The organism is Kosakonia oryzendophytica (genome assembly GCF_027886705.1).
GTDB classification, from domain to species: domain Bacteria; phylum Pseudomonadota; class Gammaproteobacteria; order Enterobacterales; family Enterobacteriaceae; genus Kosakonia; species Kosakonia oryzendophytica.
The window spans coordinates 3,617,367-3,730,337 of sequence record NZ_CP115659.1 but is presented as its reverse complement, the minus strand read 5'-3'; the positions used below and the strand labels follow the sequence as shown (position 1 = coordinate 3,730,337).

At 55.3% G+C, this 112,971-nt stretch carries 110 protein-coding genes and 6 pseudogenes (2 of these 116 running past the window's edge); 54 read left to right on the top strand and 62 right to left on the bottom strand.

Features of this window, described 5'->3' with window-relative positions; genetic code table 11:
• From O9K67_RS18155 to O9K67_RS18135, 5 genes are all read left to right on the top strand, one after another.
• A protein-coding gene (locus tag O9K67_RS18155) for a TetR/AcrR family transcriptional regulator (RefSeq protein ID WP_061496815.1) crosses the window boundary here: on the top strand, positions 1–294 show its 3' portion. The gene continues 294 nt to the left of window position 1, outside the view; only the last 294 of its 588 coding nucleotides appear in the window; its start codon lies beyond the left edge, outside the window; its stop codon occupies positions 292–294.
• A gap of 330 nt (positions 295–624) precedes the next feature.
• The gene (locus tag O9K67_RS18150) at positions 625–2,289 is read left to right on the top strand and encodes a ShlB/FhaC/HecB family hemolysin secretion/activation protein (RefSeq protein ID WP_061492434.1); all 1,665 of its coding nucleotides are present in this window, start codon (positions 625–627) and stop codon (positions 2,287–2,289) included.
• Between the two features lie 12 nt (positions 2,290–2,301).
• Positions 2,302–12,192, top strand: coding sequence for a hemagglutinin repeat-containing protein (locus O9K67_RS18145; RefSeq protein WP_271044613.1), 9,891 nt, complete (start codon positions 2,302–2,304; stop codon positions 12,190–12,192).
• Positions 12,193–12,207: 15 nt separating this feature from the next.
• The gene (locus O9K67_RS18140; protein WP_061496811.1) at positions 12,208–13,425 is read left to right on the top strand and encodes a VENN motif pre-toxin domain-containing protein; all 1,218 of its coding nucleotides are present in this window, start codon (positions 12,208–12,210) and stop codon (positions 13,423–13,425) included.
• Entirely contained in the window at positions 13,406–13,669 is a 264-nt protein-coding gene (locus tag O9K67_RS18135) for a hypothetical protein (RefSeq protein WP_061496809.1), read from the top strand. The genes O9K67_RS18140 and O9K67_RS18135 overlap by 20 nt, the downstream gene beginning before the upstream one ends.
• 296 nt (positions 13,670–13,965) lie before the next feature.
• Here O9K67_RS18135 and O9K67_RS18130 read toward each other — a convergent pair whose 3' ends face one another.
• Entirely contained in the window at positions 13,966–15,054 is a 1,089-nt protein-coding gene (locus tag O9K67_RS18130) for an oxidoreductase (protein ID WP_061496807.1), read from the bottom strand.
• A gap of 162 nt (positions 15,055–15,216) precedes the next feature.
• On the opposite strand from O9K67_RS18130, the gene O9K67_RS18125 reads away from it, so the two are divergent.
• The 4 genes from O9K67_RS18125 to O9K67_RS18110 all read left to right on the top strand — a co-directional run bounded on the left by O9K67_RS18125 (position 15,217) and on the right by O9K67_RS18110 (position 20,126).
• The gene (locus O9K67_RS18125) at positions 15,217–16,719 is read left to right on the top strand and encodes a sugar ABC transporter ATP-binding protein (protein ID WP_061496805.1); all 1,503 of its coding nucleotides are present in this window, start codon (positions 15,217–15,219) and stop codon (positions 16,717–16,719) included.
• Positions 16,716–17,711: an ABC transporter permease gene (locus tag O9K67_RS18120; protein ID WP_061496804.1), complete on the top strand. Its 996-nt coding sequence runs from the start codon at positions 16,716–16,718 to the stop codon at positions 17,709–17,711. The genes O9K67_RS18125 and O9K67_RS18120 overlap by 4 nt, the downstream gene beginning before the upstream one ends.
• A gap of 20 nt (positions 17,712–17,731) precedes the next feature.
• Positions 17,732–18,796: a sugar ABC transporter substrate-binding protein gene (locus tag O9K67_RS18115; RefSeq protein WP_061496802.1), complete on the top strand. Its 1,065-nt coding sequence runs from the start codon at positions 17,732–17,734 to the stop codon at positions 18,794–18,796.
• Positions 18,797–18,881: 85 nt separating this feature from the next.
• Positions 18,882–20,126, top strand: a complete 1,245-nt coding sequence (locus tag O9K67_RS18110) for an LVIVD repeat-containing protein (RefSeq protein ID WP_061496800.1) — start codon at positions 18,882–18,884, stop codon at positions 20,124–20,126.
• A 368-nt stretch (positions 20,127–20,494) separates the two neighbouring features.
• Here the strand turns inward: O9K67_RS18110 and mtnK are convergent, their stop codons facing one another.
• The gene (gene mtnK, locus O9K67_RS18105; RefSeq protein WP_061496798.1) at positions 20,495–21,694 is read right to left on the bottom strand and encodes an S-methyl-5-thioribose kinase; all 1,200 of its coding nucleotides are present in this window, start codon (positions 21,692–21,694) and stop codon (positions 20,495–20,497) included.
• A gap of 102 nt (positions 21,695–21,796) precedes the next feature.
• On the opposite strand from mtnK, the pseudogene mtnA reads away from it, so the two are divergent.
• Positions 21,797–22,820, top strand: a pseudogene (gene mtnA, locus O9K67_RS18100) (S-methyl-5-thioribose-1-phosphate isomerase).
• 248 nt (positions 22,821–23,068) lie between these two features.
• Here mtnA and O9K67_RS18095 read toward each other — a convergent pair.
• The 13 genes from O9K67_RS18095 to O9K67_RS18035 form a co-directional block, all read right to left on the bottom strand.
• Positions 23,069–23,491, bottom strand: coding sequence for a hypothetical protein (locus tag O9K67_RS18095; protein ID WP_061496794.1), 423 nt, complete (start codon positions 23,489–23,491; stop codon positions 23,069–23,071).
• Positions 23,492–23,796: 305 nt separating this feature from the next.
• The gene (locus O9K67_RS18090) at positions 23,797–24,276 is read right to left on the bottom strand and encodes a tetratricopeptide repeat protein (RefSeq protein ID WP_061496792.1); all 480 of its coding nucleotides are present in this window, start codon (positions 24,274–24,276) and stop codon (positions 23,797–23,799) included.
• Between the two features lie 100 nt (positions 24,277–24,376).
• Positions 24,377–25,612 carry an ATP-grasp domain-containing protein gene (locus tag O9K67_RS18085; RefSeq protein ID WP_061496790.1) on the bottom strand — a complete coding sequence of 412 codons (1,236 nt, stop codon included), beginning with the start codon at positions 25,610–25,612 and terminating at the stop codon, positions 24,377–24,379.
• Between the two features lie 5 nt (positions 25,613–25,617).
• Positions 25,618–26,844, bottom strand: a complete 1,227-nt coding sequence (locus O9K67_RS18080) for an MFS transporter (protein ID WP_061496788.1) — start codon at positions 26,842–26,844, stop codon at positions 25,618–25,620.
• Positions 26,841–27,764, bottom strand: a complete 924-nt coding sequence (locus tag O9K67_RS18075) for a transketolase family protein (RefSeq protein WP_061496786.1) — start codon at positions 27,762–27,764, stop codon at positions 26,841–26,843. The genes O9K67_RS18080 and O9K67_RS18075 overlap by 4 nt, the downstream gene beginning before the upstream one ends.
• Positions 27,751–28,539 (bottom strand): 1-deoxy-D-xylulose-5-phosphate synthase N-terminal domain-containing protein, encoded by a 789-nt coding sequence (locus O9K67_RS18070; protein ID WP_061496784.1) that lies wholly within the window; start codon positions 28,537–28,539, stop codon positions 27,751–27,753. Before O9K67_RS18070 ends, O9K67_RS18075 begins: the two co-directional genes overlap by 14 nt.
• Positions 28,539–30,383 carry a M20/M25/M40 family metallo-hydrolase gene (locus tag O9K67_RS18065; protein ID WP_061496782.1) on the bottom strand — a complete coding sequence of 615 codons (1,845 nt, stop codon included), beginning with the start codon at positions 30,381–30,383 and terminating at the stop codon, positions 28,539–28,541. Before O9K67_RS18065 ends, O9K67_RS18070 begins: the two co-directional genes overlap by 1 nt.
• The gene (gene argC / locus O9K67_RS18060; RefSeq protein ID WP_061496781.1) at positions 30,383–31,423 is read right to left on the bottom strand and encodes an N-acetyl-gamma-glutamyl-phosphate reductase; all 1,041 of its coding nucleotides are present in this window, start codon (positions 31,421–31,423) and stop codon (positions 30,383–30,385) included. The genes O9K67_RS18065 and argC overlap by 1 nt, the downstream gene beginning before the upstream one ends.
• Positions 31,420–32,733 carry a DegT/DnrJ/EryC1/StrS aminotransferase family protein gene (locus tag O9K67_RS18055; RefSeq protein ID WP_061496779.1) on the bottom strand — a complete coding sequence of 438 codons (1,314 nt, stop codon included), beginning with the start codon at positions 32,731–32,733 and terminating at the stop codon, positions 31,420–31,422. The genes argC and O9K67_RS18055 overlap by 4 nt, the downstream gene beginning before the upstream one ends.
• The gene (locus O9K67_RS18050; RefSeq protein WP_061496777.1) at positions 32,730–33,365 is read right to left on the bottom strand and encodes a hypothetical protein; all 636 of its coding nucleotides are present in this window, start codon (positions 33,363–33,365) and stop codon (positions 32,730–32,732) included. Before O9K67_RS18050 ends, O9K67_RS18055 begins: the two co-directional genes overlap by 4 nt.
• Positions 33,366–33,378: 13 nt before the next feature.
• The gene (locus O9K67_RS18045) at positions 33,379–34,233 is read right to left on the bottom strand and encodes a RimK family alpha-L-glutamate ligase (protein ID WP_061496775.1); all 855 of its coding nucleotides are present in this window, start codon (positions 34,231–34,233) and stop codon (positions 33,379–33,381) included.
• The gene (locus tag O9K67_RS18040; protein WP_061496773.1) at positions 34,233–34,406 is read right to left on the bottom strand and encodes an alpha-aminoadipate/glutamate carrier protein LysW; all 174 of its coding nucleotides are present in this window, start codon (positions 34,404–34,406) and stop codon (positions 34,233–34,235) included. The genes O9K67_RS18045 and O9K67_RS18040 overlap by 1 nt, the downstream gene beginning before the upstream one ends.
• Positions 34,407–34,426: 20 nt before the next feature.
• Positions 34,427–34,969 carry a flavodoxin family protein gene (locus O9K67_RS18035; RefSeq protein WP_061496771.1) on the bottom strand — a complete coding sequence of 181 codons (543 nt, stop codon included), beginning with the start codon at positions 34,967–34,969 and terminating at the stop codon, positions 34,427–34,429.
• A gap of 208 nt (positions 34,970–35,177) precedes the next feature.
• Here O9K67_RS18035 and O9K67_RS18030 point away from each other — a divergent pair, with 208 nt between their 5' ends.
• From O9K67_RS18030 to O9K67_RS18005, 6 genes and pseudogenes are all read left to right on the top strand, one after another.
• On the top strand, positions 35,178–36,068 hold the full coding sequence (locus O9K67_RS18030) for a LysR family transcriptional regulator (protein ID WP_061496769.1): 891 nt from the start codon (positions 35,178–35,180) through the stop codon (positions 36,066–36,068).
• A 243-nt stretch (positions 36,069–36,311) separates the two neighbouring features.
• On the top strand, positions 36,312–38,411 hold the full coding sequence (locus O9K67_RS18025; protein ID WP_061496768.1) for a TonB-dependent receptor: 2,100 nt from the start codon (positions 36,312–36,314) through the stop codon (positions 38,409–38,411).
• 41 nt (positions 38,412–38,452) lie between these two features.
• Positions 38,453–39,361 carry an ABC transporter substrate-binding protein gene (locus tag O9K67_RS18020; RefSeq protein WP_148654718.1) on the top strand — a complete coding sequence of 303 codons (909 nt, stop codon included), beginning with the start codon at positions 38,453–38,455 and terminating at the stop codon, positions 39,359–39,361.
• On the top strand, positions 39,358–40,338 hold the full coding sequence (locus O9K67_RS18015) for a FecCD family ABC transporter permease (RefSeq protein WP_061496766.1): 981 nt from the start codon (positions 39,358–39,360) through the stop codon (positions 40,336–40,338). Before O9K67_RS18020 ends, O9K67_RS18015 begins: the two co-directional genes overlap by 4 nt.
• Positions 40,328–41,359 carry a FecCD family ABC transporter permease gene (locus tag O9K67_RS18010; protein ID WP_061496764.1) on the top strand — a complete coding sequence of 344 codons (1,032 nt, stop codon included), beginning with the start codon at positions 40,328–40,330 and terminating at the stop codon, positions 41,357–41,359. Before O9K67_RS18015 ends, O9K67_RS18010 begins: the two co-directional genes overlap by 11 nt.
• 15 nt (positions 41,360–41,374) lie before the next feature.
• Positions 41,375–41,767 (top strand): annotated as a pseudogene (locus O9K67_RS18005) (ABC transporter ATP-binding protein); the annotation flags it as partial.
• A gap of 78 nt (positions 41,768–41,845) precedes the next feature.
• Here O9K67_RS18005 and O9K67_RS18000 read toward each other — a convergent pair.
• Positions 41,846–42,427 (bottom strand): recombinase family protein, encoded by a 582-nt coding sequence (locus O9K67_RS18000; RefSeq protein WP_045285358.1) that lies wholly within the window; start codon positions 42,425–42,427, stop codon positions 41,846–41,848.
• Positions 42,428–42,476: 49 nt separating this feature from the next.
• Here O9K67_RS18000 and O9K67_RS17995 point away from each other — a divergent pair, with 49 nt between their 5' ends.
• Positions 42,477–42,971, top strand: a complete 495-nt coding sequence (locus tag O9K67_RS17995) for a phage tail protein (protein ID WP_271044612.1) — start codon at positions 42,477–42,479, stop codon at positions 42,969–42,971.
• Positions 42,971–43,567: a tail fiber assembly protein gene (locus O9K67_RS17990; protein WP_061494365.1), complete on the top strand. Its 597-nt coding sequence runs from the start codon at positions 42,971–42,973 to the stop codon at positions 43,565–43,567. The genes O9K67_RS17995 and O9K67_RS17990 overlap by 1 nt, the downstream gene beginning before the upstream one ends.
• Here O9K67_RS17990 and O9K67_RS17985 read toward each other — a convergent pair.
• The 31 genes and pseudogenes from O9K67_RS17985 to O9K67_RS17835 form a co-directional block, all read right to left on the bottom strand.
• On the bottom strand, positions 43,542–44,150 hold the full coding sequence (locus O9K67_RS17985) for a tail fiber assembly protein (protein ID WP_271044611.1): 609 nt from the start codon (positions 44,148–44,150) through the stop codon (positions 43,542–43,544). The genes O9K67_RS17990 and O9K67_RS17985 overlap by 26 nt on opposite strands.
• Positions 44,150–45,085 (bottom strand): phage tail protein, encoded by a 936-nt coding sequence (locus tag O9K67_RS17980; RefSeq protein WP_271044610.1) that lies wholly within the window; start codon positions 45,083–45,085, stop codon positions 44,150–44,152. Before O9K67_RS17980 ends, O9K67_RS17985 begins: the two co-directional genes overlap by 1 nt.
• Before the next feature lie 2 nt (positions 45,086–45,087).
• A complete protein-coding gene (locus O9K67_RS17975; protein ID WP_061494367.1) occupies positions 45,088–45,666 on the bottom strand; it encodes a phage tail protein I in 579 nt (192 codons plus the stop codon).
• Positions 45,659–46,762 (bottom strand): baseplate assembly protein, encoded by a 1,104-nt coding sequence (locus O9K67_RS17970; protein ID WP_061494368.1) that lies wholly within the window; start codon positions 46,760–46,762, stop codon positions 45,659–45,661. Before O9K67_RS17970 ends, O9K67_RS17975 begins: the two co-directional genes overlap by 8 nt.
• Positions 46,753–47,100: a GPW/gp25 family protein gene (locus O9K67_RS17965; protein ID WP_000859115.1), complete on the bottom strand. Its 348-nt coding sequence runs from the start codon at positions 47,098–47,100 to the stop codon at positions 46,753–46,755. Before O9K67_RS17965 ends, O9K67_RS17970 begins: the two co-directional genes overlap by 10 nt.
• A gap of 54 nt (positions 47,101–47,154) precedes the next feature.
• Positions 47,155–47,667, bottom strand: a complete 513-nt coding sequence (locus O9K67_RS17960; RefSeq protein ID WP_021544460.1) for a phage baseplate assembly protein V — start codon at positions 47,665–47,667, stop codon at positions 47,155–47,157.
• Positions 47,667–48,836, bottom strand: a complete 1,170-nt coding sequence (locus O9K67_RS17955) for a phage late control D family protein (RefSeq protein ID WP_061494369.1) — start codon at positions 48,834–48,836, stop codon at positions 47,667–47,669. Before O9K67_RS17955 ends, O9K67_RS17960 begins: the two co-directional genes overlap by 1 nt.
• The gene (locus O9K67_RS17950) at positions 48,824–49,036 is read right to left on the bottom strand and encodes a tail protein X (protein ID WP_021544461.1); all 213 of its coding nucleotides are present in this window, start codon (positions 49,034–49,036) and stop codon (positions 48,824–48,826) included. The genes O9K67_RS17955 and O9K67_RS17950 overlap by 13 nt, the downstream gene beginning before the upstream one ends.
• Complete coding sequence (locus O9K67_RS17945) at positions 49,036–49,920, bottom strand: phage tail protein (protein WP_061494370.1); 885 nt, start codon at positions 49,918–49,920, stop codon at positions 49,036–49,038. The genes O9K67_RS17950 and O9K67_RS17945 overlap by 1 nt, the downstream gene beginning before the upstream one ends.
• Positions 49,920–52,385: a phage tail tape measure protein gene (locus O9K67_RS17940; RefSeq protein ID WP_061494371.1), complete on the bottom strand. Its 2,466-nt coding sequence runs from the start codon at positions 52,383–52,385 to the stop codon at positions 49,920–49,922. The genes O9K67_RS17945 and O9K67_RS17940 overlap by 1 nt, the downstream gene beginning before the upstream one ends.
• Before the next feature lie 92 nt (positions 52,386–52,477).
• The gene (locus tag O9K67_RS17935) at positions 52,478–52,615 is read right to left on the bottom strand and encodes a GpE family phage tail protein (RefSeq protein WP_097760445.1); all 138 of its coding nucleotides are present in this window, start codon (positions 52,613–52,615) and stop codon (positions 52,478–52,480) included.
• Positions 52,581–52,895, bottom strand: a complete 315-nt coding sequence (locus tag O9K67_RS17930; RefSeq protein ID WP_000084225.1) for a phage tail assembly protein — start codon at positions 52,893–52,895, stop codon at positions 52,581–52,583. Before O9K67_RS17930 ends, O9K67_RS17935 begins: the two co-directional genes overlap by 35 nt.
• A 98-nt stretch (positions 52,896–52,993) precedes the next feature.
• Positions 52,994–53,227 carry a hypothetical protein gene (locus O9K67_RS17925; RefSeq protein ID WP_290428372.1) on the bottom strand — a complete coding sequence of 78 codons (234 nt, stop codon included), beginning with the start codon at positions 53,225–53,227 and terminating at the stop codon, positions 52,994–52,996.
• 50 nt (positions 53,228–53,277) lie between these two features.
• On the bottom strand, positions 53,278–53,802 hold the full coding sequence (locus O9K67_RS17920) for a phage major tail tube protein (RefSeq protein WP_164965982.1): 525 nt from the start codon (positions 53,800–53,802) through the stop codon (positions 53,278–53,280).
• A pseudogene (locus O9K67_RS17915) lies at positions 53,799–55,225 on the bottom strand (phage tail sheath subtilisin-like domain-containing protein). The gene O9K67_RS17920 and the pseudogene O9K67_RS17915 overlap by 4 nt, the downstream one beginning before the upstream one ends.
• A complete protein-coding gene (locus O9K67_RS17910) occupies positions 55,215–55,466 on the bottom strand; it encodes a hypothetical protein (RefSeq protein ID WP_271044680.1) in 252 nt (83 codons plus the stop codon). The pseudogene O9K67_RS17915 and the gene O9K67_RS17910 overlap by 11 nt, the downstream one beginning before the upstream one ends.
• Positions 55,466–55,930: a Gp37 family protein gene (locus O9K67_RS17905; protein WP_023304058.1), complete on the bottom strand. Its 465-nt coding sequence runs from the start codon at positions 55,928–55,930 to the stop codon at positions 55,466–55,468. Before O9K67_RS17905 ends, O9K67_RS17910 begins: the two co-directional genes overlap by 1 nt.
• On the bottom strand, positions 55,930–56,376 hold the full coding sequence (locus tag O9K67_RS17900; protein WP_061494375.1) for a gp436 family protein: 447 nt from the start codon (positions 56,374–56,376) through the stop codon (positions 55,930–55,932). The genes O9K67_RS17905 and O9K67_RS17900 overlap by 1 nt, the downstream gene beginning before the upstream one ends.
• Position 56,377: 1 nt before the next feature.
• Positions 56,378–56,734, bottom strand: a complete 357-nt coding sequence (locus O9K67_RS17895) for a DUF2190 family protein (RefSeq protein ID WP_055311821.1) — start codon at positions 56,732–56,734, stop codon at positions 56,378–56,380.
• A 10-nt stretch (positions 56,735–56,744) separates the two neighbouring features.
• Positions 56,745–57,698 carry a hypothetical protein gene (locus tag O9K67_RS17890; protein WP_061494376.1) on the bottom strand — a complete coding sequence of 318 codons (954 nt, stop codon included), beginning with the start codon at positions 57,696–57,698 and terminating at the stop codon, positions 56,745–56,747.
• 13 nt (positions 57,699–57,711) lie between these two features.
• Positions 57,712–58,809, bottom strand: a complete 1,098-nt coding sequence (locus tag O9K67_RS17885; RefSeq protein WP_032438842.1) for a hypothetical protein — start codon at positions 58,807–58,809, stop codon at positions 57,712–57,714.
• A gap of 214 nt (positions 58,810–59,023) precedes the next feature.
• A complete protein-coding gene (locus tag O9K67_RS17880) occupies positions 59,024–59,482 on the bottom strand; it encodes a phage virion morphogenesis protein (protein ID WP_061494377.1) in 459 nt (152 codons plus the stop codon).
• Positions 59,483–59,484: 2 nt separating this feature from the next.
• Positions 59,485–60,306, bottom strand: a complete 822-nt coding sequence (locus O9K67_RS17875) for a phage head morphogenesis protein (protein WP_061494378.1) — start codon at positions 60,304–60,306, stop codon at positions 59,485–59,487.
• On the bottom strand, positions 60,287–61,783 hold the full coding sequence (locus O9K67_RS17870; protein WP_061494379.1) for a DUF935 domain-containing protein: 1,497 nt from the start codon (positions 61,781–61,783) through the stop codon (positions 60,287–60,289). The genes O9K67_RS17875 and O9K67_RS17870 overlap by 20 nt, the downstream gene beginning before the upstream one ends.
• Positions 61,783–63,306 (bottom strand): hypothetical protein, encoded by a 1,524-nt coding sequence (locus tag O9K67_RS17865; RefSeq protein ID WP_061494380.1) that lies wholly within the window; start codon positions 63,304–63,306, stop codon positions 61,783–61,785. The genes O9K67_RS17870 and O9K67_RS17865 overlap by 1 nt, the downstream gene beginning before the upstream one ends.
• Positions 63,303–63,849 (bottom strand): annotated as a pseudogene (locus O9K67_RS17860) (DUF3486 family protein). Before O9K67_RS17860 ends, O9K67_RS17865 begins: the two are co-directional and overlap by 4 nt.
• 3 nt (positions 63,850–63,852) lie before the next feature.
• Positions 63,853–64,166 (bottom strand): annotated as a pseudogene (locus tag O9K67_RS17855) (hypothetical protein).
• A complete protein-coding gene (locus tag O9K67_RS17850; RefSeq protein WP_000175096.1) occupies positions 64,159–64,491 on the bottom strand; it encodes a hypothetical protein in 333 nt (110 codons plus the stop codon). Before O9K67_RS17850 ends, O9K67_RS17855 begins: the two are co-directional and overlap by 8 nt.
• Positions 64,488–65,138, bottom strand: coding sequence for a hypothetical protein (locus O9K67_RS17845; RefSeq protein WP_061494382.1), 651 nt, complete (start codon positions 65,136–65,138; stop codon positions 64,488–64,490). Before O9K67_RS17845 ends, O9K67_RS17850 begins: the two co-directional genes overlap by 4 nt.
• Positions 65,122–65,850: a transglycosylase SLT domain-containing protein gene (locus tag O9K67_RS17840; protein ID WP_061494383.1), complete on the bottom strand. Its 729-nt coding sequence runs from the start codon at positions 65,848–65,850 to the stop codon at positions 65,122–65,124. The genes O9K67_RS17845 and O9K67_RS17840 overlap by 17 nt, the downstream gene beginning before the upstream one ends.
• Positions 65,851–65,852: 2 nt before the next feature.
• Positions 65,853–66,203, bottom strand: coding sequence for a putative holin (locus tag O9K67_RS17835; RefSeq protein ID WP_016191696.1), 351 nt, complete (start codon positions 66,201–66,203; stop codon positions 65,853–65,855).
• A 247-nt stretch (positions 66,204–66,450) separates the two neighbouring features.
• Here O9K67_RS17835 and O9K67_RS17830 point away from each other — a divergent pair, with 247 nt between their 5' ends.
• Positions 66,451–67,221, top strand: a complete 771-nt coding sequence (locus O9K67_RS17830) for a DNA adenine methylase (RefSeq protein ID WP_061494384.1) — start codon at positions 66,451–66,453, stop codon at positions 67,219–67,221.
• Here the strand turns inward: O9K67_RS17830 and O9K67_RS17825 are convergent.
• From O9K67_RS17825 to O9K67_RS17815, 3 genes are all read right to left on the bottom strand, one after another.
• Positions 67,211–68,416, bottom strand: coding sequence for a hypothetical protein (locus O9K67_RS17825; RefSeq protein ID WP_061494385.1), 1,206 nt, complete (start codon positions 68,414–68,416; stop codon positions 67,211–67,213). The two genes, O9K67_RS17830 and O9K67_RS17825, sit on opposite strands and share 11 nt — an antisense overlap.
• Positions 68,417–68,418: 2 nt before the next feature.
• A complete protein-coding gene (locus tag O9K67_RS17820) occupies positions 68,419–69,426 on the bottom strand; it encodes a nucleoid-associated protein (RefSeq protein ID WP_061494386.1) in 1,008 nt (335 codons plus the stop codon).
• Positions 69,427–69,496: 70 nt separating this feature from the next.
• Positions 69,497–69,904 (bottom strand): helix-turn-helix domain-containing protein, encoded by a 408-nt coding sequence (locus O9K67_RS17815; RefSeq protein WP_061494387.1) that lies wholly within the window; start codon positions 69,902–69,904, stop codon positions 69,497–69,499.
• Positions 69,905–69,992: 88 nt separating this feature from the next.
• On the opposite strand from O9K67_RS17815, the gene O9K67_RS17810 reads away from it, so the two are divergent.
• The 15 genes and pseudogenes from O9K67_RS17810 (at position 69,993) to O9K67_RS17740 (ending at position 78,844) form a co-directional block, all read left to right on the top strand.
• Positions 69,993–70,217, top strand: a complete 225-nt coding sequence (locus O9K67_RS17810) for a hypothetical protein (RefSeq protein ID WP_001041677.1) — start codon at positions 69,993–69,995, stop codon at positions 70,215–70,217.
• Positions 70,214–70,519: a helix-turn-helix domain-containing protein gene (locus O9K67_RS17805; protein ID WP_061494388.1), complete on the top strand. Its 306-nt coding sequence runs from the start codon at positions 70,214–70,216 to the stop codon at positions 70,517–70,519. Before O9K67_RS17810 ends, O9K67_RS17805 begins: the two co-directional genes overlap by 4 nt.
• 9 nt (positions 70,520–70,528) lie before the next feature.
• Positions 70,529–71,437: a DUF3102 domain-containing protein gene (locus O9K67_RS17800; RefSeq protein ID WP_061494389.1), complete on the top strand. Its 909-nt coding sequence runs from the start codon at positions 70,529–70,531 to the stop codon at positions 71,435–71,437.
• 3 nt (positions 71,438–71,440) lie between these two features.
• Positions 71,441–73,210, top strand: coding sequence for a DDE-type integrase/transposase/recombinase (locus O9K67_RS17795; protein ID WP_271044609.1), 1,770 nt, complete (start codon positions 71,441–71,443; stop codon positions 73,208–73,210).
• 10 nt (positions 73,211–73,220) lie between these two features.
• Entirely contained in the window at positions 73,221–74,387 is a 1,167-nt protein-coding gene (locus tag O9K67_RS17790) for an ExeA family protein (protein ID WP_011410679.1), read from the top strand.
• 2 nt (positions 74,388–74,389) lie between these two features.
• Positions 74,390–74,659: a hypothetical protein gene (locus O9K67_RS17785; RefSeq protein WP_023214064.1), complete on the top strand. Its 270-nt coding sequence runs from the start codon at positions 74,390–74,392 to the stop codon at positions 74,657–74,659.
• A 17-nt stretch (positions 74,660–74,676) separates the two neighbouring features.
• Entirely contained in the window at positions 74,677–75,288 is a 612-nt protein-coding gene (locus tag O9K67_RS17780) for a DUF3164 family protein (protein ID WP_061494390.1), read from the top strand.
• A gap of 79 nt (positions 75,289–75,367) precedes the next feature.
• Positions 75,368–75,556 carry a hypothetical protein gene (locus O9K67_RS17775; RefSeq protein WP_032639427.1) on the top strand — a complete coding sequence of 63 codons (189 nt, stop codon included), beginning with the start codon at positions 75,368–75,370 and terminating at the stop codon, positions 75,554–75,556.
• A complete protein-coding gene (locus O9K67_RS17770; protein ID WP_061494391.1) occupies positions 75,553–75,849 on the top strand; it encodes a nucleoside triphosphate pyrophosphohydrolase family protein in 297 nt (98 codons plus the stop codon). Before O9K67_RS17775 ends, O9K67_RS17770 begins: the two co-directional genes overlap by 4 nt.
• Positions 75,836–76,525 carry a DUF2786 domain-containing protein gene (locus O9K67_RS17765; protein WP_061494392.1) on the top strand — a complete coding sequence of 230 codons (690 nt, stop codon included), beginning with the start codon at positions 75,836–75,838 and terminating at the stop codon, positions 76,523–76,525. Before O9K67_RS17770 ends, O9K67_RS17765 begins: the two co-directional genes overlap by 14 nt.
• Positions 76,522–76,737, top strand: coding sequence for a hypothetical protein (locus O9K67_RS17760; protein ID WP_061494393.1), 216 nt, complete (start codon positions 76,522–76,524; stop codon positions 76,735–76,737). The genes O9K67_RS17765 and O9K67_RS17760 overlap by 4 nt, the downstream gene beginning before the upstream one ends.
• Positions 76,727–77,155, top strand: coding sequence for a gp16 family protein (locus O9K67_RS17755; protein ID WP_061494394.1), 429 nt, complete (start codon positions 76,727–76,729; stop codon positions 77,153–77,155). The genes O9K67_RS17760 and O9K67_RS17755 overlap by 11 nt, the downstream gene beginning before the upstream one ends.
• A complete protein-coding gene (locus O9K67_RS17750; protein ID WP_061494395.1) occupies positions 77,152–77,541 on the top strand; it encodes a Mor transcription activator family protein in 390 nt (129 codons plus the stop codon). Before O9K67_RS17755 ends, O9K67_RS17750 begins: the two co-directional genes overlap by 4 nt.
• 165 nt (positions 77,542–77,706) lie before the next feature.
• Positions 77,707–78,111, top strand: a pseudogene (locus O9K67_RS17745) (ABC transporter ATP-binding protein); the annotation flags it as partial.
• Complete coding sequence (locus tag O9K67_RS17740; protein ID WP_061494396.1) at positions 78,098–78,844, top strand: IucA/IucC family C-terminal-domain containing protein; 747 nt, start codon at positions 78,098–78,100, stop codon at positions 78,842–78,844. The pseudogene O9K67_RS17745 and the gene O9K67_RS17740, both read left to right, overlap by 14 nt.
• A gap of 12 nt (positions 78,845–78,856) precedes the next feature.
• On the opposite strand, the gene O9K67_RS17735 is transcribed toward O9K67_RS17740, so the two are convergent.
• Positions 78,857–79,651: an IclR family transcriptional regulator gene (locus O9K67_RS17735; protein ID WP_061494397.1), complete on the bottom strand. Its 795-nt coding sequence runs from the start codon at positions 79,649–79,651 to the stop codon at positions 78,857–78,859.
• 246 nt (positions 79,652–79,897) lie between these two features.
• Between O9K67_RS17735 and yiaK the strand changes: the two genes are divergently transcribed.
• The 9 genes from yiaK to O9K67_RS17690 all read left to right on the top strand — a co-directional run bounded on the left by yiaK (position 79,898) and on the right by O9K67_RS17690 (position 88,433).
• A complete protein-coding gene (gene yiaK, locus O9K67_RS17730; protein ID WP_061494398.1) occupies positions 79,898–80,896 on the top strand; it encodes a 3-dehydro-L-gulonate 2-dehydrogenase in 999 nt (332 codons plus the stop codon).
• 10 nt (positions 80,897–80,906) lie between these two features.
• On the top strand, positions 80,907–81,374 hold the full coding sequence (locus O9K67_RS17725; RefSeq protein WP_061494399.1) for a YhcH/YjgK/YiaL family protein: 468 nt from the start codon (positions 80,907–80,909) through the stop codon (positions 81,372–81,374).
• A gap of 24 nt (positions 81,375–81,398) precedes the next feature.
• Positions 81,399–82,334 (top strand): DUF4862 family protein, encoded by a 936-nt coding sequence (locus O9K67_RS17720; RefSeq protein WP_061494400.1) that lies wholly within the window; start codon positions 81,399–81,401, stop codon positions 82,332–82,334.
• A 52-nt stretch (positions 82,335–82,386) separates the two neighbouring features.
• On the top strand, positions 82,387–83,706 hold the full coding sequence (locus tag O9K67_RS17715) for an MFS transporter (RefSeq protein WP_061494401.1): 1,320 nt from the start codon (positions 82,387–82,389) through the stop codon (positions 83,704–83,706).
• 100 nt (positions 83,707–83,806) lie between these two features.
• Positions 83,807–85,312: an FGGY-family carbohydrate kinase gene (locus tag O9K67_RS17710; RefSeq protein ID WP_061494402.1), complete on the top strand. Its 1,506-nt coding sequence runs from the start codon at positions 83,807–83,809 to the stop codon at positions 85,310–85,312.
• The gene (ulaD, locus tag O9K67_RS17705) at positions 85,309–85,965 is read left to right on the top strand and encodes a 3-keto-L-gulonate-6-phosphate decarboxylase UlaD (RefSeq protein WP_061494403.1); all 657 of its coding nucleotides are present in this window, start codon (positions 85,309–85,311) and stop codon (positions 85,963–85,965) included. Before O9K67_RS17710 ends, ulaD begins: the two co-directional genes overlap by 4 nt.
• Positions 85,965–86,825, top strand: a complete 861-nt coding sequence (locus O9K67_RS17700; protein ID WP_061494404.1) for an L-ribulose-5-phosphate 3-epimerase — start codon at positions 85,965–85,967, stop codon at positions 86,823–86,825. The genes ulaD and O9K67_RS17700 overlap by 1 nt, the downstream gene beginning before the upstream one ends.
• Positions 86,819–87,514, top strand: coding sequence for an L-ribulose-5-phosphate 4-epimerase (araD, locus tag O9K67_RS17695; RefSeq protein ID WP_061494405.1), 696 nt, complete (start codon positions 86,819–86,821; stop codon positions 87,512–87,514). The genes O9K67_RS17700 and araD overlap by 7 nt, the downstream gene beginning before the upstream one ends.
• Before the next feature lie 157 nt (positions 87,515–87,671).
• The gene (locus tag O9K67_RS17690) at positions 87,672–88,433 is read left to right on the top strand and encodes an AraC family transcriptional regulator (protein ID WP_061494406.1); all 762 of its coding nucleotides are present in this window, start codon (positions 87,672–87,674) and stop codon (positions 88,431–88,433) included.
• On the opposite strand, the gene leuA is transcribed toward O9K67_RS17690, so the two are convergent.
• A complete protein-coding gene (gene leuA, locus O9K67_RS17685) occupies positions 88,423–90,093 on the bottom strand; it encodes a 2-isopropylmalate synthase (protein ID WP_061494407.1) in 1,671 nt (556 codons plus the stop codon). The two genes, O9K67_RS17690 and leuA, sit on opposite strands and share 11 nt — an antisense overlap.
• A 181-nt stretch (positions 90,094–90,274) precedes the next feature.
• On the opposite strand from leuA, the gene O9K67_RS17680 reads away from it, so the two are divergent.
• Both O9K67_RS17680 and O9K67_RS17675 read left to right on the top strand, forming a co-directional pair.
• Positions 90,275–90,472, top strand: a complete 198-nt coding sequence (locus O9K67_RS17680; protein WP_061494408.1) for a hypothetical protein — start codon at positions 90,275–90,277, stop codon at positions 90,470–90,472.
• A 1-nt stretch (position 90,473) separates the two neighbouring features.
• Positions 90,474–91,244, top strand: a complete 771-nt coding sequence (locus tag O9K67_RS17675; protein ID WP_061494409.1) for a hypothetical protein — start codon at positions 90,474–90,476, stop codon at positions 91,242–91,244.
• Between the two features lie 237 nt (positions 91,245–91,481).
• Here the strand turns inward: O9K67_RS17675 and O9K67_RS17670 are convergent, their stop codons facing one another.
• Complete coding sequence (locus O9K67_RS17670) at positions 91,482–93,023, bottom strand: methyl-accepting chemotaxis protein (RefSeq protein ID WP_061494410.1); 1,542 nt, start codon at positions 93,021–93,023, stop codon at positions 91,482–91,484.
• Between the two features lie 468 nt (positions 93,024–93,491).
• Here O9K67_RS17670 and O9K67_RS17665 point away from each other — a divergent pair, with 468 nt between their 5' ends.
• Entirely contained in the window at positions 93,492–95,411 is a 1,920-nt protein-coding gene (locus O9K67_RS17665; protein ID WP_061494411.1) for a methyl-accepting chemotaxis protein, read from the top strand.
• A 48-nt stretch (positions 95,412–95,459) separates the two neighbouring features.
• Here O9K67_RS17665 and O9K67_RS17660 read toward each other — a convergent pair whose 3' ends face one another.
• From O9K67_RS17660 to O9K67_RS17645, 4 genes are all read right to left on the bottom strand, one after another.
• Positions 95,460–96,032, bottom strand: coding sequence for a DUF1349 domain-containing protein (locus O9K67_RS17660; protein ID WP_061494412.1), 573 nt, complete (start codon positions 96,030–96,032; stop codon positions 95,460–95,462).
• 337 nt (positions 96,033–96,369) lie between these two features.
• Complete coding sequence (locus tag O9K67_RS17655; RefSeq protein ID WP_061494413.1) at positions 96,370–96,912, bottom strand: 1,2-dihydroxy-3-keto-5-methylthiopentene dioxygenase; 543 nt, start codon at positions 96,910–96,912, stop codon at positions 96,370–96,372.
• Positions 96,909–97,598 carry an acireductone synthase gene (gene mtnC, locus O9K67_RS17650; RefSeq protein WP_061494414.1) on the bottom strand — a complete coding sequence of 230 codons (690 nt, stop codon included), beginning with the start codon at positions 97,596–97,598 and terminating at the stop codon, positions 96,909–96,911. Before mtnC ends, O9K67_RS17655 begins: the two co-directional genes overlap by 4 nt.
• The gene (locus O9K67_RS17645) at positions 97,595–98,209 is read right to left on the bottom strand and encodes a methylthioribulose 1-phosphate dehydratase (RefSeq protein WP_061494415.1); all 615 of its coding nucleotides are present in this window, start codon (positions 98,207–98,209) and stop codon (positions 97,595–97,597) included. Before O9K67_RS17645 ends, mtnC begins: the two co-directional genes overlap by 4 nt.
• A gap of 116 nt (positions 98,210–98,325) precedes the next feature.
• Between O9K67_RS17645 and O9K67_RS17640 the strand changes: the two genes are divergently transcribed.
• Entirely contained in the window at positions 98,326–99,486 is a 1,161-nt protein-coding gene (locus O9K67_RS17640; RefSeq protein WP_271044608.1) for a pyridoxal phosphate-dependent aminotransferase, read from the top strand.
• 30 nt (positions 99,487–99,516) lie between these two features.
• Here O9K67_RS17640 and dsbG read toward each other — a convergent pair whose 3' ends face one another.
• On the bottom strand, positions 99,517–100,263 hold the full coding sequence (gene dsbG, locus O9K67_RS17635; protein ID WP_061494417.1) for a thiol:disulfide interchange protein DsbG: 747 nt from the start codon (positions 100,261–100,263) through the stop codon (positions 99,517–99,519).
• 365 nt (positions 100,264–100,628) lie between these two features.
• Between dsbG and ahpC the strand changes: the two genes are divergently transcribed.
• Positions 100,629–101,192, top strand: coding sequence for an alkyl hydroperoxide reductase subunit C (gene ahpC / locus O9K67_RS17630; RefSeq protein WP_061494418.1), 564 nt, complete (start codon positions 100,629–100,631; stop codon positions 101,190–101,192).
• Positions 101,193–101,436: 244 nt separating this feature from the next.
• A complete protein-coding gene (gene ahpF, locus O9K67_RS17625) occupies positions 101,437–103,002 on the top strand; it encodes an alkyl hydroperoxide reductase subunit F (RefSeq protein ID WP_061494419.1) in 1,566 nt (521 codons plus the stop codon).
• 96 nt (positions 103,003–103,098) lie between these two features.
• On the opposite strand, the gene uspG is transcribed toward ahpF, so the two are convergent.
• The 4 genes from uspG to dcuC form a co-directional block, all read right to left on the bottom strand.
• Positions 103,099–103,527 carry a universal stress protein UspG gene (uspG, locus tag O9K67_RS17620; protein ID WP_061494420.1) on the bottom strand — a complete coding sequence of 143 codons (429 nt, stop codon included), beginning with the start codon at positions 103,525–103,527 and terminating at the stop codon, positions 103,099–103,101.
• Positions 103,528–103,676: 149 nt separating this feature from the next.
• Positions 103,677–104,087, bottom strand: a complete 411-nt coding sequence (gene rnk / locus O9K67_RS17615) for a nucleoside diphosphate kinase regulator (RefSeq protein ID WP_061494421.1) — start codon at positions 104,085–104,087, stop codon at positions 103,677–103,679.
• A 164-nt stretch (positions 104,088–104,251) separates the two neighbouring features.
• The gene (rna, locus tag O9K67_RS17610; protein WP_061494422.1) at positions 104,252–105,055 is read right to left on the bottom strand and encodes a ribonuclease I; all 804 of its coding nucleotides are present in this window, start codon (positions 105,053–105,055) and stop codon (positions 104,252–104,254) included.
• Between the two features lie 93 nt (positions 105,056–105,148).
• Complete coding sequence (gene dcuC, locus O9K67_RS17605; protein WP_061499893.1) at positions 105,149–106,522, bottom strand: anaerobic C4-dicarboxylate transporter DcuC; 1,374 nt, start codon at positions 106,520–106,522, stop codon at positions 105,149–105,151.
• Between the two features lie 348 nt (positions 106,523–106,870).
• Here dcuC and O9K67_RS17600 point away from each other — a divergent pair, with 348 nt between their 5' ends.
• The 5 genes in view from O9K67_RS17600 to O9K67_RS17580 are tightly spaced (at most 54 nt apart) and all read left to right on the top strand, a layout consistent with a single transcriptional unit that may run on beyond the window.
• Positions 106,871–107,278 (top strand): hypothetical protein, encoded by a 408-nt coding sequence (locus O9K67_RS17600; protein WP_061494423.1) that lies wholly within the window; start codon positions 106,871–106,873, stop codon positions 107,276–107,278.
• Positions 107,279–107,332: 54 nt separating this feature from the next.
• Positions 107,333–107,701 carry a copper-binding protein gene (locus tag O9K67_RS17595; protein WP_061494424.1) on the top strand — a complete coding sequence of 123 codons (369 nt, stop codon included), beginning with the start codon at positions 107,333–107,335 and terminating at the stop codon, positions 107,699–107,701.
• Positions 107,702–107,713: 12 nt separating this feature from the next.
• The gene (locus O9K67_RS17590) at positions 107,714–108,967 is read left to right on the top strand and encodes a TolC family protein (protein WP_061494425.1); all 1,254 of its coding nucleotides are present in this window, start codon (positions 107,714–107,716) and stop codon (positions 108,965–108,967) included.
• The gene (locus O9K67_RS17585) at positions 108,967–110,421 is read left to right on the top strand and encodes an efflux RND transporter periplasmic adaptor subunit (protein WP_061494426.1); all 1,455 of its coding nucleotides are present in this window, start codon (positions 108,967–108,969) and stop codon (positions 110,419–110,421) included. The genes O9K67_RS17590 and O9K67_RS17585 overlap by 1 nt, the downstream gene beginning before the upstream one ends.
• On the top strand, positions 110,418–112,971 hold the 5' portion of the coding sequence (locus O9K67_RS17580; RefSeq protein ID WP_061494427.1) for an efflux RND transporter permease subunit. Its footprint extends 566 nt past the window's final position; only the first 2,554 of its 3,120 coding nucleotides appear in the window; the start codon lies at positions 110,418–110,420; its stop codon lies beyond the right edge, outside the window. The genes O9K67_RS17585 and O9K67_RS17580 overlap by 4 nt, the downstream gene beginning before the upstream one ends.

Below are 112,971 nucleotides of genomic sequence, written 5' to 3'. Positions count from 1 at the left end.
CGCAGCGGTATGCCGCACGGGTGTATGGTGACGCTGTCGGCGGTCGCCAGCGAAGGCAACGATCGTCTTGGCGCGCGGGTACAACAGTTACGCAACGGCGGCGTGGAACTGCTCAAAGCGCGATTAACGCAGGCGCAGGAGCAGGGGGATTTACCGGCCACGACGGATATCGATGCGCTGACGCGGTTATACGTCAGCATCCAGCAGGGAATGTCGATTCAGGCGCGGGATGGGGCAAGCTGCGAAACGCTGCTCGGCGTCGCCAGAATGGCCATGGCGCTCTGGCCTGCATAATAGCCTTAATTATTATATTGGCTTTTTAAGTGAATACTCTCACTTTATGTATGGATAATAATGCCGCAATAAAAGAAGTGAAATAATATCAGTAAGTATTATTTCACTTCTTTAATATTCATTTTTCCATATTGTTAATAGTGAGTGCAATAAAGAGAAATACTGAGAGCAATATCTATGGATATATTCTCTCTTAAAGTCAAATTATCGATGAATAATAAAAAAGCACTTTTCACATATTGCCTTTGTATTTGTTCCATAGGAATATACTCAAAAAATTATTATTAATTCAAACTTAACCTAAATTATCTGGGTGGGACTTTTTTTCTCATGGATGAACGCGTGCGTTATCTGGTTTTATTTTTATTCCTGGCGACAACGGCGCAGGCCGCGCCTTTGTCTCCGGCCGATCGCGACGCCGTGCGTCAGCAGCAGGAACAACTGCTGCTGCAGAACCAGCAACAGCGCGACGAACTGGAGCGCAGCATCCCGCTGCCGCGTGCAGGCCAGAGCGCGCCAGCCTCTCAGCCCGGTGGCCCCTGTTTTACCGTTCACACCATCACCCTTTCCGGCGTCACCCTTATCAGCGCAAAGGCGCAGCAAAAACTGACCGCGCCCTGGCTGAACCGGTGCCTGAATATGGCGAAAATAACGGAACTCACCGCCGCCATTTCTGACTGGTATATCAGCCGGGGCTATATTACCAGCCGGGCTTTTCTCACGGAGCAGGATTTATCGCAGGGGGAATTACGCCTCGTGGTGCTGGAGGGGAAATTACGCCATATCCGCCTCGACGGTGACTCCCCGCGGATGCTGAAGATGGTGTTTCCGGGGCTGGAAGGAAAAGTCCTTAATCTCCGGGATATTGAGCAGGGCATGGAGCAGATTAACCGCCTGCGCAGTCAGCCGGTGCAGATTGAAATTGTGCCGGACAGCGAACCCGGTTATTCCACGGTGAATTTAACCGCCACGCCGGAATTCCCGTTCAATGCCAGCATGTCGCTGGATAACAGCGGGCAGAAAAGTACCGGTGAAAATCAGTTAAACGGCTCGCTTGGCGGAAATAACCTGCTGGGCGTGGCGGATAAATGGTTTGTCGGCGGCGGGCGCAGCAGTGATTTCGCCACCGGTTATGACGCGCAGAGTTTCCAGACCGGGGTCAGCGTCCCCTGGGGCTACAGCCTGCTGGATTACAGCTACGTCTGGAGCAACTACCGTACCACCCTCATCAATATGGGCTACCCGTGGATTTCCACCGGTGACACGAAGACCCACCGCCTGAACCTTTCCCGCGTGGTGTTCCGTAACGGCGACATCAAAACCGCGCTCAGTGCCGGCATCACGCAGCGCTCATCGCGCAACTGGCTGAACGACGCACCGCTGACCAGCAGCACCCGCAACCTCTCCAGCCTGCAGCTGGGCGTCAGCCACACGCAGAAAATCCTCGGCGGGGTGGCGACCATTAACCCGACATACAGCCACGGCACGCCGTGGTTTAACGCCGAAACTGACGAAGACAAAACCGGCGATGTGCCGCGCGCGCAGTTTCGCAAATGGAGCCTGAGCGCCAGTTTCCAGCGCCCGGTCACCCGCGACCTGCTGTGGCTGACCAGCCTGTACGGGCAGTGGTCGCCGGACCGGCTCTACGGCAGCGAGCGCCTGACGCTCGGTGGCGAAAGCTCGGTGCGCGGTTTTAAGGAGCAGTACATCTCCGGCGACAACGGCGGTTACTGGCGCAACGAACTGAATTACGCCCTCTTCACCCTGCCGGTACTCGGGCAAATCAGCGCCACCGTGGCGCTGGACGGCGGCTGGCTGGAAAAAGACCGCCTGGACCACTATGCCAGCGGCACCGTGTGGGGGGCGTCGGCAGGCCTCGGCAGCGCCGGACGCGGGTTCGCCAGCCAGATTTCTGCCGGCACGCCGCTGCACTATCCCGACTGGCTCGGACCGGACCACGTCAGTGTTAACTGGCGTGTGGCTGTCACTTTTTAAAGGAAGACAAGGATGAATACCGATAAACCGGTTCGTTTCTCTCAGCGTGCACTCAGCTGGTTTATCATCGGCCTGCTGGTCTGGCAGCCGGTGGCCCCGTCCTTCGCGGCGGCCATCACGCCGGCCGGCCCGGCGACCATGGACAAAGCCGCCAACGGTGTGCCGGTAGTGAACATTGCCGCACCGAATGGTGCGGGTATCTCGCATAACCGGTTTAACGAGTACAACGTCGGCCCGGAGGGGCTCATCCTCAATAACGCCACCGGGCAACTGAACCAGACGCAGCTTGGCGGGCTTATCCAGAACAACCCGAACCTGCGCGCCGGGCAGGAGGCCAGAGGCATCATCAACGAAGTGACCGGCGGCAGCCGCTCACAGCTGCAGGGTTACACCGAGGTGGCGGGGAAAGCCGCCAACGTGATGGTTGCCAACCCGTACGGCATCACCTGTAACGGCTGCGGCTTTATCAATACGCCGAATGCCACCCTGACCACCGGTAAACCGCAGTTTGACGCGGCGGGCAACCTGGCGGCGCTGGAGGTGACAAAAGGCACGATTACCGTGGAAGGGAAGGGGCTGGATGCCAGCGGCAGCGATGCGCTGTCGCTGATTGCCCGCGCCACCGAAGTGAATGCCGCGATTCATGCGAAGGATTTGACCGTCACCACCGGGGCGAACCGGGTGGATGCCGCCGGGAAAGCGACGGCGGGTGCCGGAGAGGGGGCAGCACCCGTGGTGGCGGTCGATACCGGCGCGCTGGGCGGGATGTACGCCAACCGTATTCACCTGGTCTCGACGGAAAAAGGGGTGGGGGTCAACCTCGGCAACCTGACGGCGCGGCAGGGCGACATCACGCTGGATGCAAACGGCAGAATGACCGTGAAAAACAGCCTCGCCGGCGGTTCACTCACGGCGAAGGGCGACGGTGTGACGCTCAGCGGCAGCCACAAGGCGGGTGGCGACATCGCGGTTAACAGCACGCAGGACGTGGCGCTGAACGGCGCCACGCTGGCGGCGGACGGTAAACTGACGCTCAGCGGCAGTGGCAACACCACGCTGACGGGCAGTTCGCTGACCAGCGGCGGGGAGATGGCGGTTTCCGGGAAGCAGATTGCCACCGATGCCGCCAGCCAGGCGAATGCGGCGGGGAATGTCACTCTGACCGCGCAGAACATGACGCAGCAGGGGAAACTGATTTCCGGTGGCGAGACCCGTCTGACCGCCGATCGCCTGGATAACCGCGGCACGGTAGCGACAAAAGGGCAACTGACCGCTACTGCCAGCAACCTTAACAACAGCGGCACACTGCAGGGGCAGACGCTGACCGCCACGGGTGATGAGGTACAGAACACCGGGACGCTGGCATCGGATGGCACGCTCAGCGTGCATGCCGGAGCGCTGACCACCGGTGCGGATTCGACGGTCACCGGTAAAGGGGATGTCACGCTGGTGGCACAGGCCACTGCCGACCTGAACGGGCGCATCAATGCGGATAAAGCGCTGAATGTGAAGGGCCGGGATGTGCAGACCCGCCAGACTGCACAGGTGCAGAGCGGCGGCAGCATGACGCTGGCGGCAGGCAACAGCGCCACGCTGAACGGCACCCAGGCGGCAAAAGGCGCACTCGACATTAGCGCAAAAACATTGAGCCACAGCGGGAAATCAAATGCCGCGGCCATCACCCTGACAGCGCCGGATGGCATCACTAACAGCGGCACGCTGGTGACAGATACGCTGAATCTCAGCGGTTCGCACATTACTAACAGTGGCCTGTTGCAGGGCACACAGATGCTGAATCTGCAAACCAGCGGACTGGATAACCTCGCTGGTGGCACACTCTACAGTGCACAGAACCTCACTCTCGCCCTTCCTGAGCTGACCAACAACGGACTCATCACCACCGACGGCGACCTGCGCCTGAGTGGTAATACGCTGGTCAATGGCGGAGAAATCAACGGTGTAAATCTCATCGGTGATTACCGCAGCCTGACCAGCAGCGGGAAACTGCTGGCGGATAATGGCCTGAGCCTGACGGCAGAAGCGTTTGGCAACAGCGGCCTGCTGGCGTCCCGAAACACCGCCATCACGGCCGGGATGCTGAACAACCGGGGCACCGTGCAGGGTGACGACACCCTGACGCTGGCGGCGCAGACCACCGCTAACAGCGGGACAATGCGCAGTGCGGGTGCGCTGACGTTCACCGGGCAGACGCTGGACAACAGCGGCAATATCAGCGCCACTTCGCTGCTGCTGACGCTGGCACAGCAGGCGCACAACCGCGCCACCGGGCGTCTGGTTGCGGATAACGCACTGACGCTGAATGCCCCGCAACTGCTCAACAGCGGCCTGATTGCGGCGACAAAACTCGAACTCAATAATCCGGATATCGTCAACAGCGGCACCCTGCAGGGAACGGATTCGCTGGTTGCCACCGGTACAGCGCTTACCAACCAGCAGGGTGGTTTACTGCTGAGCGCGGGCAGCCTGGTGCTGAAAAACGATAGCCTGACCAACGCCGGACAATTGCAGGGCGACACGCTTGACCTCGCCACCGGAGAGTGGGTCAACACCGGGAATGCACTCGGTGAAAACGGGCTGAACGCCAGTGTCAGCGGGAATCTGACCAACCAGGGCAGACTGCTGAGCCGGCAGGCGCTGACGCTGCGGGTGGCCGGAAGCCAGAACAGCGGGTCGCTGATGGCGAAGGTGCTCGCCCTGCACGGCGATTTACGCAACAGCGGCCTGTTACAGGGAACGGAAAACCTGACGTGGGACGGCGACAGCCTGACCAGCAGCGGGCAGATGGTCAGCGGCGACAGCCTGGCGCTGCGCGGCACAGCGGTGAGTAACCAGGGCAGTGTGCTGAGCCAGCATCTGGCGGATATCACCGCCACAGAGGTACTGAATGACGGCACGCTGGCGGCGAAAGACCTGCGCATTAGCGCGCCGCGTCTTACCAGTAACGGCATTTTACAGGGCAACGACAGCCTGATCCTGAACACGCAGGCGCTGGTCAACGGCAGTACCGGGCAGCTTGTCAGCGGTGGTGACCTGAACCTGGATCTGACCTCGCTGGACAACCAGGGTCTGCTGTCTGTGAATGACGGTCTGACACTTAAGGCCGACACGCTGAGCAACCGCGGCCAGATTGCCGCAGGCAGCGTCTCGGTTACCGGCCACACCGTTACCAACAGCGGCCTGATCCAGGGAACACAACAGGCGCAGGCCACCGCGGACACCCTTATCAACGCGGAGACGGGCAAATGGCTCTCCGGCGGTGAGCTGGCTTTCAGCGCTGCGACACTGACAAACAACGGACTGTGGCAGGGTACGCAGGGCCTGACGCTGAACGCCGGCACCCTCACCACCGCCAGCGGTTCGCGCACGCTGAGCGGCGGCGATTTCACGCTGCATGCCGGACAACTGTCCACACAGGGTACATTGCAGGGCGGAAAGGTCAGCGTTACGGCAGATGACTGGATGCTCGGCGGCTCGTTGCTGAGCCTGGGGGATTTCACCGCCACCGTGGGCGGTACACTGACGCTGCCGGGTTCGCTCAGTAGCCGGGGCACGGCGGATATTCAGGCGCAGACGCTGCGTAACAGCGGGCAGCTCCTCAGCGAAGGCGATGTCACGCTGAGCGGACAGACGCTGGAAAATAACGGTGCGGTACAGGGGAAAACCCTGACGGCGCATGAGGCAGGCATTACCAACAACGGCACGCTGACCGGGCTGGACAACCTGACGCTGGACGCCGCACAACCTGCCGCCAGACTGATGGCGCGGATGGCGATGGCCGCTCCGCAACTGACGCTGATCAACGGCGAGACCGGTTCACTGCTAACGCAGGGCACGCTCGGTATCACCGCCGGGACGGTGGACAACGGCGGGCTGTGGCAGGGCAACGCGATTCTGCTGGCGGCACAGTCGCTGGATAACCGCGGCGCAATCCGGAGCGCGGGCGACCTGAACCTTCAGCTTACCGGCAACCTGAATTCAGCCACGGGCAGCAAAATCACCGCCCTGGGCACGGCGGCCCTGCAGGCATTGTCGCTGAGTAATCAGGGGCAGTGGGCGGCGAAAAACCTGACCCTGCGCGCAGACGCGCTGACCAACAGCGGAGCCGTCAGCGGCAGTGACGGACTGACGGTCGCCCTGACGGGTAATGCGACCCAACTGGCGGGCGGTTCGCTGGCCAGTAACGGCGCGCTGACCCTGAATGCGGACACGCTCGGCAACGCCGGCAACATCCAGGGGAACGGGCTGACGGTCACGGCGAATTCACTGACCAACAGCGCAGGCGGTGAACTGGTGAGTACGCAGGGGCTGACCCTGACCACGCCGTCGCTGTTTAACTACGGGCTGATTCAGGGCGCGGGGGACATCCGCGTCGACAGCACCACCCTGGCGCGCAACGAGGGCAGGCTGCTCTCCGGCGGGCAACTGACGCTGACCACCCCGCAGTACACCGGCGCGGGCTGGCTGCAGGCCACTAATCTCATCCTCAACGCTGCACGTAACGGCGGCACCGGCACGCTGCTGGCCGACCAGATGACCCTTACCGGCGACAGCTTCACGAACCAGGGCACCACTCAGGCGAATACCCTGGCGCTCAGTTACCGGCAACTGACCAACAACGGCACACTGCTCGGTAAGAACCAGCTGACGGTGAACGCCACGCAGGTGGAGCAGTCCACCGGCGGTAAGCTGTTCAGCGGCGGCGACCTGTTTGTGGGCGCGGCTGGTTTGAATGCACTGGGTCAGGTGGTGGCGCTGGGTAACCTGACGCTGCAACTGACGAACGCCTTTACCGCAAAAACCACGCTGGCGGCAGGCAAAACCCTGAGCGTCACCAGCAACGGTGCGATAGATAACCAGAGCGTGATGCAGGGCCAGGCGGTGAACCTGAGCGCGGGCGGACAACTGACCAGTAGCGGGCAAATCACCACCGGCAGCGGCGCGAGCACATTAAGCGGCAGCGCCATTGTGCTGAACGGCAACAGCGCCCTTCAGGGTGGCGGCGATATTACGCTGGCCAGCCGGGGGAATATCACCGTAAACGGTTTTGCCGGCACGACAGGCAGCCTGACGCTGAGCGCGCCGGGCGCAATTATCAACACCGCGCTGCTGTATGCGGCAAACAACCTGGCGCTGTATGCCAACAGCATCACCAACCAGCGCGGCGATATGCTGGCGGGCAATAACCTGTGGCTGCAACGGGATGCGGCCGGCAATGCCAGCAGCGAGGTGATCAACACCTCCGGCAATATTGAGACGACAAACGGCGATATCACCATTAAGACCGGGCATCTGTTGAACCAGAGGGAATCTGTACGTCAAGGAACGACAACAAAAGAAAATTTTGATCTAAACTTTCAGTCTTACATACCTGGTGTATATGAACTTCCTCTTAGCTTGTTTACCCCCGACGAGTATTTATTCGTCAATCAAAAGCCATTCTTTAACTGCGAGTGTGGTGGAAAACCCGATCCTAATGCCATCAATACGACTGTCATTCCCTCTCGGTTAGACCTGAGAAAGGCAATTGCGGTTTCTCGCGTCACTTCGACCACTCAGATTACAGGCAATGCCGCGAGGATCAGTGCGGGTCGAAACCTGACGGCGCAAACGGGAATCCTCGATAATCTGGCAAGTTTTGTTCTGGCCGGAAATAACCTCTCTATGAGTGGGAATTCGCTGAACAACCAGTCTTATTTGTCAGGAACTCAGACCGTCTGGCGTATTTATACCGTAGCGCCAGGATACGAATTAATGCTGCCTAAGGGTGAGAAAGAGATAAAAGGAGTGTTGTGGTGGAACACATTAAGTTTCACCGCAACAGACGAGTACATTACTGATCCAGGAACCTCTGCGCGCGGAGTAATCCAATCGAACGGCACTACAAGCCTTAACTTTGGCAGCGTCCAAAATAATAGCGATTCAACCGATGTAAAAGGGACGATAGCTCCGACATTGCAAATTCCAGGATTGAAGGGATTAGGTGCTGTCAATGCTGTCACCGGAAGTAACAACGTAAATCTGAAGGACATTGATAGTGCCGCTATTCCTTCACTCTCATTGGATGACAAAATAAGTGAGGCATTAAAGGGTATAAATGGCGCGAATCCTCTGGCTTTCTCTTCTGTTGATGCTCCTAATGGTACTCAGCCCGGGGGAGGAACTCCTGACGTAAATATGGTTGCAGATAACATTACTCGTGAGAGTGTTGAAAAGTCGCATAATACTGCTATAAATCCTGTTTCCGCGAAAAAAATGGATATTAGTACTTATCCACTGCCTACAGGTGATAATGGGTATTTTGTTTATAATGCGAGCCCTAAAAGTCCGTATCTTATTACCGTTAATCCAAAACTTGATGGGTTAGGGCAACTTGATCCTGCTTTGTTTAGTGAGCTGAATGCATTGCTTAATATAAAAGCAGGCGAAATACCGCGTGAGACTAACAGTAAGTATACAGACGAAAAACAGTTCCTTGGTTCATCTTATATGTTGAGTCGTCTCAATATTAATCCAGATTACGATTACCGATTCTTAGGTGATGCCGTTTTCGATACCCGTTATGTCAGTAATGTTATCCTGAGCCAGACCGGTAATCGTTATATTTCGGGAATTGGTTCTGACCTCGAACAAATGCAGTATCTAATGGATAACGCGGCGATAGCTCAGTCTTCATTGGGGTTGAAATTTGGGGTGTCGCTAACAGCTGAACAAATAGCCTCTCTGGGCCACAGTATTCTCTGGTGGGAGTCCACCACTATAAACGGTGAAGTAGTGATGGTGCCTAAGGTTTATCTGTCAGCAAAAGATGCTGCTTTTAATAATGGCAGCATCATCGCAGGGAATAATATTGATGTTTCTGCAGGGGCTATTGATAACAATGCGGGGACTATGCTCGCCAGAAATGATTTAAAGGTGAAAAGTTCATCTGCAATTAATAACTCTGGTTCGTCTGTGTTAAAAGCCGGAAATGCATTATCAATGATTGCCAATGATGATATTAATAATATTGGTTCGACAATCTCCGGGAAAATAGTTTCTTTGGAAAGTATTCGGGGTGATGTGAATAACATCACGGTGATGCAATCTTTCAGTGCAGGGAAATTTAGTGGCGGAGATCTCTACGAAAATATTTACAAAGATGTCGCCGGAAATATAGCGTCCATTTCTGCGGAGAAAACAATAGGGATATCTGCTGGCAATGATGTCAATATCAAAGGTGCCAATGTTACTTCTTCTGGTGATTTGTTAATTCAGGCAGGGGGGGATGTTTCTGTTGCATCGAATGTGATGAAGGAAAGCGCCGCATTTGGTCTACTGGGGAAAACGAACGTCCAGGATTTCGTGATGAACCAGGCAAGTACCGTATCGGCTAAAGAGAAACTCGTGGTCAATTCTGGTCGTGATACGAATGTTGTGGCGAGCGATATTAAAGGTGGGGTTGTTGCGGTTAACGCAGCGCATAATCTGAATGTGGGCGTTATCGAGACGGGTAGCAAGCGGCACTACAGCAATGGTAACCAGATGGAAGAAACTGCATTCTCAAGTTCATCCCTCTCATCTGTTAATAATTTATCTCTGTCAGCTGGAAACGACATAAACAGCCAGGCTGCTTCATATTCATCAGGTATGAACTTTAGTGCGACGGCAGTAAACGATTTGAATCTGGCTGCTGCTAATGTGCTTCAGACAAACAAAATGTTTGGTACGGGATCTCATGAAACCGCACTGCAAGCAAATACAATTACCTCTGGAAAAAATCTTATTCTGGTTGCAGGACAGGATATTAATTCTCATGCTACTGGGTTAGTTGCGGATGAGCGTGTTGGTTTGCAGGCTGGCCGCGACGTCAACTTACTTGCCGAGACGATCTCAAAAGGCAATAGCAATAAATCAGGTAAGGATACCACTATCAACGAGCAGGTACGTCAGCAAGGCACTGAGGTCATCAGTGGCACCAATACGTTGATCATCGCCGGGCGTGATGTGAGCACCGAAGCGGCAGAGATAAATGCCAAGGGTGATATTGGCGTGCTGGCCGGACGTGATATTAACCTGGCAACGGCAACCGAAAGCGATTACAGCTACAGAGAAAAAACCAGGACACATAAGGGTTTTCTCAGTAAAAGCAAAACACATACTATCTCTGAGCAGAGCGCAACACGTGAGTCGGGGACGCTATTGAGCGGGGATAATGTCAATCTGACATCGGGTCACGATCTGCTGGTCCAGGGATCGGCAGTCGTTGGTGATGGTAAAGTGGCGTTGAATGCAGGCAACAACGTTACTATTGAAGCTGCTACAGACACCGACACCAACTGGCAACTCAGTGAGACTAAAAAAAGCGGCTTAATGAGTACTGGAGGAATCGGTTTTACCATCGGTAGCAGCCAGACGAGGCAAGAACTAAAAGAAAAAGGCACAACTCAAAGCCAGAGCGTCAGTACTGTAGGGAGCACCCACGGGGACGTCTCCATTACCGCAGGGAATCAGCTCCAGGTTAAGGGTGCCGATCTGGTTGCCGGGCAGGATCTCACTCTGGCTGGTGATAGTGTTTCTATTACACCAGGACACGATCAGCGCACGCGTGAAGACAAATTTGAGCAAAAAAGCACCGGCTTGACTGTTGCACTTTCCGGTGTGGTGGGGGATGCCCTGAATAAAGCGGTAAGTACGGTAGAAGCGGTGCAGGATCAAACTGACAGTCGTCTGCAGACCCTGCAGGTGACTAAAGCAGCCCTCGCGGGAGTGCAGGCGGTGCAAGGGGTGCGCGCGGCTGCAGCGGCAGGTGATCCTGCTAGTGCTGTTGGCGTCAGCATTTCGCTCAGTACGCAGAAATCGAGTTCTCAGCAATTGACGGTTAGTGATTCGGTCAGCGGGTCGACACTCAGCGCGGGCAATAACTTATCGATTACCGCCAATGGTAAAGGGGATGCGAAGAACAGCGGTGATATCGTGATTGCTGGGAGTCAGCTAAAAGCAACCGGTGACACCACGTTTAATGCAGAGCGGGATATTCTGCTCAGCGGTGCGGCAAATACTCAGAAAAGCACAGGCAAAAATAGCAGTAGCGGCGGCGGCGTTGGTGTCAGTATTGGTGCGGGTAATGGCGGAGCCGGCATCAGTGTCTATGCTAACGTCAATGCCGGCAAGGGTAATAACAAAGGCAATGGCACTAACTGGACGGAAACGACTGTGGACAGTGGCGGTACCGTCAACATCAACAGTGGGCGTGACACAGTGCTGACCGGTGCGCAGGTTAATGGCGATCGAGTGGTGGCGGATATAGGACGTGATTTGACTATCACCAGTCAGCAGGACAGCAATTACTTTGACAGTAAGCAAACTAGCTTTGGTGCCGGTGGAAGCTTTACTTTCGGCACAATGACGGGATCCGGATCTGTTAGCCTCAGCCAGGACAAAATGCACAGCACTTTCGACAGTGTTGCAGAGCAGAGTGGCATTTATGCAGGGAAAAATGGTTTTGACATCACTGTGGGCAATCATACCCAGTTGAATGGTGCAGTGATTTCGAGTCAGAGCGAGGCAGATAAAAATCGGCTGGATACCGGAACCCTGGGCTTTACTGACATGCATAACGAGGCCGACTACAAAGTCAGTCATAAAGGCGTAAGCATGGGTATGAGCAGTGGTGGCTCACTGACAGAGCAATTGGCAATGGGCGCACTTTCTGCCGCCAGTGGTGCACTGCAGGGGGCCGCGGGTAGCAGCGGTCACGCCGAAGGCACGACACAATCTGCTATATCCAATGGCGCGATTATGATTCGCGATAAAGCGAACCAGCAGCAAGATATTGGCTCACTGAGCCGCGATGTCGCTGCTGCTAACGATGCTATCAGCCCGATCTTCGATAAAGAGAAATAGCAAAAGCGGCTACAGATGGCCAGCGAGTTGGGGGATATTACCAGTCAGATAACCAATATTGTGATGACCGAAGGCGATATCCAGGCTCTGAAAGATGCTCGTGCGATACCAGGCAATGAGAAACTTTCGGCGAAAGAGCTGCGAGAAACTCAGATTTACAAAGATACCGTTAAGGACTATGGCACCGGTGGCAAATATCAGCAGGTCGCTCAGGCTGTATCGGGTGCGGTAAGCGGTTTGTTCAATGGTGATATGAACAGTGCGGTGGCAGGCGCGGCAGCACCCTATTTGGCTACATTGGTGAAAGCGAACACTCCCGAAGGGGCACAACGGCTGATCGCACATGCTGTTGCCGGCGCTGCCATTGCACAAATGCAGGGTAAAGATGCAGCCGCTGGTGCTCTGGGGGCTGCAACGGGCGAAGCGACAACATCCATTGCTCTTGATCTGTGGGGGAAACGTCCCGAGGAGCTGGATGAAGGTCAGCGCCAGTTAGTCAGTAAGTTGGCAAGTGTAGCGGCTGGTGTTGCCGGTGCTGCGATCGCAGACAATACAGCAGGGGCGAAAGCTGCGGCAGAGGGTGGTAAGAACTCTTCTGAAAACAATGGGCTATACGATGGTAACCTTGGCCAGTATGTTAATGCGCAGGGTTCACTGGCGTTCAATACGAATCTCTTGGATGAAAATGGCTATGTTATGAACCCAGCTACGGACGAGCAAATACGTGCTGGTTCCGCACAGCTGGCAAAAGGCGATATGCCAGAAGGTACCAATATCACCAAAGTCGTAGTTGATGGTTCTGTCGATGGTGCGCTTATCTTCGGTGGATGGAGTTATGGTCTTAGTGTCTCTGCTGGTAAAGCTATTGGTAGTGGTGTTATTTCATCAGGGGTAGATGCTATTACGCAATGGGACGATTTAAATCAGCCCGGAAATGAAAAGATGACATGGAATTATAAGAGTACCTTTTCTTCTTTTGTGGAAGGTACTCTTGGTGCGGGACGTAATAAATTATCAAATGCCGGTATTGCTTTAGGTGGGAGTATTTTTGTTGATGGTATTGACTATAAGAAAAATATTACCTCGATGGGGGGTTCATTCTATGGGGCGAAGATGGAGGATTCCTTACCATTTAATGAAGTAGTCAATGAGATACTTGGCACATTTGCTGATAAAGCTGCTGGCAAGTTCTCACAAAACACATGGGAAGAATATGAAAAAAATAGCAACTGAACCCAGCTTTAAGCTTTTCATAAAGTCTGCGGTTTCTTGTTTTTTTGTTATATTCGTTATGATGTTTTTAATGCATTGCATAGGAGATGCGATGTCACCGCATCCCATCTATTTTCCCCGCAGTGTTTGGGAAAAAATGTTCGTTTACAGTGCGGCAGGGGGGATTGGTGGGGGCGCTAAGACCTGGTGGTTTGCTTGGTATGATAAGTATGAAAAAAGCAAGATGATGAATGATAAAGAGTAACTTACATAGGTTATCACAAATCGTAATGGCTTTTCCAAATGATCGGAGGGTTATTTAATGGGTAAAGTATATACTTTATGCAATTTGCAAAATAATTCACGACAGTAATTATAATAATTAATGCGTAGGACCGTTTTGGGGAGATTATTAATAAACGTTTCGCAGTATTGAGATGAAGTGTCTCGTGTTATAGAAAACCCAGAGGTGTCTTGTTTTTTATGTAAAACAGACTGTTTGCTAAACGAAAATGGATCATCACTATGAGTCTGTTTATAGTTAATGACCCATTAAGAAAATCAACGCGATAGCGTTTCGACTTTTTCAAACGCTGCACGTAGCGTGTCGGCGGTGAGTTCTACCGGCAGATAATGAATAGACTCGACCGGGCGCAGGGTGTGCGCAATCACCTTGTCCAGATCGGCGCGGTGAGTGATGTCGACATCCAGTGCGGCCAGCGTGGTCGGCAGGTTGAAACGCTGATAAGCGTCAATCAGTTGCGCCAACACATCGTCCTGGCCGAGCAGGGCGCTCTGCACCAGAATGCCGTAAGCCACTTTGGTGCCATGCAGGAATTTATCCGTTTGTGGTAACACGGTCAGCCCATTGTGCACTGCATGCGCAGCCGCAACGCGGGTATAACGCTCGCCAAGGCCACCAACCATACCGCCGCCAGCGATAATGGCATCCACCACATCACGAAACGCCTGCGTCACCTCGCCGCGCTGCTGATCGGCCAGTGCCTGTTCACTGCTCTCCAGTAACACGTCGCGAATGGCCAGCGCGCCGTTAATGCCCAGACGCACGGTTAACGGCAGATTTTCCGGTTGTGGCGCCAGCACTACCGCTTCGTACCATTTCGCCAGCGTATCGCCAATGCCCGCCAGTAAATATTCCGCCGGGGCATTAAGGATAATCTGCGGTTCCACCAGCACCAGAAAATTAGCGTCGTCGAAGATCTCGAATTGCAGCGCCTGCCCGGCATCGTTGTACCACACCGACAACGGCGTCCAGGCCGCACAAGTTGCGGCAATGGTCGGGATCGCCACCACCGGCAAACCCAGACGGCGCGCCACCGCTTTGGCGGTATCCAGCAGTGCTCCGCCGCCCACACCAATCACCACTGCACGGTCATCCCCCGCTTGCTCAACCAACTCGCCAACGTCGTGCTCGCTACAGTGACCTTTAAACAGAATATGCTTCGCACCTGGTGCGTTAAATCCTTCCGGTAGAAACGCTTTTGCGCCGGCAAAGGCGCGTTCGCCGTAGATCCACACCGCGCGGGAGAGCTGCTCTGCGCTGTAGAAGTCGTGCAAACGCGCAAGGCTCCCGGCATGGGAATAGTAGTTAGCGGGGCCGGGTACGACGCGAATATCTGTGTTGCTCATGTGTTGTGTCCTTGTGCGTAATGGCTAACCCGATGTTATGTCTGGACATCCGGATGGCTAATATTATTTTGCTTTATCTTATGCCTTTTCTGTCGTTGCCAGTCAAGCAAGGCTGTGAAAAATTCGTTAAATCAATCTATTAATGGCAGGGATTTCCGCAGCATGAGCAGCAACCACCTCGAAATGCGCACCATAAGCCTGGCGTTTGGCGGCTTCCGGGCGCTGTCGCACGTGGATTTCACCTTACGGGGCGGTTCCGTGCATGCGTTAACCGGCGCAAACGGTGCGGGAAAGTCCACGCTGATGGCGGTGCTGTGCGGAACACACGATCACTACGAAGGCGAAATCAGCATTAATAACCAGGTAGTGAGCATTCGCACACCACGCGACGCCAAACTGTTTGGCATTCACCTGGTGCAGCAGGAAGTGGATGTCGCACTGATCCCCGGTCTGAGTATCGCGGAAAACATCATGCTCGATAAGCTGGCCGAAGAGGGGCACCGCTACCGCTGGGGCGAGATTCGCCAGCAGGCGCGGGAAGCGCTGGCGCAGCTCGATGTGGCGCTGGATGTTAAACGCTCAATCGACAGCTGCACGCTGGCGGAAAAACAGCAAATCCTGCTGGCGCGCGCGCTCTCGCATCGCTGCCGATTTTTAATCCTTGATGAACCGACCGCTCCTCTTGATAGCCGGGAAAGTGAGCGCTTATTCACCGTGGTGAAACGCCTGCAACAGCAGGGCATTGGCGTGGTGTTTATCTCGCATCGCATTCATGAACTTAAGGCCATTTGCGACACCTTAACCGTGCTGCGCGACGGCAAACTCATTGAATCCGGCCCGATGGCCGATCTGAGTGGTGAGCAAATTGTGGAAAAAATGCTCGGCCATGAACTGAACGACATTTATCCGCCTGCGCGCCCACCGCACAGCGATGAAGTGCTGCTGAGCGTTGACGGTCTGCATGATGAAGGGCTGCTAAAAGATATCTCGCTGCGGCTGCGCAAAGGGGAGATCCTCGGCATCGCCGGGCTGGCGGGCGCGGGGAAAACCGAACTTTGCAAAGCGCTTTTCGGCGCGAGTAAAAGCCGTATTACCCGTGGGGAACTGAATAACCAACCGTGGCGACCCCGCGATCCGGCGGATTCAGTAATGCGCGGCCTGGCACTGGTTCCGGAAGAGCGGCGCAAAGAGGGCATCTTTATTGAAGAGCCCATCAGCATGAATTTATCCATCAGCGCGGATAACAGCTTTTCGCGCTGGAGCCTGTTTGGTCACCGCCAGGCGTGGCGCTGGGCGCAGGAAGTGATTGCCCGCGTGGGCGTGCGCACGACCGGACCGGGACAAACGCTACGTCGCCTCTCTGGCGGCAACCAGCAAAAAGTGGCGATCGGTAAATGGCTGCGCGGTAACGCGAATGTGCTGATTTTTGATGAGCCGACCAAAGGGGTGGACGTTAAGGCGAAGACCGATCTGTTCCAACTGATTGATGGCCTGGCGCGGGAAGGCAAAGGCGTGATCTATGCGTCGGGGGAATTCGCCGAGCTGGTGGGTTTATGTGACCGGATTTGTGTGCTGTGGGACGGGCGCATTGTTGCAGAAGTGACGGGCGAGGATGCCCGCGAAGAGACACTACTTTATTATTCCACCGGAGGAACGGCGCCGTGAGTAAGGCCCTGACAGTCAATGCGGCGGCGACACCCCGCCAGCAGTTTTTTGATTTTCTTTATAAATGGGGCATGTTGCTTACCGTTGTCGCGCTGATCGCGATTTTTGGCGTGGCATCGGACAACTTCCTCGATCCCTTCAACATCATCAACATTTTACGTTCGATTGCCATCGTGACGGTGATCGCCGTCGGCGTCTCCATTTCACTGACCATCGGCGGGTTTGACCTGTCGGTCGGTTCCACCGCTTCACTGGCCAATGCGCTGGTGATTTCCCTGTTTGTCTGGCACGGCTTCGGCACCACCGAATCGATCCTTATCACGCTGGTGCTTTGTACGCTGGTCGGCCTGTTTAACGCCTTCCTGATCGTGGTGCTGCGCATTCCCGATATGCTGGCCACACTCGGCAGCCTGTTCGTGATTCAGGGCGTGGCGATGACCTACAGCTATGGTGGTTCCATCACTGAAAACATGGTGTTGCCGAGCGGCGACATGGCGGAAGGCACTATCCCTGCTGCGTTTGCTTCGCTGGGCCAGGTACCAACGATTGTTGTGATTATGCTGGTGGTGACACTGATTGCGCAGCTTGGTTTGTCTCTCACCACTCACGGTCGCCGGATGTACGCCATGGGCGGTAACCCGGAAGCGGCAAGACTTTCGGGTATTCGTACCACGCGCTACAAAGTCGCGGCTTATGTAATCTCTTCGCTGCTGGCAGGGCTGGGTGGGATTTTGCTGGCCTCGCGCATTGGCTCATCGCAGGTGAATGCCGGTGGCGGCTACCTGATGGATGCCGTCGCGGCGGCATGGATCGGCTTTTCGCTGGCGGGTTCCGGTAAACCGAATGCCTTCGGCACGCTGGTGGGGGCGGTGATCCTCGGCGTGCTGCAAAACGGGCTGGTGATGCTGTCAGTACCGTATTACGCAATGGACATTATTAAGGGGCTGGTGCTGGCCGGTGCTCTTGCGTTGACTTACTTCCAGCGTCGTTAATTATTCAGGGGAAAACAAATATGAAAAAAATTGCACTTTCGCTGTTGGCGCTGGGATTACTGAGCGCGCTGCCAGGTCACGCGGCCACGCCTGCACCGCTACCGGACGCCATTGCCAATCATAATGGACCGGTACGTATTGCGCTGATCCGCAACCTTGGGTCGGACGATAACACCACGCAGTTTGTCTCCGGCGCGTTGCAGGAAGGGAAGAAGCTGGGCTTTAAAATCAGTACCTTCCTGAGCAACGGCGATGACGCAAAATTCCAGGATTTCGTCAATCAGGCCATCAGCCAGAAGTATGACGGTATTATCCTCTCGCAGGGGCGCGACCCGTACTCCACCGATCTGATCAAAAAAGCCGTTGCCGCCGGGATTAAGGTGTCGGTGTTCGATACCGCCGTGAACGGTGAGATCCCGGGCGTAACCGTTACCCAGCAGGATGATGCCTCTCTGACCAAACTCTCCTTTGGCGAACTGGTGAAAGACTTCAACGGTAAAGCCAATATCATCAAACTGTGGGTGGCTGGCTTCCCGCCAATGGAGCGCCGCCAGGCGGCCTACGCGGAACTGCTGAAAGCGAACCCAGGTATCAAAGAGCTGGAATCGATTGGCGCGGTCTCCTCTGATGTACAGGGCGATACCGCCAACAAAGTCGGCGCAGTGCTGGCGAAATACCCGAAAGGCAAAATCGACGCGATCTGGGGGACCTGGGATGCGTTCAGCCAGGGCGCATATAAGGCGCTGAAGGAGAACGGACGCACCGAGATTAAACTCTACAGCATTGATGTGTCTAACCAGGATCTGCAACTGATGCGTGAGGCCAACAGCCCGTGGAAAGTGAGCGTTGCGGTGGATCCGAAACTGATTGGCGCGACCAACGTGCGTCTGATTGCCAACAAGATTGCCGGTGAACAAACGCCTGCGACGTATGACTTTAAAGCGGCGGCAATCCCGCAGGCGCTGCTGGCGAGCCAGCCAGGTGCGGTAAACGTGGCCTCCCTGGGCAAAATCATTCCGGGTTGGGGTCAGACCGAAGACTTTATCGCCCCGTGGTTCGCTACGCTGGAAGCGAAAAACAAATAAGAATCCAGGCTGGCACCGCAGGTCAGGTAAGCCCTTAGCGCTGCCTGGCCTGCGAAGAGCAATACGGCTGTTGAAAGGATGAATCATGGCAACTGAACTTCCGCGTCCCGAATATAGCCGCAATATGCGGCTGATTGGGCACAGCGACCAGGGAGGACGCCCGGATGGCGTCCAGTTAATGGTGCATCGCGGCTTTGCGTACATCGGCCATATGGTGTCGCAGGGTTTTTCTATTGTGGATGTGCGCGACCCGAAAAAACCGAAAGCGGCAGGATATGTACCTGCGCCCCCCGGCACCTGGAATGTGCATCTGCAAGCGCACGACGATCTGCTGCTGGTGATCAATGCCCGCGATCTGTTCGCCGATGCGCGCTTTGCCGATGAAAAGGTCTATTACACCCGTTCGGTCGGCGACACGGTCAGTGATGTGCAGGACAAAGGCTGGAGCGCCGGGCTGCGCATTTTTGATATCTCCACACCGGATAAACCCCGTGAAATCAGCTTCCTGTCGCTGAACGGTATTGGCATCCACCGTATCTGGTACGTGGGCGGTCGCTGGGCGTATGTCTCGGCGTTGATCGACGGTTTCACCGACTATATCTTCCTGACCATCGATCTGGCCGATCCGCGTAAACCGCAGGTCGCCGGGCGCTGGTGGTTACCGGGGATGAACCAGGCCGCAGGTGAAACACCCACATGGCCGGAAGGCAAACGCTACGCGCTTCATCACGCCATTATCGCTGGCGACACGGCTTACGGTAGCTGGCGCGATGGTGGTCTGACGCTGCTGGATGTGAAAGATCGCAGTGCACCGAAGTTGATTAGCCATCGTAACTGGAGTCCGCCGTTCGGTGGCGGCACGCATACCGCGCTGCCGTTACCCGACCGCGAACTGCTGGTGGTGCTTGATGAAGCGGTGCTCGACAATCAGGAAGATGGCGAGAAACTGATTTGGTTGTTTGATATTCGCGACCCCTCCAATCCGGTGAGTATCTCAACGTTCCCCCAGCCGGATGAAACGGATTACGTGGCGAAAGGGGCGCATTTCGGGCCGCATAACCTGCACGAAAACCGTCCGGGGAGCTTTATCAGCTCCTCGCTGATTTTTGCCACGTATCAGAACGCGGGCGTTCGTGCTTACGATATTTCCAACCCGTATCGCCCGGTAGAAACCGGTGCGCTGGTGCCAGCGGCACCGGCAACCATGATGGATACCCGGCCTGGGCGTCCGCGCGTGATCCAGTCTTGCGACGTGTTTGTGGATGCGCAGGGGATCATTTACAGCACGGATTACAACGGTGGGTTGTCGGTGATTGAGTATTTGGGGTAAGGCGGGTGCCCGGTTTCCCCTCACCCTGACCCTCTCCCCAAAGGGGAGAGGGAATAGTTGGTACCCGGTTGTTCTTATTCCCTCTCCCCGGAGAGGAGAGGGAATAGCGGATGCCCGGTTGTTTTTACCCCCTCTCCCCGGAGAGGAGAGGGGGTAGCGGATGCCCGGTTGTTTTTACTCCTTCTCCCCGGAGAGGAGAGGGAATAGCGGGTGCCCGGTTGTTTTTACTCCCTCTCCCCGGAGAGGAGAGGGAGTAGCGGATGCCCGGTTGTTTTTACCCCCTCTCCCCGAAGGGGAGAAGGAATAGTGGATGCCCGGTTGTTTTTACCCCCTCTCCCTTTCAGGGAGAGGGCTGGGGTGAGGGTAAACTAGCTGTACTGCCGCACCCGGGCAATCAGCTCCCCGACGCTATCAATACGCCCGGCAATCACAATCAGCGCCTTGCCGAGGGTGATGGCATGACGCAGACAGGCGTGGCGCATCTCGTCATCGGCAATGGTATCGATGTCCGCCACGTGCGACAGCCCGACGCTGCGGCGAATCAGTTCCGTGCCGCAGAAACCGATGGCATCCACCCACACTTTTTGTAAAAAAGCGCTGGCATAGCCCGGCTGCGCCAGCGCCGCATCACGGGTTTTCTCTGCCGCCAGCGCCTGAAAACGCGCTGCGAAGGTAGTCCACAGGGTGTGGATATCATTCAGACGCAACTCGCGTGCAGCGGCGGCATCGCGGATGCCGAGATGCCCTGGCAGGCCGCAGTAGTTCAGCAGCAGGTTGCCAATGGCAGTGCCGATGTCGAAGCCTATCGGGCCGAAATAACCAAATTCAGCATCGATGGCCTTCAGGCTGCCTTCGGCAACAAAAATCGAACCACTGTGAATGTCGCCGTGCAACAAGGCTTCGGCCTGTGAAAAGAAACGGTGTTTAAGTGAGGCAACCGCCAGTTTCAGTTGTGCATCCTCGCGCAGGGCGGCGACATCGGCTTCCAGCTCCGCGGGGTAGTTGTTGCGTTTGTGGATCTGGTACGGATCGTTAAAGAACAGATCCTCGGTGATCTCGCACATTTCCGGGTTGATAAACTGCGCCACCTGCGCTTTTTTGGCATGGGGATGCAGATAAAAATCGCTGGTATGAAACAGGGTTTGCGCCAGGTATTCACCCAATTGAGCGGCCGCTTGCGGATAGTAAACGTTATTGATCAGTTCACCGCGCCAGATCTTATGATCGGAGAGATCTTCCATCACCATCACCGCCAGTTGCGGGTCGAAGTGGTGAATTTTAACGGTGTGTTGCGGGCTGTACTGATAATGCTCGACCAGCGTTTGCGCTTCCAGACGGGCCCTGTCCAGCGTTAACGGCCAGGATTCTCCCACACAGCGCACGTAGGGCAGGGCCTGTTTGACGATAATGCGGCTGACGCCCTGACGGTCGAAAATTTTAAACACCAGATTGAGGTTACCGTCGCCCACCTCCTGCGCGTCAACCAGCTCGGACGGAGTGTCCAGGCCGCCAAATTGTTGGGCGTACGCCACGGCATCGCGGGCGGTAAAGGTACGGTATTGCGACATTGCCTCGATCCTCTTTTTGCAAACAAAGCCATTTAGACGTCTATACATCCGAACTTCATCCTGACACAATACGATACAACAACGCAACAGGGATTTAACGATATGCAGTCATTACAGACTACCAGTCTGCGGGTTATCGAAAACCAGCTCTTTATTCTCGATCAGCAGGCGCTACCGCAGGAGAAATGCTGGTTGCCCGCCACAACGGTAGAAGAACTTGTCGGGCATATTCATGCCTTGCGCGTGCGCGGCGCGCCGTTGATTGGTCTGTCCGCCAGCCTGTTGCTGGCGTTACTGGCAGAGCAGGGGACCCACCGGGCGCAACTGGCGCAGGCACTGGAAACCCTGCGCGCTGCGCGCCCGACCGCGGTCAACCTGATGAATAACCTCGACCGTATGAAACTGGCGTTGGCACAGGACAATTTTGTCGCCGCACTGACGGCGGAAGCGCTGCGTTTAATTGACGAAGACCGACAGCTTTGCGACGGCATCGCTCGCGCAGGCGTAGCGCTGGTCAGTCCCGGTAGTCGCTTGCTCACCCACTGCAACACCGGTGGGCTGGCGACAGCAGGCGTTGGCACGGCGTTAGGGGTGATTGCGAAAGCACACCAGCAAGGTAAGGTGGCGAATGTGTGGGTGGATGAAACCCGCCCGCTGTTGCAGGGGGGGCGGCTGACCGCCTGGGAACTGGGCGAACTGGGCGTACCTTATCAGCTTATTACCGATTCAATGGCCGCCAGCCTGATGGCAAAAGGACAGGTTGATGCGGTGTGGGTCGGTGCGGACCGCATTGCTGCTAATGGCGATGTGGCGAATAAAAATTGGCACTTACTCACTGGCAGTGCTGGCGAAATTCCACGGTGTGCCGTTCTACGTTGCTGCGCCGCAAACCACCCTCGACAGAGACTGCCCGAATGGCGACGCCATTCCGATTGAACAGCGTGCGGCGGCGGAAGTCACCGGTGTCGCTGGCCGTTTTGGCGCGGTTCAGTGGGCACCGGAAAATGCGCAGGTCTATAATCCGGCGTTCGACGTTACGCCCGCCGCGCTGATTAGCGGTTGGGTGCTGGACAGCGGCGTGGTAACGCCTGAAGAGGTGGCAAACGGGGTGTTTGCGCAGCAATAGTCCGTCTGGTATATCGCGATTCTCCCAGGGAGAGAGGGGCCGGTTTATGATCCCCTCTCCGTCGGGGAAAGGTGGTCTGTTTTTTCATCCCCTCTCCGTCGGGGAAAGGTGGTCTGTTTTTTCATCCCCTCTCCGTCGGGGAAAGGTGGTCTGTTTTTTCATCCCCTCTCCGTTGGGGAAGAGTGGTCTGTTTTTTCATCCCCTCTCCCCTTTGGGGAGAGGGCTAGGGTGAGGGGAAAACGAGAAAACTACGCCGCCGGGTGCAGCAGTACCACATCATCTTCTGTTCGTTTCGCCTGGCTCTCCGTTACACCGCCGTTGTTCTCATAGCGTGGTGGTGTGATCACCGGGTAAGCATAGCTTCCCACCTCGGTACACAGCACTGGCTCCTGTGAACCTGCATAAAACAGATAATACGAGCCGGAGTTCGGAAAGAAGGCGAGGTTGTCGCCGTTACCAAACGTCGTGCTCCAGAACGGCACGCCGGCTGTGGTATGTCCCTGCTCTTTACCGGAGGCGACCTGAAAATGATCGCCCCACTTCATCGTGATCAGATGGTAATCAAAAAACGACACCGTCAGTGCGCCACGCATCGGGCAATTAAGCTTAATCGCATCGTTGGCATGAGCCGTTGAGAACAGACCGAGCAACAGCAGCAGAGGATATTTCATGGTGGTATCCGTAAAACAGGCAGGGCATGAGGGTAATCCATCATGCTGATGAAAAGCCGTTAAAAACTATGTCAGAGCAACAGAAAACGAATCAGGATGTTAAGCGGCAGGGGAAGCAAGGCAAATAATCGTTTCTGTATCCAAATGGTGCGTCGGGTGACGTGATCACCCCGCACACGCTGGCACAGGTTTACGGGGTGCGTAGAGCTATGTTCTCAGGGGATCAAGCAGGTAATTATTGACGGGTTAACGTAATGTCGTTTTTCCCCTCACCCCTCACGTTGCCAGGATTATCAGGCTTTCGGTTACCAGCGTTGATCCGGGTTCTGCGCGTAATAGCGCAGAACCTCTTGATAGGGCGCTGTACGTTCATCGGGGTGTTGTGCCACAGACGCCAGCAACACCCTGACTGCGCATTCATGTTCACCCAGGTTGTACAGGCATAATGCGTAAAACGGCCTGACTTCCGTCGCCTGCGGCCATGCGATCATTATCTCTTCGAACAGTACTTTGGCTTGCTGATATTTGCCAAGGCAGCGCCAGGTGGAGGCGAGGCCAAACTGAGCTTCGAACCGATCTTCTTCATCCAACCCTGCGTCCAGAGCGGCAAGGTAGCTGTGCTCGGCTTCCTGCTCCAGACCCTGGTTATCGTAAGACCAAGCCAGATGTAAAAAGGCGAGAGCGCGCAGTTCCGACTCGGTAGTCAGCGCCTGTAACAGTTGCCGGCTTTGCTCATGTTCGCCCTGTTTGCGCAGTGCAATGGCGGCTTGTAACCTGGTGTCCATTATCGGGATCCGTTGATGAAGAGGATTTACGTTATAGAACAGGCGGCAGGGGTTAGCAATGTGCCCCTCCCGCAGAAGGGAGAGGGGCTGCGTCCGGATATTAGTTACGGTAGGTCAGTTTCAATTTGCCGATCAGTTCGGTGATCTTGGCTTTCGCTTTGGCCGGGGTTTCCGCCTGCACAATGAAATACCCTAACCGGTCATCGGAGCTTTTCGGCACCACGACGTTATCACCCGGTCTGACGCTGATGGCGGAGCGCAGCACCGCGTGATCGTGTTGCACGCTGGCAAGGTTCTCAATAGACGCTAACACGCCGTCACGATCGGCGCAGATATAGCCTACTGCGCAGCTCATCGGTTTTTCCACCGTAAAGTCCACCGGCAGTTTCAGCGCGTTAAACACCGCCTGGCGGAAAATGTTGAGGTGATAGGCGCCAGGGATCAGATCGGAGGTAATATTATCACCGCCCGGTCGGCCGTTGACCTCAACGATACGCGGCCCGGTTTGGGTGTATTTCACCTCAACGTGCGCCGGGCCGTTGGTGAAGCCGATAGCCTCCAGCGCCTGGCGCGCCACTTCAATCATCTGCGGTTTTTTATCTTCCAGTACAGACGTCGGGAAGATGTGGAACATTTCAACAAAGTAAGGCAGCGGCGACGTGACTTTTTCGGTTACTTCCGCGAAGACCACTTCGCCGTGGGTTAAGAAGATCTCAACGCTGAATTCCGGCCCTTCCAGATACTCTTCCACCAGGTACTCTTTGCGCACGCTGAAGCCCATGTAGCTGGTGGTGAAATTTTCCAGCACTTTAAATGCGTCGCGCAGTTGCTGGCGATCGTTAATAAAAAAGACGTTCTGGCTGCTGGCCGTATTGGTGGGTTTCAGTACCACCGGATAGCCAATAGTTGCTGCCGCGTCTTCCGCTTCTCCCAACCGGTGGACAATTTTAAACTGTGCGCTCGGCACGCCGCGTTCGCTGTAGCGAATACGGGCCAAATCTTTGTTACGTGCCAGCGTCGCCGTTTCATGGCTGATGCAAGGAATGTTTAAACGCTGCGCCGCCTCGGCGGTGGTCGCCATGGCATAGTCCGTTGCCGAAATCATCGCGTCGATGCGTTTATACGGGCTGCTATAGATGGCCTGATAGATGGAATCCGCATCGCGGATATCACAGACCAGCAAATCATCGTATTCGCCTTCGTAACCATAGAGCTGTGGGTTGTCTTTTGCCGAAACCAGCACCACAACGTAGAAACCTGCTTTGTGTGCCTCGCGGGCAAAACTGACGCCGAAGAAACTCGGCTCAACCAAAAAAATGACTTTTTTATCTGACATGGTCGTTACCCCTGTAAATTTTCAGGATGCTTTTTTGAGAGCAACAGTTGATTAAGAACAAACATGACGAATCCCGCCCCCATCATCAGCGCCATGATCACAATGCCAATCATTGCGCCATGCTGATCGAGGTAGGAACCAATAAACAGTGAGAAGAGGCACTGGCAGATCAGGGAAATACCGATCCACACCGCCATCGAACGCCCCATATAATCTTTTGGCACGGTTTGCATCAGCAGGGAGTTCATTAAGATACGCAGTGAAGAGTTGCACAGACCCAGTAACAGGCTGCACAGATATAAATTAAAGACGAAGCTGTTCTGGCTGAGGAATAAGAGGTTGATGCAGGCCAGAACAAAGAACGCGCTGATTAATTTACGGGCGTCCAGCTTCATAGCCAGCGACGACATCATGATTCCGGAAAGCAACCCGCCAATGCCGTAAGACATATCCGCAAAACCGAAAGTGACGCTATCCCGTTGCAGGGTGTTGTTCACGTAGTCCGGCAGCACCACGTTATAGATCATGGTGACAATCAGCGGCACAATCGACACGACGCCAAGCACGAAAATGCCTTTGTTTTCATAGAGGAATGACCAGCCGCGGCGCAGCATTAAGGTGTAATTTTCGCTGTTGGTTTCACGGGCGACGGCGCGGTATTTAATCAGGTTAATGGCGATGGCGCTGAAGACAAACATCAGCGCATTCACCAGCAGAATGGCGTTAAAGCTGAAGTATTTATAAATAAACCCGGACGCTGCCGCCGCAAGAAACATCCCGACCTGCAAGCTGATCTCCAGCAAAGAGTTGCCGGTGACATATTTTTTCTCTTCAAGAATTTCTTGCAGGAAGCTGCGCGAAGCCGACATATACACCGTCCAGCCGACGCCATTAATAATGGCGAACGCGTACAGGTAGTACATATTGAAATCGAAATTCGACAGCATGACGAAGAGCAGCAGCAAAAAGATCGCGCGAATAGCATGGGTGAAAAAGATCACGGTCTTACGGTTATATTTATCGGTGATCACCCCGGAAAAGAGGGAAGCCACAAACCCTGCAATTACGTTCACCGCCAGCAGGATGCCGACATATTGATTCGACCCGGTTTTCATCAGCACAAACCAGTTGGCCCCGATCGTCGCCATCCCGACGCCAAACCCTGAAACGATATCAGAGAGAAAAAACGCCCGGAAACGCGGATCTTTTAAAATGGCAAAGCTCGTGCTCATACATGCTCCTTGGCATAAATAATGTCTTTTATGGTGGTGAGTAACCTTTCAAGAGAGAAATTCAGGCCCGCCAGGACATCGTCCTGGCTGCCGCCGTACTGCGGCCAGTCATCGTTGGGGGTGTAAGAAAGCACCTGTTTATGCGGCATGCTGAGCGCCAGTTCCGCTGCCACGCTGCCCGCGCGGCGATGTTCTTCCACCACCAGCAGCGGACCAGCAAGCCGGGCGATATCCGGCATAAGGTGGTGCAGGGAAGCGTTATCCACATAACACAAGTGCAGGTGATTGATTTCACCCAGTTCCTGTTTGGCGGCGACGCACAATTGCGTGGCTTTTTCGCCTACTGATACCAGCGTAACAGGGTGGCTGGCGCGATAATCCTGCTCAACGATCAACGTGTCGAATTCCGCCGAGCGTGCAAGGTCGGGGTAAACGTCGTTGCGTCCCAGCCGGATATAACAAGGCTCATTGCCCTGGGCGGCGTTGCGCAGCACCTGGCGTGTTTCGGCTTCGCCATACGGGCAGGCGATACGGATACCGGGGAACAACCGCACGGCACCGACATCTTCCAGGCTGTGATGCGTGGTGCCAAACCAGCCGCCAGAGACGCCGCCATACGCGCCAATCACGGTGATCGGTTGGCCCATATAGCCGAGCGACAGCTTGATAGCCTCCGCACATCGCAGTGCAGCGAACGGCGCGAAGGTGGTGAAGAAGGGTTTAAATCCGGCAGCGGCAAGCCCGGTGCACATATCGATGGCGGCCATCTCTGCGATGCCGATATTGTAAAAACGGTCCGGGAAGCGCTGTTGAAAAGGGTGATTTCGCCCGCCAAGATCGGCCTCCAGACACACTATTTTCGCGTCTTCCTGCGCGCAGTTAACCAGTTCATCCTTGCACGCGTCTCTACCTGACAGCATCGGCGAGTCTCCTTTTCCATTTGATTGCCTGGTGAAGTTTCAGTTTGGCGTAGTGACAGGACGGATTGCCCTCCAGCTCGGCAATGCCTTTGCCTTTCACCGTGTTGGCGATGATCACCAGACCGCGGTTTTGCCGTGCGGAAAATGCCTGCTCCAGTTGCCTGAAGTCGTGTCCGTCAATTTCCACCACATCCATGCGGTAAGAGGCAAAACGCGCTTTGATATCGGCGATGGGGGAGATATCCCGGACATAACCATCATTTTGCGCGCCATTGTTATCAATGACATACACGAGGTTGCCGATCTCCTGCGCTGACAGCACCTGTAGCACTTCCCAACACAACCCTTCCTGCAACTCGCCATCACCGCCTATCGCCACGGCAATGCCGTTGCTCTTCAACTGACGCTGCGCCAGTGCCCAGCCTGCGGCATAGCCGATGCCGTGCCCGAGGCTGCCGGTAGAGAAACGAATATGCGGAATTTTATGGTTCGGGTGGCCGGTCAGCAGTGAATCGCTGCGGCCATAGTGTTCCGCCGGGTTGGTGTCGCTGTAGCCGAGCACGTACAGTGCGCTATAAAGCGCAGCGGCGGCATGCCCTTTGCTCAGTACCACGCAGTTATGCTCATCGGCCTGATAGCGGTTAAGGGTGTACAGCAGAATATCGATGACAGACAGCGAGCCGCCAATATGACAACCGACATCACTGGCGGCGATATCAATAATCACGCCGCGCGCCTGGGCAGCCAGTGCGGGCAGTTCATGCAACGAGGCCATTACTTCTCTCCTCCATTCAGTCGCATCCAGTTGACAACGGTCTCCTGCAAAATGCGCCGCGACAGCAGCACATCCTCGGTGTAATTGACCTCTTTGTCGGTATGATCCAGCGCGGAATCACCGGGGCCATAGGCGATGAACGGTACGTTGCGCCAGCTTGTCGCCAGCGTATTCATGTCGCAGGTGCCTTTTTTCACCACCGGGCGCGGCGGGGTGTCCGTCAGTACGCGACTAAACGCCTGGTTAAGCGCGCGATAGAGTGGGTTGGTGCGTGACGATTTATAGCCCGGTGTGCTGCGCTCGATCTCCACCGTGATCCCATCGCCGCTCAGCGCAAGCAGCGGTTCGATGTAACCAGGGCGCGCCTCCGGCGAAACACGGAAATTGATCACCAACTGTGACTCTTCATAAGAAAGCGCGTGGCGATGGGTGATGCCGATGATGTTGGAGATATTGTTGCTGTCAAAATCATTCATCACCGCCCGCAGCGCGCCAGCGGCTTCATAAACGTGTTCGATAGAGGTTTTCGCGTCCCGTGCGGCGGTGTGCTCCATGCCTTTGCGCGCGGTCACTTTGATCTTCAGCAGGCCATAATAGCCAATGGCAACATGCATCACGCCGCTGGGTTCGCCAATGATCACCGCGTTGGCGGGATAGTTGTCGCGTACGTAGTAAGCGCCTTTCGAGGAGGACACCTCTTCTTCGGTCGCGCCCACCACCAGCAAACGTGCGTGGGGCGGCACCTCAACCTGTCGCAGAACGTCGATAAAGTTCGCCAGACAGCCTTTGGCGTCGACGCTGCCGCGACCGCTGACAAAATCCTCGCCGGCATCGCTGCGCCACAGCCCCGGTACGGTATCCAGATGGCCGAGCATCAGCAGGGTGTTTGGCCCGTTGCCTTTGCTCAGCACCAGGTTGCCAGCCGGGTCAATCTGCGCATCGATACCGCTACCGGCCAGGCGCTGGGACAGGAAGTTCGCCAGTACCGACTCATCCCCAGAAATGGATGAGATATTGACCATCATGTTCAATAAGCGCATTGGCTCGCTGACGCCGGTACCGCGCCAGAACCAGGTGGCGGCGGCAGAGAGTGAGTGCGGGCCATTGATGGCGATATCGCACACGCCCTGTTGCAACGCAAGCTGGCAGGCGCGGACTTTCTGTTTCATCCGCCCGCTCACCACCAGTTCGTCATCGGCGTAGACATCGTGCAGAGTGCTGGCGCTATCATTGATGTCCCGCAGGATCCCCGCCGTACCGGTGACAAAGCGCAGATGGTTGGCGTTCAGCGCCACCGCCAGGTGTGCGGCCAGCATATCGGCATCAATATTGATGTACTGACGCGCGTGGCTTTCCCAGATAGGCGGTGAGAGAAAAACAATGTCATAGCTTTCCAGCAGTGCACGCAGGACAGCGGTTTTTGCGTCATTGAATCCACCATAAAGCGAGTCGCGCACAATGCGGCTGCGACCGCCTTCGGTGATTTTCAGTGGCTTGCCCAGTTTTCCGGTCACCAGCTGGTTGTCGCCAGCAACCTGATAATAGGCAGAAAAATCCAGCGTTTGTGCCGCCAGGTTAATCAGGTTGCCAATGCGCTCGCGGTAGGCTTTGAGGATCACGTCCATGTGCTCCGGGCTGCAATAGCGCACCCGATCGCCGTTCGCCAGTGGCAGGTAGGCGACGTCGATCTCCTGGTGGCGGTACTCCCGTTCGATAGCCTCCGCGCCGCCGCAGATCACCAGTACCTTACCGCCGGCGCGGCTGATCTCCATCACTTCGCGGAAAAAACCACTGCCGCTGTACAGAGTGCTGCTTCCGGCTTTGATGACGTAGAGATTATCCATTATGGCCACCCGGCTTCGTTAAGATGATCCAGCCCGACAAACGGCTCAAGGCCGAGCCAGAGATTTGCTGCCTGCACCGCCTGACCCGCCGCACCTTTAAGCAGGTTGTCCAGCGAACAGAGACTGAGGCACTTATCACCCTCAACCAGCGTGGCGACCTCGGCGTGATTGGTGCCACAGACGGTTTTCAGCATGGGTACCTGGCCATTTTTCAGGTAGTGAACAAACGGCGTCTGCTGGTAGTGCGAGAAAAATGCCTGACGTACATCCGCCGCCGTACAGCCCGGTTTGAGCGTGCTGTAGGCACTGACGTAAATCCCTCTGGCGGTATCGAGGCTGAAGGCCGCAAAGGTGATATCCAGCGGATCGGTGGTCAGTTGTTGTAATTTCGCCACTTCTGGTCCGTGACGATGGCTGAATGCTTTATGCAGGCGGAAATTGTGTGAACGCTCGGCATGGGTTTCGGCGCTGTTTTTCCCTGCGCCGCTGGAGCCGGTTTTCGCATCAACGATGATATTGCCCGTCACCAGCTGTTTGCTGACCAGCGGCCACAGCGCATAGAGCGAAGCCACCGCCATACAGCCAGGCAGGTTGATGAGGGTCGCCGCCGGATCGGGTGTGGTGAATTCCGGCACAAAATATTGGCTGACCACCTGCGGCGGCAAACTGCCCGGCGTGGCCGGGTAGTGCACCGCGTTAATCGCCTCTTCCTCAAAGCGGTAGTCGCCGCTCAGGTTGAACAGGCGCGTACAGTGTTCGCTGACTAACGACACCCTCTGTGGCAGCTTACCGTTCGGCAGACAGGAAAAGACCAGATCGTAATGGTTGTCTTTGATATCGCTGATTGAAGAGAACTTCAGGCCAGGCTTATGGCTGTGGTGGCGGAAACTGCGCATCTGGCGTTCCACCGGCAGCCCTTTTTTAGACTCCGAAGAGACAAACTGCACATCAATCTGCGGATGGGTGCTTAACAGGCGGTACAGTTCACCGCCAACGAATCCGGAGCCGCCCAGAATGGCGGCTGTGTAGACAGTATTCATCCGAGTCGTGCATCCTTTTCGTAGGGCGGAACATCGTCAATGTGACGGGCGATCTCCGCGATGCGGGAAAGATGGCGATCCACTTTTTTGAACGCGAGCACATAGGACCGCAGTTTTTCGTACTCCACCGGCGAGCGCAGCTCGCGACACAACACCAGCGTGCTGCGCAACATTTTCATGGCGTTAGGGAAGTCTTCATGCTGGTAGTGTTTCCGTTCTGCCAGGAAGAACGGGAAACCTTTGCCAAACCCTTTCTGGTTCTGGAAGGGGAGATGGAAGGGCAACAGGGTGTTTTGCCATTCGCGTGCAAATACCCCTTCTTCATTCAGTGCCTGCTGTAAGGCTTGTTTGACTTTGTATTCCGGAATGCCAGCCAGCTCGGGCAAATCGCAGTTGATGTTGATGCGGAACATATTGAAGCTGTGTTTCGCCCCTTCCGGGATGGCCGGGCCACGGAACAGACGCGTGGTGGCAAGCTCCGCAATCAGGTGCTGTGCATTGCGCTGGCGGATTTCATCATAATAATCGAGACGCGCGAGTTGACTGATGCCAAAGGCCGCCGCCACCCAGGACATGCTGTAATCCAGACCGGATTCTTCGAGGAAGGCGCAGGCGCGTTGGTAGCTGCTGCGTTCTTTAAAGAAGGCAATACCGGCTTCGCCGCCGAGCGGGAAATTCTTATCCGCCATCAAGCTTTGTCCTGCGGCATCACCAAAGGTGCCGCAATGGCGTCCCTGCCAGCTTGCGGAGTGCGCATGGGAGGCATCTTCCACTAACGCCAGATTATGCCGCTGGCAGAACTCCGTCAGGGCATCGAGATCCGCAGGCAGGCCGTGCACATGCACTGGCATTACCGCCTTGGTGCGGGGCGTGAGTTTTTTCTCCAGTTGCGCCGGGTCGATACACCACGTTCCGGGAGTTATATCGACAAAAATCGGGATCGCTTTGGCGGCGACAATCGCCTGCGCGGTAGCAATAAAGGTAAAAGCGGGCACCAGCACTTCATCGCCGGGTTTCACGCCTGCGCCAATCAGTGCCAGATGCAGGCTGGATGTCCCGCTGGCGGTCGGAATGGCATACGCCGCGCCCACGCGCTGGCGATATTTCTCTGCGAACTCTGCCACCACATCCTGCGGTGATTGCTGCACAGAGATCATCATCTGGAACAGATCTTCTTTGGTGATATTCGGGAAAAGGGTTTTACGGTTGGCTTTTGGAATGACCGGCGCATCGCCATCGAGCGCCAGATTATGGTCAACCACGCCATCCGCTGGCATGGCCAGCGGCGTCATAATGAAATCGGTCTTCATTTGTTTAACCCCATTTTAATAAGCGACATTTTGATGCACGCGCCGACCAGCGGACTGAGGCGGAAGTTAAATTGCAGACCTGGCTGAATTTCTTTTTCTGTTTCTTGCTGAGTCCACATGGTGCGTAAATCAAAAGCGCCAAAGATTTTTAAGCGTTCCGCTTTTTTATAAATGCTCTCAGAGTTGGTCAGTAAAACAGCGCAAGGTCCGAAGCCCAGCCCGGCAAAATCAATAATATTAACCGGCTCATCGTTATGACATGCTTTGCCTGTGTCGGCGAGGTTGTCCCAGCTTGCGGTATGTAAAAGATAAGGTCTGGCCAATAAATTATCGTGGCCAATTCCCAACCATTTCAGTAATTTCGCTTGTTGCTCATCGAGGGTACGCTGATTGGTCTTCCCACCGTAAACAATATCCTGCCCCCAGAGTGCGCCAATGACAGCGCCGCTGATGCTGTTGTAGGTGACGGCGTACTGTTTGCCGGATGATTTTTTTAAAATATTCTCCAGGCCTTTCAGTTCGCTTTCATTTTTCTCGATACTCATAATTACGCCCGAGGTTAACACTCGTGCTAATACGAATGAGACCTGGAAATGCTGTGTTGCTAATTCATGAGTTCCTTGAGACTGCATAATTCCACCTTATTTACTCAATTGAGTTGATGGTATATCTGGCGATAAGTGCAGCGACATCAACCTGATGAATTTTCCATGATTTGGCAAATTCGGGATTCTGGTTGACTTCGCAGACAACGTATTGTCCGGTGCGTGTGTTAAACATTAAATCCAGGCCGTAAACGCCTTCACCCAATACCTGGATAACGGCGCGACTCAGACGCGTAATCTCATCGTCAATGGCCAGTGGAATAATGTCTGCGCCGAGGTGGGTGTTGGTTTTCCAGTTATCCTCTGACACCCGTTTAAATGCGGCAACAGGTTGCGAGCCAACGATCACCACCCGGATATCGAAGTTGTCCTTTTCGATATATTCCTGAACCAGCACCGGCAAGTGCTGACCTTTAAGATCCACGGATTCTCTGGCGGACAGCCAGACAGCCAGGCTTGCCGGACTGTCAATCAATGTCACGCCGCGACCCCAGGAAGCATTGACGGGCTTGATCACAAAGCGGTGACCAAACTGCGGCAGTAATCCGTCGAGATCGCGGTAATGATGAACAACCCGCCAGGCGGGCACCGGGATTTCATGCCGGGCAAAAAGAACCGACTGCAATCCTTTGTCCGTACAGATTTCAATCGCGTGGCGTGAATTAATGGCTTTAACGCCAGCGGCTTCAATATAGCGGGCGCGCGCCAGAGCCGTGCTCTGTGAAAGGCAACGCACCAACGCAATATCGTAGTGTTTTACATCCTGTACGTTCCATGAAGACTGTTCGGAAATAATTTCTACATCTGCACCATCGTGGCGTAAAAATTCGACGATGCGCTTTTCTTCTTCCCTGACTTTGGTAACAAATAATAAGACGGCGGGTTTGCTTTCCATTATTCGCCCCAGTCTTCTTCCACCTCTGGTGCAAATTCCAGGTGATAGCCATTGCTATCTTTTACTAATTCATGCTCCTGTCCACAAGCGCTGCATTCAACAATTTCACCAACCAGAATATCGTCAACAACGTCAACAGAAGATGAGCAGGTCAGGCATTTAAATGCTTTCATGATAATTCCCTTAAGATAGGTTAAATAATGAAGTTGCTTTCAAAGTAATTCTTAATGGAAAGAATAAACTCGTGTTGTTCCTTAATTTCACCGGCGCGATCTGCTTCACCTTTAAAGGTGTGGCAGAGTGACATGCCGAGGAATTCGCAAATGTATTCGAACTGGGTGGTAATAATGTTCGCTTTGTGTTGTGGATTATCACCACCGATCACAATCAGGACGATTTTTTTACCTTGGCAGCGCTGACGAAAGTCCGGGATTTTTTTTAAAGACTCGGAAAAACGGTCGATAAAAACTTTCATTGTTCCCGAAATGCCATACCAGTAAACCGGCGAAACAAAAACGGCCACGTCGCTGTGCAGAAATTTATTGATTAAATAATCGTAATCATCGGTGACGGGCTTATATTTCAGATCGGTTTCCCGATAATCTTCATACTGCGTGATCGTAAAATCTTTAAGGCGAAATGCCTCTGCGTCAAAGCCGCTGAACACTTTCTCAACAATAACGGAACTGTTGCCCGGATAGCGGGAGCTACCATTAAATACTACAAATTTACTCATGCGCTTAACCCCGAACCACTGCGGTGAATATCACTGATAATCGTGATGGGAATGCGTCACACATAAACCATGGCAAGTACCGCCATCCCGTCTTGTGCTGCTGGCATTATTAGGCAAAAACCAGGAGGGGATAAATAGTCATTCTTTTTATTGATTTATTACTGTCAGTTTATAATCATGCAAATACTGACGGCCGGAGTATCGAAAAATGGACTACCTGAAAAGCGTTGAAGCGTTCATCCTTTCTGCGGATAAAGGCAGTTTCACCGCCGCGGCGGAGGTGATGTGCATTACCCCTGCAATGGTGGGCAAGCACATCCGCGAACTGGAGAAGCGGCTGGGTTGCCAGTTGATCCACCGCAGCACCCGCCGCCAGGGGCTGACCGGCGCAGGGCAACGCTTTTACGCACACGGTATTCAAATCCTCTCCGCCGTGCATGAAGCGGATACCATTGTTCATCGCCTGAATGATGAAGTAGCGGGCGACCTGCGCATCAGCGCGCCGGTGGCGTTTGGCAATCGCGTGCTGACACCGGTGTTAACGCCTTTTTTGCTGCGCTATCCGGAAGTGAATATCGATCTGGTATTGACTGACCGGCGTGTTGATCTGATTGAAGAGCGCTTCCAGATTGCCATTCGCATTGGCAATGTGCGCGATGAGGGGTTAATCGCCTTACCCATGCCGCCCTACCGCATGTTGCTGGCGGCATCGTCCGCCTACCTTGAAGCCTATGGCACGCCGAAGACGCCTGAAGATCTGGCAAAACATAACTGCATCAGTTTTACCCAGTGGCAATCAAACCATTTCTGGCAAATGGAAGGGCCGGGGGGGCGCTACGAAGTGGAAATCATTCCACGGCTGATTGTGAACTCCGGTGATGCGGTTCGCCAGGCGGCGCTGTCGGGACTGGGCATTGCGTTTAATTCTGCGGTGATCCTTGAAGCCGACATTATTTCCGGCAAGTTGCACCGGGTATTGCCGGATTACACCCCACCGATGCGACCGATGCATTTATTGCGTTTGCCCATCCGGCCCGTTCCCTCCACGATCGCTGCCTTTATTGAACATTTGTCCGAAGAAAACCTGATCGGGCAGTAACCTGCTCTGACCGCCGGGCGAGCATTTTCGCCTGGCTATTGCTGTCGTTCCCTTCTCCTCTTTCCTTTTCTCTGTGTTGTCGCTGGCGCATGTTTTTTTAGTTTCGGCGCGGAAATATTCACTTTACATTTTGTTGTTGATAATGATAATCGGTATCAAATTGTTTCTTATTGTTGTTATTTGATTTTATGACGGAATGATCCCTTGCGGTTGTGAGGGAATTGAAGAATGAGGATAGCTTGCATGAGATTTTCCCCGCTGTACGGCGTGCTCTCACTGCTCATCGCCGCTCCGCTTTATGCGCAGGGTGGAACAGGTGATAACAGTGACGAAATGATTGTGACCGCCACACGAACCGACGGTTCGCGCAATGATTCCCCCCAGGTCATCAAAGTCATCACTGAACAAGAGATCGCGCAGCAGCGTCAGGTCACTTCTGACACGTCGCAGATCCTCAGCAACCTGATCCCGTCATTTTCTCCGCCACGGCAAAAAATGTCCGGCAGCGGCGAGACGCTGCGTGGCAGAACGCCGCTGGTGATGATTGACGGCATTCCGCAATCGAACCCGCTGCGCCCAACAGGACGCGAAATGCATACCATTGATGCGTCGATGATTGAGCGGATTGAAGTGATCAAAGGGGCCAACGCCAGCAACGGCGTAGGAGCCACCGGCGGGGTGATCAACATCATTACCAAACGTGCAAAGCCAGGAACGGTAAATCAGCACGTCAGCGTGGAAACCACCACGCCAACAGCGGCCTTCGACCGCGATACGCTGTCGTACAAAACCAACTACAGCATCAACGGCAGCGAAGAGTACATCGACTACGTGTTTGCGTTGAGCTATGAAGATCAGGGCCTGTTCAAAGACGCCAATCATCACGCCATTGGCGTTGATAATACACAGGGCGATTTGATGGATTCCCGCGCCTGGGATCTGCTGGCGAAAGTGGGCTACTGGCTGGATAACGATCAGCGCGTGCAACTGAGCCTGAATCGCTACCGCCTGAAAAATAAAGATAACTACGTCAGCGTGACCGGCGATCGCGAGGCCGGTATTGTTACCACGTCGGTGAAAGGCAACCCGGAAGGCGTCGCGCCGCATAACGATGTCTGGACGGTAGGCACCACCTACGATAACTACAACCTGGCGGGCATGAAGCTCAATGTGCTGGCCTATTATCAGCGCTACGAAGCGCTGTTTGGCGCCACTAACTCCTCGTCATTCCAGGATCCGAACATTGCGCCCCTCGGCACGCTTTATGACCAAACGCGTGCGTATACCGATAAGTACGGCAGCAAAATTGCCCTGACCAAAGATGACATCTGGGACGATCGCATTAAGGCGACGGTCGGTTTTGACACGCTGTTTGATAACTCAAAACAGGATCTGTGGGGCACTGGGCGTACTTATGTACCGGAAATTAATTACACCGATCTGTCACCGTTCCTGCAACTGGAGTACAGCCCGGTGGCCTCCGTTAAACTCAGCGGCGGTGTGCGCTATGAATATGCGCGGTTGAATATCGACAGTTACCAGACGGTATGGGCCAACGATCGCGTCACGGTGGAAGGCGGCAATCCTTCATTCGATAAAACCCTCTACAATGCGGGCATTGTCTGGACGCCGGTTGAACCACTGAGCCTGTTCGCCAGCTACAGTGAAGGTTTCACCGTGCCGGATGTCGGGCGCGTGTTGCGCGGCATCGACACGCCTGGTGTTAAACTGGATGACTACTCCGGTCTGCAACCGATCGTCACCAAAAACAGCGAAGTGGGCTTCCGCGTGCAGCACGCACCGTTTGATTTTGAAGCCAGCTATTACCAGTCCACCTCCAAACTGGGCAGCCGTGTGGAGTTGCTCAACGATGCCTTTGTTGCCCGCCGTGAGAAAACCGAAATTGACGGTGTGGAACTGAGTGCGGGCTATACACCGAATGCGGACCACAAATTCACCGTCTCCTGGTCGCATATGCGCGGGCGTTACGACAGCGACAACAACGGCAGCCTCGATGCGAAGCTGGATGGCCTGAACATCGCCCCGGACCGCATCATTGCTAACTGGTCGGCAAACTGGAACGCGGAACTGACCACCTTCCTGCAGGCCAACTGGGCACTCAGCAAGTCGTTTGATGACGCGGCAAAAGACTTCTCTGGCTACGTGCTGGTGGATGCAGCGGTCGGCTATAAACTGCCGTACGGTCAGCTCAGTCTGGGGATTTCTAACCTGCTGAATAAACAGTACATCACCTATTACTCACAGAGTGCATCCGTGGATGAGGATCGCTACTTCGCCGGGCGCGGACGTACCGCAACGCTGGGCTACAGTCTCGATTTCTGACCCGCGTCGCCTCTGAAAAGGGGCGACAACACGGATTGACGATGATGACTTCTGTTTATTGCTCGCTGCGGCGCAGACGATTACTCCAGGCACTCTTGCTTGGCGGTTTGTCGCCGTCGCTATTTGCCGCCACACCCCGTTTACCGCGCGTGGTTTCTCTGTTCCAGGGCGCGACGGACAGTCTGGTCGCACTTGGCGTGACACCGTGCGGCATCGTTGAGTCGTGGGCGGAAAAACCGGTGTACCGCTATTTGCGTCCGATGGTGTCCACGGTGGCGCAACTGGGACTCGAAACGCAGCCCGCGCTGGAAAAAATCGCCATGTTGCAACCGGATCGCATCTTTGCGTCGCGCTTTCGCCACCAGGATATCGTGCCCGTAATGGCGAAGATCGCCCCGGTCACGCTGCTGGATGATGTGTTTGAGTTTAAAAAAACGCTGACCGTGGTGGCCGATGTGCTCAGCCTGAACCCTGCTGCTGCGATGCTGCTGCAACGCTGGGACAGCCGTGTGGCGGCAATCAAGGCCTCAATGGTGCGGCAGTTTTCTGCGCAAAGCCCGCCGCAGGTATCGGTGATTGAAGTTCGCCCGGATCACATCCGTAGCTATGTGGCACACAGTTTTCCTGGCTCGGTGATGTCAGAACTGGGCTTTAGGTGGAATGCTCAGGCGGCGCAAACCCGTAGCGCCTCGCTGCGCTTCTCCACGCTGGAGAACATCCCGCGGCTGGATGCGGATCTCTTTTTCATCCTGCTACGCGCCAACAGCCCGGCCATTGACCGCCAGTACCAGCGATTGATTGCCCACCCGCTGTGGCAGCAACTGCGGGCAGTAAAAGCGCGGCGCATTATGACGGTGGACAGTGTGCCCTGGAGCCTCTCCGGCGGCATCCTGGGCGCCAATCACATCGTGGACGATGTGGCGCGTTTTCTGCGCGGGGAGGGGCTATGAAGTTTCTGCTCTGCACGCTTTTGTTGGGATTACTGGCATTGCTCAGCATGATGGCTGGTGCGGGCTGGTATACCCCGGCGCAGATTACCGCAGCACTGGTGCATCCGGATGCGACCCGCGTAGCGGATATCATTATTCAAACCTCGCGTTTGCCGCGCACCGTGCTGGCAATGTGCGTTGGCGCGTTTCTGGCGGTCGCTGGCGCGCTGATGCAGGCTTTAACGCGTAACCCGCTGGCTGCGCCAGGGCTGTTTGGCGTGAATGCCGGGGCGGCGCTGATGATTGTGCTGGCCGGCACGCTGTTTTCCATTGGCGACCCGTGGATCACTTTGCTACTGGCGTTTCTCGGCGCGTGTACCACCGGCATGTTGGTGTGGTTTGTCAGCAACGTCAGCCAAGGTCAGCTTAATCCGCTGCGGCTGGTGCTGGCCGGGGTGGCGATCACCGCGCTGTGTAATGCCTTCACCCAGGCAATCCTCGTTATTGATCAGCAAAGCCTCGATACGATGCTGTTCTGGCTGGCGGGCAGTCTGTCCGCCAGTGATGCGACGCGGCTTTATCCGCTGCTGTTGCCGGGCGCCGGGCTGATGGTGATTGCGGTGCTGTTCTCGCGCCAGATGAATGTACTGAACGCCGGGGAAACGATCGCCCGTGGGCTGGGGCAGAACATTGCCCGGGTGCGGCTGATTGCCTGCATGTTGGTGGTTGGCCTTGCAGGCTGCGCGGTGGCGCTGGCCGGTAATATCGGTTTTGTCGGGCTGGTGGTCCCGCATATTGTTCGCCAGATCTTCGGCAGCGATTTACGTCGGACCTTACCCGCTTGTGCACTGCTGGGCGCGTTACTGCTGCTGGCGGCCGATATCACCGCCAGGTTGATCATTGTGCCGCAGGAGGTGCCGGTTGGCGTGATGACCGCACTGCTGGGTGCGCCATTTTTTATCATGCTGGCGCAGCGAAGGGGGAGCCATGCGGGGTAATCCGGTGTTGCGTTGGGGCGTGTTTTCCCGCCAGTCCGCGCGCGGGCGTATTCCGTTGGTGCTGAGTTGCCTGCTTGTGACGCTGCTGCTGGCGCTGGTGTCGTTAAGTATTGGTGATGTGTTGCTGCCGCTTTCGCGAACTTTCGCACTGTTGCTCAGTCCGGACGCATCGCCACAGAGTTTTATTATCCATGAATTGCGTTTACCCCGTGTGGCGCTGGCGTTACTGGCGGGCGGTGGCCTCGGTATCGCAGGGCTGATTATCCAGATGCTGGTGCGTAACCCACTGGCCTCGCCGGATACGCTGGGGGTCACCACCGGAGCCAGCGCGGGTGCGTTGATCTGGCTGGCGGGCTTCAGTTTGCAGTATGGCAGCGGCATGTTGCCTTATGCGGCGATGGCCGGTGCAGCGTGCGCGGTGGGGTTAGTTTTTCTGCTCAGTTGGCGCAAAGGGCTCACGCCGCTGCGGCTGATCCTGACGGGCGTCGGCGTTTCAGCGCTGGCGGGCGCGATTGTGTCGCTGGTGCTGGTGTTCAGCCCGCTCACCACCACACTGTCGGCATGGGTCTGGCTGAGCGGCAGCGTGTACGCCGCCACATGGGAAAAAGTGCTGCACCTGCTTGCCGTCTATCTGTGGGCGGTTCCGCTGCTGTGTTCTCTTATTCGTTACCTGAAAGTACTGCAACTGAATGATGAGCAGGCGCTGGGGTTAGGGATTCGGGTGAACACGGTTCGCGTGTTGCTGATGCTCGGCTGTGTGGTGCTGGCGGGCGGCGCGATTGCGCAGGTGGGGGCGATGGCATTTGTCGGGTTGATTGCACCGCACATTGCCCGGTTGTGGGTACGTAACGGCATTGTCGGCCAGGCCTGCGTGGCAGTAAGTGGTGGGGGGGTGATGGTAATGATTGCCGATCTGGCGGCACGAACGCTGTTCCGGCCCGCCGATCTCCCGGCCGGTATTTTTGTGGCGCTTGCCGGTGCGCCATTCTTTTTGTGGCTGCTTATCCGGCAGCGGACGTAATGCAATGAGGAACCTGTGTCTCTTTCAACTGACAAGCTTAGCGTCAGCTATCAACAGCAAACGGTGATCAATGCGCTGGATCTGAGCCTGCCCGCAGGACGCGTCTCGGTGCTGATTGGCAGCAACGGCTGTGGCAAAAGCACGCTGCTAAAAGCGATGGCGCGCCTGTTAACGCCGCAGTCCGGTCGTGTCATTCTCGATGGCCTGGATATCCACGCCAGCGCCACGCAACAGGTGGCACAAAAGCTGGCGATCCTGCCGCAAACCCCGATTGCACCAGAGGGGATCACCGTCCGCCAGTTGGTCAGCCTTGGGCGTTTTCCCTGGCAGAACTGGTTACGCCAGTGGTCTGAAGAGGACGATCAGCAGGTCAATGAGGCATTGCGCCTGACGGGCACCGCCGCTTTATGATGCGCCGCGCGATAAATGCGCCCATTTCCGTGAGATAAATGGCATCGCTGCGGCGTTTCAATATTGGCAAAAGAATTACAATCCTACCGCGTCATCCTCCCTCTGACCATCTACCGGAAAATACCGGTACAGCGTCGATACCCCTACACCGTAGATAATGGCAAGTTGCTGGCGGGTGTGCCCCTTAGCCAATAGCCGCCCAATCTGTTCCCGCTCATGCAGCTTTAATGCGTTGGGCCTTCCACCTATGCGCCCCTGTGCTCTGGCTGCTGCTAGCCCGGCCAGCGTTCGTTCGACGATTAGCTCGCGCTCCATCTCCGCCAGTGCAGACATCACGTGGAAAAAGAAGCGCCCCATGGCAGTGCTGGTATCAATACTGTCTGTTAAAGAGCGGAAGTGGGCACCGCGTTCATGTAACTCTGATATCAGTGCGATCAGGTTCTTAACGCTGCGCCCCAGCCTGTCCAGTTTCCACACGACCAGGGTGTCTCCGCTATTAACGCACTTTAAAGCACGTTTCAAACCGGGACGACTGGCAACTTTTCCGCTCATACGGTCTTCAAAAATACGGTCACAGTTTGCGCTTGTGAGTGCATTACGCTGTAAATCGCTGTTCTGGTCGATTGTTGATACGCGGATATAACCAATAACGGCCATCAATTCTCCTCCTGTATGTTGCGGTGGGAGGATTTTTACAGATTTCGCTATGTGTAACTGCTTTTCCAAAAACCTTGGTTTAGGGGAAGGCTCTGCTTTGCCAGTTGGCGTCCCCGTTCCGTGGCCGTCAGCAACGCCGCCAACGGGGTGGCTCAAATGCAATGGTGCCGCGTTCACAGCCTCACAGTACCCTAAGCTGGCACTGGCCTATCCGGCGCTGAAACTTCCAGATTTGCGTGGTGAGTTTATCCGAGGCTGGGATGACGGACGTGGTGTAGACAGTAATCGTGAATTACTGAGTCTTCAGGGGCACTTGTTCGCAAGTCATGCGCACAACGTACCCGCATGGGATGCATGGGACAGTAGTGTGCTGACGCCCAATGACAAGCAGGGGGATAGATTGCTGTCTACCGATAACTCGGTCAGTTCTAGCGTAGGTACGCCCAATGGAATGGCTAACAGTAAGTACGCAACTGTAGTTACAGGCGGCACTGAAACACGTCCGCGTAACGTGGCATTTAATTACATCGTGAGGGCCGAATGATGGCAGAAGCTGAACTGAACAATAATTTGATTGCCATAGCAGATGGAGACATCACCGTTTATAACTACGGCAGCGAAACCCGTGAATACATATCTTCTTCTGTTGAGTATCTTGCCATTGGTGTTGGCATTCCGGCCAATTCCTGTATTGACGTGCCAGGTGAAGCCCGCGCGGGGCACGCCATCTGCCGCACTAAGGATCTAACCGCATGGGAATATATTCCTGACCATCGGGGAAAAACTGTATATAGCATCCACTCCGGCGCGGCTATTGTGGTTTCCGATCTGGGTGATTATACGGCAGATACCACTCTGCTGGCCCCCGGTACACCATACGATATCTGGAATGGCACTGCATGGGTGACGGATGCCGATAAGAAACATTCTGCCGATGTTGACGCCGCTGAACAAAGAAAAGCAGCATTGGTAGAGGACGCCAGGGCAACCATCAGTTTCTGGCAGACAGAGTTACAGCTTGGTGTCATCAGTAATGAAGATAAAGCCAGCCTGATTAACTGGCTGGCCTATATCAGGGAGTTGCAGGCACTGGATACAAATTCGGTACCAGATATCAGCTGGCCTGTGCCCCCGGCTTGACTGGCCATGTGACGTTAGGAGCCGTCGAAATATCGACGGCTTTCACTTCTGATTTATAATCCATCCATGCTGAAAGTTTAGTTTTATCGCTCTCGCTGATATCACCCAGCATCAACGCCACTCTCCAGTCAGATGTTATGTCATCCACCTCAGAAAGCAGCCGCAGCCGTTGTTCCCCTGCGTATTCAATATCGACCTTGCGCTTAGCTACTGAGTCGGTCACCCATTTTTGTCCATCCCATATATCGTAGGGTGTCTCGGGTGCTTCAGGGGTTGAACCCGGAGGGTAATCCCCAAGGTCACTGATGATAAAGGGTTGCCCGGTTTCCTTGTTGTAGGCTGTTTCGCCCCGATGATCGGCAACATACTCCCAGTCGGTAAAATCTGCCGTCCGGCAGATGGCAAAGCCTTCTGTGCTTTCTCTTGGGGAGTCAATGCATGAATGTGCTGGTAGTCCAACCCCAACGGCAACATACTCGACGGATGAGGAACGATATTCACGAGTTGAACCATCAAAGTTATGAACGGTGATTTCACCGGCAACGATAGCGATCATATCGTTGTTAAATTGTGCTTCTGCCATTATGCGGCCCTCACGATGTAGTTAAATGCCACGTTATGCGGTCTGGTTTCACTGCCTCCCGTTTTCTCCATCGTGATGTAAGTCCATGCCCTTGAACCCTCGCGTAGGCCGCCGTCAACGCCTTCGCTGTTTTGGTCGGTGAAAGCAATGAAATTTGTAGAGGGTGTGCCGTATTCATTGATAAAACGGTGATTGTGAGAGCGCAGTTCATCGGCCTGAGCAGTGAGAAGTGTACGACCCGCATCTACACCACGTCCGTCATCCCAGCCTCGGATAAACTCACCACGCAAATCTGGAAGTTTCAGCGCCGGATAGGCCAGTGCCAGCTTAGGGTACTGTGAGGCTGTGAACGCGGCACCATTGCATTTGAGCCACCCCGTTGGCGGCGTTGCTGACGGCCACGGAACGGGGACGCCAACTGGCAAAGCAGAGCCTTCCCCTAAACCAAGGTTTTTGACAAACAGCGCCGGGTCAGGAATATCAGCGCCGTTCTGGTCTTTGGCCAGCTTCTCCGCCAGCTTGTTCAGCACCGTGGTCGCAAAATTCGGATCGTTGCCGAGGGCGTCAGCCAGCTCTTTGAGTGTATCCAGCGTCTCAGGGGCGCTGCCTGCAAGCGCCGCAAGTGCTTTAGCCACAAACTCCGTCGTCGCCAGTTTCTTGCTGTTGTCGCTATTTTCAGGCGTGGGCGCTGTTGGCGTGCCGGTGAATGTTGGGCTTGCCTTCGGCGCGTACTGGGTATGCGGGTCTGCCGCCGCGATGTGTTTCGCAAGGTCAGAACCACCTTTTTCAACCTGTTGTTTCAGGTACAGCGTGCGGCTGGCCAGTTGTTTACCCTGACGGTTAGAAATCCCGTCAGGCCCGCCCAGAACGGGGTCGGAGACCTCAATCTGATAGATGCCGTCTTCCCACTGCGGGGTTTCAGGTAGGTTTGCCATAATTAACTGCTCCCGTGGTTATAGCTACCGTCATAGTTGACGGTGTTGTTGTAGCGAATGGCGACAGACTGATACTCCAGACTCGCCAGATGGCAGCGGGCCGGAGCAAAGGCAGCGAGCGTCTGACGTAGCAGTGCCGCCTGGTCGTTAGTAATGGGCTGTTGAAGGATGACGCGATAGACCGCCCAGGCTTCCGCATCGCCATGCACGAAAAGTCCGTTGTAACTGTGTTTGCCGTCGTAGCCGATCTGGCCAGTGCCTTCAATCAGATCCACTTCGCCGAAGCCAAAACGGCGGATAATTTCCCGGATTGACCACGGCGTCCCTTTATAGCGGTGCAGCTCGATAGCGGATTTGATAAGCATGCGGCGTACATCGTCCGATTCCGCCAGCTCCCAGCCATCGCCGAACAGTGAGAACTGCTCGCCCAGCCATGGCAGCGCGGAACTGTCGACGATATCGACGAGATAGACCATCAGTACGCTCAGGTCGAGGTTATCCAGCCGCCCGGCCAGTCTTCCCAGCGTTCTGAGGCTGATATCACCCTCAAGCGGCGGCGGGAGTTGCAGCGGCTCAGCCATCAGACACTCCGGTCATGTTAAGTGTGATCGCCGTACAGTTTGCCCATTCGTTTTCTGCCACTACCTTCAGCGCCGGTGTCACCAGTTCAATCTGGTACACCCCGGAGACGGACAACACGCTGATAATCTGGCTGGGAACAATATCGCGCCCCAGCGTGGCGGTACGTGATGCCACCCAGTTCTGTATGGCGCTGTTAGCGTTGTCCTTTACCGAGTTGGCATCCTGATCACGATAGATCGTGATATTGGCTTCAATGGTGTAATCCACCTGAACAGGTGTTTTAGCCCGCACGGTATCAGTAAGTGGCCTGACTTTTTCGTCCGAGCAGAAACTCTCTACCAGCGTGAGGATGCTGTCGTCCGGCAGGCCGGTGCTGAGCAGCGGATACAGCTCTACGGTGCCGGGAACCGGGGAAAGCAAGGCAACATCGACGATGTTGGGATGGGCCTGCATGGCATGAAAATGGTATGCCATACGGCTTCCGGCGTTAGTGAATGACTCCGGCGCAAGTTTGATACGCTCGCGGAGCCTGTCATTGTCTTCCTGCTCAGAACCGCCAGAACTGGCTGCCAGATTGGTCACCTGCAGGTCGACGTTATCAATTTCATCGAGCAACTGACTAACCTGCGCAGGTTGCCAGCCGTTGCCAGCGGCTCCCGGTTCGGTACAGGTGGCCGTGGCATTGACCAGCAGCAATCCGGCTTTCAGCACCACGTCCGTATCGGTGGCAAAAATAATGCTGTCGGAAGCGCTGACGCGGGTGCCTGCCGGAATCAGCACATCAATGGCCAGTTCCTCATCCACGGAGAACTGGAGCGTGGTCGTGGCAGGCTGCGCGGCAAGACGGTATACACCGACCAGTTCACCGAGGTAATCAATCATCGGCTCACGGGCAAAGGCGACCAGATTCTGTTTGGCCGCTTCCTGCGCCGCCACCCTGACCAGCATTTCGCGGTATGCCCACAGGTCAATCAACAGGCGCTCAGCCTGAGCGGGATACAGCGTTTTGCCGGTTGCAGCTTCGTACTGTGCAATCATTTCAGCCGTGATTTTATCGGCATCACGTTCAATAAAATCGGGTTCTGTCAGCGCCATAGCAACTCCTGAGTCCGGGGCTGTCCGTCAGAGCCTTTCCAGCTCACCCGGAGCGTAAGATGTTCGCCATCGACGGCGGGTTTAACCGACATAAGCTGGCAGCGAGGCTCCCAGCGGCGGATGGCATCGACGGATTCGCGCACCACATGCGGAATGGCCCGGTCAATAGGCCAGTCGATATAAAGGTGCAGATTGCTGCCGAACTCCGGGCGATGCGGGTCGCTGCCGCGAGGAGTACGCAGGATGATTTGAATGGCCTGCCAGATATCATCCAGCCCCCGGACGATTTCGCCAGGGGCCTGCAGAGCCGGTTGCCAGAATACTGAGGTTGTTTTCATGGGGGCAGTATTGCCCCTGTGCGGGAACGCCGATATTAAAGGCGTTTAAGAAGGTCAGTGGGAATGGTGATTAGAGTTCGGGCCGTCAGAGAGCATGCTGCCTGTCGAGTGGGCATTGCCGTTGATTTCAAGGTTGCCGTTCACCGTGGTGGTGTCAGCGGTCAAATCAATGGTTTTCCCCTTCAGGCTGATACCCACTGCAACCTCGATCACCACATGCTCGATACCACCTTTGACCGTCAGCGTATGGGTCGCACGGTTATAGCTGAACTCTGCGCCATCCGCGTATTTCGTGCCCCGGACATTTTTGTCGCTGAACGGCGGTTTATCGACTTCTGAGTACACCGCGCCCAGAATGACACCATCCTCGCCGTTGGCATCGAGCAGCACTTCAACCTGCTCCCCCACGTCAGGGAGCCAGTAATCCTTGTTATCCTGGGTATTGCGCTGCAGCACGTTAAGCCAGTTAGTGCGCAGGTTATCGCATTCCGGCAGACGAACGCGGGCCTGAACCTTGTCGGCATCGACGGCGCTGACCGTACCGACCTGACGAGTGACGCCTGTCATTATTTTTTCTCCTTTATTACCGTGGACGTGCTGCCGTCCGGTTTATAGACGGTCAGCGTCTGGTTTTTTCCGGTCTTTTTACCTTTCTTCGCTTTGCCCTGCGTAACCGGCCCTCGTGCCACTTCCAGTTCGGTGATGTAGCCGCTGTTACGGTCAAACGCATGGCGGGCAGTAGTTATCAGCCATGGCCCGGATAACTGACCAAAACCCACCAGTTCAATTTTGTTGCCTGCAGTCAACTGAGGCGTCCCCATCAGCGTCAGCGAGCCGTTCTGCTGGTATTCGTTATGCCTGGCCAGCGCCGAATCTGCTTTAATCCGGGCGCTGTCCGGATCACTGACGCGGCTGTTGACCTTCAGTGAGTCGGCACTGGTGACCTTACCGCCTTTGGTTTGTTTGTCGCTTTCGCTGGTACCGCCATCAGCTTCATAAACGATCAGCTTTTTATCGCTGCTCTTCTGGTGTTTTACCTTCGCGGATTTGTAGACGCGGTTGATGGTGTCACGCAGGGAAAAGCTGGCCACATCCTGCGGCTTTAACTGCCTGATCGGCTCCTGACCGCGCAACGTGGCAAGATGAGAAAAAACCAGCTGGTCGCTGACCACTTTCACGGCATAACCATACTCGCTGGCCAGTCGGCGCAGGAAGCCCACGTCCGTTTCAGCATACTGGGTCACCCGGTCAATTTTGATGGACTCAATACTGCCAACCAGCTTCAGCTGATGCTTTTTGGCAATCCGTCCGGCGATGGCCGCCAGCGTGGTGCTCTCGAAACCACGACTGGATTTTGTCCGCAGGGCGTTGTTGACCGACGTGGCCACGCCCCGGATAGCGACAACGGACGCGGGCGAACTCACCTCGATCTCGTCTATAGAGAACGTACCGCAGGACAGCAGCTTCTCGCCCTGATAACCCATTTTCAGCGTCAGCGTGTCACCCTTGCCCGGATACCACTTATCCAGCCAGCGGTCATCGGTGTCGTCCAGTTCCACCTCAATGGTATCGGACTCGCTTTTGATGTTATCGCTGTAGGTTACGCGGGTGACATAGGGGGCGATATCGGTGGTGATGTTCTTCTGCAGATACCATAGCGTGAACACCGGACTCAGAACATCGCTGACGCCGGTTAACGCTGATGCGGCTTGTGCAGTGCTGTTTATCTCAGCCATGGAGCAATATCCTCTTCTGTACTGGCTTCTTCAGCCTCGATAACCGGAATCAGTAACAACAGCCCGGAGGGCAGCACCGGCGTGATGGCCACGTGTGGATTGGCGGCAATTATCCGGGGATAGCCCAGCGGGTCGCCGTAGTACTGCCATGCGAGAGAGTCCCAGCGCTCTCCGTCACGGGTGACATGTTCAAGAAACATCACACACTCCTCGCCAGAATTTTGGCTGCCATGGTGCTTAACCCCGCCGACATACGGGTGAAGGTGGTGCTGGCGGAGTTAAGCTGCCCGGAAACGGCATCCAGCGCCGCTGCGATATTGCTGCCGTCCACGCCGCTCAGTGAAGACTGTGCCTGTTGTACATACGTGGCCGCATCACTGGTGGCTCTGGCCAGACTGATGGCATCAGGCATGGATTCAGAAAGCGCATTAAATGCCGGAACGCTTTGACCCAACGCCCCGGACACGTTGCCCAGCCCGCTCATCAGCCCCGGTACGCGGGTCAGTGCAACGGCGGGGTTATCCTTCATTTTCTGCGCAACCCGAACGGCACTGATGGTGGTCTGGAGAACAGACTGCGCCTGTTTGGCGTAGTTGACGCCGTCGCGGACGTACTGCGCTACCCCGGAAGGTGAAGGAACGGCACCGGAGACCGCCCCGACGCCGGGAACCTGCGTGCGTATTGCGGGTGGCTGTAGCGGGTTTTTCGGGTCGCCGATGTACTCCCGGAGAGACGCGGTGGCATTGACGGCCAGCACGTTGCCGGTGCTGTCGGTCTGCTCGCTGGTCGCAGTAACATCGGTAATCACGAACCAGCCGCGATAGTCACCGTTGCCGAAGACCAGCGCTAGCGCCTGATGGGCCTTCATGGCCGTTCGCAGTCTCGCCAGCTCCACGTCGGGCACACAATAGTGCTGATGGAAGACCAGGCTTATCTGGATTTCGTCCAGCTTATCGCCAACGAACTGCAGGCCGGGCTTACCCTCGATACGGGGATGCTCCGCATAATCGACGCCGAACGTGACCTCGAAGCCGTCCCAGTAGGTAATCAGTTCAAACTCAATATCACCCAGTACTGCAAACATCAGCTGTACCTCCTGCGTTGTTGCTGAGCCAGCAGACGCTCCAGCATTTTCTCCAGCTCATGCAGGCTCATATTCAGTGCGCCGGTCAACCCGTCAGGCGCTGCGGTTTCTTTGCCATTGAGGAAAAACTGAGGATTAAAGCTGACCTGAATACCGCCAGATGTTCCACCGCCAGTTGCAACTGCGCCACGACCTGAATATCCCGCAGCCATGATTTCCGGCGACGGGATACGGGGAACATTCGGTGTCATTTCGGTAGCCAGACGCTGCCCGGCCAGCGCAGCCTGTGGTGTCGTGCGTTGCAGGCCGATAGCCGCTCCCTGCGCGATGTTGTCACCAAAGCCCATGAATACCCGGCTTGGCGAATGGATACCCAGCTTTTCTTTAAACCAGCCACCGACGCTGTCGCCCATGTCTGTGACGGTGGTTTTGAGCGACTCCCATTTGTTTTTGATGCCGTTAATCAGGCCGTCGATAAGATGGCCACCGAAGTCGGTGAACTTCGCTGGCAGCTCAACGCCGAGATATTTCAGCGCAGCCGCAAAGGCTTTATAGAGCAGACCAACCGGCGACCAGTTAATCAGCAGCTTACCAATCCCCACGACACCGCCATTAAACGCCTCTTTAATGTCAGCCCAGCGCTGTTTAAACCAGCTACTGACTGCGCCCCAGTTGCGATAAATAAGGTAAGCTGCTGCCGCGACGGCGGTGATGGCGAGACCAATGGGATTCATCAGCAGCGCCCGGCCAATCCAGAGAACGGCCCGCCCGGCGATCATAATGCCGCGAACCAGCCCACCTGACAGCACACCACCCAGTGTTCTGGCTCCTCTGGCGACGGCGCTGAAGCCGGTCACCAGCCAGCGGAGCTTACCGCCTTCACCGAGTGCAAGCGACAGTCGAAGCCAGTTGGCCCGCAGTAAAACGGCATTTTTCCAGACGTTAACAAAGGGGGAAATAAGGAGATTCAGCCCCAGCTTGAGACCGATAGTGGCCATCTTGAAAGCGAGTAATGCTCCTACAACCTTTATGGTGCCGCTGACGATTTGCGGGTTTGCCGCTATCCATTTGCCGACACTGTCCATTAAAGGAATAAAAGTCTCACCCAGTTGGATCAAGGTCGGGCGTAGTGACTCACCAATGCTGATGGCTGCCTCGTTAAAACCAATCTGAGTTCTGCGCCAACGACCTTCGAGCGTATTATTTTGTTTTGCAGCATCCTTATCCAGCGTAGACATTGCTGACGGGGTATTCATTTCCTGCTTGCTGGAAAGGTATTTATTCCAGCCCTGACGCATTGACAGTAAATGGTTAACGGTCTGGATATCAGTGAAGACTTCTGCCAGACCAAATGCCTCCATTAGTTTCTGCTGGCCTTCCTGATCGCCTCTTGATCCTGCTGCTTTCCATTGCTGTAAAAACGCCTTACCTTTACCGTCAATGAAACGGTTGGCAATCATCAGCGAGGCTTCGTACTGTGAAAAGCCCTGAGCGACGTAATTCTGCATTGACCCCTGGTAATCCACCCCGGCTTTAGCATATTTCTGGATAGTATCTCCGCGCCCCATCGCCGCCAGCCAGTTTGACATATTGGTGACGGCCTCTTCCGCTGAGCCGCTGCCTTTACCAACTTCCAGACTGGCGACGATCTGGGTTATGGCGTCTTTGCCGTAAATACCACGTGCAGCGAAGGCTTTGGCCATACCGGGTAACGCTTTCGCCATATCCTTCAGTTCAAACGAGCCTAGCTTAGCCCCGGTTGCCGCAATCCCAAACGCCTGCTCCAGCTCTTTCGCATCGGTAATTTTCAGCGCATCGCTAAAGGCGTAGGTCATTTTTGCGAGGTCAGTCATATCCGCTTTGGTGGCCGTGGCCGCTTTACCGAGCATCCCGGCAAATTTAGCTGCCTGCTCCGGGTTCATACCATCGGCAACTAACTGACCAACACCCCCTAGCAGGGACTCCTGGAGCTGATTGACCTGAAGGGATGCCCGACGAATGGCCGTACCGATGGCCTGTTCCTGCCTTGAATCCAGATCACCAGTGACACTGATATCCCGCAACTGCGATTCAAACGAGGCATATTGTTTGACTGAGGCCATGACCGGTGCACCCAGTGTTCTGCCGATGGCATAGGTTTCTGCTCCCTGGCCATAGAGCGCCATGCGGTTAGCTTTCAGCGCGTCACTGGTGGCTGATACTGCTGACAAACGGCGCTGCTGGCGCTCAATTTGCTCCATTGTGCGGCTTACCCGCAGCAGGTCGCTGTTGAGGCGCTGCATCCGGGAAGAACCCAACTGACCATAGCGTTCTGTTGCACGGGTTAAGGCGTTTTGGCGTTCCTGCAGGCGGCGCGATGTATCGCCCAGGGAATCAAGGGCGCGTCGGGTACCGCTGACGGCTGAGCGGAAGCTGCTCCCGACAATGCCGCCAATAATGACGCCGACTGAAAATTCACTGGCCACGGTGGTTATCCTCTGAAAGCGGAAAAACGGAAGGAAAATGTCTGAGAGCCATGCAGAACAGCCGCGAGTAGCGGCTGTTAAGTGATGAGGAGTTAATGATTATCGCCGAACTCGCTTCTGATTTGCTCTTCAGCCTGCTCCAGCCACATCTCCAGATCGTCAGTATCGAGGGCATCAATCTCCCCCGGCTGAAATCTAAACCACCTCGCCAGCAGCCCCTGCGCCTGCATCAGCGTTTTCGTCGCTCTTGCCCAGCCCAGTGACTTGCTGAAATCGTTTCTGCAGCTCCATGTAGTCGGCAAGATCCATATTATCGAGGTCTTCCGGAAGAATACCGGTGCTACGGGCAATCAGCGGCTCGTCCCAGTCAGCCGGGTCTTTACTGATTTTGCGCACCTGCTTCAGGTCTTTGACCGTCAGGCGTTTCAGTTCAACCTGCTCAACTCTGGTGCCAGCAGCGGTGGTGAAGGGGTAAGACAGCTTAAAAGTATCGGATTGGGTTTGTGACATGATCGTGCTCCTGTGTAAGTTCAGAGCAGTATGTCTGGTGGTGGGACTGGCAGATATTAAAGGGGATTAAGAAGAAAGGGGCCGAAGCCCCTGTGATATCAGTGAGTGCGAAAGCCTTTGCAGTTACGCAGGAAGGCGATAAGAAGTGCCTTTCCTTCAGATTTGCCGATGCCGGTGAACCAGTGGTCAGGTGGCTCCCATGCCTCAATCAGGTCAGCGAGCTTTCGTGCTTTGGAGCGTGTGCAGTCAATCGGGTCATTGGTTTTCTGGGTATTAAAAAGGTTTTCCACCCCTGAAATATCAAGGATGGTAAACCACGTACCATTCCCCATGCCAATCGAACCACAGTTCCCGCCTTTATCTTCAATCTCGATGGTCACCGTCAGCCCCCGATGTTGATGCGGTAGTCGGTCAACTGGTCAATGCCGCCGACGCGGAAGATGTTGGCCAGATAGTCCAGCTCCAGCAACTCTTCACCATCCAGTACCTGCTTGATGTACGTGCAGGTGAAGCTACTGGAGAACTCGGCGTTCTCATGCTGTTTGAACGTCCCCAGCGGGTTCTTCTTAAACATGATCGTCAGGAAAGTGACCAGCGGAATTTCGTCAATCAGCCCCTGCGAACTGTAGCGCTGAACGCTGGAACGGCACTGCAGCGCCAGCGACTTATACGGGTTCGCGGCAGACAGCATCGCGTCGCGGTAAAAGCTGTTCCACTTGATCTCGCCCTCAAGCTTGTCGAAGCCAGCAGGGAGTTCCACCTTGCCCACCATCCCCAGCGCCTTATGCTCCTGCATGGTCATGGAGACGTCAGGCAGTTTGACCTCCTCGGCCCGGCCCAGCAGGTTAGCGCCATCCAGGTAGATGTTGGCATTCGTGATGCGGTTGATCTCAATCTTTGCCATCAGCTATTCCCCTTCAGGGTTAACAGGTATTCCGAGGTGATCTCAGTCTCAAACGTCAGTCGCTCCAGTGGCGGTGGCGGCGTGTATTTGTAGCTCAGCAACAGGTGACCGGCGGCCAGCTCCGTCTCTTCATTACGGGCCGGATCAAACCAGCAGCTGAAGCCCAGCAGCGCACCGTCGCCAATCAGCTTGCGACCGTAGGCGTTGACCGACTCCGTCAGCGCATCAATCAGCGCCTGGGTAATCGGCATGTCGATGTACTGCTGGCTGAAATAACGCAGCGACTCGTTGATCACATCACCGGTGCGGCGAACGTTCTCAAAGTTGCGCATATGGGTGACCGTTGGCCATGCTGCCGTCCGGTTCCCCCACAGACGCAGGCCGCTGCCGTAGCTGCTGAAGACCGTAGTGATGCCCTGTTCGTTGAGCAGGTTCACCTCGCTCTGCGGGTCATCAATCATTGCCGACAGCTGGCGCTCGACGCCGGTGATACCCAGAATCTCCTGGTTGGAGGACGACCACCAGTAGCCCTTGTCCAGGTCGACTTTGGCACGCAGACCTGCAGCACGCTGGCTCAGCGGCTCCAGCCGTTCGCTGTTGGTGGCCGCGTCGTACACCTTGACGTGCGGGTAGCACAGACGGACGCGGTCGGAGCTGGTATTGAAGTTAATGGTGCCTTCCGGGCCACGCCCCGCCAGAGCCTGCGCAAAAGTGGTACCAATCGGCGCGTCGATGTAGGTCACCGCGCCCAGCTTCTCAGCCATGGCGATAAGCTCAACCGAGACGCTGTTCTGGGTGCAGAATACCGGGGCAATCAGGATTTTGGCGAAGTAGCCAAACAGGTTGAAGCTGTCGTTGAGCAGCTTCATGCCGGTACGGTTGCCCGCCGCGTTAACGGCACCGATGATATCAGCCGGGGTGACTTTGGTCGGATCAGCATAGTTATAGCTGGCCTTCACCGTTGCATCTGCAGCAATGCTCTTACCGAGGTTGGTAATCACCCCGGTCTGTGCATCAAGCGAGTAGTCCTGACCTTCCACATAAGGCTGGCCATCGCTGTCCGGTTTCAGCACCAGCTGCGCGACCACCGGATTAGCCAGCTGCGCTTTGCCCGTCGCCTTGTCGAACGTTACGTCTTCATCGGCCACAGTGGTTTTATGCACAACTGGATCAAGCACGTTAATGACCAGAACGGTGCCTGCGCCATGGTCGTGATCGCATCCAGTGCCTGCGGAATGGTAAAGCCGGTGAGCTGGCTGCCAAACGCCGCTGCATCTTTCTCAGACAGGCACTGCACCAGCGTATTGACGTCCCCCATCGGGGCAGTACCAATCAGGCCAATGACGGCAGACTTCACCGTTTTAACCGGGCGAGCACCGTTTTCCACCTCAATGGTTTCGACGCCATGCAGATAGTTAGCTGCCATGGGAGTCCTCCGTTTTCACATCGTTGTCGCCGCCGTTCCTGCGCTTTGGTGACTGCATAGCCGGTGTGCTGGCGGGTTTAGTCTCTTCAGATACCGGTGTCAGATGCTTCAGCGCCACCAGTACCTTCACATAGTCATGCTCCTCCGGCAGGGAAACATTCTTCCCCGGCCAGAGCAGGATTTCGGTTCCGTCCGACAGCGTGACGCCGCTGGCCGGGCCGGAATAGCGGTATTCTTTCATCACTCGCTTTCCTCATAGTTCACTTCGGTTAACAGCGGGCCGGACGGTAAATCGCTGTCTTCGATAAAGACGCTTTCGGTTGCGAAGTCGAGAGCGTACTGCCACAGCCCCTTGACCTCACCGATAAACACTTCACGGGTCAGCCAGATACGACGGCGGCAATTCGGCGGGGTGTAGCCACCGAGGATGCGGCGGACTGCATCCAGAACGTCAATCGCACCTCTTTTACCGTTGAGCTGGCGGAAGACCACCGAGACGCAGAGCTGGATAGTCTGAGGCTGGATCACCGCACCAATATCATCGGGTTTGTCGAAGCGCGAACCGGCATAGCTCAGCAGCAACGCCCCGACAGGATGATTCAGACGGTATTCGGACGGCTTTTCCGGGAAGTACTCCACCTGCAGCTGCGGCAGCTTCTCGCGCAACCGGGCCAGCACCGCATCGAGGACGGGCAGAACGTTCATCAGTATTTCTCCAGTAAGCCATCGCGCCCGCCAAAGGTGGGGCGGCGTGCCCACGCCCGGATTTCACCGGACTCAGGCACATCCTTCTGAGTGGACTGCAGCCCCAGCGTAAGCTTCCCGTCGCGGATGGCCTCAAGCTGACGCCGGGCCTCTTTGTTGTCGTCTTTGACGGTGTCAGGCAGATCACCTTCAGGACGACGGATATACAGGCGGTAACGCACCAGCGTGATGGCAATATCCCGCAGAACGGTAGGCACTTCTGCCAGCGGCAGGGTATAGCGGCCACGAAGGTGCGCATCAATCAACTCCCCGGCGTAGCGAATACAGCTGTCCACAACCGTCACATTCACCGTGGCAGGGGTGTCGAAATCCACGACCTCGTTAGTGAGCTGAATCAGCGTTGACTCAGGCACTTGTTCCTGTAAATCCGCCAGGGTGCAGTACATGTCACACCCCGCGCAGGATGCGGATAACGTCACCTTCGGCCAGTGCCTCATCCAGCGCAATCCCGGCAGAGATTCCCGCAGGGGTATCTTCCGTGGCGGCTGTCTGGGGAACGGCGCAGGCGTTTGCATCCGACTGGACGTTCTGCCCCTTAGCAATCGCGGCACCGGCCTCGACCGCAACAATACCCAGTACGTTGACCGGCGTTACATCACCGGCAGCGGCATCCACCTCCGCCACACCGAGCGCGACGGCTCCGGCCTGACAGGGTGCGTTATCGGCACCGACAAAGCGCTGTTGCGTCAGCGCCGCGCTGGCCGTCACGGTAGTGGTCAGAATGACCTGCTGAGTTGTACCCATGAACGTCTCCTTATTTCACGATGTTGGTGACGAGATACCCGGCATCGCCACCGACCACGGCGACTTTGTAGATATCGGTATAACGGCAGTACTTCACCTTGCCGCCGACGCCATCGTATTTATCCGCCACCGGCATCCCTTTACGGCGCAGGGTGTAACCGAATGACGGCTCGTTTTCGTCGGCGCTGTCAGTGCCCGGCTGGGGTTTACCGACGTAATGCAGCATCAGGTTGTCGCCCCAGATATCAGCCGGGACTTTGTCCTTGCTCTGCGCGTCTTTCATGGAGGCCATGGAGACCGGCTCGCCGACCACCACATCTTCCAGCTGGAAAAGGTCTTTCAGAATTTCGATGGTGATACGCTTGCGTTCGTTGGCACCAATCGCGGCCTGAATCGCCGGGTGGAACTTCAGCAGCGACATCACGCTGGCCCCCATGGTCATCAGGTTCGGACGCAGGCCGGTGGCTCTACGCACCGCTTCGATCCCGCCTTCAATGATGCCAATCGGGTCACCCTTGCCACCACCCCAGCGGTCGGCAGCGGCCAGCGCTTTGACGTTAGCCGCGCGATAGACGTTCTTGTCCTGGGCCAGACGGGCCGCATACAGTTCTCGCTTGAGGTTGACGCCGCTCGTCACACGGCGAATGGCTTTGGCCTCTTCGTTGAACATCGACTCTGCCTGCTCGCGATAGTCCACCGGCGCGGCCAGATCGTGCTCGTTGAGAACCAGGTCCAGCTTGCCGGTTTTCTCGCGCACCAGAACGTTACTGTCAGCCCCCACGGCACGCTCGGTGTCGTACTCCACAAAAGCGGATTTACCGAAGGTCGGCACGGTCACACCTTCCTTATCGGTAAGGACAATGGGGAAAATGCGCTCACCGATGAACGCGGCATTTTTATAACCGCGAGCGATGCTGGTCAGCACCGGGTCAACGACGCGCTTACCCTTTAAATAGTCAGACATGTTCTCTCCTTAATTACAGGCAGCGGGAGACAGCAGCGTCGTAGCTGATGCCTTCTTTTTTCGACAGTTCCAGCGCTTTCTGATGCAGCGCCAGACGTTCCGGGTCGGCTTCAGCGAACTCCGCTGACGTCGTTTTGATATCCGTGTTCACGCGGTCTTTGGTCGCATGCTCACTGAAATTCAGTACCGGATCAGTGCTGTCCAGCAGCGTCTTAAACGCCGTGGCCAGCGGGGTGCGGGTATCGCCTTCAGCAAACTCAACCGGCTTGTCACCTGCAGAGACCGCGTCCAGGATGGCCACGACTACCGACTTCGCTTTGGGGGCCAGTCGGCCATCGCCAACCAGCTTCTCGGCAAAGGAGACGTTCTCCGCGTGCAGTTTGTCCTGCTTGCTCTTCGCTTCCTGTTCTGCCCGCTGGGTGGCTTCCGCTTTCAGACGTGTGTTTTCCGCCTGAAGCGCTTTGATTTCTTCTTCAGTCATGGTGCTGTTCTCTTGTTGAGGGTTGGGATTGTGTTCACTGAAGTCCGGTTCAGACTTCCCGGTGTCGCGGTAAGCCTCTTCACGCAGGGAGTCAACCTGCCATGAAGGAAGCACCTTGTCGGTCTCGTCCAGCCCGAACTGAGCAATCAGAAAATCGCGCAGACGGCCCCATAAAGAGGCATTGGTGATATCACTCCAGTCGGCAAACTCCACGACGCCTTCTTCTTTCTCACCAAACGAGACCTGCTTCAGCCCCTTAATGGAAGGTGGCTGCGCGCCCAGAAAGCCGACATGACGCAGGTAAAGCGTGCCGGGCTTCGGGTTGTTCGGTGAGTCAGGGAGATAGAATGAGGCGGAGACCTTCTTGAAGCGTCCGTTGCCCACCAGTTCGGCAAACTGCGGGTCGAGCTGGTCAGGCTCAGCGAGCAGATCGCCGCCGTTAAGCGACAGGGATTTCACCCAGCCCCACGCCGGGTCTTCCGTTTTGGGGTGGCCAATAACGAGAGGCGCTTCATGGACGGACGGGTCATAGGCTTTCACGCAGGCGGCAAGATCGCTTTGCGTGAACGGCAGTTTCGTGCCGTGCATATCGGTATGAGTACCGGCTTTAAAAATGTGAATGGCTGGCATTTTGCTGTCCCGCGTTACGTTGTCGGGGACAGTCTGTGGAAAAAGCATCAGCAGCGCTTTTAATCTGCTTTAGAAAAAATCGGGGGTATCAGTACGGGGAATGTCATGCTGCAGGCGAATAGTGGTGCAAAGCGGGGGCTGTAAAGCCTTTATAAAGGTAATACAGCCCCTCAGCGGCTGGCAATGATAAATCACCCGCCTGTAGAGACAAAACTCAGCGACGGGCCGCTGCTTCAAGATGGCGGACAATCGTATCGAGGATGGGGACAACCACTTCAGGCTGCAGTTCACCGTCCCCCGTCAGCGGCAGGAACGGACGGGCAGGAAGTTCAACGGACTCATTATGTCCCGTTTTACCACCGAACTGGTGAATCGGCCCATAAACGACATTAGTGCCAACCTCTGCCTGCCGGTCGTCATGGTCGGTTGATACCGACCCCATCAGACGCCCGGTATCCTGCAGCGTTTGCCCGTCGCGCTCCTGCGCTGCCAGTGAGGGAGTCCACCCCGGACGCCCCTCATCGAGAAAGTTAAACTGCGTTTCCGCCAGCAGGGTTCCGGCGATTTTGCGCATCGCGGGTTCCAGGTCTGTGGCTGCAAGGTCCAGCGCACGAAGGCTCCGGCGCAGGGATTCATCGTTAATGGTGACATTGACCAGGTTATCGGAAGCCATCGTTATCCTCTCAGTTCCTGCTGTGCCAGCGGTTGAAGCGTACCCTGATAGCGGGCAAGGTCGGGACGGTATGCAGCCCCCGGCGCATAAGACCAGCCGACGTCGGTGGCCACCTTCGTGGTGCCGGTATTGAAGGTGGCGACGTTCTGCATCTCGCCTGTTTTCTCTGAAACCAGCTTCAGCTCCCATCCCATGGCTGAGCCAGAACCTGACACCTTCAGGCCACGGGCACGCACATCCGCCGCGCTCAGGGCAATCACACCACAGCGGCAGCGCCAGCCGTTCGGTGGGTAGAACGCCTGCCAGAACGGGTCATCATAGCGCAGTACCAGACCATGCAGCGCCAGATGGCTCTTGCGGGTATGGCTGTCGTTGATGCCGGTATACATCCAGTACGGCCTGTCGTCGACGTTCTCCATCTGCTCAGCCCAGCGACCGGCGCTGTAGAGTACGGACATATTGGTGCGAAAGATGGTGTCGAGCCGCCACGGGCTGCCCTGCTGGATGGTGACCGGCTCGCCCGTTACCGGGTCGGTGGTGTCACGTGGCCCCCACCATCCCTTACGCTGCAGCTCCGGCTCCAGCTCCTGCCGGAACCAGCGGCCTGTTTTTCCTTCATCGACAGCCTGCTGCAGTGCCCCGCGAATATCTTCCAGGATATCAAGGCGGGTCACTTTGGCGACGGTAAAGGCGCGGGCATGGGCATCCTGCCACATCTCCTCCCAGTCCCACGTGAAGCTATACCCTTTGGACTTCAGGTAACTGATAGCCCGTTTGGGGGGCAACGTCATGCAGTACCCCAGTTCAGCCGTTGTCACGCTCATGCAGACGCCCCCAGACAGTTGCAACAAACATAATCCGTGCCAGCCGTTCCTGCAGGTCTTCAGCGTTCATCTGAGGGTACAGCTCGGCCAGTTCGCCCAGCAGCTCAGACGGGTTGACGCCATCTTCAACCCGCTTAAACAGAGGAGCCAGTACGGGTTCCAGCGTGCCATTTAACGCGCCTCCGTTCATCAGAATATCCAGCGCGTCGTCCAGGGCCTGCTGTGCCTGAATATCGGCATCAATGGCCTCGGCAAATGACAGCGGCAGCATGTTCTTCTGGCGTTCTGACGGTGGTGCCTCGTCAATATCGCCGTCCTGCAGCTGGTACTCACGCTTGAAGTATTGCGGGGTGAAGACCACACCGGCGCGGCTGAGTTTCTCGTCGCGGGTTGCCTGGGTATCGTCGACCGTTCCCTGTTCCCACATCTTCCAGACGGGGCTGGCCACATCGCCAAAGTTCATTGATACCGCCATCCTGATGGCCTGATTCACCGCGCTTTCCACGATATCAGCATCAGCGTCACGGATATCATCGGTAACCTCCAGTCCGGCCTGCGCGGAGGCGCGGTTACTGTTGGCCTCGGTGGTCTGGTTCTGCCCCAGCAGGGCGATGGAGATTTCACTGCGGGCAAGCGTTATCAGGTTCTGATAAATATCGCTGCTGTCGGCCTTGCCTGCGGCCTCCTTAATTTCAATGGAGGAATCGTCAGGGATAGCGGCCACCGCGTCTTCCACCATTGCCTCCATGGAATCCAGCAGCAGGTCAATCTCGCCCTGGGCCGTCCCGCGCGGATGCTTGCCGATGACCCACGGTGAGCCGTACTTCTCGGCAAAACGCACCCAGAATTTCATGCCGCCTTTTTTGAAGGTCACGGGCCAGAAGCACATCGACAAATCAGGGAAGCCATACGGGTTGTCGTAGGTCGCATCCTGACGCGGTACCACGAACTTGTTCAGCGGTACCGGCTCGCCTTCCAGCCCGGAGTCCTTGGCGCGAAAGCGCAGCAGGTTGTCATTATCGAACTGGAACCACTCTGGCGGCTTGCCCACAATATCGGCAATGGCCCAGGATTTAACAGAACGCCCCCACATGACCTCACAGGGCTGATACCCGTAGAGAACGGCGTCGGTCATCTCGCCGATGATGCGGGACAAATCCAGATCATCGAGCATATCCCGGATGAAGCTGAATACCCGCGCCGGGGCATGACCGCGCTCAAGACCACGCTCCAGCGACTTGACCGCCGCCTTACGCCTGCGGATGCAGCCGCCGACCAGCGGGTCGGTACGCAGCTCGCGATAGATGCGGATATCCCGGCCCTGAGATTTCAGAATGGGGTCAGGGTTAGGCAGGTACATCCCCAGCCCGAAGAAGTCGATGGAGCGGCTGCGCGAGGCGATCTGCTCCGTCAGCGTTTTATTGGGTTCGGCAAATTTGACGAACTCACTGGGTGAAACCCAGAGTCCACGGGCCATCAGTAATCCTCCAGCATACGGGCCGCCTGACGACGACGGCGTGAGCTTGCCTTCACCGGCCCTTTGTTAATTTCACGGCTGGCGAAGTACGCCAGCGCCAGCGCGATGGCTGAATCCCCGTGACGTTTGCCACTGTCAGACTTCGCTTTTGAGCGCTGTTCCGGCACGCGGGGAACGCCGTTTACCACCTGAACGGCCCGCAGGTCATCCAGCGTGTCTTCATCCTTCGGTAAATCCACCAGGTTGCCATCTTCCAGCGCAGCTTTGACCGGCGGCATATGCTCGCGATACCAGTTTTCAGTTGGCATCACCTGCTTAACCCGGCTGGAGCCGTAGCGCTGCATGGCGTATTCGGCGAGGTAAGAGCCGTTACCACGGGCATCAAGCGCCGCGCCCATCAGGTTTGGCAGGCCATCCATCAGGTACCAGGCGATTTGCTCCTGCTGTTTGAACGGCACGTTACGCAGCTCCAGCACGAACGGCACGCGGCGAACCAGGTTCTTCTCCTGCAGCAGGGGATAGTCCACCGACAGGTCACCGCTGCGGCCAAAGTCGCGCCCCAGGAAAGAACGTGCGTCAGCAGGCAGCGCCTCCAGCAACGGTTTCAGATGTGTATCAAGCCACTCCTGCGTCTCGCTCCAGCGGACATCATCGGGCTTCAGCTCGTAACCCTCCGGGCAGGTCAGGCGCAACACCGGCGTGCCAGCTGACATACGGGACTCAATCAGGGCGCGGGACAGCCAGGCTCCGCCACCGTTGGCCGGAACACAGTCAAGCTCCTCCGATGCACCGGCACCGTAGAATTTGTATACCGATGCCATCCACGCCTGCTCGGACGCTTCCGACCATTCTTTCCCGGTACGCAGGCAGACGCGGTGGAACAGTCCCTCGGACACAGCCTCCTGAAAAGTAATGCGATGTACGCTGCCCCCCTGACGCCCGGCCCGGATATCACCGATAAGCGTATTGAACGGGTTATCGTCACCGTCATGGGTGGAAATAACGCGCACTTTACCGCCCCAGATAAGCATCGCCAGCGCCGCCTTCAGCAGTTCGTCCAGTTGCTCATGGAACGCCGCTTCGTCGATAACGATGATGCCCTGACGGCCACGCAGGTTAGACGGGCGACTTGAGAGCGCGACAACGCGGAAGCCGGAGTCAGGGAATTTGATGGTGTAGGTCTTGATGTGCTTGTCGTCTTCGTCCTCCTCCCAGAAACCCTCTTCGATTTCACTGGCGGCATAGTTGAATGCCCGCGCCCACATCGCACACGCCTGGATATATTCGACGGTCATGTCCTGGTTATAGGCGATGTAATACACGTTCATCCCGCCCGCAGGCGCTGAAGAGGCAGCGGTCAGCACATCATCGGACGCCTCAGCCCAGGTGATACCGGTACGGCGGCTCTTCTCAATCACCTTAAGCGGAGACGTGTCAGCCACCCAGCGCTGCTGGTAGGGCATCAGAACGGCGGGGATATCCAGCGCCGAGGTATCAGGCAAAATGGGAGCAAGCTGGCTCATGTGGCAATCCCCAGAATTTCACGACGCAGCGCCTGTACCGCATCGGTTGACAGTCCCCCCTTACGGGCAATTTTCTCGGCGTTGCTGGCCGCCTGCTGCGCTCTGGCCCGGACTTCAGACTGGAACTTCTTGAGGTTGACGGACGCGCGGGACAGCGTGGCCACGTTCTTCGCCACCTTCGACAGCAGCGCCACCCGCTCTTTAGGGTCGACTTCGCCTTCTTCCGCTTCCTGCAGCTGGACGATGCTCTCGAACAGCTCGGTCTGAATCAGGGCGATCACCGCCTCCGAACGTGCATCCTGATTCGTCAGCCGCACCTTCGGTCAGCATCCGGGCCGCTTCGGTGGCCGCACGGATAGCGCCATAGCGGCGCTCAATCTTCTGGCCATAGCGATGGATAGCCGATTTGCTGATGACGTAACCCTGCTCACGCAGCAGTGACTCCAGCTCGTTATACCCACTGAAGCCGGATTCAGTCAGCGCCCGCTCAAGCCAGCGACGCACGTCTTCCGGCAGCTTTTCTATCGTGCTGCGTCTGGCCATCATTCACTCCTGTACTTTTTCCGGGCGGGCGATACCGGGGCCGCATTCCACGGTGTATTCCACCAGGTCAACGCCGAGGCGGGTCAGGTCGGCAAACCAGTCGCCGGAGGGTTTTTTTCTCCAGATCAACCATCTTGCGGTCAGCCAGAATAATCCAGCTCACGGCGCGCAGCTCAGCGGCGTGGTGTCCCCTGGTAGATGGCGCGGGACACGTCCAGCAGCAGCGTCTCGCTGGCGGTGTACGGGCGGGTTTTGTTCAGAGCAACCAGCAGACTCCAGCGCAGGGATTCCCGGCGCACGCGGGCGATATCAACCATGGTGACCTCCTGTATGACGGTACTGCTGTACCACTTCCAGCTTGTTGTAGAGTGCGTCCAGCTTGGCCTCGATGACCGTCTGGCCACGGATGTAATCCTCGCGGCGGACGTAGTTCAGCGGTAAATCCGCCTTAAACCGCATAAATTCTTTTTCCAGCTCGCCCCAGTTGGAGGCGGACTGTTGTAACGACTGCTCAAGGGAGGCGAACCGCGCCGCCTGACGCTCTTCCGCTTTACTGAACAGCCACTTGGCCATACCGCCGACAAAGCTCATGAAGGTGATGAGAAAGCCCACCACCGTCCAGAATTCAACCTGCAACGTCATTTCTGTAATCCTTCCCGTTCGTCCAGCAGTTGGTTTATCTGGCTGCGCCAGATGCGGCACTGCTTCGCGTTGTCGATGATGTTGGCGAGGACATCACGCTGGGAGACGCCTGAGTCGCGTAGCCAGGCGTCAGCGGCTTCAGGTTGCCCGGACGCTGCGCCAGTGCCGGTGCCAGAGGCGGCAGTTGTGTCTGAATGACCGGTGCCGACGGATGCGTTGTCATATCCGAGCGAGGCGTTGTACTGGCGCACGAAACCGCGAGTAAACACGCACTCAATGGGATGGCTCTTGCCTTTTTCATCAATCCAGCGCTGTGTGACATCGTTAATTTGCCCCTGTAGTTGTTTGTTCTGGCTCTCAAGCTGAGCAATCTGCTCAAGGTAACTGGCTTCAGCCTGCTGCCCGGCGGCAACCTGCTCCTGATACCGTTTTGCCCAGGCCCGCAGCGCAGCGTTCTCAAGCGTTGCCTGCTCCGTTTTGTACGTGTCGAATGCTGACTGCAGCCGACTGAGCGCTGCGTCACCGTCACGTTTTGCGTCCTCAGAACCGTCGTGATAGCCCCAGCGGTTCAATCCATAAAGAGCAGCCACCAGAACAAGCGCCAGCACCATGCCGCGCCACGGTAATCTTTTAACCAGGTTCCACACAGCTGCTGCCTCCCCATGTGAGATAGCGCGGAGCCAGCTCCCGCAGGATACGCTGCGGGTAGTGGCGGTTCTCCCGCCAGTTGGCAGCGCTGCGCCCGGCATTCACCGTGGCGACATGACCAAACCAGCGGGTGCTGTCCAGCCCCTGCTGCGTGGCCAGCCGCTTGTCCCGCTGTACCCAGCCCAGACCTCCGTTATAGCCCGACAGCGTCATGGCCATACGTTCGCAGCCGTTGGCGGCGCTGACGCGCTGCCACAGCCAGCGGTCATAGCTGACCAGCGCCCGGATGGCCCACGCCGGGTTAAACGGCTCGCGGCTGTTCAGCCCCGGCATCAGTTGGCTTATCCAGTCAGCGGTGGCGGGCATAAACTGCGCCAGCCCCTGAGCGCCAACCGGCGAGACCGCATCAGGTCGCCAGCCGCTTTCCTGATGCAGCTGTGCGCCGAAGTCAGCCACCGGCGCAGACATTCCCCATTCAAGCCGGGCATTACGGATCACATCGTCGCGATACTGCAGCGCGGCCTGCGGTGGCTGGGCTGCGCGGGCCTGACTGAAGAAGCCGCCACACCAGAGCAGCCAGGCAATAACCAGGTTGCCAGCGAGCTGCCACCAGAAGCTGTATTTATCGTTGCGTGGCTCGCCATGCTTAATGGCGGTTACGCCCAGACCAAAGGCAAGCAGGATGATGAGGGTGATTTGAGGCCAGTTCATGATTACAGCCCCGTCGCTACGGCCAGACAGACTGCGGCAACAATCAGCGCACGGCGGATTAGCGCAGCGGAAAAGACCAGGTGAAGGCCAGTCTGGACGGGGAAGCGACCATCAGCCATCAGCCTGTCATCATGCTTCAGGTACTGACCGGGACGGGCTTTGGGGAAAAGCGAACGGTCAAGCCAGTAGCCCAATACTGCCGCCAGCGTGATGAGTGACAGCTTGTAGACAACCACCGGCAGTTGCTGGGGCGATACAAGACCGATGGTGCCGAGCAGCAGCACTGAGGTCAGCAGCCAGCCGCTAAGACGGGGCTTTTTAACAGGGGGGATGAATTTTTTCAGGTTTTTCATGAGCGTCTCCTTGTGTAGTGGAGACAGCATCACAAATGGTCGGGGAAAGGGATTTTAAACAGCGTTAATAGTGAGGATGCGGACGTGAACCGCATGATGGCTTTGAAAGAACGACCAGCCCGGTGCGGTAACACCAGGCTGGTCATCAACCCACAGGTATGCACTGTGAGCCGACCAGGGTTCAGTCAGTCTCGCGAGACCAGACTAGCCTGCCATATTTTCATTGATTGCAAAAGGCTTACGGATAATGAAAGAACAATCTTTACCCATCGTCCCATGGATTGGTGGTAAACGTCGTCTGGCGAAGCATATTTTACCGTTGTTTCCGGCCCATACCTGCTATGTGGAGCCGTTCTGCGGGGCAGCTGCGCTCTATTTCCTAAAGACTCCCAGCAAGACCGAAGTCATTAACGATATCAACGGGGAACTGGTGAACCTCTATCGGGTGGTCAAGCATCATCTGGAAGAATTTATTCGCCAGTTTAAATGGGCGCTGGTCAGCCGTCAGATATACAAGTGGCTGCAGGATACGCCGGAAGAAACGCTCACTGACATTCAGCGGGCGGCCCGGTTCTACTACCTACAGAAACAGGCGTTTGGAGGCAAGGTCGCCGATCACACGTTCGGGACCTCTACAACCAGTGCGCCGCGCTTCAATCTCCTGCGTATTGAGGAAGAACTGTCGATGGCACACCTGCGCCTGTCCAGAACGCTGATAGAACATCTGGACTGGCACCAGTGCATAGAGAGATATGATCGCCCGCATACGCTGTTCTACTGTGACCCACCGTACTGGGGAACGGAAGGCTATGGTGTAGAGTTCGGGCTGGAAAACTATGAGCACATGGCAGATTTGGCGCACAGGATCAAAGGGAAGATGATTATATCGGTGAACGATATCCCGGAAATGCGACAGGCATTCAATGGTCTGAACATGCTGTCGGTTGATATCAGCTACAACCTTAAGGTAACTGGCAAATCCAGTCGCAAGAAGGAACTCATTATTCTCAATTTTTGACCGAATGATAAGACTTCATGCAGTCAATCAAGTACTGCATGAAGTCAAGAGCTGGCTTTGTGTACCAAAAATAAACCGTGATCGCAGTGATGATTCCCATAACCAGAACACCGCGGATGATCCAGAACGTACGTTTCTGCGTCGCTAGTCGTGCAGAAATACTGCGAAATACACCAGCTACATCATCTTTGATGAAAGAATATTCTTTATTAATCTGCTTTTCTTTGTATTCAATTTCTTCGCCCAAGGCCTTTATAGATTGCATCTGGTTTGAAAGTGCCAGCCAGATTAACGTCGCAGCAAAAATGCATCCCAGAAGGATTATCGTGTTTGTTATCCCCTGGCCCGACCATCTCGTAGCTACTTTGAATTGGGTAGCCACAATAACTGAGGCAACAGGAATGCCAAGTATATGGTTCTGGATATCCGAAAACGCCTTGTGGATTTTACCCATTTCTTCGACTTTTGCGGCACGCAACTGATCCATGACTTTGTCATAAGAGAATCCAGAAGAGTATATACGATACCCTTTCAAGAACTTTTCATGCAGACGCTGAATATTGTCCAGTAAAAATGCGAATACTCGTGGTGAATCAACTCCATCACTAACGGCCTGGATACTTTCAATCAGAATATCCAGCTTCTGATCCTTATGGGTATCATCGTTGAAACAAGCTAAAAGATTATCAAGATGCTCACGATGCAAATTTTGTACGTTTTCAGCAGCGAAGTGTGGCAATAGCTTGATAACTTCTTTTTTCAGAAAAACCAGCTGACAAGTTGAGCTGTCAAAGTAGGCAGCGGCCTCTTTTAGCAGGTTAACGAACTCCAGAATCTTCCGGTAATTGCTGATGAAAACGGGGATATCTTCATCATCATTACGAAATTTTGTTTCAAGAATGAAGTAATTAGCTGGTTCCAGGCACTGATGCTTTGGAGCATTTAGTAATTTTTCGTGTGTGGCAAACACAAGTCCCAGTCCACTCCGTGGTGGCGTAACACGTAGGTTGATCGTGTTGCCTGGAGCGACAGTCCCTGTATCAATAGAAAGCCCATACTCACGTGGATCATCAAGCAAGGTATTCATCTGGTCACAATCTGACTGATCTGAGAGCAACAGCGTACCGACGCGGAACTCCTCCTGGAATACCATGCGACGGTACAGTGCTGTCAGCATCTCAAACGAAATCGTCACGATTAAACCTCTGTCATCCACATTTCCCTGAACTCATCAGGCACATTACGTAGGGTGATAATATTTGTTGCCGGATCATAATCAATATAGCCTTCAGTTTTCCCTTCCCGGTCAAACTTAAGCTCCCAGTATTTGGACTTGCCTTTAAAAGATACCAAAGCGCGGATGACGCGACCATCAGGAACAAAGCCATCCGATAACTCCAGCTCTTCGGCAGCAAGTTTACCAGATAACTCCTCTGGAGCCTGAGGCCAAACGGCATTAACAAAGGTTTCCAGACTAAGTGGCTCATTAGCCTTACTTAACGCATGTAAGTGTTCAAACGCGCTCTTAAGAAACGCGTCTTTTTCAGCGCCGTCAAGCTCTTTCTCTGCTGCAAATGCTTTTAAAACGTCACGTAACTTTTCAGACTCTCGTTTGGCGATTAAAACATCATTACAGCCGAGGAACTGTTTAAAGTAGTTTGAAACATTCCCTTGTCCCTTAAGAAAACTGATATAGCGTTCTGCATCACTTTTCCATGCGGTTAAGTCAATGCGCCCAGCCATGCGCAGCTTAGCGATATCAAGATAGGTACTGTCCTGGATGTTAAAATCATCAGTGACAGTTGACCCGATGGTGGCACTCACAATAGCTATCAGCAGGTGTTCATTGTGTCCTATCACGATGTTTGCATAAAGAACATAACCACCAGTCGCCATGTTTTCTCGCTGTGAGCGTTCCGTCAGGTGATGCATCATCCGGCAGGAACTTTGGTAGAAATCATCAACACCTTCCAGAAAATCCCCAGCCATTCGCTCCATCGGATAGTTATCCGTATCGCCTTCAAAATAGCCATAACCTTTACCTGTGCGTCCTGCGTATTTTGCACAGATATCGTTTATAAGGCGCTGGGAGGCCTCAGTAACCAGTCCTTCTTCAGGACTCAATCTCTCAAAAGCGTCTCCATTTTGTTGCTTGTCCAAAATGTGGACTACGACGTGTTTAACTTCAATGGCCTGCTCAGACATTGACTATTCACCTTATTTTTTATTGTTAAATGGCAAACACTTACTGCTGTGTGTTCTCGTTAGGAACACATTAACCCACATTTTTTAACCGCTCAATCGTTGCGGATAATTCCTTCAGTTGTTTTTCCATCTCAATCACACGCTGTTTTTCTTCAGCGCCTCGCATGAGGTCTCGCCGAACCTCAGGATCTAACTGGTTTAGAAGTTCAAGCATTTTAAGGTCTGACTGGCTGAATTGATGCTGTGTTGGCACAGCGATAATTTCTTCAGATGGAATCTGTTCTCTACCAGTAAGAAGCCAATCTATTGATATACCCAAATGAGTGCTTAACGCAACAAGAGCCTCCGCATTGGGTTCTCTCTCACCACGCAGATAGTTTTGAAGTGAGCGATATGGAATTTTTGACAGGTCAGACAATGCTTTAATCGTCAACCCCTTAGTATCCATCGCTTCGCGCAATCTCTCTTTTATACTCATTTGAACATATCTCAATTTGACATACCCGTTTGGGTGCGTACAATAGACCCAATAGAGTACATCATAACCCAACAGGAACACGGTGCATATGAACAAACAACAAGTTCGGGCACGGCTGGTTGAACGAGGCAGTAGCCTGCGCCAGTTTGCGCTTAACGCGGGCTATGAGCCACGAACAGTCACCCAGGCTGTCAGCCGCTGGGCAGGCAAAAGCGAACTTCCACGCGGTCGTTTGACTTATCGGATTTTGCGAGACCTTTCGGTCGCAATAGGCAAAGAAGTTACCCCCGGCATCCTCAAGGAGGCGTCATGAGTAAACCAAATACATCAAGCTCAGGTACCCGTATTTTGCGTGTCCTTAAGGCTTTACGCGGTCATGCTCTGAACGGTGTTTCTAACGGTGAACTGGCATCAGCTCTGGGCGAGTCCCCGGCGAATATCAATCGGGCGCTCAATACCCTTATAGAAGAAGGACTGGCGCTGAAACTGGATAACGGACGTTTCGCCCCTGGAGTCCAGCTCTTACAAATCGCCATGGCTCATAGCAACGAGATGGCGCGGGCACAGGATCGTATCAATGAAATTAACCAGCGTGTTATGGCTGGTAGTCGCTAAGGAGTTGAAATGGGACGCACAAAATCACAACCAGTTGAATTAGTGGAAGATGCACCGCTGACCGATGGTCTCAGTGTCAATCTTAATGCTATGTCCGAACATCGCCTCGAAATCATGAAGCAGTTTGGTGATGGGCTGCCGTATGAACGTGATCGAATTGTCCATGAAACACGTTTTTACATGGCTCAGAGTGCTGAAGCCATGCTGGAGGCGGGTAAGCGACTGGTAATTCTCAAAGAAAATGAACCGCATGGTGACTTCATCGACATCGTCGAGTCTCAATTATCCCTGTCCAAACGTACCGCGCAGGTGATGATGCAGGCATCACTTAAATACTTGTCTCCCAAGCTTGAACCAAAAGCGCAAGCGCTTGCGCTTTTGGGTAAAACAAAGCTGTTTGAATTGATGACGGAAGATGACGAAGACCTAGTCGAATTAGCCGATGGCGGCACGATTGCTGGTATGAATCTCGATGATATTGATCGCATGACCAGCCGCGAACTGAAGGCAGCCCTACGCGAAGCCCGCGAGACCAATGCGGCACAACAGCGCGTACTCGCTGACAAAAACGAAAAAATCGACTCTCTATCCACCAAACTGGAGAAGAAATCCCGTATTCAGCCACCCAAGCCTGACGAAGAAGTGAAGAAGCTGCGTGCGGAAGTTACAGCGTTAGCGGTTGAGGCGGAATCTGCCATCGCCGTTCGACTGTCCAGCGCCTTTGAAACCCTGTGCGCATACTGTGCTGAAAATATGATTGATACCCCCAGAGACTTTATGGCCGGTCTGGTCTGCCAGCTGGAAAGCACCGCGCGTAGCCTGCGCTCCACATTTGACCTGCCGGACGAGCCGACAGGCAACGCAGCCCCTTCATGGCTGACTGACCCGACGCCAGAGATTAACGGGCAGGAGGCATAACCCATGAGTGCCGCCCTGACTGAACGACTGGTTTATGTTGCCCGCGCGGCACGTGACGCGGGGCATGGTAAGCGTGGTGCGATATATGATGCCGCCTGCGCCGAACTGGGCATGTCCCGCGCCACCCTGCTGCGCAAGCTGAAGGAGGTATCAGTGACTGACAAACGTAAAAAACGCGCCGATGCCGGGCGCAGTGCCCTGAGCCGCGACGAAGCCGCGCTGATATCTGCCACGCTACGCGAGGCCACTCGTAAGAACGGTAAGCGCCTGTATTCCATCGCGGATGCGGTGGAGACCCTGCGTTCAAACGGCTTTATCACCGCAGGCAGAACGGACGAGGCCACAGGCGAGTTTTTCCCGCTGTCCGAGGACACCATTAGCCGCGCCCTGCGTAACTATGGCCTGCACCCGGAACAGCTTGACGCACCGGCCCCTTCATCCGAGATGGCCAGCCTGCATCCCAACCACGTCTGGGAGATTGATGCCTCACTTTGTACGCTTTACTACCTGAGCAACGGCCATAAAGGGCTGCAGGTGATGGACAGCGCGAAGTTCTACAAGAACAAGCCTGCCAACATCGCCCGCATCGCCAGTGACCGCGTGTGGAGTTACGAGATTACCGACCATACCAGCGGCTGGATTTACGTTGAGTACGTGATGGGCGCGGAGTCCGGTGAGAACCTCTGTTCTGTTCTTATCAACGCCATGCAGGAACGCGGCGGCGCTGACGTGCTGCACGGCGTGCCGAAAATACTCTACCTTGATCCCGGTTCGGCGAACACCGCTGGCATGACGAAAAACATGTGCCGCTCGCTGGGCATCAATCTGATAGCGCACAAGCCGCATAACGCCCGCGCCACCGGGCAGGTGGAAAAGGCCCGTGACATTATCGAACGCAAACTGGAGCCGGGTCTCAAATTCCAGCCGGTTCATAGCCTGGACGAACTGAACGCGCTGGCGGTGAAATGGCGCAGCCACTTTAACGCCACGGCGGTCCACAGCCGCCACGGTAAAACCCGCACGGATATCTGGCTGAAGATTACTGCTGACCAGCTGAAAAAAGCGCCATCCGTTGAGGTTTGCCGCGAACAGGCGGTGGCCGCACCGGAACTCCGTAAGGTCACACCAAAACTGCGCGTCTCGTTCCGGGGCAATGAGTTTGACGTTTCGACGGTACCGGGCGTACTGGTCGGCGAAAAACTGATGATTACCCGTAACCCGTGGCGCAGCGATGTGGCGCAGGTGGTGCTGACCGGTGAGGACGGTCACGAGACGTTCTTCCTGGTCGAGGAGGTCAGGAAGAACGAGTTCGGCTTTGCCGAAAGCGCGGCGGTATTTGGCGAAAACTACAAAGCCCTGCCGGAGACCCCGGCGCAGACGGCTGCAAAAGAAATCGAAGAGCTGGTTACGGGCACCGATAACGCCGCCGATGCAGCTGCTGCACGCAAGGCGAAGGCGCTGCCGTTCGGCGGGCGACTTGACCCGTACAAACATATCGACGACACCACGCTTCCGGCCTATATGCCGAAGCGCGGTCAGGCTTCAGACGTGCGCGGGCCGCGTATTGAGCAGCTTCCGCTGACCCATGTGGAGGCGGCGAAAGCCCTGCGCGAGAAGTTTGGCGCTAACGGCCATATCTGGACGCCGGAACATTACCGCCAGTTAACGGCGCAGTACCCGGATGGCGTACCTGAAGCCGCGCTGGATGAGGTGATGGTTACCCTGACCACTCCGGCCCGCAACAGCGTTATCAGCATCGTTAACGGTAACTGAGGAGGAAGGCATGCTGGTACTGAAGCAACAACTGAAAGAGGCCCGCATCCCGCAGGCGGTGGTGGCAAGAGCCGTCGCCGTTTCCGAGGCCACGCTGGCCCAGATTGTGAACCATAACGAGTGGCCACGCACCAGCCCCGAAGAGGTACGCCAGCGTCTGGCGTTGTATCTGGAAAGTAAGGGGATTGATACAGCGAAAAGTTTTGATGCTGCACAGGGCGCTGTCACGCCCCGTACAGCGGGTACTACCGATAAAACCAACCTCAGTGAGGAAGAGAACATGTTACTCAAAAAGCAGGTGTTATTTCCAGCAACCAAAAAAGCGTTTGGCCTTTTCCGTGATCCGTTCGCCGATGAAGCCATGCAGGGCGCAGACGATGTGTTCACCACGCCGGATATCCGCTACGTGCGTGAGGCGCTGTTCCAGACCGCCCGCCATGGTGGCTTTCTGGCGGTTATCGGCGAGTCCGGTGCGGGTAAATCCACGCTGCGCCGCGACCTGATTGAACGCGTCAACCGCGAGAACGCGCCGGTGATTGTAATCGAGCCATACATTATCGCCATGGAAGACAACGACGTGAAGGGCAAAACCCTGAAGGCGGCAGCTATCGCCGAGGCCATCATCAGCACCATCGCGCCGCTGGAGAGTATCAAACGCAGCCAGGACGCCCGCTTCCGCCAGTTGCACCGCGTCCTGAAGGACAGCAGTCAGGCGGGTTTCAGCCACGTTCTGGTGATTGAGGAGGCCCACAGCCTTCCCATTCCGACGCTGAAGCACCTTAAACGCTTCTTCGAACTGGAGTCCGGCTTCAAAAAACTGCTGTCCATCGTGCTGATTGGCCAGCCTGAACTGGCGGACAAACTGTCCGAACGCAACATGGAAGTCCGTGAGGTCGTCCAGCGCTGCGAGGTGGTTGAACTGCTGCCGCTGGACAACAGCCTCGAAGAGTTTCTGACGTTCAAACTGCAACGTGCCGGTAAGCAGCTGGCCGACATCATGGACGCCAGCGCAGTGGAAGCCATCCGCGCCCGTCTGAGCAATCTGGGCAGTAGCCGTAAAAGCATGGTCAGCCTGCTGTATCCGCTGGCCGTCAGTAACCTGGTGATAGCCGCCATGAATCTGGCTGCTGAAATCGGGGTTCCGCAGGTCAACGCCGACGTCGTCAAAGGGGTTTAATCATGAAATCCATCGCCGATATCAACCAGCAGATGAGCAAGGTGCAGTCCGCCATTATGGCGCTCAACGCCATGAACACCACCGTGCAGAGCGTCATGATTGCGGGCAGTAAGCCGGTTATCCGTATCGCCCGCAACGGGCATTGTGCCCGCCTGCTGGAGCAGGGCAAAGCGAGTTATACCCATGTTGGCCATGACGGCTCAGGGCGCTTTCGTCAGGGCGTCTTTGAGTTGCATGGCTGCCGTATTACCTGGTCAGAGTCATTACATTAACCATAAGGTGAACAGAGATGAGCGAAGTAAATAAAGAAGACTACATGAAAGACCGCAAGGGGCGTCTGGTGCCGGTTGACCAGGTGTCTGACTATGACCTCGCGATGGATTCTTTCGTTAAAGAACAGGTTGCCGCCGCGAAAGTTAAACGCAATGAACTCAGCGACTTCAAGCGGCGTGCCTTTGACGAGTGCTATGCCTGGCTTGACCTTGTGGCCGAGAAGTACGGCAGAACGCGTGGCGGGGCCAAAGGCAACGTGACCTTCAGCAGCTTCGACGGTGCTCAGCAGATCACCATCCGCGTGCAGGAAACCCTGACCTTCGGGCCAGAGCTGCAGATTGCCAAAAACCTGATAGACGAGTGCGTCACCGAGTGGTCGGAAGGCGCGAACGCCAACCTGCGGGCCATCATCAGCGATGCTTTTCAGGTGGACAAAGAGGGCCAGCTTAATACCGGGCGTATTCTTTCCCTGCGCCGCGTCAAGATTCAGGACGAGCGCTGGAACCGGGCAATGGAGGCCATATCGGAATCACTGCAGGTGGCCATGTCCAAAACCTATATTAATTTCCGGGAGAAAGATAAACACGGGAAGCTAATTAATATTCCGTTAGATATCGCTGCCATTTAATTTTAATTCAATTTCTTTTTTATTTCGGCGTCAGTGCCGTGGGCTTCTGCACGCCGAAAACAGCATTAAGGAATAAATTATGTCCATCAAATGTTCCAACTGTAAGAAAGGTATCACCACCCTGAAGTTCAGCGACGCCAGCGTCATTACCTCTGGCAAATACCATGTGCCAGCCGTCCTCATCACGCTGGTATGCCCTCACTGCAGCCAGCATTACTACACCGAAGTCCCGGCCATGGAGTTCATCCCCTGCGAGGCAACAAAATGAAAGGCATGAAATTATATAACCGTTCGACGATCTACAATCTGGCCCTGAAAACCTTTGGCCCTGAAGCACAGGCGCTGAAGCTGATGGAAGAAGCCGCCGAACTGGCCGCTGCTGCCGCCCGCAACATGAACGGACTGGGCAATGAAGTTGATCTGGCTGCTGAACTGGCTGACGTTGAAATTATGATTGAACAGTTCCGCCTCAACGGGATGGGCCTGATGATTGACTTTCATAAGCAGAAAAAGCTGGAACGTCTTGCCGAACGCCTGGGGGTGACTTATGCCGCAGAATAATGAAAAGCTGCTGGAGAAGTTAAAAAAGCTGCTGGCGCTGGCTAAATCCGATAATCCCCATGAAGCGGCATTGGCCCTGCAACGCGCCCAGAAACTGATGCAGGCCTATAACATCACCCAGGCTGAACTCGCACTCAGTGATATTGATGAAAGCGTCAGTCACTACTGGGCTGCAGGTAGCGTTAATCCGCCGCGTTATATGCTGGGTCTGCTGGATATTATCCAGGTAGCATTTGGCGTTAAGTCTATTATTCACTCCGGCTTTAAACCCAGCGTTGGCTTTTACGGTAATAAAGACCGGGTTGAACTGGCCTCCTATACATGGGAGGTACTGGCCAGACAGTTAATCATGGCCCGTAAAAACTATATTCGGCAGCAGAATAAAAGGATCAAAAACACGACCAAGACCAGCCGTGGTGACAAATTTGCCGAAGGCTGGGTTCTGGCCGTGCGCAGCGAGGTTCATTTATTTGCTATGTCCCGCGAAGAACGTGAGCTGGCAAGCCTCTGGCTTGAACAAAAATATCCTGATTCAGGAACAACATCTGGCCGCAAAGCCGGTAAATCCCGTGACGCGGACATGTCCCGCCACATCGGTTACAGAGAAGGGGAAAACGTCCGCCTGCATCAGCCTGTCAGCGGGCAGGAACAGCGGAAGCTGGGGAGTGGTTTATGATGGCTGAATCTATTATATGTGCCCTGTTCTGGTATGGTCTCGTGGGGTGGTGTACTGCTGAACTGCACCGCCGCTCAGGTTTTTACTCACGTTACAGCGGTGCCGGACACTGGATCAGTTGGGCCGTTATGTTCATGTGCTGGCCTGTTGCGCTTCCTTTATATGTCGATTATATCGGTGGCGCAGGTAAAAGGAGCGACGATGATGACTAAGCAGCGTCTTATTCAACTCATCCATATTGCCCGCAATGACCTCCAGATGGATGAGGACACCTACCGCCAGATGCTACAGGGGCTGACCGGCAATGCCTCAACCAAAGGGATGGATACCCCACAGCTAAACCGTGTTCTGGAATCTATGAAAAAGAAAGGTTTTCGCGTTAAGCCTGCCGGAAAAGCCAGGTCCGGCTTACCGCTGGATAACCATCCCCAGTCAAAGAAAATCCGTGCGCTTTGGCTTGAAATGGCAGCGGCGGGTACCGTCCGAGACAGTTCAGAGCAGGCGCTGGCGCTGTGGGTTAAACGGGAAACAGGCATCAGCGCGTTACGCTGGCTCAGCAATGAGCAGGCGAGTAGCGTGATTGAGAAACTGAAGAAGTGGCAGCGAAGAGCTGCGGGGGTGAAGCAATGAGCGACCTGAATCAGTTTCGTAGTAAAGGGCCGGAACTGTTGGTGGAACTGGCACAGCATACCTCTGAGACCGTCCGCGAGATTATTGATATCGAACCCGCAGTTGCCGACCAGATTGGTCAGGCCGTCGCGAACCGCATGATGCAGGTCTGGGGTGGGCAAAACGTCTATTTTCCGATGGGCATGGTCTGGAAGGTCAGCCAGCGCGACCGGGAAATCTTCCTGGAGTTTGACGGACGCAACCATCACGAACTGGCCCGCAAATACGGTGTTTCGCTACAGTGGGTTTACAGCGTGGTGAAGCGGGTCAGAAAAGAAGAACTGGATCGGATGCAGGGCAAACTGTTTGATGGTGAACCCGATGCCGATACGGGGAAAAAGGAGTAACATCTGCAATCAGGCTGGTGCGAGTTCTGTTTTTTTTCGGGCCGGTCTGATTTTCACATACTGTAAGGTTATTGCATATTCCATCCAGTTTCTTCCCATGTTGACCCAGTTCTTCCCATAATTATCTCACTTATTCCCTGTCATTTATCTCAAGTCTAATCAGCTTTACAGCACCGTCCGGTAGATGCGCTCTCCGGTGGGCAGCGACAGCGCGTGTGGATCGCCATGACGCTGGCGCAAGGCACCGGTACGTTGTTATTAGACGAACCCACGACCTATCTCGACCTGGCGCATCAGATTGAGATCCTTGAACTGTTACGCATGCTCAATCGCCAGCAGGAAAAAACCATTGTGATGGTGCTGCACGATCTCAATCTGGCCTGCCGCTATGCTGACCATCTGGTGGCAGTGCATGACGGGCGCGTCTATGCGCAGGGCGCGCCGCAGCAGATCATGAGTGAAACACTGGTGCAGGATGTGTTTAACCTGCGTTGCCGCATCATCGACGATCCCTTTTTCCACACACCGCTGTGTATCCCTTTTCCCGGTGAGTTGCATGCTGAGTCCTGAAGAGTACGCCTGGCTGCAAAACACGTTTCGTCTGTGCAGTCAGGCGCAGGCAGATGAACGCAGCGTGCCCGCGTCCGCCATGCTGGATGACGATACCTGCCGCGCAGTGTTGCAACGGGTGATGATGCTTCTGGGCGCGCCGGATCTGGCGATCGCCGCGTCGTTGCTTGCCAAACGGCTGGCGTTTCTCGCCTCCGGCAATGTGCTGTATGCCATGACGGTGTTTGATAAAGGTCTGCTATTGTCGTTAACCGACAGTCGACTGGAGTATGCGCACGATAAGGGGATGTGGCGCTCTTCATTACCTACGGATTTTACGACCACGCTGGCCTTCTCTGGGGAACGTGAGAGCTGGCGTGCGGAGATAGTCAGCACGTTGTTTAAGGGCTATTTTGCGCCACTGTGGCAAAGCCTGGCGCGGGTAAGCGGTGTGCCGGAGGCTATCTTGTGGGAAAACACTGCCGTGCGGGTCTATTCGCTGTACCAGGGGCGTATGGAGACGCTGGATGCGGTGCAGGAACAGCGTCGGCAGGCGGATTTCCACTGGCTGCTGGAACAGGCTGAGCCGGAACGGTTTGGGCTGGCGTGGAACCCGTTAAAACGCTTTCGTCGACCGTTGCAAAACAATGCGGCAGGGCAGCAGGTGCGTTTTCGTCGCACCTGCTGTTTTTATTACAAGGCATCACAACCGGTGGAGTATTGTCATAACTGCCCGCTGCTAAAAAAAAGCTAACGGGCACCTGTTTTACACGTCGGCTTCGTAACCTAATTCCCGTGAAATTTCTTTGGCGGTATTTTGTAGCGCCTCAAGCAGACGCGTTTCGCCTAATAATTCAAGGCGTGAAGTGGATAACGAAATAGATACGGCATAAGGCACCCGACCATAAATGTCGAACACCGGAACCGCCAGGCAGGAGACGCCTAACTCATTCTCTTCTCGGTCTTTTGCCCATTTCTGTGCGCGGATCTCTTTCAACTCCTGTTGCATCACATCGAGCTTATCAATGGTGTAACGGGTGAGCGGTTTAATATGTTCGCGATGGCTTTTCCAGTATTGCTCAACATATTCCGGCTGACCGAAAGCCATATATATTTTGCCCATTGCGGAGCAATATAACTCCTGATGCTGCCCAATATAGGCCCGCGTTCTTAACATGCCGGTAGTGGGTTCTAATTTATAAATTAAAATCGCGTGGTCATCTTCGCGTGTGGAAAAATTGATGGTTTCCCCGATCGCCAGATTGAGGGCTTCAAGATGGGGGGCGGCCACGTGAATAATATTCAGCGAAGACAACGCTTTTTGCCCGATGGCGATACATTTGGTGGTCAGCCGGTAGCTCCCTGCTGCGGGTGCCGGTTTGACATAACCGCACGATTGCAGCCCCTGTAACAAACGGTGGACAGTGCTTTTATTCAACTGCGCCAGTTCGGACAGATGGGCTAAGGGACAGCCATTCGGGTAGTTACTCAGAATATCCAGCAGTTGTAATCCGCGGAACAGGCTTTGACTGCCCGCCGGTTTCTCTTTTTCGTCTTGCATTGATGCGTTCTCGCTTCCTGCCGCTTTTGGACCCGTTAATTTTGCCAGCCTCAATACTAGCGCAAAATGGAACGGGCCACACAAAATCAGATCATGTTTATAAGTCTTTGATAATAATCAATTTAGAAATTTAAAGTGAAGCGTGGATCACACATCTGTGTTTTGTTATGTGGAATGGTATTTCGTATTTTGAAATTAAGGGGTATAAAAAACAGCACAGAAGTGTGATGCAACCAGGAGAAAAAGATGAAGGTTACCTTCGAAGAGCTTAAGCAATCCTTCAAACGCGTTTTGCGTTCCCGCAATGTGCGTGAAGAGACTGCCGATGCCTGCGCGGAGATGTTTGCCCGTACCACTGAGTCGGGTGTCTATTCACACGGCGTGAATCGCTTTCCGCGTTTCATTCAGCAACTGGATGCCGGTGACATCATTCCGGACGCGCAGGCGAAGCGCATTGCGAACCTTGGCGCGATTGAGCAGTGGGACGCGCAGCGTTCGATTGGCAACTTAACGGCGAAGAAGATGATGGATCGCGCGATTGAACTGGCATCCGATCACGGTATTGGTCTGGTAGCAGTGCGTAACGCCAACCACTGGATGCGCGGCGGCAGCTATGGCTGGCAGGCGGCGGAGAAGGGCTATATCGGCATTTGCTGGACCAACTCCATCGCCGTGATGCCACCGTGGGGGGCAAAAGAGTGCCGTATTGGCACCAACCCGCTGATTGTGGCGATCCCCTCTACGCCAATCACCATGGTGGATATGTCGATGTCGATGTTCTCCTACGGCATGCTGGAAGTAAATCGCCTGGCCGGACGCGAACTGCCGGTAGATGGCGGTTTTGACGATGACGGTAAGTTAACGAAAGAACCCGGCGTGATTGAGAAAAACCGCCGCATTCTGCCGATGGGCTACTGGAAAGGTTCCGGTCTATCCATCGTGCTGGACATGATCGCCACCCTGCTGTCGGACGGGGCCTCAGTTGCTGAAGTCACCGAAGAGAACAGCGATGAATACGGCATTTCGCAGGTATTTATCGCCATCGAAGTTGATAAGCTGATCGATGGCGCAAGCCGCGACGCCAAGCTGCAACGCATTATGGATTACATCACCAGCGCGGAACGTGCGGATGAAAACGCACCTGTCCGTCTGCCAGGCCATGAATTTACGCGCCTGCTGGAAGAAAACCGTCGCAACGGTATTACCGTTGATGACAGCGTATGGGCGAAGATCCAGGCGCTGTAAGGAGCGAACAATGCTATTCGGCCATATTTCACAGCCCAATCCCTGCCGTTTACCGGCCGCGATTGAAAAAGCGCTCGATTTCCTGCGCACCACGGATTTCCGCACGCTGGAGCCTGGCGTGGTCGAAATCGAAGGGCGTACCATTTTTGCGCAGATCCTCGATCTCACCACCCGGCCCCGCGAGGAGCAAAAACCGGAAGTGCACCGCCAGTATCTGGATATCCAGTTTATGGCATGGGGTGAAGAAGAGATCGGCATAGCCATCGACACCGGTAATAATGTTATTGCGGAAAACTTGTTGAATCAGCGCGATATTATTTTTTACCAGGCGAGCGAGAACGAATCTTTTTTTGAAATGGTACCAGGCAGCTACGCGATATTTTTTCCACAGGATGTACACCGTCCCGCCTGTAATAAATATCGCGCCACGCCTATTCGTAAAATTGTCGTTAAGGTGGCTATTTCTGCGTTGAATTAATTCGCGAATAAGCAGGAGCTAAATATGAAGCGTCATAACGCCGGGTATATTATCGGCGCGTATCCCTGCGCGCCTTCTTTTCACCAACAAGGGGAGCAACAAGAACGGGATTTCTGGCGGCAACTGGCGGATACCCCGCACATTGCCGGGCTGGAGCAACCGTGCCTGGAAGAACTGCACCCGCTTGGTGACGATTGGTTGTTAACGCATACACCGGGTGAGTGGCACATTGTTGTCACCGCGGTGATGGAAACCATGCGCCGCCGCGGCGGTGGCAATCGCGGTTTTGGACTCGCCTCCAGTGATGAAGCGCAGCGCCGCGCCTGCGTGGCGTATTACCGTCATGTGCATGACAAGATCGCTGCGCTGAATGCCCGTGTCCCCGGCAAAGTTGTCGCGCTGGAAATGCAGGCCGCGCCTTTGGCGGGCAGTGCCAGCGTGGAACAGGCCACCGAGGCGTTTGCCCGCTCTATCAAGGAGATAGCCCGTTGGGACTGGACGTGCGAACTGGTACTGGAACACTGTGATGCCATGAATGCCACTGCGCCGCGCAAAGGGTTTTTACCGCTGGAGAACGTGCTGGAGACGCTGGCGGGTTATGACATCGGTGTGTGCATTAACTGGGCGCGTTCCGCCATTGAAGGGCGCAACACCACGCTACCGCTGGCCCATACCCGTCAGGCGCAACAAGCAGGAAAACTGCGTGGGCTGATGTTTTCCGGCACCACGGAAAACGGCCCGTACGGGGAGTGGCAGGATCTGCACGCACCGTTCGCGCCGTTCTGCCCGGAGAGTTTATTAACTGTCGACAGTGCCAAAGCCTTATATCAGGTCGCTGCGCCAGAAAGTTTGTCCTTTACCGGTATTAAATTACTGGAAATTGATGCCAACGCCAGTGTGGAACATCGCGTCAATATATTACGCGACGGCATTAACGCCTTACAGAAAGCCAGACAATAAATACAAAAATATCTGACATCGCATACCAGTTACTTTTAACGAGATGCTAATTATGAATACGTCCTCTTACTCTACATCTGCGGATATTCCGCGCCAGCGCTGGTTAAGAATAATTCCTCCTATTCTTATCGCTTGTATTATTTCGTACATGGACCGCGTGAATATCGCGTTTGCCATGCCCGGCGGGATGGATCAGGAATTAGGAATTTCTGCATCCATGGCTGGCCTCGCCGGAGGCATTTTCTTTATTGGTTATCTGTTTTTGCAGGTGCCGGGCGGCAAAATCGCCGTTCACGGCAGTGGCAAAAAATTCATTGGCTGGTCGCTGGTGGCCTGGGCGGTGATCTCCGTCCTGACCGGTATTGTTACCCATCAGTATCAACTGCTGGCGCTGCGCTTCCTACTTGGTGTAGCGGAAGGCGGTATGTTGCCGGTGGTGCTGACGATGATCAGTAACTGGTTTCCGGATGCGGAACGCGGGCGTGCCAATGCCATTGTGATCATGTTTGTGCCGATTGCCGGTATTGTAACCGCGCCGCTTTCCGGCTGGATCATCACCGCGCTGGACTGGCGCTGGCTGTTTATTATTGAAGGTCTGCTCTCACTGGTGGTGCTGGTGCTGTGGGCACTGACGATTTATGACCGTCCGCAGGAAGCCCGCTGGATCACCGAAGCAGAGAAAAAATATCTGGTGGAGACACTGGCCGCTGAGCAACGCGCAATTGCTGGCAAAGAGGTGAAAAACGCCTCGTTGAGCGCCGTGCTGTCCGACAGAACCATGTGGCAACTGATCGCCCTCAACTTCTTCTATCAGACCGGGATTTACGGTTACACCCTGTGGTTGCCGACCATTCTGAAAGAGTTAACCCACAGCACCATGGGGCAGGTGGGCATGCTCGCCATCCTGCCGTACATCGGGGCCATTGCCGGGATGTTCCTCTTCTCGTCCCTTTCTGATCGTACCGGTAAACGCAAACTGTTCGTTTCTGTCCCGCTACTGGGCTTTGCGCTGTGCATGTTCCTCTCCGTGGCGCTGAAAGAGAGCATCTGGCTGTCATATGCGGCGCTGGTGGGGTGCGGTTTCTTTCTGCAATCGGCAGCGGGTGTGTTCTGGACCATTCCGGCACGTCTGTTCAGTGCAGAGATGGCGGGCGGGGCACGTGGGGTGATTAACGCGCTGGGCAACCTCGGTGGTTTCTGCGGCCCCTATGCCGTAGGTGTGCTGATCAACCTCTACAGCAAAGATGCCGGGGTGTATTGCCTTGCCATTTCACTGGCGCTGGCGGCGCTGATGGCGCTGTTGCTCCCGGCGAAGTGCGACGCGGGAAACGTCTCTGTCAGCCCGGTCAGCACCCGTAAACGCGAAGCCTGACAACCTGCCCGGCGGTACGGGCTGACCGGGCAAAAGAATGACCGATTCTGTAAGCCGGATAAGGCCGACGCCATCCGGCAATAAAAACGAGAGCACGACGATGAGTGAGAAAGAGACCTTCTGGCTGGGTATCGATTGTGGCGGTACTTATCTGAAAGCCGGTTTGTATGACAGCCAGGGCAGGGAGCACGGTATTGAACGCCAGTCTCTGAAGACGCTCAGCCCGCAACCCGGGTATGCCGAACGCGATATGCACGCGTTGTGGACGGTCTGCGCCCAGACCCTTTCCCGTTTGCTGCAACGCACCCACACCTCCGGCGAACGCATTCGCGGCGTGGGCATTTCTGCACAGGGCAAGGGGCTGTTTTTGCTGGATAAAAACGATCAGCCGCTGGGCAATGCGATGCTCTCGTCCGACCGCCGGGCGCTGGATGTAGTGAAGCGTTGGCAGCAGGATGGCATTCCACAACGGCTCTATCCGCTGACCCGCCAGACGTTGTGGACAGGTCACCCGGTCTCGTTGCTGCGCTGGCTGAAAGAGAACGAGCCACAGCGTTATGCGCAGATTGGCTGCGTACTGATGGGGCACGACTATTTGCGCTGGTGTCTGACCGGCGTCAAAGGCTGTGAAGAGAGCAATATCTCGGAATCCAACCTCTACAACATGTCCCAAGGTTGCTACGACGCGCGTCTGTCGCAGTGGCTGGGGATTGGCGAAATTGATGCGGCGTTGCCGCCGATTGTGGGCTCAGCAGACATCTGCGGGGAAATCACCGCTCAGGCAGCCGCCATAACCGGTCTCGCGGCGGGTACGCCCGTCGTTGGCGGTCTGTTTGATGTGGTTTCCACCGCGATCTGCGCCGGGCTGCAAGATGAACAGCGGCTGAATGCGGTAATGGGGACCTGGGCCGTGGCCAGCGGCATTGCGGATGGCATTCGCGACAACGAAGCCCACCCCTATGTCTACGGGCGCTACGTTAACGACGGTCAGTACATTGTGCACGAAGCCAGCCCGACCTCGTCCGGTAACCTCGAGTGGCTGACCACACAGTGGGGCGACATGTCGTTTGAGGAGATAAACCGCGCCGTCGCCTCGTTGCCAAAAGCGGGCAGTGAGCTATTTTTCCTGCCGTTTTTGTATGGCAGCAACGCGGGTCTGGAGATGACCAGCGGTTTTTACGGCATGCAGGCGCTGCACACCCGCGCGCACCTTTTACAGGCCGTCTACGAAGGGGTGGTGTTCTGCCATATGACGCACCTTAACCGCATGCTGGCACGCTTTACCCACGTTAAAGCACTGCGCGTCACTGGCGGTCCGGCGCACTCCGATGTGTGGATGCAGATGCTGGCGGATGTCAGTGGACTGCCCGTCGAACTGCCACAGGTGGAAGAGACAGGCTGTTTCGGTGCGGCGCTTGCCGCCCTTGTCGGTACCGGCGAGTACCGCGACTTTCACCACGCGCAGCAGGCTTTAAAGCATGACATTCGTACCCTGACACCGGACATGACCGCCCACGCCGCTTATCAGCGCAAATACGCGCGTTACCAGATTTTGATTGAAGCACTACAGGGCTTTCACGCCCGCATTAAGGAGCAGACGTTATGAGCCGACCATTACTGCAACTGGCGCTCGACCATACCCGACTCGACGCCGCGCAACGCGATGTGGCGCTGTTACAGGATCATGTCGACATCATCGAAGCCGGCACCATTTTGTGCCTGTGCGAAGGGGTAAACGCCGTACGCGCACTGCGCGCTCAGTGTCCGGAGAAGATCATCGTTGCGGACTGGAAAGTCGCCGACGCCGGGGAAACGCTGGCACAGCAGGCGCTTGGGGCGGGCGCGAACTGGATGACCATTATCTGCGCTGCGCCACTGGCGACTATCGAAAAAGGCCATGCGGTTGCGCAAGCGCACCACGGTGACATTCAGATTGAGCTGTTTGGCAACTGGACTTTCGAGGATGCCCGCGACTGGTATCGCGTGGGGGTGCGCCAGGCGATTTACCACCGTGGTCGTGATGCGCAGGCCAGCGGCCAGCAGTGGGGCGATGCGGATCTGGCGCGGATGAAAGCGCTTTCTGATATCGGTCTCGAACTGTCGGTCACCGGCGGGCTGACGCCTGAGGATCTGCCGCTGTTTAAGGACATTAACGTGAAAGCCTTTATCGCCGGGCGCGCGCTATCCGGCGCGGCGAACCCACAGCAGATTGCCCGCGCGTTTCATCAGCACATTGATGCCATCTGGGGAGAGAAGTAATGCGTACACATCCGTTGGGCATTTATGAAAAAGCGCTGGCGAAAGATCTGAGCTGGCCGGAAAGGCTGGTGCTGGCGAAAAGCTGCGGTTTCGATTTTGTTGAAATGTCTGTTGATGAGAGCGATGAGCGGCTTTCGCGACTGGAGTGGAGCACCACACAGCGGGCATCGCTGGTGGAAGCGATGCTGGAAACCGGAGTGTCTATTCCGTCGATGTGCTTATCGGCGCACCGCCGTTTTCCGTTTGGCAGCCGCGATGAACGCGTGCGTGAACGGGCGCGGGACATTATGACAAAAGCTATCCGTCTGGCGCGGGATCTGGGGATCCGCACCATTCAACTGGCCGGGTACGACGTTTACTACGAAGAGCATGACGCGGGCACACAACAGCGTTTTGCCGATGGGCTGGCGTGGGCGGTGGAACAGGCCGCCGCCGCGCAGGTGATGCTGGCGGTCGAGATTATGGATACCGCCTTTATGAACTCTATCAGCAAATGGAAAAAGTGGGACGACATGCTCGCCTCGCCGTGGTTTAGCGTCTACCCGGATGTGGGCAACCTGACGGCCTGGGGTAATGATGTGCCTGCTGAACTGGCGCTGGGTATCAACCGCATTGCCGCTATTCATCTGAAAGATACCCAGCCGGTGACGGAAAAGAGCCCCGGCCAGTTCCGTGATGTGCCGTTTGGTGAAGGCTGCGTCGATTTTGTCGGCGTGTTCCGTACGCTGCACCAACTGAACTACCGCGGCGCGTTTTTAATTGAAATGTGGACCGAAAAAGCCAAAGAGCCGGTGCTGGAAATTATTCAGGCCCGCCGCTGGATCGAAGCCCGTATGCAGGAAGGAGGATTGGTATGTTAGCGCAACTGAAAGCCGAGGTGCTGGCCGCCAACCTGGCGCTGCCCGCCCATCATCTGGTGACTTTTACCTGGGGTAACGTCAGCGCGGTGGATGAGAGCGGCACACGGATGGTGATCAAACCCTCCGGCGTGGAGTACGACGTGATGACCGCAGAGGATATGGTGGTGGTGGAGATCGCCAGCGGTAGGGTGGTGGAAGGCAATAAAAAGCCGTCATCCGACACGCCAACGCACCTGGCGCTGTATCGCCGTTTTCCGCAAATTGGCGGCATTGTGCATACCCATTCTCGCCATGCCACCATCTGGTCGCAGGCCGGGCTGGATCTGCCCGCGTGGGGAACTACCCACGCGGATTACTTCTACGGTGCGATCCCCTGCACCCGCTTGATGACCGACGAGGAGATCAACGGTGAGTATGAGTATCAGACCGGCGAGGTGATCATTAAAACCTTCGAGCAGCGCGATATCGACCCGATGCAGATCCCGGCGGTGCTGGTGCATTCCCACGGCCCGTTCGCGTGGGGCAAGAACGCTGCCGACGCGGTGCATAACGCGGTGGTGCTGGAAGAGTGCGCGTATATGGGGCTTTTCTCCCGCCAGCTTGCACCGCAACTGCCAGATATGCAGCAACCGTTACTGGATAAACACTACTTGCGCAAGCACGGTTCAAACGCCTACTACGGGCAGTAAGTTTTCTGCACGGTGCCCGGTGGCGTAAGGCTTATCGGGCCTGTACGTGTGTCTGTGATTCGGCCTGCCGCTTTCCGGCGATGCAGACAACGGATGACAGAAAACGCGGCGCTGTTTAAGGTAGGATGACCCTGCCAATGACTTCTACAGGCGCGCCGTGAAACAGACTTTCGTTTTGGATTTCTCCCACCGTTCTCTGATCCCTTATGCCCATGACTACCGACATGGCGAGCATGAGCCGTGGCACACGCACCCTTGCGATCAACTGATTCATACCCTGAGCGGGGTGATCCGCGTTGAAACCGCGCAGGGGACGTGGGTGGTGCCGCCAACCCGGGGTGTCTGGATCCCTGCGCACGTTTTGCATGCCCTGCATATTGACGGCGACGTGCAGGCGCGGGGCGTATTTGTGCAGCCGCTGGCGCGCGCCGATCTGCCGGTTATCTGCCAGGTGGTGCGGATCAGCGAGTTATTGCGGGCGCTGATCGTGAACGCCCTGGAGCTGCCTGCGGCGTATCAGGCCGGGACGCGGGCGGAGCGTATTTATGAACTGATCCTCGATGAAATCCGCCTGATGAACACGCTGCCGTTTTGTTTACCGGAACCCTCATCACCCCGTTTAAAACAGCTGTGCGATGCGGTGCGTGCAACGCCCGCCGGAGCGTGGACGCTGGAAAATGCTGCCCGCCAGGTGAGTATGAGTGGGCGAACGCTGTCGCGTCATTTCTACCAACAAACCGGGTTACAGTTCAGCGAATGGGTGCGGCGCGCGCGATTACTGGGGGCGCTGACACGACTGGCCAGAGGTGAGCCGGTTACGCAGGTGGCGCTGGACTCCGGCTATGCGAATCCCAGCGCCTTTAGCGCCATGTTTCGCCGGGTGATGGGGGTTCCGCCCGGCGATTACTTTACGCCGTAATAAACTGCCCTGCAGCGTTCAGCAACGCCTGCAATGAGGCGCGGGTTATGTCGCTATCAATGCTCACGCCCCAGGCGCGGTCGCCTTTTTTATTTTCGCAGCAGACATAGGCGACTGAGCGGCTGTCGCTGTGTTTCCCCAGCGTATGCTCGTGATAGCTCTCAATGTTGATCTCCATGTTCAGGTTTCGGCACAGCGCGGTGATGGCGGCGGAAAGAAAACCGTTGCCGGTCGCACCGAATTTCAGTGCTTTGCCATCGTAGCGGAGTTCCGCCAACAGGGCGGTCTCTTGCCCCGGCTGGTTAGTGCAGGTGTACTCAATCAGTTGCAGAGTGGGCTGATCCACCAGGCCGTAACGCTGGCGGAACAGGTTCCAGATGGCCATTTGCGACATCTCTTTTCCTGCGCGATCGGCTTCATGCTGTACCTGCTGGCTGAAGGCCTGTTGCAGTTTACGTGGCAGACTCAGGCCATGGTTCTGTTCCAGCAACCATGCCGCACCGCTTTTGCCAGACTGACTGTTCACGCGGATCACTGCCTCGTAGCTGCAACCTACGTCTGCCGGATCGAGTGGCAGGTAGGGCACTTCCCAGTACGAGGCCGGAGCAAGTTGGCGGGCGGCGAACCCTTTTTTGATGGCATCCTGATGCGAACCGGAAAACGCCGTAAATACCAGTTCTCCGGCGTAAGGATGGCGTGGTGCCACAGGGAGCTGGTTGCACGCTTCGACGATCTCTACCACTTTTTTCATTTCGCTGAAATCGAGCTGCGGGGCGATGCCCTGGGTATAGAGGTTCAGCGCCAGTGTCACCAGGTCCGCATTCCCGGTGCGCTCGCCATTGCCAAACAGGCATCCTTCTACGCGCTCAGCGCCAGCCAGCAACGCCAGTTCCGCGCTGGCAATGCCCGTGCCACGATCGTTATGCGTATGCACGCTGATGCAGACCTGTTCCCGGCGGGAGAAATGGCGGCAAAAGTGCTCAATCTGATCGGCGTACACATTCGGTGTGTTGACTTCGACTGTGGCGGGCAGGTTGATGATCATCGGCCGCAGGGGGGAGGGATCCCAGACATCGGCTACTGCTTCGCAAATCTCCAGCGCAAATTCGGCTTCGGTAAAACAGAAGGTTTCCGGTGAGTATTGAAACACCCACGCGGTGCCTGTTGCCTCTTCACACTGGCGGCGGATCTGTTTTGCCGCGTTGACGGCCAGCATGACAATCTCTTCACGGCTCTGGCGGAAGACCTGCTCGCGAAACACGGGCGCTGTGGCATTGTATAAATGCACCGTGGCGCGGTGCGCGCCCTGCAACGATTCAAAGGTGCGGGCAATTAAGTCTTCCCGCGCCTGCGTTAAGACCTGAATAGTGACATCGTCAGGGATGCGCTGTTCCTCAATTAGCTGGCGCACAAAATTGAAATCGGTTTGCGATGCGGACGGGAAGGCGACCTCAATTTCTTTAAACCCGCAGGCGAGCAGTAAATCCCAGAACGTCAGTTTACGTGCCGCATCCATGGGTTCGGCGAGTGCCTGGTTGCCGTCCCGCAGGTCAGTGGACAACCAACGCGGTGCGTGTGTGAGGGTGTTGTCCGGCCAGCGGCGGTCGCTGAGTTTCACTGGCGTGTGCGGTTTATATTTGTCACTGGGGGTCGTTAACATCCTGGCTCTCCGTCGGTTTTTTCCCCAGTTTCCACAGAGAACCATTGGCGTGCGCACGCGCAGATGACAACTTATTGCTTAAAAGTGACAACCGGCAGGCCCGCCGCTGCGTCAGTAAGAAAAAGGTTAAAATTCCGCATAGCCGGTCGTGGATTTCTATACTTGGCTGCGGAGGTCAGTGATGAAAAAAATGTTGTATTCCTTATTCGCCAGTCCAGACCGGTTATTGCAGGTGATGAGCCATGGTGAGATCCAGGATGCCATTGAAGATGGCGATCGTATTCTCGTTGATGCTGACGGTAACACCTCGGTCAATATCCGTTGCCAGCGGGTACAGGAGGATTTCAAACGCCACGTTGACGCACTAAAGAGGGCGTAAAATGGGAACAGCGATCTTTATGGTGTTGATGGTGTGTGGCTACTGGTATACCTCCCACGATCTGACGACGCGTTTCAAATTCAAACGCAGCTTTGGCTGGGATGTCTATTTTCTGGTCGCGTTGTATGGTTGCGTCTTTGTCTTACAGGGGATGCTGGCTACGGCGTTGCTATGGCTCGGTCTGCTGATCGCCTCTACGGTGATGAATGCACTGCCTTCATTTTTTGACGCGGAGCACTACCATCTGCACATGAGCTTTATGAACTGGAGCTTTTTAGGCATCCAGGCACCGGTGGTGATCATGCTTGCGTTCGCCGTCATCTTTTGCCTCTGGCGCTCCAACTGGTCTGGCAGTGCGCGTCTCGATAGCCATGGCCGACGGGAGCTGTATAAACATCTGTCGCGGGCAAATGGGGTTGAAGGGCTGATTTATCAGTGTATGGAAAAGGGCGACCTGGCCTGGATAACGCTCAAGTCGCAGCGCATTTACATTGGCATGATCCATACCGCAACGTTTGATAGCGGTGATGCCAATAACATCGTACTGATCCCGATGCTGAGCGGCTACCGGGATGACAATACGCTCGATCTGCATGTTGAGCATAATTACAGCGCCTGGTACGCGTCGCACGACATTGATTTAACGTCGGGACCGCGCTCCGCGTTGGATTTTCGCAAAGTGCTGCTGCTGTCGCAGGTGGAGAGCTTATCGCTGTTCGATCCGGCGCAGGTGATGGCAATGGGGATCAATCGACTCACCCCAACGGGATGAGCCGGTTGTACTTCTTCAGCGGCGGGTTTCTCCACGTGGCGGTATTTATCCCGTACAGCGCCTGGATAAGCGAGTAGGGGAGTGCCATTGCAGAGGGCAAGAACGAAGGAGAACAGAATGGCCACTTCTCTGGATGTTGTGTTTATCGGGTTAAGTCCTGGCACGCTGGGGCTGATGGTGCTGTGCCGACGTGGGGCGAAGGTGTAAGCCGGATGCGCGAAACACCCGGCTCTGTGGCTACAATTTAAATGCATTCACATCGTTGAGCAGTTTCCCGGCCTGGTGACTCAGAGAGTTTGCGGCCGTGGCCATCTCTTCCACCATCGCGGCGTTCTGCTGCAAATTCCCCTCCATCTGGCTGACGGCGATATTCACCTGCTCAATGCCGTGACTCTGCTCGGTGGAGGAGTTATTGACCTGGTTGATAAGCACCGTGGTTTCATCGACTGCGCCCAATGCGTCGTTCATACGGGTGGTGACGTTCGCCGCATAACTGACTCCCTGATCCACATTTTTGATCGCTTCATCGATTAACCCGCGAATATCCCGTGCGGCCACGGACGAGCGCTGCGACAGGGAACGCACCTCTCCGGCCACCACCGCAAAGCCTTTGCCTTGTTCCCCGGCGCGGGCCGCTTCCACCGCCGCGTTCAGCGCGAGGATGTTGGTCTGGAAAGCAATGCCGTCGATAATGTCAGTAATTTCAGAGATTTTCGCCGATGAAGCAGAAATATCGTCAATGGATTTTTGCAGCGAACTCAATTCCCGATGGCTTTCATTGACCATGGACTGAACGCGCCCAATAAACGTATTGGCTTCCTGGGCATTGTCCATATTGTGTTTTACCGTCACCGACAGCTCATTCATGCTGGCAGCGGTCTGTTCCAGTGACGAGGCCTGGGATTCCGTGCGGGAAGAGAGATCATCGTTACTCTTGGCGATTTCACTGGCGGCAATATCCACTTCGTTGCTGGCTTCTTTTACGCTTGCCAGCACCTGGCGGATTTTATCCATCAGGTTATTAAAACTCTCTGCGGTTGCACCAAGTTCATCTTTTTTATGCAGATCCACTTTTACGGTTAAATCCAGGGTATTACTGATTGTTCCCATACTGGTCTGCAGGCTTTTTAAACCTTTATTCAGATAGCTAAGAATAGACGTTGCGAAAACGGCTACCAGCGCCACTAAACCAATAATGGTGCCAACCAGTAGCCAGAAGGTACTGATATATTGCTGATGGTTGTTTTGTGCATATTCTTTAGCGAGATCATAGTTATATTTGAGCATGCCATTTAAATTGGCGCTGAGTGCCACGGAAGCCGTTGCCGTGATCCCGCCATCGGAGACCATTTTTCGGGCAGCTTCAATGCCCCCGTCGCTGTGGTAGGCGGTAATCAACGCATCCACTTTTTGGGCGTATTCATCAAATGAGTCGCTGGCTTTTTGCTGCAACTCGCCATCCGTTTTATCGCTGATCAGATTGGTTTTGTAATAATCGAGAATGGCACGTGTTTTCCCCAGTTCATCTTTTGCCTGGGTAATATGCTTGGTAAACACGTTTTCATCATTAACCAGCAATGACATCAGAATTTGCCGTCTGGCTTCTTCTCGGTGCTGGAGCGCTTCACTGATTTTACTCACGCTGGGTAGAGTATTATCTACAACATAATCAAAACGTTCCTGCGCTTTATCTAAAGCCCGTATGCTCAGGCCGCCAAGGATGATTATTGCAACAAACGTGATTAAAAAAACAAATAACAATTTCTTCAGGATGGTCATAATGGCCTCAGAAACATTCCATAGAGAGGAGTCCTTTTTTTTATCGGCGTCCTAACTAAAATCTTCACGGCTGTTTACGTAAAAAAAGAATATTTTTTGATCCAAACCATAATAATAAGCAGTGTCGCTAAAATAGGGTTTTAATACAATGGGTAACGTAATTTTTGTTATTGAGTGATTGTATATAATATATTCCAGCAAGGAGGTGTGAGCCACCTTGATATATCATATAAAATAAAATGTGATCGTAGTTATTATTTAACAGGGAAAAACATAACTATTATTTTTTAATGCGTTTTTTGACTAATTAAAAAAGCGCGGCTTGCCGATAGTAGATAAAGCATCAAATACACAGCATTAATGTCGCCGCACCAGAGATTAGCCTGATAATACTAAGCAGGCTAACCCGGTGTTTTCGGCATTTTTCTGTTGTCATCATTCTCATACAGGGCGTTAAGGAGTAAACAGATGGCACGTCAGATTACTATGTTCAAAAATCTCTCCGTAGCGGCAAAGCTATTTGGCGGTTTTTCTGTTTTGCTCGCCATTATCATTCTTTCTTCTGTAGTCAGTGTTTATCAACTGTCGGTGATCCGTGATCACTCGGATAAAGCGCGACTGGTGACCCAGATTAGTGAGGATCTGAATACCGCCAGACGAAATCGCCTTGTTTTTCAACTGAATCATGATCAAAAAACGATGGAGGCTAACCATGCCGCTATCGAAAAAATGTCTGCCGGTATTGAGCAGGGCGGCAACCTTATCTGGGAGCATGACACCGGACTGTTGTTTGAAGAGCTGAAATCCACGCTTCCGCACTATGTGCAGTTACGTAACAACCTGGTGGCTGATGAAAATGCCGCGACGGAACAAGCGAAACAGGTTCTGGCAGCGCTGAATCACCCGGTGTTCACCGAATACAGCGATGCGATAAAAGGCAGTGCGGCTCCACAGAAAAACGATGTCAATTACATGATGTTACTGGCGGCGCTGCAGGCAGATGCCGACGGTATTGTCGCCTCTCGCGGCAAAGAAGATAAGAGCCAGTTCTCTGAGGCGCTGCAAAATGCCAATGCGCTCCACGCCCTGATAAAACAGGGGGAAGGGACGGCAGATACGGTGATGGTGGATGACGTGCATAACCAGTTGCAGAACCTGGATCACCAGATTGATGCCTACTTTGCCGCGCTGGCAAAAGCGCAGAAAGCGTCGGATGCGCTCTCGGGCGTTGCGGATAAGCTCAACACTGTCACCCATAGTCTGGCGAAAATGCAGACTGAGAAGAGCAATGCCTCCATTGGCAATGTGATTTACATTTTGCTGGTGGTCACCGTCTGCGCCGTGCTGGTTGGTCTGGTCACGGCATGGCTGATCACCCGGCAGATGACACGGCAGATCCGTTACAACCTGACACTGGCGGAAAGCATTGCCCAGGGCGATCTCACGGCCGTTATTGAAGCGGAATCCACCGATGAGTTGGGGCGCCTGAGCTCAGCAATGGCGGCCATGAACCAGAAACTGCGCGATCTGATCTCACAAATCAAAGAATCGGTGGTCAGCGTGGCATCAGCATCTTCGCAAATTGCTGCTGGCAACACCGATCTCGCCTCCCGTACGGAGGAACAATCGGCGGCGGTCGTTGAAACCGCCGCCAGTATGGAAGAGCTGACCTCCACCGTAAAACGCAATGCGGATAACGCCCGCGAAGCCAGTAATCTCGCGCAGACGGCGGCGAAAAATGCGCAGAGCGGCGGCAAGCTGGTGTCGGACGTGGTGCACACGATGGATAACATCACCGAAAGCTCCAATAAAATTAAAGACATCATCACCGTGATCAACGGTATCTCCTTCCAGACCAATATCCTTGCCCTGAATGCGGCGGTGGAAGCGGCTCGCGCCGGAGAGCAGGGGCGGGGGTTCGCCGTGGTGGCAGGAGAAGTCAGAAGCCTTGCCCAACGCAGCGCGCAGGCTGCAAAAGAGATTGAAGAGTTGATCCAGGAGTCGGTCGCGAGGGTCAGTTCTGGCTCAGAAATGGTGAACAAAGCCGGAGAAACCATGAAAGAGATTGTCTCTTCCGTGGAGGGCGTAAGCGGCATCATGACTGAAATTTCCCATGCTTCGGACGAGCAAAGCCGCGGTATTGATCAGATCAGTAAAGCGATGAGCGAACTGGACACCACCACCCAGCAAAACGCCGCGCTGGTACAGGAATCTTCCGCCGCCGCAGGCTCGCTTGAGCAACAATCCGGCCAGTTAAGCCGGTTGATTTCCCTGTTTAAACTGGGTCATGAAGGAGAAAGTAAAGTGCATAAAACACGCACCGTTACCGCTCAGCCTGTGACTCAAACGGCGGCTCCGGCTGGCGAAGGGAACTGGGAAACGTTCTGAGTCAGGCTGTGGTCAGCCTGCGCGGCTGACCACGTCACGCCCTGTTGCTCAGGAGAGATCGTGAAGGTCCTTTTCCAGCAACGGCGTTAAGGTGATATCGGTAAAACGCACCTCCAGACCTTCGCGTTCGGGGGTGCAGCACATCACGCCGACGGCACATTGCGTGTGCGCAAAAGGGCAGAGCCGCAACAGCGGCCACTCCTGACCGTCGGTGGAGTATTGCAGTCTGAGGGCATCACCTTTGCGGCTCAGTCGCAGCCAGAAGTCACCCGCATCGCTAGGAAAAATACCGGTCGCCCAGTCTGACTGCCCGTGTGTTAACACGCTGCCTATCGCCGGTGCGCCGTCGTTAAACTCGATCCCGGCTTTCAGCCAGTGCTGTTTGTCGGCCACCAGCAGAATGCCCGCCTGGTCGTACAGCGCAGAGAAGTTAGCCTGTATCCGCACCTGAAAGGTGAAATCCCCCGTTACGTCGCGTACAAAACCGTGCCCGCTGAAGCGCTCAAACCCGTACCAGGTGGTTTGCCAGAAATCGGTATTGCCATCGGTCACGACGCTGAGCCCGCCCGGCGTTTTGTGCCAGACACGCGGCGTGTTGATCCAGTAAAAATCGTCCTGCACAGTGCTCTCCTGTTTCGCGCTGAACGTTGAAAAGCGTACTCAGGGTTTAGCATGGTTATGATGGAAAATTCCAGTATGTCGTTCCCGGCGAACATCCTGTGCTGAGTTATAGAAAGGTGTATCAACACATACCAGGCGTGATGAGGTGGAATAACGTTACTGAATACCTGTGACCTGACGACCAGGGATCGTTGCCGTATTTGCCCAACGGCACTTTGTATGCAACGCATGAAAAGATGCAAGCCGACCCCCACAAATGAAAATACAAAAAAACCATCGTTAAGATGGTTTTTTTGTTTCCGCTATTCGCTGATTTTTCCTGGCGGTGAAGATCCTGTTACGCCAGGCGAGGATACTGGTTCGCTATCGCGTCGCCGGTAAACTGCGCTATCCACCCTTCGGGGTTATCAAAAATCCGGATTGCAGTGAAGTTCGGCTCTGAACCCATATCAAACCAGTGCGGGGTGCCTGCGGGCACGGAGATAAGATCGTTTTTCTCGCACAGCACCTGGTAAACCTCGTGGCCGATATGCAGGCAGAACAAACCCGCGCCTTCCACAAAGAAGCGCACTTCGTCTTCGCCGTGGGTGTGCTCATTAAGGAACTTTGCGCGCAGCGCCTCTTTTTGCGGGTTATCGGCGCGCAGGCTGATTACATCCCAGCTCTGGTAGCCTTTTTCCGCCACCAGTGTGTCGATAGCGTGCTGGTAAGCGGTGATCACCGTCTCCGGCGTGGGATCCGCGCCCAGGTCGCGGTCTGCTTGCCAGCGTTCAAATCGCACGCCTTTAGCGTTCAGCTGCTGCTGGATTTCGCTCGCTTCTGTGCTGTGCCACACCGGCGTGCTGGCATCGGTATCGGTGTAAATCGTCAGGGCGCTCATGACGGTATCTGCTCCGGCTTAATGTTGCTGAAAGAGGGAACCTGATGATGATGGCTGGCTGCGTCATCATCACCGCGAATCAGTTGTATGGTGCGAAAACCGGCTTCTTCGGCGGCGTCCAGCTCCTGGTGAATATCTGACAGGAACAGAATGGACGAGGGCGGCAGCCCAAGCTGCGTGGCAATGTTACGGTAGGATTGCACCTCCCGCTTCGCACCCACCAGCGTATCGAAGTAACCGCTGAACAGATGAGTAATATCACCTTCGTCGCTGTAGCCAAATAACAGTTTTTGCGCAGCAACGGAGCCAGAGGAATATACATACAGATCAATGCCCTGCGCCTTCCATTTTTCAAGCTGCGGCAGCACGTCCGGGTAAAGGTGACCGGTAAAATCGCCGTTGACGTAGCCGTCGCGCCAGATGATCCCCTGCAACGCTTTGAGCGCCGTCGACTTGCGGTCTTCATCCATAAAAGCAAACAGCACATCAATAAGTTCGGCTGCGCTGGCATCCGGTTGCGCCACTTCGTCGCGCAGATTGTTCAGGATGGTGCTGACCGGCTCTTTATACTGCTCTGCAGTGACAAATGCGACCAGACGCTCACGGGCGTAAGGAAACAATACGTTATGCACAAAGCGGATATCACTGGTGGTGCCTTCAATATCGGTAACGATAGCGCGGATCATAGTCTCTCCAGCAGGCGGCGCTGCAGTTCGCATTCAAATAAAAATTCCAGCCCTTCCAGATGGCGGCGCGCTTCGGCGACATTGCGCCCCCAGCAGGTCAGCCCGTGACCGCGTAGCAGAAAACCATACGGTAACGGGTGTGTTTGCGCATAGTCTTCAATGCGTTTTGCCAGCGCGTCGATATCTTGATCGTTATCGAAAATCGCCATCGGCACGGTGTCCAGATGGCTGGTCTGCCCGCGCAGGCATTTTTGCATCTCATAACCATTGAGTTGCAGTGTGGCGGATTTCTCTACGCGGGAGAGCACTGTCGCGTTGACGGTATGTACATGCAGCACTGCATGGGCTTTCGGGTAGAGACGATAAATCAGGGTATGCAACCCGGTTTCCGCTGAGGGTTTACGGCCGGAAGGCGCATGATTGTCGGCAATGGAAACCTGCAAAAAGTCTGCGCTGGTCAGGTTGCCTTTGTCTTTACCGGATTCGCTCAGCCAGCACCAGTCGGCGTCCTGGCGCACCGACATATTGCCGCCGGTGGCTGGTGCCCAGCCTTTCGCGCCCAGCCAGTGACAGGCGGAAACGAGTTCATGGAGTTGCAGGTTGTCTGTCATCACCCTTCCTTATCAGGAATATTGTTATCGTATAGACGTCTAAGCGTCTTGATTGCCAAATACTAACATCGTGTTATAGTGGCAGCAACATGAGTATTACAAGCAGGCACGCAACGATGAGCAATAACCCACTGATTCCTGAGAGTAAACTTCCCGCACTTGGCACCACCATCTTCACGCAAATGAGCGCGCTGGCGCAGCAGCATCAGGCGATCAACCTGTCGCAAGGCTTCCCGGATTTCGACGGCCCGCGCTATTTGCAGGAGCGGCTGGCGCACCACGTAGCGCAGGGGGCGAATCAGTACGCGCCGATGACAGGCGTGCAGGCGTTGCGCGAAGCCATTGCCGATAAAACCGAAGCGCTGTACGGTCATAAACCGGATGTGAATAGCGACATCACGGTGACTGCTGGGGCGACGGAAGCATTGTATGCGGCCATTACGGCACTGGTGCGTCAGGGTGATGAAGTTATCTGCTTTGATCCCAGTTACGACAGCTATGCGCCCGCAGTGGAACTTTCCGGTGGCGTACTGAAGCGCATCGCGTTGCAGCCGCCGCACTTTCGCGTCGACTGGCAGGCATTTGCCGCGTTGCTGAGCGATCGTACGCGGCTGGTGATCCTCAACACACCGCACAACCCGTCGGCAACGGTGTGGCGCAGTGCGGATTTCGCTGCGCTGTGGCAGGCGATTGCCGATCGTGAAATTTATGTCATCAGCGATGAAGTCTACGAACATATCTGCTTTGCCGAAGAGGGCCATGCCAGCGTGCTGGCGCACCCGCAACTGCGTGAGCGGGCGGTGGCGGTATCCTCATTTGGTAAGACTTATCATATGACCGGCTGGAAAGTGGGTTACTGCGTGGCACCGGCCGCTATCAGCGCGGAGCTGCGTAAGGTGCATCAATATCTGACGTTTTCTGTCAATACGCCGGCACAGCTGGCGCTGGCGGACATGTTGCGTGCAGCGCCCGAGCATTATCGTGAATTCCCGGCCTTTTACCGCGCTCGCCGCGATGTCCTGGTCAACGCGCTGAGCAACAGCAAGCTGGAGATTTTGCCCTGTGAAGGCACCTATTTCCTGCTGGCGGATTACAGCGCTATTTCCGATCTCGACGACGTGAGCTTCTGCCAGTGGCTGACAAAAGAGGTGGGTGTGGCGGCTATCCCGCTGTCGGTGTTCTGCGCCGATCCCTTCCCGCATAAGCTTATTCGTCTGTGCTTTGCAAAACAGGAATCGACGCTGCTGGCAGCGGCAGAGCGCCTGTGTAAACTGTAACTCTCTTCGGCGGCGCGCTCTGCGTCGCCGTTATTTGTCGCCCATGATGGTTTTCAGTTTTTCAGCATCTGGCAGCCCGACTTCCTGCTGCAACACATTATCTTCATTCATGTAGTAGATCGCAGGCGTGGCGTTTGCGCCGAGATCGTCCATGATTTTCTGGTTGCTGTTCAGTTTTTTCATCATTTCCGGCGGGACGGATTTGGGCAAGGTTAGCGCCATTTTGCCGTTGGATTGCTCATAGTCATGCCAGCTTTTCGCCGGATCTTTCGCGCTCAGAATGGCGGCGGCCGCCGCCGGGCTTTCCGGTTTGATCACGCCGACCAGCAGGGTTCGGATCTGCACTTTGCCGGACTCTACCCACGGGCGTGCCTGCTGCCAGAACTGCTTGCAATAGGGGCAGTAAGGATCGGCAAACACATACACCACCCGCGGCGCCTCTTTTTTACCGTCCAGGATCCAGTCGGCTTTTTCCATCTGTTGCCACAGCGCGCGCCCGGCAGGCGCGTAGATCTCTTTAGCAATCAGTTTTTCGCTCAGGTTGCTGCCTGCTTCGTCATACATATATCCCGAGATGGCGTGTTTGCCGTCTGGCGTCAGGTAAATGGTGACCCCCATGTCCTGGTATTTGCCAAGATAACCTTTCATGCCACCAGGCGCGTCAAAGGATTTGATAATGGTGATGCCTTGCTTTTCAATGGCTTTTACCGGCGCGGGCAGCTCTTCCGCGTGCAGGGTGAGCGGGAGCAATGTCAGCATTAACAGACGCTTGAACATAAAAATCCTTATAAAATCAATGGGTAAAATTCAACTTAGGGTAGACCTATCGCAGCCATAGATAAGACCCCGCCCGGCTGGCATTGTCGCGGGTCGCCGGGGATGGTCTAATCGATTGGCTTGATGACCTTTGGTTATGAGCGCAACACATTGCCAGCTTGCTGGCGCTGAAGCACCCACGGGTATTTCAGGTATCGAGGCCACCCGTCGCGGTGGCCTTTTTACGTTTGGCAAATTGATCGCTCTCAAGGTTGCTTATTGCGGGTTGTTAGCTAACGCTTATTGATTTGATAATGCAAACGCATTAGCCCTGTCACATAAAGTTCGTTAACTTACACCCCAACGAAAACACGGAGGAAGTAGAGATGTCCTTAATTAATACCAAGATTAAACCTTTTAAAAACCAGGCGTTCAAAAACGGTGAGTTCATCGAAGTAACCGAGAAAGATACCGAAGGCCGCTGGAGCGTCTTCTTCTTCTACCCGGCTGACTTCACCTTCGTATGCCCGACCGAACTGGGCGACGTGGCAGATCACTACGACGAACTGCAGAAACTGGGTGTGGACGTATACTCTGTTTCCACCGATACCCACTTTACCCACAAAGCATGGCACAGCAGCTCTGACACCATCGCGAAAATCAAATACGCGATGATCGGCGACCCGACAGGTGCCCTGACCCGTAACTTCGAAAACATGCGTGAAGACGAAGGTCTGGCTGACCGCGGTACCTTTATCGTTGACCCGCAGGGCATCATTCAGGCTATCGAAGTGACCGCTGAAGGCATCGGCCGCGACGCATCTGACCTGCTGCGTAAAGTGAAAGCGGCACAGTATGTTGCTTCTCACCCAGGCGAAGTGTGCCCGGCAAAATGGAAAGAAGGCGATGCGACGCTGGCTCCGTCTCTGGACCTGGTTGGTAAAATCTAAAAATTCCGGCGTCTTTCATGCTACAGGCGTGTTGGCTGCGCTTACTCACCCCGGTCGCTTACTGGTGTAAGCTCCGGGGGATTCATAAGCTTGCCGCCTTCCTGTGACAAGAAATACGAGGAATTTGCCTCACATACGGGTGCTTTTTGGGTGCCCGTTTTATTCAGCACCATGATGCAAGTTGCATTGATGCAGCCTTACATGATTCGGCTTGCATGATGATGTTTTAAGAGAGGGAATGACGATGCTCGACACCAATATGAAAACGCAACTCAAGGCCTACCTTGAGAAACTGACCAAACCTGTTGAGCTGATTGCTACGCTGGATGACAGCGCGAAATCGGCAGAAATCAAGGAACTGCTGGCTGAAATCGCGGAACTGTCAGACAAGGTCTCCTTTAAAGAAGACAACAGCCTGGCGGTGCGTAAGCCGTCATTCCTGATCACTAACCCTGGCTCTACTCAAGGGCCACGCTTTGCCGGTTCGCCGCTGGGTCATGAATTTACCTCCCTGGTGCTGGCGCTGCTGTGGACGGGTGGTCATCCGTCAAAAGAGGCGCAGGCGTTGCTTGAGCAGATCCGCGATCTCGACGGGGATTTTGCCTTTGAAACCTATTATTCGCTCTCCTGCCATAACTGCCCGGACGTGGTGCAGGCGCTGAACCTGATGGCGGTGCTGAACCCGCGTATCACGCATACGGCAATTGATGGCGGAACTTTCCAGAACGAAATCACCGATCGTAACGTGATGGGTGTTCCGGCGGTGTTTGTGAACGGCAAAGAGTTTGGCCAGGGGCGTATGACGCTGGCGGAGATCGTGGCCAAAATTGATACCGGTGCAGAGAAACGTGCGGCGGAAGAACTGAATAAACGCGATGCCTACGATGTGCTGATTGTGGGTTCCGGCCCGGCAGGCGCAGCGGCGGCAATCTACTCGGCCCGTAAAGGCATTCGTACCGGTCTGATGGGCGAGCGTTTCGGCGGTCAGGTGCTGGATACGGTCGACATTGAAAACTATATCTCGGTTCCGAAAACCGAAGGTCAGAAACTGGCTGGCGCGTTGAAAGCGCATGTGGCTGAGTATGATGTGGACGTGATTGACAGTCAGAGTGCCAGCAAACTGACGCCCGCGGCGGTTGAAGGCGGCCTGCATCAGATTGAAACCGCCTCCGGCGCGGTGCTGAAAGCACGCAGCATCATCATTGCCACCGGCGCGAAATGGCGCAACATGAACGTACCGGGTGAAGAGCAATATCGCACCAAAGGCGTGACCTACTGCCCGCATTGCGACGGCCCGTTGTTTAAAGGTAAACGCGTGGCGGTGATTGGCGGCGGTAACTCCGGTGTGGAAGCGGCTATCGATCTCGCCGGGATTGTTGAGCACGTCACGTTGCTGGAGTTCGCTCCAGAGATGAAAGCGGATCAGGTGTTGCAGAATAAGCTGCGTAGCCTGAAAAATGTCGACATCGTTCTGAATGCGCAGACCACCGAAGTGAAAGGTGACGGCAGCAAAGTGACCGGTCTTGAGTACCGCGATCGTGTCAGTGGTGATGTGCACCATGTGGCGCTGGCGGGGATCTTTGTGCAGATTGGTCTGCTGCCGAACACCACCTGGCTGGAAGGCGCAATTGAGCGCAACCGCATGGGTGAGATCATTATCGATACCCGTTGTGAAACCAGCGTGAAAGGTGTGTTTGCGGCCGGTGACTGCACGACAGTGCCGTACAAACAGATCATTATTGCTTCGGGTGAGGGGGCTAAAGCGTCGCTGAGCGCGTTTGACTACCTCATTCGCACAAAAAGTGCGTAATCATAAATAAGAAAGTCAGACATTACCTGCAAACAAAAGAGGCTACCTTTGGGTAGCCTCTTTTTTATGCCATCGGTGGCTTGCGTCTGACCGGGTCTACCTGACGACCAGCACCGGGATATGCGCGTGGCGCACAATATTGGCGGCGTTGGAGCCGAGCAGGTGCGTGGAGATAGACGGATTGCGCGAGGCAATCACCACCATATCGGCATGCAGTTCTTCAGCTAACTCATTCAGCACATCGCGCACGTTACCAAAACGGACATGGGTATGAATACGTGAGGAATCGATATTAAAGTGCGTGATCATGGTGCTGAGGCGCGTTTGCGCTTCGTGTTGCAGATGTTCTTCAAAACGGCGTAAATCGGCGGCGAAGCGGTGCAGACTCAGGCTGGCGGAGGCGGGTAATACATGCAGCAAATGAATAACGCCTTCGCTCTGCGCGAGAAATTCAGCGTGACGCACGGCTTTGTCGCTTAACTCCATTTCGAAAACATCGACCGGCATAATGATTGTCTGATACATAAACGCTTCTCCCTGTAGATTATGTCCATCTGATTGAAGCATAAAGGGCAGAAATATTTTGTTGCCTGGCTGGCAAATATAAAAACGGAGAGGAAAAGGGCGGAAAGAGGATGCGAGCGCATCCTCTGCAAAACAAAGCAGCGGCGTGATCAGAGCATAAAATCGCCAGCGGCTTCGGGCTGGTAAAGGAGCGCCAGCACTTCGAGATCGGCTGTGGCGCCACCGGGTAATGCCCAATGAATAGTGTCACCAACCCGTAAGCCCAACAACGCCGCGCCCACCGGGGCCAGTACTGACAACTGGCTGGCGCTGTCGGTCATTTGCGCCGGGTAGACCAGCGTGCGGATACGCTCTTCGCCGCTTTTCAGCTCGCGAAATTTCACCCGACTGTTCATTGTCACCACATCGTGCGGCATGGCTTCCGGCGCACACATTTGTGCACGATCCAGTTCTTCATTCAGTGCATCCGCGACCGGCAGGCTGGCGTGAGCCGGTTGCTCAAGCAGTCGGTCGAGGCGCTCGGCGTCTCGCTCATTAATGATAATGGCAGGTCTGGACATCTGTTACTCCTGTTACTCCATGTCGTTTAAGCGGCAGTGCCGCCCGATTGATCCAAAGAAAAACCCTCGCCGACGGGCAGCGAGGGTTTGTCTACAGGGGATGATACTGACAGCGTAGCAAACTGTGAAGTGACACGGCGCACATTTGCCGGAAATGAGCGGGATCAGTAACCCACCTTGTCGATGACAAACTGTGCGCCACAGTTGCCGGGATGCGGCTGTGGTAGCAGCGAGGCTGTTGATAACGGCGCGTTGATGGCATCGGCTTTGATGGCAATCTGCATTTCGGTTAGCCATGCCGGGTTGCCGCTGCAGGTCAGTTTTACCGCTGTCACAGCCTGCCCGCCGTAAGCACGGGTAACCGCGCTATCGAACGCCGCACGGGTAACGGTTTTGCCGTAGTTATCCGCCAGAAAAGCGCCAAGGGCGCTCTGTTTGATTTCGGCATTCAGGCGGACCATTGCACCAAAATAGTCATCCGGATCGAAGCCAAAGCAAACCCCGTGTTTGGCATATTCGTAACGTTCAAGGCAGGAGTTGCCGCCTGCACCTGGCATCACATCATTCAGTTTGTTGGCCATTTCAAGGGAGAGGCCGGTTTCAGCGGCGGCGCATTTCCGGCTGGCTTTGGCCTCCGGCATATTGGGAATGGGGCGGGTGGCGCACCCGTAGCGCATCCAGCGGTTTTCATCGACCCCACGTGCGGCAATGGATTTGGGTAAACCGGGCCACAGGCCATGAACAGTCAGAAAATCCACTTTATGCGGCAACTCTTTTTGCAGGCGGCATTCGTCGGGCTCATTGCGCCCATTAACATGCTGGCTCTGGCAAAAACCGGTTTGCCAGGAGAGCGCCAGGACATAGCGATCATAATCCCCATACTGTTTGGGCTGAAGCGGCGCGGCGTGGGCACATGAGAACAGTACCCCGGCAGCGCAAAGGCTGACGGCGAGTCCCTGTCTGAACATTTCAATTCCTGATGAATGTATTTGGATGATTACAGGAAATAATTAAAGCATAAAAAAAGCGCCAGGCTGGCGCTTTTTTATCAGTCAGAAGGCTTAATGCACCGCAACACCCGGAACCAGGATTTCGGTTGCAATAATCACCACTATCAGCCCGACAGCCACCGGTACAGAGGTACGTTTTACCACTTCAAACGGTGAGATATTGGCCATGCCCGCGACTGCTACCACGACGCCGGAAACCGGAGAGATGGTACGACCCAGGTTTGACGCTTGCAGCATCGGAATGGACAGATACGCCGGGTTAATGCCGGACTCATGCGCCAGTTTCGGGATCATCTCGACAAAAGCATAAAACGGCGCGTTACCGGAACCGGTGGTCATTGCCGCCAGCATGGTGAGGATCACCAGTACCAGCATCAAAATAATGCTTGCGGAGCCGAAGGAGGTGGCAATCGAGATCAGGCTCTGAATAAAGCCGATGGTGCTCAGCCCTTGGGCAAAGACGCCCGCCGCTACCAGCAGCATGACGACACCGGCAAACGCATCCGCCATGCCGCGATACGCCACTTCCAGGCCGGAGAAGACTTTCTGCGTGTTGAAGCCGCGTACGAATTCCAGCACTGCCGCCAGCAACATGCAGATCACCAGAATAGTAATGATGTGCAGTTCAGGCCCCCATTTGCCGTCGAAAATCAACACGCCGATAATCGGCGTAAACGGCAGGATGGCGTAGAACACCGGCGCATTGGTGGTGATATCTTTCACATCCAGCATTTCGCTGACGATGTGCTCTTTCTTGTCCAGGTAACGTTGCCAGAAGAAGTGTGCAATCGCCATAGCGATAATCGCTGCAATGGAGATGGGCAGTGTGGTTTTAAAGGCGAAATCCACCAGCGGCATTTCCGCTGCTTTGGCTGCCAGCACGACGTCGCCGGAGGTTGGCGAGAGAATAATTGCGGCCGGAGAGGCGCAAATCGCTGCTGCTGCGCCGCGACTGATCCCGACGTTCACCATGACCGGGAACAGCGTCGCCATGAGCAGAACACCCAGACCGGTTGCCGACGACACTGCCAGCGACATCAGGCAGGCGACGAAGTAGGCGGCAATCATCAGTAAATAAGGGGAGTTGATAAAACGCAGCGGGCGAGAGGCCAGCTTCACCACCATATCGTTCGCGCCGATATGTGTCATATAGGCGGCAAACCCGCACAGCATCATGATCATCATGCCAAGATCGCCACCGCGACTCATCAGCAGGATCTTCACATATTCCACAATATCGGTGGCGCTGTAACCAGTGCTGGTGGCACTGCCGGGCAATATTTTATGGCCCATTAACGCACTGACGATTAATAACGCCAGGCCGCCGACAAACAGCACGCCGGTGGCGGAATACCCTTTGATGATGTAGCGCGCGACGCCGACAATCACCACCACGCCGATCAGCAGTTCAATGAGTGTTGAAATCATGTTATTGGCCCCGGAAGTTGACCTGAAAAGATAAGTAAGTAAAAAAACAGGAGTCGCAATGTGCCGAATAACGTCTTTTCTGTAGATGATTAAAATCAACAAAGCGACGCTTTAAGCGGAATATCGCGTGAAATTGCTATTCAGCCGAAAAATAAAAAGCAGGGATAAATAATCGGCAATAACGATGGTAGCGAATTTGTTTGTCTGGTGATAATACCTGGTTAACGATTTTGCTGTTATCTGTGGCAATAATCTGCCAGACGTAAATTTGTTAAAAAAATCTTTAAAAATAAAAACCAGCCTGCTTATACTCGCCATTCATTCCCGTTCACTTTCAGGTAGTGTATGCACGCTGGCTGGTTATACCGACTGCGCTTTATTAAGCGGCATCTGTTGATGCTGCTGATGGCGTTTGGTTGGTTGCTGATCCAAAGTCAGGTGGCGATTGCTTCCCACAATTGTGATGTCAGCGTGCAGGGTGAAACGGTGATGGTCCAGCATATGGACCATATGATGATGACGGACAGCGCGCCACAAATGAACGCCATGAAAACGCCGCTGTGCGAAAAACATTGTGTTCCGGATCTGGCGCAAAAAGACACGCCGCATCAGCCGCTGGTCGCGCTGCCCTCAACGCTTTCCCTTGCGGTGGTTAAACCCGTTTGTACCGATGTTTCCCGCGAGGGATGGTCATTAACTCCGCCTGCCGCAGGCCCGCCGGCAACGATCCGTTTTTGCCGGTATCGGGAGTAGATAACTGTTAATCCATTGAATTTTTATAATTTTATGATTAACAGGAGTCTTATTATGCGTTCTCATGTACGTTGTGCGCTGACTGGCGTACTGCTGTTCTCTTTCACCGCCGCTCAGGCGCAAACCACTCATGACATGCAAGGCATGCAACACGACATGCAGGGCATGCACGATATGTCGCAGCACCAGGCGATGCAGCCTCAGGTCTACCAAAGCCAGGGCGTGGTCAAAAAGGTTTCTGCGCACTCTGTTTCTATCGCTCATACCGCCATTCCTGCCCTTAACTGGCCGCCAATGACCATGCAGTTTGCACGACCTCAGGGGAGTGCATTGCCTGCCGTGAAGCCTGGCGATAAGGTCAGTTTTACCTTCGTTCAGCGTGACGACGGTTACCAGCTCGTTTCATTGACGCCGCAAGCGTAACCGGAGGCAACAATGAAACGATGCACACTGAGCCTGCGGCTCGGTGCGGTCGCGTTCGGATTAGTGTGCTCCGCCGTGCAGGCGGAGTCACTGACGCTGACGCAGACCCTCGCCGCCGCCGAACGTTACTCCGCCGAACTGTCCGCCAATCGTAACGAAGTACAAGCGCTGGATGCGATGGCGGATTCCGCCCGCCAGTTGCCCGATCCGAAGCTGAAATTTGGTATCGAAAACGTGCCGGTGCAGGGCAACAACGACCGCCGTTTGACCCGTGAAGGCATGACCATGCAGCGGGTTGGCATCATGCAGCAATACATCAGCGCAGAAAAACGTGACCGTAAGGCCGATACGCTGTTGGCGGAAGCGCAGAGTGTGAGCGCCAAATCCGCCGTGGTGCGCGCCACGTTACAGCGCGATACCGCACAGGCATGGCTTGATCTGGCGCTCTCAGAGAAAGCCGTGCAAACCGCCCGTAAACTGCTGGAGGAAACCGAGCGGCAACAGGGGGCACAGCGTGCCAGTGTAGGGGCTGGCAGCGCCACGCCGGACAGCGTACTGGCCTTGCGGATTGGGCTCAGCGCCATGCGCGACAAAGTCACCCTTGCCGAGCGGGATGTGCAACTGGCGCAAACCCGTCTGATGCAACTCACCGGGCAAAGTGTGACCGATATTGCCGGTGAACTCCCCCGTTACCAGCGCTTACCCGCCGACGAAAAAACCCTTGAGCAGGGCATTGCACAACATCCTGACGTGGTGGCCGCCGCCAGCGCCGCGAACAGTGCTAAAGCTCGTTCTGCGGCGTCGGCGATTGCCGCCATTCCGGATGTGGAAGTGGAGGTGTGGTATGGCCGACGCGCCGAAGGTTATGAAGATATGGCCGGGGTGATGTTTACCGTCGATTTGCCGCTGTTCCAGTCACACCGCCAGGACAAAGACCACGCGGCGGATGTCTCCCGCACGATGCAGGCTAACGATCAACTGGCGCTTGCCGGGCGTGAGCATATGGCGCAACTGCACTCGCTGATTGCCGAATATAACGCGGCGCAAACCTTATGGATGCGCCAGCGCGATGAAGTGCTACCACTGGTGCGCCAACGCGCCACGCTATTGGCAGCGCAATACCGATCCGGGCAGAGCGCGCTGCCGGAACTGTTGGATGCGCGGCGTAATGTGCTCGACAGCGAACTGGCCGCGAACCAGGCCGAAAAAGAGATGGCGCGGACGTGGGCCGCGATCCGCTGGTTGATCCCGCAGGAGTTAATGTGATGAAAAAGAGCATCGTTGCCGTTGTGATTGCCGCCAGCGTGGCTGCGGGTATTGGATATGTGACCGGGCGGCAACATACCGCGCCTGCCGCCTCAACGGAACCGGCCCCCGCACGTAAAGTGTTGTACTGGTACGATCCGATGATGCCGGATCAACGTTTTGATAAGCCTGGTAAATCCCCGTTTATGGATATGCCGCTGGTACCGCGTTATGCCGATGACGCGCCGGTTGCTGGCGGGGTGAGCGTCAGCGCGCAACAACAGCAGAATCTGGGCATGACGACCGGGCGCGCGGAACATCGTGTTCTTGCCAGCGCATTTTCCGCGTTTGCCACAGTCACCACCGATGAACGCGGCATTCAGAGCGTGCCTTCACCGGCGGCCGGGGTGGTGGAAAAACTCTTTGTGCGTGCGCCGCAACAGTGGGTAAAAAAAGGCCAACCGTTGGCGCAGCTATGGATCCCTCAATGGACTACCGCACAGCAGGAGTATCTGGCTGTTCGCCAGTTGGGTGATGGTGAACTGACCCGCGCAGCCCGTGAACGACTGGCGTTGCAGTTTATGCCGGAGGCGATTATCCGTACCGTCGAACGCAGTGGTAAACCGGAAACACGACTGACGCTGCGCGCTGACAAAGACGGTTATGTGGTTAAGCTGGATTCGCGCGAAGGTGCGCAGGTAGCTGCCACGCAAAGTCTGTTTGAGCTGGCGAGCCTCGATCCGGTGTGGCTGGTGGTGGATTATCCGCCAACCCAGGCGCAAGCGCTGGCAACGGGCAGTGAGATTGTGGCAACCTCTGCGAGCTGGCCGGGTGAGCAATTTCACGGTCGCGTCAGCGAACTGTTGCCGCAACTGGAGACGGCCACCCGTACGCTGAAAGCCCGTATCGTGCTGGACAATCCCCAACAAAAACTGAAACCCGGTATGTTTCTGACCGTCACCACGGCGGCGTCTGCGCAGCAGCCTGCGGTGCTGGCTATTCCTGAAGAGGCGTTGATTGAAACCGGAGCTGCCAGCCGGGTGTTGCTGGCTACTGGCGACGGCCATTTCCGGGCGGTGAATATCACCACCGGGCGCACCGCACAGGGCTGGACAGAAGTGCTGTCAGGTCTGAATGCGGGTGACAGCGTAGTGACCTCCGGTCAGTTCCTGATTGACTCTGAAGCGAGCCTGCGCAGCGCATTACCAGAACAACAAGCCACGCAGCCTGTGGCGAAAAAAGTGCAGCAGTACGATTCTACTGGCGTGGTGAAGGCCATTGATGCGGGCAGTATCACGCTGTCGCACCAGCCCATTCCGGCGCTGAACTGGGGGGCGATGACGATGGACTTTGTGGTGAAACAACCTGATCCGGCGATTAAAGTCGGGGATACGGTGATGTTTAGTTTCACGCTGGATGACGAGGAAGGTGCGGTGATCACCCACCTGATGCCGATGCAGGAGGCAATGAAATGATTGCTGTCGTTATTCGCGCCTCGTTGCGAAACCGCTTGTTGATCCTGCTGGCTGCCGTGGTGCTGACCGGTTGGGGATTATGGTCGGTTCAGCGTGCGCCGCTGGATGCGCTGCCGGATCTCTCAGATGTGCAGGTCATTATTCGCGCCAGCTACCCGGGAAAAGCGCCACAAATTATCGAAGACCAGGTCACTTATCCATTAACCACCGCCATGTTATCCGTGCCGGGGGCGAAAACCGTGCGCGGTTATTCGATGTTTGGCGACGCATATGTCTATGTTTTATTTGAAGATGATACCGATCTCTACTGGGCGCGCTCGCGGGTACTGGAAAACCTGAGCCAGATCCAGTCATCGCTGCCTGCGGGGGTTAACGTGGGGCTGGGACCGGACGCAACAGGTGTCGGTTGGGTCTATGAATATGCATTGGTGGATCGCAGCGGGAAACACAACCTTGCGGATCTGCGGGCATTGCAGGACTGGACGCTGAAGTTTGAGCTGAAAACGGTGCCGAATGTGGCGGAGGTCGCCAGCGTTGGTGGGATGGTGCGCCAGTATCAGATCGTGCCGGATCCGGCGCGTATGCGGGCGCTGAACATCACTCATGAGCAGATTGTGAATGCGGTGCAGGCGGCGAATCAGGAAAGTGGCGGTGCTGTGCTGGAGATGGGCGAAGCGGAATTTATGGTGCGTACCACGGGCTATCTCCGCCAGTTGGCGGATTTTCGCCAGATAGTGATTGCCAGCCGCGACGGTGTACCGGTGATGTTATCTGATGTGGCGACAGTACGTCTTGGGCCAGAGCTGCGCCGTGGGGTGGCGGAGTATAACGGCGAAGGAGAGGTAGCGGGCGGCATCATTGTGATGCGTTACGGCAAAAACGCGCTGGACACTATTCATGCCGTGAAAGCAAAACTCAACGAGATCCAGAAGACATTACCTGCGGGTGTTGAGATCGTCCCGGTGTATGACCGCTCGACGCTGATTGAGCATGCAGTTGAGACACTGACTCATAAGCTGATTGAAGAGTTCATCGTTGTCGCGCTGGTATGTACGCTGTTTCTGTTTCACTTTCGTTCAGCACTGGTGGCGATTGTCTCTTTGCCACTGGGGATCCTCGGCGCGTTTATCGTCATGCACTATCAGGGTATTAACGCCAATATCATGTCGCTGGGTGGCATTGCCATCGCCATTGGTGCGATGGTGGATGCCGCTATCGTGATGATAGAGAACATGCATAAAGTGATGGAACAGTGGCGGCACGATAACCCCGAACAACAGCCAACGGGGGCGGACTACTGGCGCTTCTCAGAAAAAGCGGCGGTTGAAGTGGGGCCAGCGCTCTTTTGCAGTCTGTTGATCATTACCTTGTCGTTTATTCCGGTTTTCTCGCTGGAGGCGCAGGAAGGGCGGATGTTTTCGCCGCTGGCCTTTACCAAAACCTGGGCGATGGCGGTGGCGGCGGGGCTTGGGATCACGCTGGTTCCGGTGCTGATGGGGCTGTTTATTCGCGGTAAGATCCCGGATGAGAAAGCCAACCCGATTAACCGTTTTCTGATCCACATTTACGAGCCACTGTTGGATCGCGTACTGGCCTGGCCGAAAGCGACGCTGGGGCTGGCGCTCCTGTTGCTGCTGGCGACGTTGTGGCCGCTCAGTCGGTTGGGCAGTGAGTTTATGCCACCGCTCAACGAAGGCGATCTCTTGTATATGCCGTCGACGCTGCCGGGGATTTCGGCTCGTGAAGCCGGGCGTTTGTTACAGCAAACCGATCGGCTCATAAAAAGCGTTCCGGAAGTGGAAAGCGTGTTTGGCAAAGCCGGACGCGCCGAAAGCGCGACCGATCCCGCGCCGCTAACGATGCTGGAAACCACTATTCACTTTAAACCTCGCGATCAGTGGCGTGCCGGTATGACCCCGGAAAAACTGGTGGCGGAACTGGATAAAACCGTCAATGTCCCGGGGATCGCTAACGTTTGGGTTCCGCCCATTCGTAACCGACTGGACATGCTGGCAACGGGGATAAAAAGCCCGGTAGGCATAAAGGTGAACGGTAATAATATTGCCGATATTGAGCGTGTGGCGCAGCAAATCGAACAGGTGGTGAAGACCGTGCCGGGTGTAACCTCCGCACTGGCAGAGCGCCTGGCGGGCGGGCGCTATGTTGATATCACCATCAACCGCCAGCAGGCGGCGCGTTATGGGGTCTCGGTCAAAGAGCTGCAATCGCTGGTCTCCACGCTGGTGGGGGGCGAAAACATTGGTGAAGTCCTGCAAGGGAGAGAGCGCTATCCGATTAATGTGCGTTACCCGCGTGAATTGCGAGATAACGTAGATGATCTGCGAAATTTGCCGGTGATCACCGAAAATGGCAGCCAGATTGCACTTGGCGAACTGGCGGATATAGTCGTGAAAGAAGGTCCGCCGATGCTGAAAAGCGAAAACGCGCGGCTCTCTAACTGGATCTACGTTGATTTACGTGGACGGGATTTAAAATCGGCGGTTGATGAGATGCAGCAGCGGGTGGCGCAGCAGGTACAGTTACCGCAGG

What these genes read in the sequence shown, in the direction of transcription:
- O9K67_RS17950 (WP_021544461.1), bottom strand. Translation starts at nt 49,036, where the DNA reads ATGTTTCTTGAACATGTCACCCGTGACGGAGAGCGCTGGGACTCTCTC.
- O9K67_RS17645 (WP_061494415.1), bottom strand. Translation starts at nt 98,209, where the DNA reads ATGACAGACAACCTGCAACTCCATGAACTCGTTTCCGCCTGTCACTGG.
- O9K67_RS17935 (WP_097760445.1), bottom strand. Translation starts at nt 52,615, where the DNA reads ATGCAGGCGCAGGGGCTGCTGGCGAGGTGGTTTAGATTTCAGCCGGGG.
- mtnC (WP_061494414.1), bottom strand. Translation starts at nt 97,598, where the DNA reads ATGATCCGCGCTATCGTTACCGATATTGAAGGCACCACCAGTGATATC.
- leuA (WP_061494407.1), bottom strand. Translation starts at nt 90,093, where the DNA reads ATGTTAACGACCCCCAGTGACAAATATAAACCGCACACGCCAGTGAAA.
- O9K67_RS17805 (WP_061494388.1), top strand. Translation starts at nt 70,214, where the DNA reads ATGAGTAAACCAAATACATCAAGCTCAGGTACCCGTATTTTGCGTGTC.
- O9K67_RS17640 (WP_271044608.1), top strand. Translation starts at nt 98,326, where the DNA reads ATGAGCAATAACCCACTGATTCCTGAGAGTAAACTTCCCGCACTTGGC.
- O9K67_RS17720 (WP_061494400.1), top strand. Translation starts at nt 81,399, where the DNA reads ATGAAGCGTCATAACGCCGGGTATATTATCGGCGCGTATCCCTGCGCG.
- O9K67_RS17725 (WP_061494399.1), top strand. Translation starts at nt 80,907, where the DNA reads ATGCTATTCGGCCATATTTCACAGCCCAATCCCTGCCGTTTACCGGCC.
- O9K67_RS17885 (WP_032438842.1), bottom strand. Translation starts at nt 58,809, where the DNA reads ATGCCAGCCATTCACATTTTTAAAGCCGGTACTCATACCGATATGCAC.
- dsbG (WP_061494417.1), bottom strand. Translation starts at nt 100,263, where the DNA reads ATGTTCAAGCGTCTGTTAATGCTGACATTGCTCCCGCTCACCCTGCAC.
- O9K67_RS17975 (WP_061494367.1), bottom strand. Translation starts at nt 45,666, where the DNA reads ATGGCTGAGCCGCTGCAACTCCCGCCGCCGCTTGAGGGTGATATCAGC.
- O9K67_RS18010 (WP_061496764.1), top strand. Translation starts at nt 40,328, where the DNA reads ATGCGGGGTAATCCGGTGTTGCGTTGGGGCGTGTTTTCCCGCCAGTCC.
- O9K67_RS18030 (WP_061496769.1), top strand. Translation starts at nt 35,178, where the DNA reads ATGGACTACCTGAAAAGCGTTGAAGCGTTCATCCTTTCTGCGGATAAA.
- ahpC (WP_061494418.1), top strand. Translation starts at nt 100,629, where the DNA reads ATGTCCTTAATTAATACCAAGATTAAACCTTTTAAAAACCAGGCGTTC.
- O9K67_RS17990 (WP_061494365.1), top strand. Translation starts at nt 42,971, where the DNA reads ATGGCAGAAGCTGAACTGAACAATAATTTGATTGCCATAGCAGATGGA.
- mtnK (WP_061496798.1), bottom strand. Translation starts at nt 21,694, where the DNA reads ATGTCGCAATACCGTACCTTTACCGCCCGCGATGCCGTGGCGTACGCC.
- O9K67_RS17700 (WP_061494404.1), top strand. Translation starts at nt 85,965, where the DNA reads ATGCGTACACATCCGTTGGGCATTTATGAAAAAGCGCTGGCGAAAGAT.
- O9K67_RS17600 (WP_061494423.1), top strand. Translation starts at nt 106,871, where the DNA reads ATGCACGCTGGCTGGTTATACCGACTGCGCTTTATTAAGCGGCATCTG.
- ahpF (WP_061494419.1), top strand. Translation starts at nt 101,437, where the DNA reads ATGCTCGACACCAATATGAAAACGCAACTCAAGGCCTACCTTGAGAAA.
- O9K67_RS17970 (WP_061494368.1), bottom strand. Translation starts at nt 46,762, where the DNA reads ATGGCGCTGACAGAACCCGATTTTATTGAACGTGATGCCGATAAAATC.
- ulaD (WP_061494403.1), top strand. Translation starts at nt 85,309, where the DNA reads ATGAGCCGACCATTACTGCAACTGGCGCTCGACCATACCCGACTCGAC.
- uspG (WP_061494420.1), bottom strand. Translation starts at nt 103,527, where the DNA reads ATGTATCAGACAATCATTATGCCGGTCGATGTTTTCGAAATGGAGTTA.
- O9K67_RS18075 (WP_061496786.1), bottom strand. Translation starts at nt 27,764, where the DNA reads ATGCTGTCAGGTAGAGACGCGTGCAAGGATGAACTGGTTAACTGCGCG.
- O9K67_RS17765 (WP_061494392.1), top strand. Translation starts at nt 75,836, where the DNA reads ATGCCGCAGAATAATGAAAAGCTGCTGGAGAAGTTAAAAAAGCTGCTG.
- O9K67_RS17795 (WP_271044609.1), top strand. Translation starts at nt 71,441, where the DNA reads ATGAGTGCCGCCCTGACTGAACGACTGGTTTATGTTGCCCGCGCGGCA.
- O9K67_RS17665 (WP_061494411.1), top strand. Translation starts at nt 93,492, where the DNA reads ATGGCACGTCAGATTACTATGTTCAAAAATCTCTCCGTAGCGGCAAAG.
- argC (WP_061496781.1), bottom strand. Translation starts at nt 31,423, where the DNA reads ATGAATACTGTCTACACAGCCGCCATTCTGGGCGGCTCCGGATTCGTT.
- araD (WP_061494405.1), top strand. Translation starts at nt 86,819, where the DNA reads ATGTTAGCGCAACTGAAAGCCGAGGTGCTGGCCGCCAACCTGGCGCTG.
- O9K67_RS17955 (WP_061494369.1), bottom strand. Translation starts at nt 48,836, where the DNA reads ATGGCTGAGATAAACAGCACTGCACAAGCCGCATCAGCGTTAACCGGC.
- O9K67_RS18035 (WP_061496771.1), bottom strand. Translation starts at nt 34,969, where the DNA reads ATGAGTAAATTTGTAGTATTTAATGGTAGCTCCCGCTATCCGGGCAAC.
- O9K67_RS18135 (WP_061496809.1), top strand. Translation starts at nt 13,406, where the DNA reads ATGAAAAAAATAGCAACTGAACCCAGCTTTAAGCTTTTCATAAAGTCT.
- O9K67_RS17790 (WP_011410679.1), top strand. Translation starts at nt 73,221, where the DNA reads ATGCTGGTACTGAAGCAACAACTGAAAGAGGCCCGCATCCCGCAGGCG.
- O9K67_RS17735 (WP_061494397.1), bottom strand. Translation starts at nt 79,651, where the DNA reads ATGCAAGACGAAAAAGAGAAACCGGCGGGCAGTCAAAGCCTGTTCCGC.
- O9K67_RS18050 (WP_061496777.1), bottom strand. Translation starts at nt 33,365, where the DNA reads ATGCAGTCTCAAGGAACTCATGAATTAGCAACACAGCATTTCCAGGTC.
- O9K67_RS17875 (WP_061494378.1), bottom strand. Translation starts at nt 60,306, where the DNA reads ATGAGCGTGACAACGGCTGAACTGGGGTACTGCATGACGTTGCCCCCC.
- O9K67_RS18055 (WP_061496779.1), bottom strand. Translation starts at nt 32,733, where the DNA reads ATGAAGACCGATTTCATTATGACGCCGCTGGCCATGCCAGCGGATGGC.
- O9K67_RS17710 (WP_061494402.1), top strand. Translation starts at nt 83,807, where the DNA reads ATGAGTGAGAAAGAGACCTTCTGGCTGGGTATCGATTGTGGCGGTACT.
- O9K67_RS17675 (WP_061494409.1), top strand. Translation starts at nt 90,474, where the DNA reads ATGGGAACAGCGATCTTTATGGTGTTGATGGTGTGTGGCTACTGGTAT.
- O9K67_RS17590 (WP_061494425.1), top strand. Translation starts at nt 107,714, where the DNA reads ATGAAACGATGCACACTGAGCCTGCGGCTCGGTGCGGTCGCGTTCGGA.
- O9K67_RS17750 (WP_061494395.1), top strand. Translation starts at nt 77,152, where the DNA reads ATGAGCGACCTGAATCAGTTTCGTAGTAAAGGGCCGGAACTGTTGGTG.
- O9K67_RS17995 (WP_271044612.1), top strand. Translation starts at nt 42,477, where the DNA reads ATGTGTAACTGCTTTTCCAAAAACCTTGGTTTAGGGGAAGGCTCTGCT.
- O9K67_RS17820 (WP_061494386.1), bottom strand. Translation starts at nt 69,426, where the DNA reads ATGTCTGAGCAGGCCATTGAAGTTAAACACGTCGTAGTCCACATTTTG.
- O9K67_RS17770 (WP_061494391.1), top strand. Translation starts at nt 75,553, where the DNA reads ATGAAAGGCATGAAATTATATAACCGTTCGACGATCTACAATCTGGCC.
- O9K67_RS17905 (WP_023304058.1), bottom strand. Translation starts at nt 55,930, where the DNA reads ATGAACGTTCTGCCCGTCCTCGATGCGGTGCTGGCCCGGTTGCGCGAG.
- O9K67_RS17715 (WP_061494401.1), top strand. Translation starts at nt 82,387, where the DNA reads ATGAATACGTCCTCTTACTCTACATCTGCGGATATTCCGCGCCAGCGC.
- O9K67_RS17865 (WP_061494380.1), bottom strand. Translation starts at nt 63,306, where the DNA reads ATGAGCCAGCTTGCTCCCATTTTGCCTGATACCTCGGCGCTGGATATC.
- O9K67_RS18045 (WP_061496775.1), bottom strand. Translation starts at nt 34,233, where the DNA reads ATGGAAAGCAAACCCGCCGTCTTATTATTTGTTACCAAAGTCAGGGAA.
- O9K67_RS17850 (WP_000175096.1), bottom strand. Translation starts at nt 64,491, where the DNA reads ATGACGTTGCAGGTTGAATTCTGGACGGTGGTGGGCTTTCTCATCACC.
- O9K67_RS17840 (WP_061494383.1), bottom strand. Translation starts at nt 65,850, where the DNA reads ATGAACTGGCCTCAAATCACCCTCATCATCCTGCTTGCCTTTGGTCTG.
- O9K67_RS18115 (WP_061496802.1), top strand. Translation starts at nt 17,732, where the DNA reads ATGAAAAAAATTGCACTTTCGCTGTTGGCGCTGGGATTACTGAGCGCG.
- O9K67_RS17925 (WP_290428372.1), bottom strand. Translation starts at nt 53,227, where the DNA reads ATGGGGAATGGTACGTGGTTTACCATCCTTGATATTTCAGGGGTGGAA.
- rna (WP_061494422.1), bottom strand. Translation starts at nt 105,055, where the DNA reads ATGTTCAGACAGGGACTCGCCGTCAGCCTTTGCGCTGCCGGGGTACTG.
- O9K67_RS17985 (WP_271044611.1), bottom strand. Translation starts at nt 44,150, where the DNA reads ATGGCAGAAGCACAATTTAACAACGATATGATCGCTATCGTTGCCGGT.
- O9K67_RS18085 (WP_061496790.1), bottom strand. Translation starts at nt 25,612, where the DNA reads ATGTCAGATAAAAAAGTCATTTTTTTGGTTGAGCCGAGTTTCTTCGGC.
- O9K67_RS18130 (WP_061496807.1), bottom strand. Translation starts at nt 15,054, where the DNA reads ATGAGCAACACAGATATTCGCGTCGTACCCGGCCCCGCTAACTACTAT.
- O9K67_RS17880 (WP_061494377.1), bottom strand. Translation starts at nt 59,482, where the DNA reads ATGGCTTCCGATAACCTGGTCAATGTCACCATTAACGATGAATCCCTG.
- O9K67_RS17835 (WP_016191696.1), bottom strand. Translation starts at nt 66,203, where the DNA reads ATGAAAAACCTGAAAAAATTCATCCCCCCTGTTAAAAAGCCCCGTCTT.
- O9K67_RS17815 (WP_061494387.1), bottom strand. Translation starts at nt 69,904, where the DNA reads ATGAGTATAAAAGAGAGATTGCGCGAAGCGATGGATACTAAGGGGTTG.
- O9K67_RS18015 (WP_061496766.1), top strand. Translation starts at nt 39,358, where the DNA reads ATGAAGTTTCTGCTCTGCACGCTTTTGTTGGGATTACTGGCATTGCTC.
- O9K67_RS17980 (WP_271044610.1), bottom strand. Translation starts at nt 45,085, where the DNA reads ATGGCAAACCTACCTGAAACCCCGCAGTGGGAAGACGGCATCTATCAG.
- O9K67_RS17740 (WP_061494396.1), top strand. Translation starts at nt 78,098, where the DNA reads ATGCTGAGTCCTGAAGAGTACGCCTGGCTGCAAAACACGTTTCGTCTG.
- O9K67_RS17930 (WP_000084225.1), bottom strand. Translation starts at nt 52,895, where the DNA reads ATGTCACAAACCCAATCCGATACTTTTAAGCTGTCTTACCCCTTCACC.
- O9K67_RS17775 (WP_032639427.1), top strand. Translation starts at nt 75,368, where the DNA reads ATGTCCATCAAATGTTCCAACTGTAAGAAAGGTATCACCACCCTGAAG.
- O9K67_RS17965 (WP_000859115.1), bottom strand. Translation starts at nt 47,100, where the DNA reads ATGAAAACAACCTCAGTATTCTGGCAACCGGCTCTGCAGGCCCCTGGC.
- O9K67_RS17810 (WP_001041677.1), top strand. Translation starts at nt 69,993, where the DNA reads ATGAACAAACAACAAGTTCGGGCACGGCTGGTTGAACGAGGCAGTAGC.
- O9K67_RS18070 (WP_061496784.1), bottom strand. Translation starts at nt 28,539, where the DNA reads ATGGCCTCGTTGCATGAACTGCCCGCACTGGCTGCCCAGGCGCGCGGC.
- O9K67_RS18110 (WP_061496800.1), top strand. Translation starts at nt 18,882, where the DNA reads ATGGCAACTGAACTTCCGCGTCCCGAATATAGCCGCAATATGCGGCTG.
- O9K67_RS17760 (WP_061494393.1), top strand. Translation starts at nt 76,522, where the DNA reads ATGATGGCTGAATCTATTATATGTGCCCTGTTCTGGTATGGTCTCGTG.
- O9K67_RS18090 (WP_061496792.1), bottom strand. Translation starts at nt 24,276, where the DNA reads ATGGACACCAGGTTACAAGCCGCCATTGCACTGCGCAAACAGGGCGAA.
- O9K67_RS18040 (WP_061496773.1), bottom strand. Translation starts at nt 34,406, where the DNA reads ATGAAAGCATTTAAATGCCTGACCTGCTCATCTTCTGTTGACGTTGTT.
- O9K67_RS17800 (WP_061494389.1), top strand. Translation starts at nt 70,529, where the DNA reads ATGGGACGCACAAAATCACAACCAGTTGAATTAGTGGAAGATGCACCG.
- yiaK (WP_061494398.1), top strand. Translation starts at nt 79,898, where the DNA reads ATGAAGGTTACCTTCGAAGAGCTTAAGCAATCCTTCAAACGCGTTTTG.
- O9K67_RS18140 (WP_061496811.1), top strand. Translation starts at nt 12,208, where the DNA reads ATGGCCAGCGAGTTGGGGGATATTACCAGTCAGATAACCAATATTGTG.
- O9K67_RS18095 (WP_061496794.1), bottom strand. Translation starts at nt 23,491, where the DNA reads ATGAAATATCCTCTGCTGCTGTTGCTCGGTCTGTTCTCAACGGCTCAT.
- O9K67_RS17870 (WP_061494379.1), bottom strand. Translation starts at nt 61,783, where the DNA reads ATGGCCCGTGGACTCTGGGTTTCACCCAGTGAGTTCGTCAAATTTGCC.
- O9K67_RS17830 (WP_061494384.1), top strand. Translation starts at nt 66,451, where the DNA reads ATGAAAGAACAATCTTTACCCATCGTCCCATGGATTGGTGGTAAACGT.
- O9K67_RS18025 (WP_061496768.1), top strand. Translation starts at nt 36,312, where the DNA reads ATGAGATTTTCCCCGCTGTACGGCGTGCTCTCACTGCTCATCGCCGCT.
- O9K67_RS17895 (WP_055311821.1), bottom strand. Translation starts at nt 56,734, where the DNA reads ATGGGTACAACTCAGCAGGTCATTCTGACCACTACCGTGACGGCCAGC.
- O9K67_RS18150 (WP_061492434.1), top strand. Translation starts at nt 625, where the DNA reads ATGGATGAACGCGTGCGTTATCTGGTTTTATTTTTATTCCTGGCGACA.
- O9K67_RS17585 (WP_061494426.1), top strand. Translation starts at nt 108,967, where the DNA reads ATGAAAAAGAGCATCGTTGCCGTTGTGATTGCCGCCAGCGTGGCTGCG.
- O9K67_RS17960 (WP_021544460.1), bottom strand. Translation starts at nt 47,667, where the DNA reads ATGACAGGCGTCACTCGTCAGGTCGGTACGGTCAGCGCCGTCGATGCC.
- O9K67_RS17755 (WP_061494394.1), top strand. Translation starts at nt 76,727, where the DNA reads ATGATGACTAAGCAGCGTCTTATTCAACTCATCCATATTGCCCGCAAT.
- O9K67_RS17680 (WP_061494408.1), top strand. Translation starts at nt 90,275, where the DNA reads ATGAAAAAAATGTTGTATTCCTTATTCGCCAGTCCAGACCGGTTATTG.
- O9K67_RS17945 (WP_061494370.1), bottom strand. Translation starts at nt 49,920, where the DNA reads ATGTTTGCAGTACTGGGTGATATTGAGTTTGAACTGATTACCTACTGG.
- O9K67_RS17595 (WP_061494424.1), top strand. Translation starts at nt 107,333, where the DNA reads ATGCGTTCTCATGTACGTTGTGCGCTGACTGGCGTACTGCTGTTCTCT.
- rnk (WP_061494421.1), bottom strand. Translation starts at nt 104,087, where the DNA reads ATGTCCAGACCTGCCATTATCATTAATGAGCGAGACGCCGAGCGCCTC.
- O9K67_RS17890 (WP_061494376.1), bottom strand. Translation starts at nt 57,698, where the DNA reads ATGTCTGACTATTTAAAGGGTAAGCGCGTCGTTGACCCGGTGCTGACC.
- O9K67_RS17910 (WP_271044680.1), bottom strand. Translation starts at nt 55,466, where the DNA reads ATGAAAGAATACCGCTATTCCGGCCCGGCCAGCGGCGTCACGCTGTCG.
- O9K67_RS18080 (WP_061496788.1), bottom strand. Translation starts at nt 26,844, where the DNA reads ATGAGCACGAGCTTTGCCATTTTAAAAGATCCGCGTTTCCGGGCGTTT.
- O9K67_RS17780 (WP_061494390.1), top strand. Translation starts at nt 74,677, where the DNA reads ATGAGCGAAGTAAATAAAGAAGACTACATGAAAGACCGCAAGGGGCGT.
- O9K67_RS17655 (WP_061494413.1), bottom strand. Translation starts at nt 96,912, where the DNA reads ATGAGCGCCCTGACGATTTACACCGATACCGATGCCAGCACGCCGGTG.
- O9K67_RS18020 (WP_148654718.1), top strand. Translation starts at nt 38,453, where the DNA reads ATGATGACTTCTGTTTATTGCTCGCTGCGGCGCAGACGATTACTCCAG.
- O9K67_RS18065 (WP_061496782.1), bottom strand. Translation starts at nt 30,383, where the DNA reads ATGGATAATCTCTACGTCATCAAAGCCGGAAGCAGCACTCTGTACAGC.
- O9K67_RS18145 (WP_271044613.1), top strand. Translation starts at nt 2,302, where the DNA reads ATGAATACCGATAAACCGGTTCGTTTCTCTCAGCGTGCACTCAGCTGG.
- O9K67_RS17670 (WP_061494410.1), bottom strand. Translation starts at nt 93,023, where the DNA reads ATGACCATCCTGAAGAAATTGTTATTTGTTTTTTTAATCACGTTTGTT.
- O9K67_RS17900 (WP_061494375.1), bottom strand. Translation starts at nt 56,376, where the DNA reads ATGTACTGCACCCTGGCGGATTTACAGGAACAAGTGCCTGAGTCAACG.
- O9K67_RS18125 (WP_061496805.1), top strand. Translation starts at nt 15,217, where the DNA reads ATGAGCAGCAACCACCTCGAAATGCGCACCATAAGCCTGGCGTTTGGC.
- O9K67_RS18000 (WP_045285358.1), bottom strand. Translation starts at nt 42,427, where the DNA reads ATGGCCGTTATTGGTTATATCCGCGTATCAACAATCGACCAGAACAGC.
- O9K67_RS17785 (WP_023214064.1), top strand. Translation starts at nt 74,390, where the DNA reads ATGAAATCCATCGCCGATATCAACCAGCAGATGAGCAAGGTGCAGTCC.